At 72.2% G+C, this 94,982-nt stretch carries 80 protein-coding genes; 48 read left to right on the top strand and 32 right to left on the bottom strand.

All coding sequences use genetic code 11. The features are described from left to right. Both ACFY7E_RS29230 and ACFY7E_RS29225 read right to left on the bottom strand, forming a co-directional pair. Positions 1-389, bottom strand: a 389-nt coding sequence (locus ACFY7E_RS29230) for an aminotransferase class III-fold pyridoxal phosphate-dependent enzyme (protein WP_389490047.1), incomplete at its 3' end; no start/stop codon positions are given. Next, a complete protein-coding gene (locus ACFY7E_RS29225) occupies positions 374-865 on the bottom strand; it encodes an Lrp/AsnC family transcriptional regulator (RefSeq protein ID WP_383446489.1) in 492 nt (163 codons plus the stop codon). The genes ACFY7E_RS29225 and ACFY7E_RS29230, both read right to left, overlap by 16 nt. Positions 866-1,070: 205 nt before the next feature. Between ACFY7E_RS29225 and ACFY7E_RS29220 the strand changes: the two genes are divergently transcribed. The 3 genes from ACFY7E_RS29220 to ACFY7E_RS29210 all read left to right on the top strand — a co-directional run bounded on the left by ACFY7E_RS29220 (position 1,071) and on the right by ACFY7E_RS29210 (position 4,548). Continuing rightward, entirely contained in the window at positions 1,071-2,507 is a 1,437-nt protein-coding gene (locus tag ACFY7E_RS29220) for a gamma-aminobutyraldehyde dehydrogenase (RefSeq protein ID WP_383446487.1), read from the top strand. A 187-nt stretch (positions 2,508-2,694) separates the two neighbouring features. Beyond that, a complete protein-coding gene (locus tag ACFY7E_RS29215; protein ID WP_389490051.1) occupies positions 2,695-3,861 on the top strand; it encodes a PotD/PotF family extracellular solute-binding protein in 1,167 nt (388 codons plus the stop codon). Between the two features lie 141 nt (positions 3,862-4,002). Beyond that, the gene (locus ACFY7E_RS29210) at positions 4,003-4,548 is read left to right on the top strand and encodes a hypothetical protein (RefSeq protein WP_389490045.1); all 546 of its coding nucleotides are present in this window, start codon (positions 4,003-4,005) and stop codon (positions 4,546-4,548) included. 60 nt (positions 4,549-4,608) lie between these two features. On the opposite strand, the gene ACFY7E_RS29205 is transcribed toward ACFY7E_RS29210, so the two are convergent. From ACFY7E_RS29205 to ACFY7E_RS29195, 3 genes are all read right to left on the bottom strand, one after another. Further along, positions 4,609-5,412: an SAM-dependent methyltransferase gene (locus tag ACFY7E_RS29205; protein ID WP_389490043.1), complete on the bottom strand. Its 804-nt coding sequence runs from the start codon at positions 5,410-5,412 to the stop codon at positions 4,609-4,611. A 1-nt stretch (position 5,413) separates the two neighbouring features. Beyond that, complete coding sequence (locus ACFY7E_RS29200) at positions 5,414-6,100, bottom strand: glycerophosphodiester phosphodiesterase (RefSeq protein ID WP_389490041.1); 687 nt, start codon at positions 6,098-6,100, stop codon at positions 5,414-5,416. 68 nt (positions 6,101-6,168) lie between these two features. Continuing rightward, positions 6,169-7,200 (bottom strand): adenosine deaminase, encoded by a 1,032-nt coding sequence (locus tag ACFY7E_RS29195; protein WP_389490039.1) that lies wholly within the window; start codon positions 7,198-7,200, stop codon positions 6,169-6,171. A 75-nt stretch (positions 7,201-7,275) separates the two neighbouring features. On the opposite strand from ACFY7E_RS29195, the gene ACFY7E_RS29190 reads away from it, so the two are divergent. Then, positions 7,276-7,959 (top strand): DUF4190 domain-containing protein, encoded by a 684-nt coding sequence (locus tag ACFY7E_RS29190; protein ID WP_389490037.1) that lies wholly within the window; start codon positions 7,276-7,278, stop codon positions 7,957-7,959. A gap of 64 nt (positions 7,960-8,023) precedes the next feature. Here ACFY7E_RS29190 and ACFY7E_RS29185 read toward each other — a convergent pair whose 3' ends face one another. Further along, positions 8,024-8,572 (bottom strand): NADAR family protein, encoded by a 549-nt coding sequence (locus ACFY7E_RS29185; RefSeq protein WP_383445880.1) that lies wholly within the window; start codon positions 8,570-8,572, stop codon positions 8,024-8,026. Positions 8,573-8,747: 175 nt separating this feature from the next. Here ACFY7E_RS29185 and ACFY7E_RS29180 point away from each other — a divergent pair, with 175 nt between their 5' ends. From ACFY7E_RS29180 to ACFY7E_RS29145, 8 genes are all read left to right on the top strand, one after another. Further along, on the top strand, positions 8,748-10,262 hold the full coding sequence (locus ACFY7E_RS29180; protein ID WP_389490035.1) for a gamma-aminobutyraldehyde dehydrogenase: 1,515 nt from the start codon (positions 8,748-8,750) through the stop codon (positions 10,260-10,262). Positions 10,263-10,311: 49 nt separating this feature from the next. Then, positions 10,312-11,559, top strand: coding sequence for a PotD/PotF family extracellular solute-binding protein (locus ACFY7E_RS29175; RefSeq protein ID WP_389490033.1), 1,248 nt, complete (start codon positions 10,312-10,314; stop codon positions 11,557-11,559). A 45-nt stretch (positions 11,560-11,604) separates the two neighbouring features. Beyond that, positions 11,605-12,774: an ABC transporter ATP-binding protein gene (locus ACFY7E_RS29170; protein ID WP_389490031.1), complete on the top strand. Its 1,170-nt coding sequence runs from the start codon at positions 11,605-11,607 to the stop codon at positions 12,772-12,774. After that, positions 12,771-13,697 carry an ABC transporter permease gene (locus tag ACFY7E_RS29165; RefSeq protein WP_389490029.1) on the top strand — a complete coding sequence of 309 codons (927 nt, stop codon included), beginning with the start codon at positions 12,771-12,773 and terminating at the stop codon, positions 13,695-13,697. Before ACFY7E_RS29170 ends, ACFY7E_RS29165 begins: the two co-directional genes overlap by 4 nt. After that, complete coding sequence (locus ACFY7E_RS29160; RefSeq protein ID WP_365546328.1) at positions 13,697-14,494, top strand: ABC transporter permease; 798 nt, start codon at positions 13,697-13,699, stop codon at positions 14,492-14,494. Before ACFY7E_RS29165 ends, ACFY7E_RS29160 begins: the two co-directional genes overlap by 1 nt. 36 nt (positions 14,495-14,530) lie before the next feature. Then, positions 14,531-15,949: an NAD(P)/FAD-dependent oxidoreductase gene (locus ACFY7E_RS29155; RefSeq protein WP_389490026.1), complete on the top strand. Its 1,419-nt coding sequence runs from the start codon at positions 14,531-14,533 to the stop codon at positions 15,947-15,949. A gap of 114 nt (positions 15,950-16,063) precedes the next feature. Continuing rightward, positions 16,064-16,543 carry a hypothetical protein gene (locus tag ACFY7E_RS29150; protein ID WP_389490024.1) on the top strand — a complete coding sequence of 160 codons (480 nt, stop codon included), beginning with the start codon at positions 16,064-16,066 and terminating at the stop codon, positions 16,541-16,543. A 135-nt stretch (positions 16,544-16,678) separates the two neighbouring features. After that, a complete protein-coding gene (locus ACFY7E_RS29145) occupies positions 16,679-18,487 on the top strand; it encodes a chitinase (protein ID WP_389490022.1) in 1,809 nt (602 codons plus the stop codon). Here the strand turns inward: ACFY7E_RS29145 and ACFY7E_RS29140 are convergent. Together ACFY7E_RS29140 and gabT are read right to left on the bottom strand one after the other, a co-directional pair. Further along, positions 18,438-18,965, bottom strand: a complete 528-nt coding sequence (locus ACFY7E_RS29140) for a phosphatase PAP2 family protein (RefSeq protein WP_389490020.1) — start codon at positions 18,963-18,965, stop codon at positions 18,438-18,440. The genes ACFY7E_RS29145 and ACFY7E_RS29140 overlap by 50 nt on opposite strands. Positions 18,966-19,295: 330 nt before the next feature. Beyond that, positions 19,296-20,630 carry a 4-aminobutyrate--2-oxoglutarate transaminase gene (gene gabT, locus ACFY7E_RS29135; protein WP_389490018.1) on the bottom strand — a complete coding sequence of 445 codons (1,335 nt, stop codon included), beginning with the start codon at positions 20,628-20,630 and terminating at the stop codon, positions 19,296-19,298. Positions 20,631-20,962: 332 nt separating this feature from the next. Here gabT and ACFY7E_RS29130 point away from each other — a divergent pair, with 332 nt between their 5' ends. Both ACFY7E_RS29130 and ACFY7E_RS29125 read left to right on the top strand, forming a co-directional pair. Further along, a complete protein-coding gene (locus tag ACFY7E_RS29130) occupies positions 20,963-23,362 on the top strand; it encodes an ATP/GTP-binding protein (RefSeq protein WP_389490016.1) in 2,400 nt (799 codons plus the stop codon). Between the two features lie 84 nt (positions 23,363-23,446). Then, positions 23,447-25,000 carry a PucR family transcriptional regulator gene (locus ACFY7E_RS29125; RefSeq protein WP_383434716.1) on the top strand — a complete coding sequence of 518 codons (1,554 nt, stop codon included), beginning with the start codon at positions 23,447-23,449 and terminating at the stop codon, positions 24,998-25,000. A 24-nt stretch (positions 25,001-25,024) separates the two neighbouring features. Here ACFY7E_RS29125 and ACFY7E_RS29120 read toward each other — a convergent pair whose 3' ends face one another. Further along, positions 25,025-25,246 carry a hypothetical protein gene (locus ACFY7E_RS29120; RefSeq protein WP_389490014.1) on the bottom strand — a complete coding sequence of 74 codons (222 nt, stop codon included), beginning with the start codon at positions 25,244-25,246 and terminating at the stop codon, positions 25,025-25,027. A gap of 144 nt (positions 25,247-25,390) precedes the next feature. Between ACFY7E_RS29120 and ACFY7E_RS29115 the strand changes: the two genes are divergently transcribed. The 9 genes from ACFY7E_RS29115 to ACFY7E_RS29075 all read left to right on the top strand — a co-directional run bounded on the left by ACFY7E_RS29115 (position 25,391) and on the right by ACFY7E_RS29075 (position 36,581). Next, positions 25,391-26,350, top strand: a complete 960-nt coding sequence (locus ACFY7E_RS29115) for an EamA family transporter (protein ID WP_389490012.1) — start codon at positions 25,391-25,393, stop codon at positions 26,348-26,350. A 183-nt stretch (positions 26,351-26,533) separates the two neighbouring features. Continuing rightward, positions 26,534-27,979, top strand: a complete 1,446-nt coding sequence (locus ACFY7E_RS29110; RefSeq protein ID WP_383434708.1) for an aldehyde dehydrogenase family protein — start codon at positions 26,534-26,536, stop codon at positions 27,977-27,979. A 195-nt stretch (positions 27,980-28,174) separates the two neighbouring features. Continuing rightward, positions 28,175-29,410, top strand: a complete 1,236-nt coding sequence (gene aroA / locus ACFY7E_RS29105; protein ID WP_389490009.1) for a 3-phosphoshikimate 1-carboxyvinyltransferase — start codon at positions 28,175-28,177, stop codon at positions 29,408-29,410. A gap of 34 nt (positions 29,411-29,444) precedes the next feature. Next, a complete protein-coding gene (gene dxr, locus ACFY7E_RS29100) occupies positions 29,445-30,695 on the top strand; it encodes a 1-deoxy-D-xylulose-5-phosphate reductoisomerase (RefSeq protein WP_389490007.1) in 1,251 nt (416 codons plus the stop codon). Continuing rightward, entirely contained in the window at positions 30,692-31,999 is a 1,308-nt protein-coding gene (locus ACFY7E_RS29095; RefSeq protein WP_389490006.1) for a M50 family metallopeptidase, read from the top strand. The genes dxr and ACFY7E_RS29095 overlap by 4 nt, the downstream gene beginning before the upstream one ends. Before the next feature lie 103 nt (positions 32,000-32,102). Then, positions 32,103-33,260 carry a flavodoxin-dependent (E)-4-hydroxy-3-methylbut-2-enyl-diphosphate synthase gene (ispG, locus tag ACFY7E_RS29090; RefSeq protein ID WP_365546289.1) on the top strand — a complete coding sequence of 386 codons (1,158 nt, stop codon included), beginning with the start codon at positions 32,103-32,105 and terminating at the stop codon, positions 33,258-33,260. A gap of 130 nt (positions 33,261-33,390) precedes the next feature. Then, entirely contained in the window at positions 33,391-34,236 is an 846-nt protein-coding gene (locus ACFY7E_RS29085) for a GNAT family N-acetyltransferase (protein ID WP_389490003.1), read from the top strand. A gap of 28 nt (positions 34,237-34,264) precedes the next feature. Then, entirely contained in the window at positions 34,265-34,810 is a 546-nt protein-coding gene (locus ACFY7E_RS29080; protein ID WP_365546283.1) for a GNAT family N-acetyltransferase, read from the top strand. Between the two features lie 70 nt (positions 34,811-34,880). After that, positions 34,881-36,581 carry a proline--tRNA ligase gene (locus ACFY7E_RS29075; RefSeq protein ID WP_389490001.1) on the top strand — a complete coding sequence of 567 codons (1,701 nt, stop codon included), beginning with the start codon at positions 34,881-34,883 and terminating at the stop codon, positions 36,579-36,581. 64 nt (positions 36,582-36,645) lie between these two features. Here ACFY7E_RS29075 and ACFY7E_RS29070 read toward each other — a convergent pair whose 3' ends face one another. The 4 genes from ACFY7E_RS29070 to ACFY7E_RS29055 form a co-directional block, all read right to left on the bottom strand. Further along, positions 36,646-37,584 (bottom strand): slipin family protein, encoded by a 939-nt coding sequence (locus tag ACFY7E_RS29070; protein ID WP_389489999.1) that lies wholly within the window; start codon positions 37,582-37,584, stop codon positions 36,646-36,648. Positions 37,585-37,690: 106 nt separating this feature from the next. Next, entirely contained in the window at positions 37,691-38,590 is a 900-nt protein-coding gene (locus ACFY7E_RS29065) for an aminoglycoside phosphotransferase family protein (RefSeq protein WP_389489997.1), read from the bottom strand. Between the two features lie 36 nt (positions 38,591-38,626). Next, on the bottom strand, positions 38,627-39,043 hold the full coding sequence (locus tag ACFY7E_RS29060; RefSeq protein WP_389489995.1) for a ferritin-like domain-containing protein: 417 nt from the start codon (positions 39,041-39,043) through the stop codon (positions 38,627-38,629). Next, positions 39,040-39,594, bottom strand: a complete 555-nt coding sequence (locus tag ACFY7E_RS29055) for a hypothetical protein (RefSeq protein ID WP_389489993.1) — start codon at positions 39,592-39,594, stop codon at positions 39,040-39,042. The genes ACFY7E_RS29060 and ACFY7E_RS29055 overlap by 4 nt, the downstream gene beginning before the upstream one ends. Positions 39,595-39,779: 185 nt before the next feature. On the opposite strand from ACFY7E_RS29055, the gene rimP reads away from it, so the two are divergent. From rimP to ACFY7E_RS29010, 9 genes are all read left to right on the top strand, one after another. Further along, positions 39,780-40,277, top strand: coding sequence for a ribosome maturation factor RimP (gene rimP / locus ACFY7E_RS29050; protein ID WP_383434674.1), 498 nt, complete (start codon positions 39,780-39,782; stop codon positions 40,275-40,277). A gap of 2 nt (positions 40,278-40,279) precedes the next feature. After that, complete coding sequence (gene nusA / locus ACFY7E_RS29045; protein ID WP_389489991.1) at positions 40,280-41,272, top strand: transcription termination factor NusA; 993 nt, start codon at positions 40,280-40,282, stop codon at positions 41,270-41,272. A gap of 74 nt (positions 41,273-41,346) precedes the next feature. After that, positions 41,347-41,628, top strand: coding sequence for a YlxR family protein (locus tag ACFY7E_RS29040; protein ID WP_383434668.1), 282 nt, complete (start codon positions 41,347-41,349; stop codon positions 41,626-41,628). Between the two features lie 145 nt (positions 41,629-41,773). Further along, positions 41,774-44,869 carry a translation initiation factor IF-2 gene (infB, locus tag ACFY7E_RS29035; protein WP_389489988.1) on the top strand — a complete coding sequence of 1,032 codons (3,096 nt, stop codon included), beginning with the start codon at positions 41,774-41,776 and terminating at the stop codon, positions 44,867-44,869. 148 nt (positions 44,870-45,017) lie between these two features. Beyond that, positions 45,018-45,311, top strand: a complete 294-nt coding sequence (locus ACFY7E_RS29030; protein WP_030217805.1) for a DUF503 domain-containing protein — start codon at positions 45,018-45,020, stop codon at positions 45,309-45,311. Positions 45,312-45,340: 29 nt separating this feature from the next. Beyond that, complete coding sequence (gene rbfA, locus ACFY7E_RS29025) at positions 45,341-45,781, top strand: 30S ribosome-binding factor RbfA (protein WP_383152744.1); 441 nt, start codon at positions 45,341-45,343, stop codon at positions 45,779-45,781. Further along, entirely contained in the window at positions 45,778-46,677 is a 900-nt protein-coding gene (truB, locus tag ACFY7E_RS29020; protein WP_383434663.1) for a tRNA pseudouridine(55) synthase TruB, read from the top strand. Before rbfA ends, truB begins: the two co-directional genes overlap by 4 nt. 204 nt (positions 46,678-46,881) lie before the next feature. Further along, the gene (locus tag ACFY7E_RS29015) at positions 46,882-50,592 is read left to right on the top strand and encodes a serine protease (RefSeq protein ID WP_389489985.1); all 3,711 of its coding nucleotides are present in this window, start codon (positions 46,882-46,884) and stop codon (positions 50,590-50,592) included. Between the two features lie 31 nt (positions 50,593-50,623). Next, complete coding sequence (locus tag ACFY7E_RS29010; RefSeq protein WP_383434658.1) at positions 50,624-51,592, top strand: bifunctional riboflavin kinase/FAD synthetase; 969 nt, start codon at positions 50,624-50,626, stop codon at positions 51,590-51,592. Between the two features lie 13 nt (positions 51,593-51,605). Here the strand turns inward: ACFY7E_RS29010 and ACFY7E_RS29005 are convergent, their stop codons facing one another. From ACFY7E_RS29005 to eccE, 9 genes are all read right to left on the bottom strand, one after another. After that, positions 51,606-52,622 carry an ABC transporter ATP-binding protein gene (locus ACFY7E_RS29005; RefSeq protein ID WP_389489982.1) on the bottom strand — a complete coding sequence of 339 codons (1,017 nt, stop codon included), beginning with the start codon at positions 52,620-52,622 and terminating at the stop codon, positions 51,606-51,608. Beyond that, positions 52,619-53,584 carry an ABC transporter ATP-binding protein gene (locus ACFY7E_RS29000; RefSeq protein ID WP_389489980.1) on the bottom strand — a complete coding sequence of 322 codons (966 nt, stop codon included), beginning with the start codon at positions 53,582-53,584 and terminating at the stop codon, positions 52,619-52,621. Before ACFY7E_RS29000 ends, ACFY7E_RS29005 begins: the two co-directional genes overlap by 4 nt. Continuing rightward, on the bottom strand, positions 53,581-54,573 hold the full coding sequence (locus ACFY7E_RS28995) for an ABC transporter permease (protein ID WP_389489978.1): 993 nt from the start codon (positions 54,571-54,573) through the stop codon (positions 53,581-53,583). The genes ACFY7E_RS29000 and ACFY7E_RS28995 overlap by 4 nt, the downstream gene beginning before the upstream one ends. After that, complete coding sequence (locus tag ACFY7E_RS28990) at positions 54,570-55,634, bottom strand: ABC transporter permease (protein WP_389489976.1); 1,065 nt, start codon at positions 55,632-55,634, stop codon at positions 54,570-54,572. Before ACFY7E_RS28990 ends, ACFY7E_RS28995 begins: the two co-directional genes overlap by 4 nt. A 3-nt stretch (positions 55,635-55,637) precedes the next feature. Beyond that, positions 55,638-57,476 carry an ABC transporter substrate-binding protein gene (locus ACFY7E_RS28985; protein WP_389490049.1) on the bottom strand — a complete coding sequence of 613 codons (1,839 nt, stop codon included), beginning with the start codon at positions 57,474-57,476 and terminating at the stop codon, positions 55,638-55,640. A 192-nt stretch (positions 57,477-57,668) separates the two neighbouring features. Further along, on the bottom strand, positions 57,669-60,746 hold the full coding sequence (locus ACFY7E_RS28980; protein WP_389489973.1) for an SCO5717 family growth-regulating ATPase: 3,078 nt from the start codon (positions 60,744-60,746) through the stop codon (positions 57,669-57,671). Positions 60,747-61,175: 429 nt separating this feature from the next. Continuing rightward, positions 61,176-61,409 carry a DUF397 domain-containing protein gene (locus tag ACFY7E_RS28975; RefSeq protein ID WP_383434642.1) on the bottom strand — a complete coding sequence of 78 codons (234 nt, stop codon included), beginning with the start codon at positions 61,407-61,409 and terminating at the stop codon, positions 61,176-61,178. Between the two features lie 148 nt (positions 61,410-61,557). Continuing rightward, positions 61,558-62,277, bottom strand: a complete 720-nt coding sequence (locus ACFY7E_RS28970; protein WP_383434639.1) for a hypothetical protein — start codon at positions 62,275-62,277, stop codon at positions 61,558-61,560. Continuing rightward, complete coding sequence (gene eccE / locus ACFY7E_RS28965) at positions 62,274-63,662, bottom strand: type VII secretion protein EccE (protein WP_389489969.1); 1,389 nt, start codon at positions 63,660-63,662, stop codon at positions 62,274-62,276. Before eccE ends, ACFY7E_RS28970 begins: the two co-directional genes overlap by 4 nt. A gap of 139 nt (positions 63,663-63,801) precedes the next feature. Between eccE and eccB the strand changes: the two genes are divergently transcribed. The 7 genes from eccB (at position 63,802) to ACFY7E_RS28930 (ending at position 71,198) form a co-directional block, all read left to right on the top strand. Beyond that, the gene (eccB, locus tag ACFY7E_RS28960) at positions 63,802-65,325 is read left to right on the top strand and encodes a type VII secretion protein EccB (RefSeq protein ID WP_389489967.1); all 1,524 of its coding nucleotides are present in this window, start codon (positions 63,802-63,804) and stop codon (positions 65,323-65,325) included. Positions 65,326-65,339: 14 nt separating this feature from the next. Then, entirely contained in the window at positions 65,340-66,584 is a 1,245-nt protein-coding gene (gene mycP, locus ACFY7E_RS28955; protein WP_389489965.1) for a type VII secretion-associated serine protease mycosin, read from the top strand. A gap of 206 nt (positions 66,585-66,790) precedes the next feature. Further along, complete coding sequence (locus ACFY7E_RS28950; protein WP_389489963.1) at positions 66,791-67,240, top strand: hypothetical protein; 450 nt, start codon at positions 66,791-66,793, stop codon at positions 67,238-67,240. Between the two features lie 6 nt (positions 67,241-67,246). Continuing rightward, the gene (locus ACFY7E_RS28945; protein ID WP_389489960.1) at positions 67,247-69,043 is read left to right on the top strand and encodes a hypothetical protein; all 1,797 of its coding nucleotides are present in this window, start codon (positions 67,247-67,249) and stop codon (positions 69,041-69,043) included. 25 nt (positions 69,044-69,068) lie between these two features. Next, on the top strand, positions 69,069-70,364 hold the full coding sequence (locus tag ACFY7E_RS28940; RefSeq protein WP_389489958.1) for a S8 family serine peptidase: 1,296 nt from the start codon (positions 69,069-69,071) through the stop codon (positions 70,362-70,364). A 112-nt stretch (positions 70,365-70,476) separates the two neighbouring features. After that, complete coding sequence (locus ACFY7E_RS28935) at positions 70,477-70,839, top strand: WXG100 family type VII secretion target (RefSeq protein ID WP_383434621.1); 363 nt, start codon at positions 70,477-70,479, stop codon at positions 70,837-70,839. A 59-nt stretch (positions 70,840-70,898) separates the two neighbouring features. Further along, positions 70,899-71,198 carry a WXG100 family type VII secretion target gene (locus ACFY7E_RS28930; RefSeq protein ID WP_383434618.1) on the top strand — a complete coding sequence of 100 codons (300 nt, stop codon included), beginning with the start codon at positions 70,899-70,901 and terminating at the stop codon, positions 71,196-71,198. Between the two features lie 354 nt (positions 71,199-71,552). Here ACFY7E_RS28930 and ACFY7E_RS28925 read toward each other — a convergent pair whose 3' ends face one another. The 8 genes from ACFY7E_RS28925 to eccCa all read right to left on the bottom strand — a co-directional run bounded on the left by ACFY7E_RS28925 (position 71,553) and on the right by eccCa (position 82,639). Further along, on the bottom strand, positions 71,553-72,080 hold the full coding sequence (locus ACFY7E_RS28925) for a hypothetical protein (protein WP_389489955.1): 528 nt from the start codon (positions 72,078-72,080) through the stop codon (positions 71,553-71,555). Positions 72,081-72,193: 113 nt separating this feature from the next. Next, the gene (locus ACFY7E_RS28920; RefSeq protein WP_389489952.1) at positions 72,194-74,443 is read right to left on the bottom strand and encodes a hypothetical protein; all 2,250 of its coding nucleotides are present in this window, start codon (positions 74,441-74,443) and stop codon (positions 72,194-72,196) included. Between the two features lie 11 nt (positions 74,444-74,454). Then, positions 74,455-74,958, bottom strand: a complete 504-nt coding sequence (locus tag ACFY7E_RS28915) for a hypothetical protein (protein WP_389489950.1) — start codon at positions 74,956-74,958, stop codon at positions 74,455-74,457. A 22-nt stretch (positions 74,959-74,980) separates the two neighbouring features. Then, on the bottom strand, positions 74,981-75,598 hold the full coding sequence (locus ACFY7E_RS28910; RefSeq protein WP_389489948.1) for a hypothetical protein: 618 nt from the start codon (positions 75,596-75,598) through the stop codon (positions 74,981-74,983). 70 nt (positions 75,599-75,668) lie between these two features. Continuing rightward, entirely contained in the window at positions 75,669-77,846 is a 2,178-nt protein-coding gene (locus tag ACFY7E_RS28905; protein WP_389489946.1) for a hypothetical protein, read from the bottom strand. Next, positions 77,846-78,301 (bottom strand): hypothetical protein, encoded by a 456-nt coding sequence (locus tag ACFY7E_RS28900; RefSeq protein WP_389489944.1) that lies wholly within the window; start codon positions 78,299-78,301, stop codon positions 77,846-77,848. The genes ACFY7E_RS28905 and ACFY7E_RS28900 overlap by 1 nt, the downstream gene beginning before the upstream one ends. 52 nt (positions 78,302-78,353) lie before the next feature. After that, positions 78,354-78,671, bottom strand: coding sequence for a hypothetical protein (locus tag ACFY7E_RS28895; protein ID WP_389489942.1), 318 nt, complete (start codon positions 78,669-78,671; stop codon positions 78,354-78,356). A 2-nt stretch (positions 78,672-78,673) separates the two neighbouring features. Beyond that, positions 78,674-82,639, bottom strand: a complete 3,966-nt coding sequence (gene eccCa, locus ACFY7E_RS28890; protein WP_389489940.1) for a type VII secretion protein EccCa — start codon at positions 82,637-82,639, stop codon at positions 78,674-78,676. A 270-nt stretch (positions 82,640-82,909) separates the two neighbouring features. Here eccCa and eccD point away from each other — a divergent pair, with 270 nt between their 5' ends. From eccD to ACFY7E_RS28860, 6 genes are all read left to right on the top strand, one after another. Continuing rightward, a complete protein-coding gene (gene eccD, locus ACFY7E_RS28885; RefSeq protein ID WP_383434602.1) occupies positions 82,910-84,409 on the top strand; it encodes a type VII secretion integral membrane protein EccD in 1,500 nt (499 codons plus the stop codon). A 163-nt stretch (positions 84,410-84,572) separates the two neighbouring features. After that, positions 84,573-84,863, top strand: coding sequence for a 30S ribosomal protein S15 (rpsO, locus tag ACFY7E_RS28880; protein ID WP_030693282.1), 291 nt, complete (start codon positions 84,573-84,575; stop codon positions 84,861-84,863). A 316-nt stretch (positions 84,864-85,179) separates the two neighbouring features. Further along, a complete protein-coding gene (locus ACFY7E_RS28875) occupies positions 85,180-87,402 on the top strand; it encodes a polyribonucleotide nucleotidyltransferase (protein ID WP_389489936.1) in 2,223 nt (740 codons plus the stop codon). Next, positions 87,399-88,778, top strand: coding sequence for a M16 family metallopeptidase (locus tag ACFY7E_RS28870; protein ID WP_389489934.1), 1,380 nt, complete (start codon positions 87,399-87,401; stop codon positions 88,776-88,778). The genes ACFY7E_RS28875 and ACFY7E_RS28870 overlap by 4 nt, the downstream gene beginning before the upstream one ends. 26 nt (positions 88,779-88,804) lie before the next feature. After that, entirely contained in the window at positions 88,805-89,557 is a 753-nt protein-coding gene (gene dapB / locus ACFY7E_RS28865; RefSeq protein WP_389489932.1) for a 4-hydroxy-tetrahydrodipicolinate reductase, read from the top strand. Between the two features lie 5 nt (positions 89,558-89,562). Continuing rightward, complete coding sequence (locus ACFY7E_RS28860; RefSeq protein WP_389489930.1) at positions 89,563-90,015, top strand: hypothetical protein; 453 nt, start codon at positions 89,563-89,565, stop codon at positions 90,013-90,015. Here the strand turns inward: ACFY7E_RS28860 and ACFY7E_RS28855 are convergent. Both ACFY7E_RS28855 and ACFY7E_RS28850 read right to left on the bottom strand, forming a co-directional pair. Next, a complete protein-coding gene (locus tag ACFY7E_RS28855; RefSeq protein WP_389489927.1) occupies positions 90,005-90,568 on the bottom strand; it encodes a hypothetical protein in 564 nt (187 codons plus the stop codon). The genes ACFY7E_RS28860 and ACFY7E_RS28855 overlap by 11 nt on opposite strands. A gap of 54 nt (positions 90,569-90,622) precedes the next feature. After that, positions 90,623-90,862, bottom strand: coding sequence for a hypothetical protein (locus ACFY7E_RS28850; RefSeq protein WP_383447015.1), 240 nt, complete (start codon positions 90,860-90,862; stop codon positions 90,623-90,625). Positions 90,863-91,061: 199 nt separating this feature from the next. Here ACFY7E_RS28850 and thyX point away from each other — a divergent pair, with 199 nt between their 5' ends. The 3 genes from thyX to ACFY7E_RS28835 all read left to right on the top strand — a co-directional run bounded on the left by thyX (position 91,062) and on the right by ACFY7E_RS28835 (position 94,696). Beyond that, a complete protein-coding gene (gene thyX, locus ACFY7E_RS28845) occupies positions 91,062-91,802 on the top strand; it encodes an FAD-dependent thymidylate synthase (RefSeq protein ID WP_383447012.1) in 741 nt (246 codons plus the stop codon). A 177-nt stretch (positions 91,803-91,979) separates the two neighbouring features. Then, entirely contained in the window at positions 91,980-92,879 is a 900-nt protein-coding gene (dapA, locus tag ACFY7E_RS28840; protein WP_389489924.1) for a 4-hydroxy-tetrahydrodipicolinate synthase, read from the top strand. Between the two features lie 131 nt (positions 92,880-93,010). Next, positions 93,011-94,696, top strand: a complete 1,686-nt coding sequence (locus ACFY7E_RS28835; protein ID WP_383447006.1) for a ribonuclease J — start codon at positions 93,011-93,013, stop codon at positions 94,694-94,696. Positions 94,697-94,982 lie beyond the last annotated feature (286 nt).

Below are 94,982 nucleotides of genomic sequence, written 5' to 3'. Positions count from 1 at the left end.
AGCTTCCAGGCGGTCTCGACGGCCTCTCCGCCACCGGTGGTGAAGAAGACCTTGTTCAGGTCGCCCGGGGCGTAGTCCGCGAGGCGCTCGGCCAGTTCGACGGCCTTGGGGTGCGCGTACGACCACACGGGGAAGAACGCGAGCTCCTGGGCCTGCTTGTACGCGACCTCGGCCAGCTCCTGGCGGCCGTGTCCGGCGTTGACCACGAAGAGGCCCGCGAGACCGTCGAGGTAGCGCTTGCCCTTGTCGTCGAAGATGTAGGTGCCCTCACCACGCACGATGGTGGGAACGGGCGAGTTCTCGTACGACGACATGCGGGTGAAGTGCATCCACAGGTGGTCGTAGGCGGTCTTGGAGAGGTCCTTGCTCACGGCTATCGGGTTCCCCACATATAGGTCTGCTTCTTGAGCTTGAGGTAGACGAAGCTCTCGGTGGAGCGCACGCCGGGGAGGGTGCGGATGCGCCTGTTGATCACATCCAGCAGGTGGTCGTCGTCCTCGCAGACGATCTCCACCATGAGGTCGAAGGAGCCCGCGGTCATCACCACGTACTCGCATTCGGCCATGGCCGTCAGTGCTTCCGCAACCGGATCAAGGTCACCCTCGACGTTGATGCCGACCATCGCCTGCCGCCGGAAACCCACGGTGAGCGGGTCGGTGACGGCGACGATCTGCATGACGCCCTGGTCGAGCAGCTTCTGGACGCGCTGCCGCACGGCGGCTTCGGAGAGGCCGACGGCCTTGCCGATCGCCGCGTAGGGACGGCGACCGTCCTCCTGGAGCTGTTCGATGATCGCCAGGGAGACGGCGTCGATCGTCGGGGACGAACCGGTTCCGGTTCTGGAGTCTGCACTTCGACTGGCCACACCTCACTGTGCACCGAGACTCGTCGGTCTTGCAACCCCGGAGCGATGTAATTCGTTGTGTGAGGCTCTCGATCTCACTGAATCCGAAGTTGTGGGGGGCCGGGCCTGTTGAAAGCGTCAGCCGAACGATTAGGCTGGGGTGTCTCACCCATCGGGACCGCGCACGAGGACGTGCGGGGTCAGAACGTGACAGGAGGGGTGGCAAGTGACCACCGAGCTGCGCCGGCTGCGTAACTACATCAACGGGGAGTTCCGCGACGCGGCCGACGGCCGCACGATCGACGTGATCAACCCGGCCACCGGCGAGGTGTACGCGACCTCTCCGCTCTCCGGCCAGGCCGACGTCGACGCCGCCATGGAGGCCGCCGCGGCGGCCTTCCCCGCCTGGCGCGACAGCACCCCGGCCGAGCGCCAGAAGGTGCTCCTCAAGATCGCCGACGCCTTCGAGGAGCGCGCCGAGGACCTGATCGCCGCCGAGGTCGAGAACACCGGCAAGCCGGTCGCCCTCACCGCGAGCGAGGAGATCCCGCCGATGGTGGACCAGATCCGCTTCTTCGCGGGTGCCGCCCGGCTCCTGGAGGGCCGCTCGGCCGGCGAGTACATGGAGGGCCTGACCTCCATCGTCCGCCGCGAGCCCGTCGGCGTCTGCGCCCAGGTCGCGCCGTGGAACTACCCGATGATGATGGCCGTCTGGAAGTTCGCCCCGGCCCTCGCCGCGGGCAACACCGTCGTCCTCAAGCCCTCGGACACGACCCCCGCGTCGACCGTCCTGATGGCCGAGATCATCGGGCGGATCGTCCCCAAGGGCGTCTTCAACGTCGTCTGCGGCGACCGTGACACCGGCCGCGCGATGGTCGAGCACCCGACCCCCGCCATGGCCTCCATCACCGGCTCCGTACGCGCCGGCATGCAGGTCGCCGAGTCGGCCGCCAAGGACGTCAAGCGCGTCCACCTGGAGCTGGGCGGCAAGGCCCCCGTCGTGGTCTTCGAGGACACCGACATCGAGAAGGCCGTCGAGGACATCTCCGTCGCGGGCTTCTTCAACGCCGGCCAGGACTGTACGGCCGCCACCCGCGTCCTCGTCCACGAGTCCATCCACGACGAGTTCGTCTCCGCCCTCGCCAAGGCCGCCGCCGCGATCAAGACCGGGCAGCCGGACGACGAGGACGTGCTGTACGGCCCGCTCAACAACGCCAACCAGCTGAAGCAGGTCTCCGGCTTCATCGACCGCCTCCCGGCCCACGCCAAGGTCGAGGCCGGCGGCGAGCGCGTCGGCGACAAGGGCTACTTCTACGCCCCGACCGTCGTCTCCGGCCTCAAGCAGGACGACGAGATCGTCCAGAACGAGGTCTTCGGCCCGGTCATCACCGTCCAGTCCTTCACGGACGAGGCCCAGGCCCTGCAGTACGCCAACGACGTCGAGTACGCCCTCGCCTCCTCCGTCTGGACCAAGGACCACGCGCGCGCGATGCGCATGTCCAAGGCGCTCGACTTCGGCTGCGTGTGGATCAACACCCACATCCCGCTGGTCGCCGAGATGCCCCACGGCGGCTTCAAGAAGTCCGGCTACGGCAAGGACCTCTCGGCCTACGGCTTCGAGGACTACACCCGGATCAAGCACGTCATGACCTCCCTCGGCTGATCCATCGGCCGGCCTCTCCCCGGCCGGACCCCTCCGGCCGATCCGTCGGCCGGTTCGCGACGCGGCCCCGGCACCCCGGTTCGACAGGGTGTCGGGGCCGCGTCGTGCCGTCCGGACGGACCGTCCATTGCCGTGGGCGCCGACCGGCCGGAATGCTGCCCGGATGAGAGCGACAGCCAGGAAGAACATGTCCCGCCGGTCCCTGCTGCGCGGTGTCGGCGGCGCCGGGACCGCCGCCCTGCTCGCCGGGTGCGGGGTCCCCGCCGCCTTCGTCGAGGAGGGCGACCGGGCCGCCGCCCGGGACCTCTCGGCCCGCGACCGGATCCTCGACTTCGCCAACTGGCCGCTCTACATCGACACCGACGAGGACGACGAGTCGAAGCGCCCCACCCTGGAGGCCTTCCGGAAGCGGACCGGGACGTCCGTCCGCTACACCGAGGAGATCAACGACAACGACGAGTTCTTCGGCAAGATCAGCCCCTCCCTGATGAACCACCAGGAGACCGGGCGCGACCTGATCGTCCTCAGCGACTGGATGGCCGCCCGCTTCGTCCGCCTCGGCTGGGTCCAGGAGATGGACCGCGCCGCCCAGCCGAACGTCACGGCCCACCTCGACCCGCAGCTGCGCTCGCCCGCGTTCGACCCCGGCCGGCTGCACACCGTGCCCTGGCAGTCCGGCATCACCGGCATCGCGTACAACCGCAGGAAGCTGGGCCGGGAGCTGCGCTCCGTCGAGGAGCTGTGGGCCGACGACCTGCGCGGGAAGGTCACCCTGCTGTCCGGGCTCGACGAGTCCTTCGCCCTGCTCATGCTGGGCGACGGCGTCGACGTGACCCGCTGGACCGCCGACGACTTCCACGCCGTGTGCGAGCGGACCGAGCGGCTCGTCCGCGCGAAGCACATCCGCCGCTTCACCGGCAACGACTACATCAAGGACCTCTCCACCGGCGACGTCCTGGCCTGCCAGGCGTACTCCGGGGACGTCATCCAGCTCCGGGCCGACAACCCGGACATCGAGTTCGTCGTCCCCGAGGAGGGCGCCGAGCTCTGGTCCGAGTCCCTGATGGTCCCCAACCTCGCCCGGCACAAGGCCAACGCCGAGAAGCTGGTGGACCACTACTACCGGCCCGAGGTCGCCGCCGAACTCGCCGCCTGGGTCAACTACGTCTGTCCCGTGCCGGCCGCGCGCGACGTCCTCGCGGACTCCGGCGACGAGGACCTCGCCGCGCTCGCCGAGGACCCGCTGATCTTCCCCGACTCCGCCATGCGGGGCCGGCTCGCCGTCGCCCGGGACATCACCGCCGAGGAGCGCCTCACCTTCGCCAAGAGGTGGAACTCGATCGTGGGGCTGTGAGGGGGCCCGGTGTGACGGGCCCACGCCCCGGCCTCCGTGCCGCGCACGGCCCGCTCCTCGTCCGGTCCGCTCTTTTTGAACGCGTTCCAAAAAGTGCCCCCAGGCTTTTGAACGCGTTCAGAGCGGGCGTACGCTGTCCCCATGAGCGACACGAACGGGCCGGGAGCCCTTCTTCAGCGCATCCGCCGGTGGCTGCTCCTCTTCGTCGTCTGTCTGGTCCTGAGCGGGCTCACCGCCTTCCCGCTCGTCACCGAACTCCGGCTGCTCGACTCCGCGTTGACCGGATGGGCGGCTCCCGTGGGCGATGCCCTCCCCGGGCTCGCCGAATGGATCCACCGGGTCGAGGGGGGCCTGGAGACCGCCGACCGGGACGCCCCCTACCTCCTCTACGGCAACGACTGGCTGGCCTTCGCCCACCTCGTCATCGCCGTCGCCTTCTACGGCGTCTGGCGCGACCCCGTCCGCAACGTCTGGGTCGTCGAGTTCGGCATGATCGCCTGCGTCGGCATCATCCCGCTCGCCCTGATCTGCGGCCCGATCCGCGACATCCCCTTCTGGTGGTCGCTCGTCGACATGTCCTTCGGCGTCTTCGGGATCCTGCCGCTGCTCCTCGTCCGCCGGCTGATCGAGCGACTGGAGGCCGCCACGGCGACGGCTCCGGCTCCGGAGGCCGTACCCGCCGCCTGACGGCCCCTCCACCGCGAGCCGGTACGGGGGGCGCGCCGCCGCGCGCCCCCCGTACGCCCATTACGGCTTGCGGCCCACCGCGCCGAACTGGGCCACCACGTCGCCCTCCTCGGAGCGCCAGCGGGAGCAGGAGACGATGCCCGGTGCGAGCAGGTCGAGGCCCTCCAGGAAGGAGGAGAACTCGGCGCGGGTGCGGGCGGTGATCGGCGGGGTCGCGTTCTCGTTCCAGAACGCCATCGCGGCCCTGTTGCCCTCGCCGCCGAGCTCCGGCTCCAGGGTGGGGTGGGTGAGGACCAGGAAGCTGCCCGGGGGGACGGCGTCCATCAGGGTCCGCACGATGGAGCGGGCCTCGTCGGTGTCCATCACGAAGTTGAGGATGCCGAGCATCATCACCGCGACCGGACGGGACAGGTCGAGGGTGGCCGAGGCCGCCGCCAGGATCCGCTCCGGGTCGTGCGCGTCGGCGTCGACGTACTCGGTGACGCCTTCCGGCGCGCTCGTCAGGAGCGCGCGGGCGTGGGTGAGGACGATCGGGTCGTTGTCGACGTAGACGATCCGGGCCCCGGGGGCGACCCGCTGCGCCACCTCGTGGGTGTTGTCGGCGGTCGGCAGGCCGGTGCCGATGTCGAGGAACTGCCGGACGCCCTCCTCGGCGGCCAGGTGGGTCACCGCCCGGCCGAGGAACGCCCGGTCGGCGCGGGCCACTTCGCCGATACTGGGGTAGAAGCCGGTGACCTGCGCGCCGACCGCGCGGTCCACCGGGTAGTTGTCCTTGCCGCCCAGCCAGTAGTTCCAGACACGGGCGTTGTGGGCGATGTCGGTGCGGATGCGGTCGTTGACGCGGTCGTTCACGCTGTCGTTCACCTCAGGAGTCCTCTCGCAGGACGGCGGCGAGGGCGTCGACGCGGTTCGTGGTGATCGCGTCCACCCCGTTCATGATCAGCTTACGCATGGTGCGCTTCGTGTCCGCCGTCCAGGCCGACAGGAGCAGCCCGTCCCGGTGCACCCGTTCGCCCAGCTCCCGACTCACCAGGCCGAAGCGGTAGTTGAGCCAGCGCGGACGTACGACGTCGAGCAGCACCGGCCGGGGCGGGGCGAGCGAGGTCCAGGTCAGGGCGATCTCGGCGGCCGGATCGGCGGCCCGCACCTGGAGCATGGCGACGGTCCCGGCGCAGTAGTAGATCCGCTCCCCGGCCCCGCACTCGCGGACCGTGCCGACGATCTTCCCGACCGAGTGCTCGTTCCCGCCCGGCAGGTCCAGCATCAGACGGTGGTCCCCGGCGGCGAGCAGCGCCTCCCGCAGGGTCGGCACCCCGCCCGCCGTCACCTCCTCCACCTGCGCGTACGAGAGCGCGGAGAGCGCCCGGTCCGGGCCCCAGAGGCGCTTGAGGGTGTCGTCGTGGAGGAGGACGGGCACCCCGTCCCTCGTCAGCCGGACGTCGACCTCCACCGCGTCCGCGCCCCGTTCGATCGCCGAGGAGATCGAACGGAGCGTGTTCTCGCGGAAGCGGTACGGGTCGCCGCGGTGACCTACGGCAGTGACGGATCGCATGGGGCCATTGTGGCCGGGGACGACCGCCGGTGTCGTCGGCGCACGCGCCCCGGCGGCCTCCCGTGACGTCAGCGGGCCGACCACGCCTCGGTGTACGCGTCGATCTCGGCGGCGATCCGGGCCTTGCCGGCCGCGTCCAGGAAGGAGGCCTCCACCGCGTTCTTGGCGAGGGCGGCGAGTCCGCGCTCGTCGAGGTCCAGGAGCCGGGCGGCGACCGCGTACTCGTTGTTCAGGTCGGTGCCGAACATCGGCGGGTCGTCGCTGTTGACGGTGACGAGGACCCCCGCGTCCACCATCCGCCGGATCGGGTGCTCGTCCAGGACGGCGACGGCCCGGGTGGCGATGTTGGAGGTCGGGCAGACCTCCAGGGCGATCCGGTGCTCGGCCAGGTACGCCAGGAGCTCCGGGTCACGGACCGAGCTGGTGCCGTGCCCGATGCGCTCGGCGCCCAGCTCGCGGATCGCGTCCCACACGGTCTCCGGGCCGGTCGTCTCGCCCGCGTGCGGCACGGAGCGCAGTCCGGCCGCCCTGGCCCGGTCGAAGTACGGCTTGAACTGCGGGCGCGGCACCCCGATCTCCGGGCCGCCGAGGCCGAAGGCGACCAGGCCCTCCGGGCGCAGCCCCTCGGTCGTGGCGAGCCGCGCGGTCTCCTCGGCGGCTTCGAGCCCGGCCTCGCCGGGGATGTCGAAGCACCAGCGCAGGACCGTGCCGAACTCGGCCTCGGCCGACTTGCGAGCGTCCTCGATCGCGTCCATGAACGCGTTCTCGTCGACGCCCCGGCGGGTGGAGGAGTAGGGGGTGATGGTCAGCTCGGCGTAGCGGATGTTCTGCCGGGCCATGTCCCGGGCGACCTCGAAGGTCAGCAGCCGCACGTCCTCGGGGGTGCGGACCAGGTCGACGACCGACAGGTAGACGTCGATGAAGTGCGCGAAGTCGGTGAAGGTGAAGTAGTCGGCCAGGGCCTCCGGGTCCGTGGGGACCTTGGAGTCCGGGTGGCGGGCCGCGAGCTCGGCGACGATCCGGGGCGAGGCGGAGCCCACGTGGTGGACGTGCAGCTCGGCCTTGGGGAGGCCCGCGATGAAGGGGTGCAGATCGGTCATCGGGTCATCGTAGGCCGGACGGTTCCCCCGCAGGAGTGAGGCCTTAGCATGACGTGACCACGATGGGGGAGGCCCATGTCTGACAACCGAGACCAGCAGCCGGGCGGCTACGACCCGGCGGACCCGTGGGCTCCGCCGAACCGCGACGGGGTGGAACTGAGCAAGCCGGCGGAGCCGTCGCCCCCGCCGGTGCACGACCAGCTGACCGTCACCTCCATGCCGGGCGTGCCCGGTCCCGGCGGTGACGTCCCGCCGCCCCCGGTCGCGCCCGGCGGCCCGGCGGCGACGCCCGGCGCGTACGGCTACCCGGCGGACACCTCCGGGGGCTACGGCTACCCGGCGGCCCCGGCCCCTCAGGCGTCCGTGACGGGTTCCGGGTACGGCTACCCCGGATATCCGGGGTACGGCGGCCAGCCGGGCTGGCAGCAGGCCCCCTCCAACGGCATGGGTACGGCCGCGATGGTGCTCGGCATCATCTCGGTCGCGGGCTTCTGCCTCTACGGCCTGGGGGCGGTCCTCGGCATCCTGGGCGTGATCTTCGGCGTCATCGGGGTGAAGAAGGCGGGCCGGGGCGAGGCGACCAACCGGGGCATGGCGATCGCCGGCATCGTGCTCGGCGCCATCGGCACCGTGGTCAGCGCGGTCTTCCTCGGCTTCATGATCTGGGCGATCGCCCAGGACCCCTCGACCTTCGAGGACTCCGGCACCTACGACGAGGACCCGTTCGCGTCGTCCCTGGTGGTCGAGAGCACCCGCTGAGGCGGCCTACGCACACGCAAGGGCCCCGCACCGGACATCCGGCGCGGGGCCCTTCCGCACGACGTCAGGCGCTCCGCAGCCGCTGTCGCGCCTCCATGAGGGCGAAGCCCAGGAGGTTGAGGCCGCGCCAGCGGGCCGGGTCGTGGGCGCCGGGGTCGGTCGCGGCGAGCCCGATGCCCCAGATCCGGTCCACCGGGCTGGCCTCCACCAGGACGCGGTCGCCCGTGCCGAGGAGATAGGCGCGCAGGGCCCCGTCCGAGGAGAACTTGTGGACGCTCCCCTCGACGACGATCCCGAACCGCTCCCGCTCCCACACCGCGCCGTCGAAGTCCCGCACGAGCCGGCCCGCGTTCTTGGCCTCCGCCGGGGTGCGGGCGGCCAGCGCCGCGCGCTCGGCGTCCGCGTCCCCGAAGAGCCGCGCCTTGGCGGCCATCATCCAGTGCTCGGCGGTCGCGTACGCCACCCCGTCGACGGTGAAGGGGGACGGCCACCACTGGCTCAGACAGCTCGCCGAAAGGTGTCCGTCCGGGTGCGGACGGTGACCCCAGAAGTGCAGCCACTTCACCCTGTCACCCCTGCTGACCTGCTGTGTCAGCTCCTCGATCGCGCTCATGCATGCGAGTCTGGCATCCGCCACGGACACTCCGTACGGAGATTTTCCGGCCGCCTCGACACATGGTCGACCGAATCCGTCGCGTAACCAAAAGGCAACAACGGAATCACTTGTTGGGTAGTCGTCCCTCTGTCAGGATCGGCACTCAATTCGAGCTGGGACAACGGAGAGCGTCATGGGCAACCGCTTCCAGGTGACGGGCCGCTTCGCGGACGGCGCACAGTACATCGGCGGCAGGCTCCGCCCCGGAACGTCCGGCCAGGACCATCAGGTGATCGACCCCGCGACCGGGGAGACCGTGTACACCTACGCGCTCGCCTCCACCGCGGACGTGGACGAGGCCGTGGCCGCCGCGAAGGCGGCCTTCCCGGGCTGGGCGGGCGCCACCCCCGGCGAGCGCTCCGACGCCCTGCACCGCTTCGCCGGCGTCCTCGCCGAGCGGGCCGAGGACTTCGCCCGCGTGGAGTCCCTCCAGTGCGGCAAGCCGCTCAAGCTCACCACCGAGTTCGACGTGCCCGGCACGGTCGACAACACCGCCTTCTTCGCCGGGGCCGCCCGCCACCTCCAGGGCCAGGCCGCCGCCGAGTACTCCGGCGACCACACCTCCTACGTACGGCGCGAGCCCCTCGGCGTCGTCGGCTCCATCGCCCCCTGGAACTACCCCCTCCAGATGGCCGCCTGGAAGATCCTCCCGGCGATCGCCGCCGGCAACACGATCGTCCTGAAGCCCGCCGAGCTCACTCCGCTCACCTCCCTGATGTTCGCGCAGGCCGCGACCGACGCCGGCATCCCCGACGGCGTGATCAACATCGTCAACGGGGCCGGCCGGACCGTCGGCGAGCACCTCGTCGGCCACCCCGACGTCGTCATGACCTCCTTCACCGGCTCCACCGCCGTCGGCAAGCGGGTCGCCGAGATCGCCACCGCCACCGTCAAGCGCCTCCACCTCGAACTCGGCGGCAAGGCCCCCTTCGTCGTCTTCGACGACGCCGACCTGGAGGCCGCGGCCCAGGGCGCCGTCGCCGCCTCCCTCATCAACAGCGGCCAGGACTGCACCGCCGCCACGCGCGCGTACGTCCAGCGCCCCCTCTTCGACGCCTTCACCGCCCGCGTCGCCGAACTCATGGAGTCCGTCCGGCTCGGCGACCCCTTCGCCCCGGACACCGACCTCGGCCCGCTGATCAGCCACGCCCAGCGCGACCGGGTCGCCGGCTTCGTCGACCGCGCCCGCGGCTACGCCACCGTCGTCACCGGCGGCGAAGCCCCCGGGGGCGACCTGAAGGACGGCGCGTACTACCGTCCCACCCTGATCACCGGCGCCGCGCAGGACAGCGAGGTCGTGCGGTCGGAGATCTTCGGCCCGGTCCTGGTGGCCCTGCCCTTCGACACCGACGACGAGGGCATCGCACTCGCCAACGACACCCCCTACGGCCTCGCCGCCTCCGCCTGGAGCCGCGACGTCTACCGGACGGGCCGCGCCACGCGGGAGCTCAAGGCCGGCTGCGTCTGGGTCAACGACCACATCCCGATCATCAGCGAGATGCCCCACGGGGGAACCCGGGCCTCGGGCTACGGAAAGGACATGTCGGTGTACTCCTTCGAGGAGTACACGCAGGTCAAGCACGTGATGTACGACAACACCGCGGTGGCGGCGAAGGACTGGCACCGCACGATCTTCGGGGACCGATAAGCATCCGTCGCTCGACCGGCGACGCAACCATCCCGAAAGGGCACAGCGCATGGAGCAGTACGAGCCCGACAGCCTGTCCGCGGCGCAGCTCGCGGCGATACGCCGCAGCCTGACGAGCGGCCGGGGCGCCCTCAGCCGCCGTGCGATGCTGCGCGCGGGCGGCGTGGGCGCGCTCACCGTCGGCGGCCTCGCGTCCCTGAGCGCCTGCGGCATCCCGCCCGCCAAGCGGGAGGGCCAGGGTCCCGCCTCCACGGACGACTCGGCCAAGGAGAAGACCGTGGCCTTCTCCAACTGGACCGAGTACATGGACGTCAGCGAGGACGAGAAGTCCCGCCCCACCCTGGAGGCGTTCGAGAAGCGCACCGGGATCAAGGTCAAGTACACCGAGGACATCAACGACAACGTCGAGTTCTTCGGCAAGATCAAACCGCAGCTCGCCGCCGGCCAGGACACCGGCCGCGACCTCGTGTGCGTCACCGACTGGCTCGCCGCCCGGATGATCCGGCTCGGCTGGGTGCAGAAGCTCGACCCCGCGAACCTCCCCCACGCGTACAGCAACCTCTCCGCCCAGTTCCGCAACCCCGACTGGGACCCGGGCCGCGCCCACTCGTACCCCTGGACCGGCATCTCCACCGTCATCGCGTACAACGTGAAGGCGACCGGCGGGAAGAAGGTCGACTCGGTCACCCAGCTCCTGGACGACCCCTCGCTCAAGGGCCGGGTCGGCTTCCTCACCGAGATGCGCGACACCGTCGGCATGACCCTGCTCGACCTCGGCAAGGACCCGGGCGCCTTCACGGACGCCGACTACGACGCGGCGATCGGACGCCTCCAGAAGGGCGTCGACAAGAAGCAGATACGCCGCTTCACCGGCAACGACTACACGTCCGACCTCGACAAGGGCGACATCGCGGCCTGTCTCGCCTGGGCCGGGGACATCATCCAGCTCCAGGCGGACAATCCCGACATCCGCTACTCCATACCGGCGGCCGGCTACATCACCTCCAGCGACAACCTGCTCGTCCCCGCGCAGTCCCGGCACAAGACCAACGCCGAGAAGCTGATCGACCACTACTACGAGCTCCCCGTCGCCGCGCAGCTCGCCGCGTACATCAACTACGTCTGCCCCGTCGACGGGGTGAAGGACGAGCTCGCGAAGATCGACCCCGAACTCGCGGACAACACGCTGATCCTCCCCGACAAGGCCATGGCGAAGAAGTCGCACGCCTTCCGCTCGCTCACCGGCGCGGAGGAGACGGCGTACGAGGAGAAGTTCGCCAAGCTCATCGGCGCCTGAGTCCGGCCTCGTCCACCCCCTCTCACTCCCCTGGGACCACGACCCATGACTGACAACACTGCTCACACTGGAAAGAACACGGGCGGCGGCGACGTCCGTCTCACCGGGATCAGCAAGACGTACGGCTCCTTCACCGCCGTCCACCCGCTCGACCTGACCGTCCCGCAGGGCTCCTTCTTCGCCCTCCTCGGCGCCTCCGGCTGCGGCAAGACCACCACCCTGCGCATGATCGCCGGCCTGGAGGACCCCAGCACCGGCACCGTCTTCCTCGGCGACACCGACGTCACCGACCTCCCGCCCTACAAGCGGCCGGTCAACACCGTCTTCCAGTCCTACGCGCTCTTCCCGCACATGGACATCTCCGAGAACATCGCCTTCGGCCTGCGCCGCCGCGGCATCAAGTCGGTCAAGAAGCAGGTCGACGACATGCTGGAGCTCGTCCAGCTCGGCGACAAGGCACGCCACAAGCCGCACCAGCTCTCCGGCGGCCAGCAGCAGCGCGTCGCCGTGGCCCGCGCCCTCATCAACCACCCGCAGGTGCTCCTCCTCGACGAGCCGCTCGGCGCCCTCGACCTCAAGCTGCGCCGCCAGATGCAGCTGGAGCTCAAGCGGATCCAGACCGAGGTCGGCATCACCTTCGTGCACGTCACCCACGACCAGGAGGAGGCCATGACCATGGCCGACCAGGTCGCGGTGATGAACGGCGGCCGGGTCGAGCAGCTCGGCACCCCCGCCGACCTGTACGAGAACCCGCGGACCACCTTCGTCGCCAACTTCCTCGGCACCTCCAACCTCATCGAGGCCGAGGTCCTGGAGACGGGCGCCGACGTGCTCGTCACGGCGGGCGGCGGCAAGCTCCGCGTCCCCGGCGACCGCTGTACCCCCGCCGTCCGCGCGGGCGGCAGGCTGCTCGTGGGCGTCCGCCCCGAGAAGATCTCCCTCACGCACGCGGACGACGTCGGCGCGATAGCCGACGGCCGCAACCGCGTCACCGGCCGGATCGCCGACTCCTCCTTCATCGGCGTCTCCACCCAGTACGTGGTGAACTCGCCCGCCGGAGCCGAGCTCCAGGTGTACGAGCAGAACATCGAGCGCGACACCCGGCTCGTCCCGGGCGCCGAGGTGGTCCTGCACTGGAACCCGGCCCACACGTTCGGGCTCGACGCGGACCAGGACATCGACGCCGGTGTGGAGAGCGTGGAGGACGCCGGATGAGCGCGACCCTGGTGAAGGAAGCCCCGCCGGCAGAGGACCTTCCTGTACGCAAGCCCGCCACCCGCAAGCGGCTCGTCCCCTACTGGCTGCTGCTCCCCGGCATCGTCTGGCTGCTGGTCTTCTTCGCGCTGCCGCTGGTCTACCAGGCCTCCACCTCGGTCCAGACCGGCTCCCTCGAAACCGGCTTCCAGGTCACCTGGCACTTCCAGACCTACTGGGAGGCGCTCCAGGAGTACTGGCCGCAGTTCGTCCGCTCCCTGCTCTACGCCGGGACCGCGACCGTCCTCTGCCTGCTCCTCGGCTACCCGCTCGCGTACCTGATCGCCTTCCGGGCCGGCCGCTGGCGCAACCTGCTCCTCGTCCTCGTCATCGCCCCCTTCTTCACCAGCTTCCTCATCCGGACCCTGGCGTGGAAGACGATCCTGGCGGACGACAGCGTCGTCGTCGACGCGCTGAACGCGCTGCACGTCCTCGACGTGACGAGCTGGCTCGGCTGGACCGAGGGCGACCGCGTGCTCGCCACCCCGATGGCGGTCGTCTGCGGCCTCACGTACAACTTCCTGCCCTTCATGATCCTGCCCCTCTACACCTCCCTGGAGCGGATCGACGGACGGCTCCACGAGGCCGCGCGGGACCTGTACGCCTCCCCGGCGACCACCTTCCGCAAGGTGACCTTCCCGCTGTCGATGCCCGGCATCGTCTCCGGCACCCTGCTCACCTTCATCCCGGCGAGCGGCGACTACGTCAACTCCGAGCTGCTCGGCTCGACCGACACCAAGATGGTCGGCAACGTCATCCAGTCGCAGTTCCTGCGGGTCCTCGACTACCCGACGGCCGCCGCGCTCTCCTTCATCCTCATGGCGATCGTCCTGGTCATGGTCACCGTCTACATCCGCCGCGCCGGAACGGAGGAGCTGGTCTGATGCGCTGGATCCGCAAGAACCTCGTCGTCGTCGCGGGCCTGCTGACGCTCGCGTACATGATCCTGCCGAACCTCGTCGTGATGGCGTTCTCGTTCAACAAGCCGAACGGGCGCTTCAACTACTCCTGGCAGCAGTTCTCCCTGGACGCCTGGAAGGACCCCTGCGGCGTCGCCGACATGTGCCAGTCGCTGTCGCTCTCGCTCCAGCTCGCCGCCTGGGCCACCCTGGGCGCCGTCGCCCTCGGCACGGCGATCGCCTTCGCGCTCGTCCGCTACCGCTTCCGGGCGCGCGGCGCGATCAACTCGCTGATCTTCCTGCCGATGGCGATGCCCGAGGTCGTCATGGCCGCCTCGCTGCTCACCCTCTTCCTCAACATGGGGATCGAGCTGGGCTTCTGGACGGTCCTGATCGCCCACATCACCTTCTGCCTGTCGTTCGTCGTGACGGCGGTCAAGGCCCGGGTCATGTCCATGGACCCGCGCCTGGAGGAGGCCGCGCGCGACCTCTACGCGGGGCCCGCGCAGACCTTCCTGCGCGTCACCCTGCCGATCGCCGCCCCCGGCATCGCCGCCGGCGCGCTGCTCGCCTTCGCGCTCTCGTTCGACGACTTCATCATCACCAACTTCAACGCGGGACCCTCCACGGTCACCTTCCCCATGTTCGTCTGGGGCTCGGCGCAGCGCGGAACACCCGTTCAGATCAACGTCATCGGCACCGCGATGTTCGTCCTCGCGGTACTGGTGGTCATGGCCGGACAGATCATCACGAACCGGCGCAAGAAAACAGCAACAGCCTGAGCGAAACCCGCCCAGGCACCGAAGGAGTTGGAAACCATGGCCCCAGTCGCCATGCGTCTCGCCGCCCAATCTCTCTCCGACGCCCAGCCCGTCCCCTTCTGGCTGGAAGACCCCGGCAAGCCCGGCGCCCTGCCCGCCCTCACCGGCACCGAGAAGTGCGACCTCCTCGTGGTCGGCGGCGGCTACAGCGGCCTGTGGACCGCGCTCCTCGCCAAGGAGCGCGACCCCTCCCGGGACGTCGTCCTGATCGAGGGCCGCGAGGTGGGCTGGGCCGCCTCGGGCCGCAACGGAGGCTTCTGCGCGGCCTCCCTCACCCACGGCTTCGGCAACGGGCTCGCCCGCTGGCCGGGCGAGCTGCCGAAGCTGGAGGAGCTGGGCGAGCGGAACCTCGACGCCATCGAGGAGGCCGTCGCCCGCTACTCCCTGGACTGCGACTTCGAGCGCACCGGCGAGATCGACGTGGCCACCGAGCCGTACCAGGTCGACGAGCTCCACGAGGTGTACGAGGAGATCGACCGGCTCGGCCTCGCGGACGGCGTCGAACTCCTCGACCGGGACGCGGTGCGCGCCGAGGTCGACTCGCCGACCTTCCTCGGCGGCCTCTGGGACCGCCGCGGCGTCGCCATGCTGAACCCCGCCAAGCTGGCCTGGGGCCTCAAGCGGGCCTGCCTGGACCTGGGCGTGCGGATCTTCGAGAACACCCCGGGCCTGGAACTGGCCGCCGCCGGCGCCGGGATGGGCGTGCGCACCCCGTACGGCAAGGTCCTCGCCCGCCGGGTCGCCCTCGGCACCAACGTCTTCCCGTCCCTGGTCAAGCGCGTCCGGGCCTACACGGTCCCGGTCTACGACTACGCCCTGACGACCGAGCCGCTCGGCCCCGAGCAGCTCGCCTCGATCGGCTGGAAGAACCGGCAGGGGCTCGGCGACTCCGCCAACCAGTTCCACTACTTCCGGATCACCGCCGACCACCGGATCCTGTGGGGCGGCTACGACGCGATCTACCCCTTCGGGGGCAAGGTCAGCGCCGAGAGGGACCACCGCCCCGAGACGTACCTCAAGCTGGCCGAGCACTTCTTCCACTGCTTCCCGCAGCTGGAGGGACTCCGCTTCAGCCACGCCTGGGGCGGCGCGATCGACACCTGCTCCCGCTTCTCGGCCTTCTTCGGCACGGCGCACAAGGGGAAGGTGGCGTACGCGGCCGGGTTCACGGGCCTGGGCGTCGGCGCCACCCGCTTCGGCGCCGACGTGATGCTCGACCTGCTCGCGGGGGAGCGCACCGAGCGCACCGAGCTCGACATGGTCCGCTCCAAGCCGCTGCCGTTCCCGCCCGAGCCGGTCGCCTGGGCCGGCATCGGCCTCACCAAGTGGTCGCTCGCCCGCGCCGACGAGAACGGCGGCCGGCGCAACCTGTGGCTGAAGGCGATGGACCGCCTGGGCCTGGGCTTCGACAGCTGAGCGAGTGAGTGACGCACATCACAACCCACGAGTAGGCGAAGCCGCGTAAGAGCGGCCGCCCTCCCCGCTCTCTTCCGTGTGGACACCGTGTCCACGCGGAAGGAGGACGTCACGATGACCGGTACAGGGGCCACGGGCGCCAGGAGCGCGGTGGAGTGGCTGCTCTCGGCCGCGCCCGATCCCGACGCCTGCCGGTGGGAGTGGGAGCGCAACCCCCACGGGGTCGTGCTCCTGCCCGCCGGCGTGCGCTGGGACGTACTGATCCTGCCGACCGGCCTCGGCCGTCCCACGCTCGACGTGCTGACCCGCCTGGTGGGCCGCCCGGGCCCGGTCCTGGCCGACTTCGGCGACGCCCGGATCGGCTTCTTCGTCCCGCCGGGCACCGCCGCCCGCTGGCTCGGCACCGGGATCCGCGGCGCGGGCGCCGGGACCTGGATCGTCGTCCCGTACCCGGGCCGGGCGAGCGGCGCGGCGCGCTGGCTGGTGGTGCCGGACGGCACCGGAACCCTCACCGACGCCCCGCTCCTGGAGCTGGCGATGCACGAGGCGGCGGGCCGACTGGCCGGGGGAGGAGGGGGATTCGAGGGGGACTAGGGGGCGTCCGGCGGAGGCGTCGTCCGTACAGAGGTCTTGACCACTCGATTGGTCTGGACCATGCTGTGCCGCGCTCCCTTCGATTCCCGCCCCTCGATTCCCCACCCCTCGATCTCCCTTCCCCCGGAGGCAGTTGTGGCCCGCTCCAGACCCCTCACCCTGATACTGGCGGGCGCCCTCGCCGCCGGTGGACTCCTCGCGCTCACCCCCGGCGCCCAGGCCGCCGACGCCGAACTCGCCCGCAACGGCGGCTTCGAGGCCGGACTCGACGGCTGGACCTGTACGGCGGGCAGCGGCGCCGCCGTCACCTCACCCGTGCACGGCGGGACGAAGGCGCTCCAGGCCGCCCCGGCCGGCAGCGACAACGCCCGCTGCTCCCAGACCGTCACCGTGAAGCCCAACTCCACGTACGCGCTCAGCGGCTGGGTGCGCGGCAGCTACGTCTACCTGGGCGCCACCGGCACCGGCACCACCGACGTCTCCACCTGGACGGGCTCGGCCCCCGACTGGCAGAAGCTCAGCACCAGCTTCACCACGGGCCCCTCCACCACCTCGGTCACGATCTACACCCACGGCTGGTACGGCACCCCCGCCTACCAGGCCGACGACCTCTCCCTGTACGGCCCCGGCGGCGACCCGGTCCAGCTCCCCGCCGCCCCCACCGGGCTCGCGGCCGGCTCCCCGACCTCCACCAGCGTGCCGCTGACCTGGAGCGCGGTCCCCGGCGCCACCTCGTACCACGTCTACCGGGGCACCACGAGGATCCAGACGGTGACCGGCACCTCGGCCACCGCGACCGGCCTCACGCCCTCCACCGCGTACACCTTCCAGGTCAGCGCCGTGAACGCGGCGGGCGAGTCCCCGAAGTCCACCGCCGTCGGCGCCACCACGACCAGCGGCGGCGGGGGCGGTGGCGGCGACCAGGGCCTGCCCGCGCACGCCCTCGTCGGCTACCTCCACGCCAGCTTCGCCAACGGCTCCGGCTACACCCGCATGGCCGACGTCCCCGACTCCTGGGACGTCATCAACCTGGCCTTCGGCGAGCCGACCTCGGTGACCTCGGGCGACATCCGCTTCAAGCTCTGCCCGGTCGCCGAGTGCCCCACCGTCGAGTCGGAGGCCGACTTCAAGGCGGCGATCAAGGCCAAGCAGGCCGCCGGCAAGAAGGTCCTCATCTCCATCGGCGGCCAGAACGGCCAGGTCCAGCTCTCCACGACGGCCGCCCGCGACGCCTTCGTCACCTCCGTCTCGAAGATCATCGACGAGTACGGGCTCGACGGCCTGGACATCGACTTCGAGGGCCACTCCCTCTCGCTCCAGACCGGCGACACCGACTTCCGGAACCCGACCAGCCCGGTCGTCGTCAACCTGATCCAGGCGGTCAAGACGCTCAAGGCCAAGTACGGCGCGAAGTTCGTCCTGACCATGGCCCCGGAGACCTTCTTCGTCCAGCTCGGCTACCAGTACTACGGCTCCGGCCCCTGGGGCGGGCAGGACCCGCGCGCGGGCGCCTACCTGCCGGTCATCCACGCCCTGCGCGACGACCTCACCCTGCTGCACGTCCAGGACTACAACTCGGGCTCCATCATGGGCCTGGACAACCAGTACCACTCCATGGGCGGCGCGGACTTCCACATCGCCATGACCGACATGCTCCTCACCGGCTTCCCGGTCGCCGGCAACGCGGACCGCTTCTTCCCGGCCCTCCGCCCCGGGCAGGTCGCCATCGGCCTCCCGGCCTCCACCCAGGCGGGCAACGGCCACACCAGCCCGTCCGAGGTCAACAAGGCCCTGGACTGCCTCACCAAGAAGGTCAACTGCGGCTCGTACCAGACCCACGGCACCTGGCCCGCCCTGCGCGGCCTGATGACCTGGTCGATCAACTGGGACCGCTTCAACCAGTGGCAGTTCTCGAAGAACTTCGATTCGTACAACTGGAGCTGACGGCCAGGATCCACAGCCCCAGACAGAGACTGGCCACCACGTCCAGCGGCCAGTGATACCCCCGCAGCACCAGCCCGGTCCCCGTCACCGCCGTCAGCACGGCGGCGACGGGGACCAGCCGGTTCGAGACGAGGAGGGCCGCGCCGAAGTAGGCCACCGTCGCGGTGGCCGTGTGGCCCGACGGGTAGTAGCCGTGCGCCCACGGCTCCAGGGGGCCGGGCCGGGCGGTCCACTCCTTCAGCGGAATCACGAGGAGGGGTACGAGGACCATGGCGAGCCCCGCGGAGACGGCGGCCCGCCACCGCCCGCGCCACACCGCGTACGCCATGGCGCAGCCGAGCACGGGCAGGGCGACGGTCATGTTGCCGAGGTCGGAGGCGAGCTCGCTCAGGGGCCGGGGGACCGTGTCCACCAGGGCCCGGGACACCCGCTCGTCGAGCCGGGCCAAGGGGCCGTGGACGAGCACCTGCCAGGTCACGACGGCGAGGACGACGAGCGCCGGGAAGAGAGCCGGCCGCCCTGGAACAGGGGGGGTGGTTCCAGGACGGCCGAGGGGATCGGGCTGCCGCGCGCCCCGGGGGGTATGGGGCGTGCGGCCATCCGATCGGTGAGGAGTGCCGGGGCACGAGGCGCCGACGGCGTGCGCGGAGGCACGGTTCGGACGGGGCTGGGGAGGCTCCGCCCGGGGGGTTTCTCTCATCCGTGGGAACCGTACGCCAGAGGAAGGGGGACCGACAGCGGGAAACGCGTCCCGCCATCGGCCCCCCACAGAGTCTTCACACCACGGCCCCCGCGGGGGCGGGGCGCGTCAGATTCCGGCGAACGCGTTCTCGATGATGTCGAGGCCCTCGTTCAGCAGGTCCTCGCCGATGACCAGCGGCGGCAGGAAGCGGAGCACGTTGCCGTAGGTGCCGCAGGTCAGGACGAGCAGGCCCTCCGCGTGGCAGGCCTTCGCCAGGGCGCCGGCGGCCTCCGCGTACGGCTCCTTGGTCGCCGGGTCCTTCACCAGCTCGACGGCGATCATGGCGCCGCGGCCGCGGATGTCGCCGATGACCGGGAACTTCTCCTGCATGGCGGTGAGGCGGGCCTTCATGACCTCCTCGATGCGCTTGGCCTTCCCGTTGAGGTCGAGCTCCTTCATCGTCTCGATGGAGCCGAGCGCACCGGCGCAGGCCACCGGGTTGCCGCCGTAGGTGCCGCCCAGGCCGCCGCCGTGGACGGAGTCCATGATCTCGGCGCGGCCGGTGACGGCGGCGAGCGGCAGACCGCCCGCGATGCCCTTGGCGGTGGTGATGAGGTCCGGGACGACGCCCTCGTCCTCGCAGGCGAACCACTGGCCGGTGCGGCAGAAGCCGGACTGGATCTCGTCCGCGACGAAGACGATGCCGTTGTCGTTGGCGAACTTCACGATCGCCGGCAGGAAGCCCTTGGCCGGCTCGATGAAGCCGCCCTCGCCGAGGACCGGCTCGATGATGATCGCGGCGACGTTGTCGGCGCCGATCTGCTTGCCGATCTGGTCGATCGCCTGGGCGGCGGCCTCGGGGCCGCAGTTCTCGGCACCGGTGGGCCAGCGGTAGCCGTAGGCCACCGGCACGCGGTACACCTCGGGCGCGAACGGCCCGAAGCCCTGCTTGTACGGCATGTTCTTCGAGGTCAGCGCCATGGTCAGGTTCGTACGGCCGTGGTAGCCGTGGTCGAAGACGACGACGGCCTGGCGCTTGGTGTACGAACGGGCGATCTTGACCGCGTTCTCGACGGCCTCGGCGCCCGAGTTGAACAGCGCCGACTTCTTGGCGTGGTCGCCCGGGGTCAGCTCGGCGAGCGCCTCGCAGACCTCCACGTAGCCCTCGTACGGCGTCACCATGAAACAGGTGTGGGTGAAGTCCTGGAGCTGCGCGGAGGCGCGGCGCACGACGGCCTCGGCGGAGGCGCCGACGGAGGTCACGGCGATGCCGGAACCGAAGTCGATCAGGCGGTTCCCGTCGACGTCCTCGATGATGCCGCCACCGGCCCGCTTGGTGAAGACGGGCAGCGTGGAGCCCACGCCACCGGCGACCGCGTCGAGGCGGCGGGCCTGAAGCTCCTGCGACTTCGGGCCGGGGATGGCGGTGACGACGCGCCGCTCCTGCGGGACAGCGTTCATGCGGGGCTCCTGGGGGTGATCTGGACGCACTTGCGGGTTTCCTCCGCAGGCTAGGCGGGGCGGAGGGGGAGAGGCATGCGCCGATCGGGAGTGGTGGCGGGGGTGTCGTTGTCCGGGATGGACATGACGGGGCCGTCCCCTCGCCGTGGGAGGCGGCCGACACCGCGTGTCGGGGACGCCTTCCGGTGGGGAGGCGCCCGACGCCGCGCTCCGGGACGCACCGGCCCGGATCCGGCCGTACGGGTGGTCGAAATCCCTCCCGCGCGCCGCGGGCCCACTAGATTGACGGTGGCACAGACGCGGCGACCTGGCTGGTCAGGGGGCAGGGGTTCATGGAGACCGACGGCACGTACGAGTCACGCGACACCAGGGGGGGCGCGGTGCCGCGGCCGGCGGGGCCGCCCGTACCGTCCTTCCCCCCGTCCCAGGGACCGCCCCCCGTGCCATACGCAGGTCGGACCGTGCCGGCCCCGCAGACCGGGACGGGCCCGCGGCCCGCCGCCACGCCCCCCGTGCCGCCGCCGCCCGCCCACGCGCCCGCCCGGCCCGGAGTCGCCGAGTGGCTCCGCATCCCCCGTCCCGCGGCCGCCCCCGGCATCTGGCGGCTCGGGTACCGCGAGCGGCCCGAGCGGGAACCGGAGCTCGTGGCCGGCCGCCAGCTGATCACCGGCGCGTTCATCGCGTACCTCTCCGGCTGGCTCCTCTGGTCCCTGCTGTGGAACGGCTACCTGGAGGGGGGATGGATCTTCGTCGACGAATGGTGGCTGCTGCCGATGCTGTGGCTCGTGCCCTCCGACTGGCGGAATCCCGAGAGCCCCGACTTCGAGGCGTACATCGGCGCGCTCTACCTCTGGTACGCCGTCGTCCTCACCCTGTTCGCCGTCGCCTTCGGCCGCGTCGGCAACTGGCGGGAGATCTGGCAGCGCTACGGCGTCCCCGTATGGCCCCTGTTCGTGCTCCTGCCGGGCGTCTGGCGCGAGATGCCCCGCACGCTCACCTGGCTCACCTGGGTCTCCAACGTCTACTACGCACTCCTGGCCGCCGCCCTCGTCGCGGCCGTCGGCCGGGCCGGCACCTGGTCCCCCGTGCGACGGCGCTTCGGAACCGGGGACCCGCGGGCCCTCGCCCCGCCACCGCAGGTCCCACCGGGAGCCGACCCCGCGGAGTGGCCCGAACTGCGTGACGCCGGGCTGACCGAGGCCGCGGCCCGGCTCGCCGAGGCCACCCGCCAGGGCGCGCTCGGAGACGTCGACTACGCCCGGATCCACCGCGCCTGGGAGGGCGTACGGGCCCGGCCCGACCGCCTCGCCGCCTTCACGGACGCCGTGCGCGCCCGTGGCGCCGCCGCGTGCGGTCACCCCTCCGGCCTGCGCGACCTGCCCGCTCGCACCGCCCTCCACGACCTCGCCACCGGGCAGGTTCTCATCGGCACCGCCGCCGACCACCCGCGCAACCCCTACGCCCGGCGCACCACCGGCGTCGCCCTGGAGCCGGGCGTGCTCGGGACCTCGCTGCTGGCCGTCGGCCCCGCCGGCGCCGGGAAGACCGTACGGCTGGTGCGGCCCGTCGTCGAGGCGCTCTGCCTCCAGGCGCTCGCCAACCGCGCCGCCGTGGTCGCCGTCACCACCCAGGGCACCCTCCTCGGCCTAGACGGCGGTTTCGACGTCGTCGTCTCCGTCGGACGGCGCGAGTCCACCCACGACCTCGACCTCTACGGCGGGGCCGACGATCCCGACGAGGCCGCCCGCATCCTCGCCGAGGGCCTCGTGGGGGACCTGGTCGCCGACGGCCGCCGGGCCACCACCGCGCTCGCCCAGCTGATCGGACCGTTCCTGGCCGCGTACGGCCGCTTCCCCGAGGTGCCCGAACTGCGCGAACTGCTCGGCGGGGCGCCCGAAGCGCTCGCCGGGCTCCGGGCCGCCGTCGCCGGAGATCCCGCCCAGATGCGCGAACTCGACGCACGGCGGCGGCAGGCCGAACGCGGTGACGACGTCGGCGTCCTGCTCGCCGAGCGCATCACCTTCCTCGACCGGCCGGCCTTCGCCGGTTTCTTCCGGACGGAGAGGGGGCCCGGCCGAGGCGAAGGCGGAGACCGGCCGACGTTCTCGCTCCGGGCGATCGAGCACCCCCTCCGGGTCCGGGTCGACCTGCCCGAACGCGGCCACGCCGAAGCCTCGCGGATCGTCTCCCGGCTGCTGCTCGCCCAGTTCACGGAAGCGGCCCTCGCCCGCCGCGACCGCTCCCTCTTCGCCTGCCTGGTCCTCGACGACGCCACCCACGCCGTCACCGGCGACTCCGTACGGGCCCTGCAACGGCTCCGGTCCGTCAACGCGGGCGTCCTCCTCGCGCTCCGCAGCCTGGAGGACGTGCCCGAGCCGCTGCGCGAGCCGCTGCTCGGCTCGGTCGGGTGCCGGATGGCCTTCGCGGGCATCGCGTCCTGGGACGGCGGACGGTTCGCCGAGGCCTGGGGCACCGAGTGGGTGAAGACCCGGGACGTCACCAACCGGCAGATCATCGCGGACGAGCCGCTGACCAAGGCCCTGCACCTCATGCGGCGGCTGGTCACCGGCCGGGCGGCCACCGCGGAGGCCGTCACCGTGCGGGAGGTGGAGCGGCAACGCTGGTCCGCGTCCGACCTCGCCCACGCCGTCCCGCCCGGCCACGCCGTCCTCTCCCTCGCGCACGTGCGCGGCGAGCACACACCCCCCCTTCTCGTGGACCTCCGCGACTGAGCACCCGCCCCCCGCCCCTGGCACAATCGGGGGCGCCGCTCGGCTGAGCGGCGCCCCCTCCCCCCAAAGGTCCGACGGTCGCCAATGCCGCCCACCCTCGCCTCGCTCGCGCAGCACTCCGCCCTCAAGCTCGTCGTCCGGGCCGGTGAGGACCGTCTCGACACCCCCGTCCGCTGGGCGCACGTCAGTGAGCTCGCCGATCCCGTGCCGTACATGGAGGGGGGCGAACTGCTCCTCACCACCGCGCTCACCCTCGACGCGGAGGACCTGGAGGCGATGCGCCGCTACGTGCGGCGGCTGCTCGGGGCGGGGGTCGTCGGGCTCGGGTTCGCCGTGGGGGTGAACTACGAGGAGATCCCGGCGGCCCTCCTCGACGCGGCCCGCGAGGAGCACCTGCCGCTCCTGGAGGTACCGCGCCGGACCCCCTTCCTCGCCATCAGCAAGGCCGTCTCGGCCGCCATCTCCGCCGACCAGTACCGCGCCGTCACCGCCGGCTTCGAAGTGCAGCGCGAGCTGACCCGCGCCGCGCTCGCCGAGGGCCCCGACGCCGTCGTCGCCCGCCTCGCCGCGCACGTCGACGGCTGGGCCGCCCTCTACGACACCTCCGGCAAGCCCGTCGCCGTCTCGCCCGAGTGGGCCACCCGCCGGGCCGCCCGCCTCACCCCCGACGTGGAGCGGCTGCGCGAGCGCCCCGCCCCCGCCAGCGCCGTCGTCGGCGGCACGGACGACCGCGTCGAGCTCCAGTCGCTCGGCACCGGCCGGCGCGTCCGGGGCGCCCTCGCCGTCGGCACCGCCGCCCCCCTGGGCACCGCCGAGCGGTACGCCGTCCACTCGGCCATCGCCCTGCTCACCCTCACCACGGAACGCTCCCGTTCCCTCCAGGCCGCCGAACAGCGCCTCGGCGCCGCCGTCCTGCGCATGATGCTCGCCGGACAGCCGGACCACGCGCGCGCGGTGGCCGGCGACGTGTACGGCGGCCTCCTCGACGCCCCCTTCCGGATCCTCGTCGCCGAACCCGCCGGCGGCGAGCCGGCCGCCGAACCGCCCCTCCCCGTCCTCGCCGACGCCCTGGAGGCCGCCGCCGCCCGCGCGGGCGAGGCGGTCCTCGCCGTCCCCGAGGGCGAGCAGCGGCTCGTCGTCCTCGCCGGCGACGGCGGCGCGGTCGTCGCCGCCTGCGAGGGGTACGCGGAACGCGAGGCCGAGGAGGCCGGCGTCGTCGTCGGGCTCTCCGCCCCGGCCGGCCCGATCGCGGCGGCCGCCGCCTACAAGCAGGCCGAGCAGGCGCTCTCGGTGGCCCGCCGCCGGGGCAGGGCCCTCGTCGAGCACGAGGACCTGGCGGCGGGCTCGGTCCTGCCGCTCCTCGCCGACGACGCCGTCCGCGCCTTCGCCGACGGGATGCTCCGGGCCCTGCGCGACCACGACGCCACCGGCCGCGGCGACCTGGTGGCCTCCCTGCGCGCCTGGCTCTCCCGGCACGGCCAGTGGGACGCGGCGGCGGCCGACCTGGGCGTCCACCGGCACACCCTGCGCTACCGGATGCGCCGCGTGGAGGAGATCCTGGGCCGCTCCCTGGACGACCCGGACGTACGGATGGAGCTGTGGCTCGCCCTGAAGGCCACGGGGGAGGGGGCCGAGTAGGCCTCCTCGAGGCCGCGGCCCGGCTCAGCCGCCCGAGCCCCCGCCGTCGCCCCCGGTGCAGTCGTTCCCCGAGCCCCGGTTCCCGCCGCCGCCCCGCCCGCCCCCGGCGCGCACCAGCTCCCCGCCCAGCAGCACCACCGCCGCCACCCCGCGGGCCCAGCGCGGGCCGCCCCGGGCCGCCCACACCACGCAGACGCACCCGCCCACGACGAGGACCAGGACGGCGGACATCACCCACAGGAACATGTGTCTCCCCCTTGCGGTTCTGCGGTCCCCCTCATCCTTCCATTCCGTTCCCTCCCCGCTCCCGCCGTCCGGATTCCGCCGCCCCTGCCCGCCGGCGGGCAAACTCCTGGCCGGGCCCGCCCCGCACTCCCTACTCTCCTGCTCATGACAAAGCCCGCCGCCGACCCCGCCCCCGGCACCCGTGCCGTCCTCCCCGCCGCGCCCCCGGCGCCCGCCCGCCGGATCACCGGCGCCGTCTGGGCCGCGCTCGGCATCGTGTACGTCGTGTGGGGGTCCATCTACCTCGGCATCCGGGTCGTCGTCGAGACCCTGCCGCCGTTCCTCTCCGGCGGCGCCCGCTTCGTCACCGCCGGGCTGCTGCTCGCCGGGATCATCGCCTGGTGCCAGGGCCCCGCCGCCCTCAAGGTCACCCGCCGGCAGCTCGGCTCCGCGATCCTCGTCGGCCTGCTCCTGATCCTCGGCGGCAACGGCCTCGTCGTCCTCGCCGAGACCTCCATCCCCTCCGGCCTCGCCGCGCTCCTCATCGCCGTCGTCCCCGCCTGGGTCGTCGTCCTGCGCACCGCCGCCGGCGAGCGCCCCGGCCCCGGCGCGATCGGCGGCGTCCTGCTCGGCCTCGCCGGGCTCGGCGTCCTCACCCTGCCCGGCCTGACCGGCGAGGTGCGGATCGGCGGCGTCCTCCTCGTGGTCGCCGCCGCCCTCAGCTGGTCCGTGGGCTCCTTCACCTCCTCCCGCCTCCCGATGCCCGCCAACCCCTTCGCCGCCAGCGCGTACGAGATGGTCGCGGGCGGTCTCGCCGGCGTCGCCCTCGGCCTGCTCCGCGGTGAGCACCACGGCCTCGACCTCGCCGAGGTCTCCACCCGCTCCTGGACGGCCCTCGCCTACCTGGTCGTCTTCGGCTCGCTGATCGCCTTCACCGCGTACGCCTGGCTCCTCCAGGCGGCCCCGCTCTCCCTCGTCGCGACCTACGCGTACGTCAACCCCGTCGTCGCGGTCGCCCTCGGCGCCCTCGTCCTGAACGAGGCCCTGACCTGGCCCGTCGTCCTCGGCGGCGCGATCGTCGTGGCCGGCGTCTGCCTGATCGTGTCGACCGGGCGGAGGGAGTGAGCCGGTGACCCCCGCCGGAACGGGCCGGCGCCCGCCGGACGGCACTCCCCGGCCCTTCGGCCAATTCGGACAGAGACCCCGACCCACCACTCCACACCGGACAAACCCACACCCGCCGTCCCGGCCCTACCGTGTCACGAGAGCAATCGCTCGCACCCCCGATACGGAAAGGGCCGGGACGCAATGACGACCACCCACGCCTTCTGGCTCGCCGGCCGCGAGGCCACCGGCGAGGCCGCCTTCGACGTCACGAACTCCTTCGACGGACGTCTGGTCGGCAAGGTCAGCGTGCCCACCGAGGCCCAGGTCGAGGAGGCCGTCGCCGCCGCGCACGCCGTCGTCGACGAGTTCGCCGCCACCCCGGCGCACGTCCGCGCCGCCGCCCTCGACCACGTGTCGAAGCGACTCGCCGAGCGCACCGAGGAGATCGCCCAGCTGATCTCCGCCGAGAACGGCAAGCCCATCAAGTGGGCCCGCGGCGAGGTCGGCCGCGCCGTCTCCGTCTTCCGTTTCGCCGCCGAGGAGGCCCGTCGCTTCAACGGCGGCGAGGCCCAGCGCCTCGACACCGAGGCCGGCGGCGTGGGCCGGCTCGCGCTGACCCGCCGCATCCCCAAGGGCGTCGTCCTCGGCATCGCGCCGTTCAACTTCCCGCTGAACCTCAGCGCCCACAAGGTCGCCCCGGCCCTCGCCGTCGGCGCCCCCATCATCCTCAAGCCGGCCCCGTCGACCCCGATCTCCTCCCTGGTCCTGGGCGAGATCCTGGCCGAGACCGACCTGCCGGCCGGCTCCTGGTCGATCCTCACCGTGCCGAACGACCGGATGCCCGCCCTCGTCCAGGACGAGCGCCTCCCGGTCATCTCCTTCACCGGCTCCGACAAGGTCGGCTACGCCATCCAGGAGTCCGTGCCGCACAAGCACTGCACCCTGGAACTCGGCGGCAACGCCGCGGCCGTCGTCCTGCCCGACTGGTCCTCCGAGGCCGACCTGGACTGGGCCGCGACCCGCATCGCCACCTTCTCCAACTACCAGGGCGGCCAGTCCTGCATCTCCGTCCAGCGCGTGATCGTCGACTCCTCCGTCCACGACCGCCTGCTGCCGAAGATCGTCGCCGCCGTCGAGGCCCAGGTCACCGGTGACCCGGCGGACGACGCCACCGACGTCGGCCCGCTCGTCGACGAGGCCGCCGCCCGGCGCGTCGAGTCCTGGGTGGACGAGGCCGTCGCGGCCGGCGCCACGCTCCTGACCGGCGGCAAGCGCGAGGGCGCCAGCTACGCCCCCACCGTCCTCACCGACCTCCCGGCCGACGTCACCCTGGCCTGCTCCGAGGTCTTCGGCCCGGTCCTGACGGTCGCGAAGGTCGACGGCGAGGCCGAGGCGTTCGCCGCGGTCAACGACTCCGACTTCGGCCTCCAGGCCGGCGTCTTCACCCACGACCTCCAGGCCGCCTTCCGCGCCCACCGCGCCCTCGAGGTCGGCGGCGTGATCGTCGGCGACGTCCCCTCGTACCGCGCCGACCAGATGCCGTACGGCGGCGCCAAGCGCTCCGGCGTCGGCCGCGAGGGCGTGAAGTACGCGATGGACGACTACACCTACGAGCGCGTCCTCGTCCTGACGGGCCTCGCCCTGTAGGACCTGTGGGACGTACACCCTTCGGGGCCGTACGTCCTCCGGGGCGCACGCCCCACCCGGACCAGGCGGTCCGGCTCCACTGTGCGGGGAGCCGGGCCGCCTTTCCGCGCGTACGGCCCGCCCCGGGGGCAGGGCGCCCGTCCCGCCATCCGGAACACCCGTCCGGCCGGCGGGACGAGACGGCAGGATGGCGCCGTGACCGTCATCGACATCCCCGGCTCCAAGTCCGTCACCGCCCGCGCGCTCTTCCTCGCCGCCGCCGCCGAGGGCACCACCACCCTCCTGCGGCCCCTCGTCTCCGACGACACCGAGGGCTTCGCCGAAGGGCTCGCCGCCCTCGGCTACGCCGTCCGCCGCGAGCCCGGCGCCTGGCACGTCGAGGGCCGGCCCGCCGGACCCGGCGCGGACACCGCCGACGTCCACTGCCGCGACGGCGCCACCACCGCCCGCTTCCTCCCCACCCTCGCCGCCGCCGGCCACGGCACGTACCGCTTCGACGCCTCCGCCCAGATGCGCAGGCGCCCCCTCGGCCCGCTCACCACCGCCCTGCGCGACCTCGGCGTCGACCTCCGGCACGGCGGGCGGGAGGGCCACCACCCGCTCGCCGTCCACGCCCGTGGCGTCAAGGGCGGCGCGCTCACCCTGGACGCCGGGCAGTCCTCCCAGTACCTCACCGCCCTGCTCCTGCTCGGCCCGCTCACCGCCGAGGGGCTCGACATCACCGTCACCGACCTGGTCTCGGAGCCGTACGTCGGGATCACCCTCGCCATGATGCGCAGCTTCGGCGCCGAGGTCCGGCAGGAGGGACGCACCTACCGCGTCGCCCCCACCGGCTACCGGGCCAGGACGTACGGCATCGAGCCCGACGCCTCCACCGCGAGCTACTTCTTCGCGGCCGCCGCCCTCGAACCCGGCCGCTCGGTCACCGTCCCCGGCCTCGGCACCGGCGCCCTCCAGGGCGACCTCGCCTTCGTCGACGTCCTGCGCCGCATGGGCGCCGACGTCGAGACCGGCGAGGACGCCACCACCGTCCGCTCCACCGGCACCCTGCGCGGCATCACCGTCAACATGCGGGACGTCTCCGACACCATGCCGACCCTCGCCGCGATCGCGCCGTTCGCCGACGGACCGGTCCGCATCGAGGACGTCGCCAACACCCGGGTCAAGGAGTGCGACCGGCTCGACGCCTGCGCCGAGAACCTGCGCCGCCTCGGGATCACCGTCCGCACCGGCCCCGACTGGATCGAGATCCACCCCGGCACGCCCGCCGGACCCGCCGAGATCGCCACCCACGGGGACCACCGGATCGTCATGTCCTTCGCGGTCACCGCCCTGCGCGTCCCCGGCGTCACCTTCGACGACCCCGGCTGTGTGAAGAAGACGTTCCCCGGCTTCCACCAGGCCTTCGACGCGTTCGTCCGCACCCCGTGAAGACCGCGCCGCGTTTGGGGCAAGAATGGGGGGCATGACCGACCGCCCCTCACCCCTCGCCGACCCGCACATCGCCTTCGACGCCTCCGAAGGACGCCGGGACGTCGTCGTCCTCGGCTCGACCGGGTCCATCGGCACCCAGGCCATCGACCTGGTGCTGCGCAACCCCGACCGCTTCCGGGTCACCGCCCTGGCCGCCTCCGGCGGCCGGACCGGACTGCTCGCCGAGCAGGCGCACCGGCTGGGGGTCGCCGCGGTCGCGGTCGCCCGCGAGGAGGCGCTGCCCGAACTGCGCGAGGCCCTGAAGGCGTTGTACGGCTCCGAGCCCCTCCCCGAGCTCCTGGCGGGGCCGGACGCCGCCACGCAGCTGGCCGCCTCCCCGTGCCACACCGTCCTCAACGGCATCACCGGCTCCATCGGCCTCGCGCCCACCCTCGCCGCCCTCGAAGCCGGCCGCACCCTCGCCCTCGCCAACAAGGAGTCGCTGATCGTCGGCGGCCCCCTGGTGAAGGCGCTCGCCGGGCCCGGCCAGATCATCCCGGTCGACTCCGAGCACGCGGCCCTCTTCCAGGCGCTCGCCGCCGGCACCCGCGCCGACGTGCGCAAGCTGGTCGTCACCGCCTCCGGCGGCCCCTTCCGCGGCCGTACGCGGGAGCAGCTGGCCCACGTCACCCGCGAGGACGCCCTCGCCCACCCCACCTGGGCCATGGGCCCGGTGATCACGGTGAACAGCGCGACCCTGGTGAACAAGGGCCTGGAGGTCATCGAGGCCCACCTGCTGTACGACGTCCCCTTCGACCGCATCGAGGTCGTCGTCCACCCCCAGTCGTACGTCCACTCCATGGTGGAGTTCACGGACGGCTCCACGCTCGCCCAGGCCACCCCGCCCGACATGGGCGGCCCGATCGCCATCGGCCTCGGCTGGCCCGAGCGGGTCCCGGACGCGGCCCCCGCCTTCGACTGGAGCAAGGCCTCCACCTGGGAGTTCCTCCCGCTCGACACCGAGGCCTTCCCGTCCGTCGGCCTGGCCCGGCACGTCGGCGAGCTCGGCGGCACCGCCCCCGCCGTCTTCAACGCGGCCAACGAGGAGTGCGTCGAGGCGTTCCTGGCCGGGCGGCTGCCGTTCAACGGCATCATGGACACGGTCACGGCGGTCGTGGCGGAACACGGCGTCCCCGCCGCGGGAACCTCCCTCACCGTGCCGGACGTCCTCGAAGCGGAGACCTGGGCACGGGCCCGGGCCCGAGAGCTCGCAGCGAAGGCAACAGCGGAGGCCCGCGCATGAACGAAACGCTCCTGTACGTCCTGGGCATCGTGCTGTTCGCGTTCGGACTGCTCGTCTCCATCGCCTGGCACGAGCTCGGCCACCTCTCCACGGCCAAGCTCTTCGGCATCCGCGTCCCGCAGTACATGGTCGGCTTCGGCCCCACGCTCTGGTCGAGGAAGCGCGGCGAGACCGAGTACGGCATCAAGGCCATCCCGGCCGGCGGCTACATCCGCATGATCGGCATGTTCCCGCCCGGCGACGACGGACGGATCGAGGCCCGCTCCACCTCGCCCTGGCGCTCCATGATCGAGGACGCCCGCGAGGCCTCGTACGAGGAACTCCAGGAGGGCGACGAGACCCGGCTGTTCTACACGCGCAAGCCGTGGAAGCGCGTCATCGTGATGTTCGCCGGGCCGTTCATGAACCTGGTCCTGGCGGCGGCGCTCTTCTTCGGCTCGATGATGACGCTCGGCACGGAGGGCCAGACGACCGCGGTCGCCGGCGTCCAGAAGTGCGTCATCGAGCAGAGCGAGAAGCGCGACACGTGCGCCGCCGGGGACCCCGTCTCCCCGGCCTTCCGGGCGGGCCTGAAGGAGGGCGACAGGATCGTCGCCTTCAACGGCACGCCGGTGGGCGACTGGGACACCCTCTCCGACCGCATCCGCGACACCATCGGCCCCGCCACGGTCACCGTCGAGCGGGCCGGGCAGCGGATCGACCTGCACCCCACCCTCGTCACCAACAAGGTCCCGAAGAAGGACGAGGACGGCCAGGTCGTCCAGCCGCTGACCTACGTCGACGCCGGCTACCTGGGCTTCGCCTCCAAGACCGAGGTCGCGCCCCTCACCTTCGGCGAGACCACCGACCGGATGACCGACCTCCTGGAGAACGGCGTCCACTCGGTCATCGCCCTCCCGGGCAAGATCCCCGGCCTCTGGGACGCCACCTTCGGCGACGGCGAGCGGGCGGACGACTCGCCCGTCGGCGTCCTCGGCGCCGCCCGCCTCACCGGCGAACTCATGACCGTCGAGGCCCCGCCCGAGCGGATCCTCGTGTGGTTCATGAACATCCTGGTGATGTTCAACGTCTCGCTGTTCCTGTTCAACATGCTCCCGCTGCTGCCGCTCGACGGCGGCCACATCGCGGGCGCCCTGTGGGAGTCCGTCCGCCGCCACACGGCCCGGATCTTCAAGCGCCCCGACCCCGGCCCGTTCGACGTGGCCAGGCTGATGCCCGCCGCCTACGTGGTGGCCGGCGTCTTCGTCTGCTTCACCCTGCTCGTCCTCGCCGCCGACATCGTCAACCCGGTGAAGCTGACGTGAACCCCAGGGGGGCCGGACCCGGTGGTGTCCGGCCCTCCGCCGCCGGGGCGGTAACCTCGGAGACCTGAGCCCGCCGACGCACAACCTTGAGGTTGCACAACAGATGACCGCGATTTCTCTCGGTATCCCTACCGTCCCGACCCGGCTCGCCGAGCGGCGCAAGAGCCGTCAGATCCAGGTCGGCACCGTGGCCGTCGGCGGTGACGCACCCGTCTCCGTGCAGTCGATGACCACCACCCGCACGTCCGACATCGGTGCCACGCTCCAGCAGATCGCCGAGCTGACGGCCTCCGGCTGCCAGATCGTGCGCGTGGCCTGCCCGACGCAGGACGACGCCGACGCCCTCGCGACGATCGCCCGGAAGTCCCAGATCCCGGTGATCGCCGACATCCACTTCCAGCCGAAGTACGTCTTCGCCGCGATCGACGCGGGCTGCGCCGCCGTCCGGGTCAACCCGGGCAACATCAAGCAGTTCGACGACAAGGTCAAGGAGATCGCGCGGGCCGCCAACGACGCGGGCACCCCGATCCGGATCGGCGTCAACGCCGGCTCCCTCGACGCGCGACTGCTCAAGAAGTACGGCAGGGCCACCCCCGAGGCGCTCGTCGAGTCCGCCCTCTGGGAGGCGTCCCTCTTCGAGGAGCACGACTTCCGCGACATCAAGATCTCGGTCAAGCACAACGACCCGGTCGTCATGGTCGAGGCCTACCGCCAGCTCGCCGCCCAGTGCGACTACCCGCTGCACCTCGGCGTCACCGAGGCGGGCCCCGCCTTCCAGGGCACCATCAAGTCCGCCGTCGCCTTCGGCGCGCTGCTCTCCCAGGGCATCGGCGACACCATCCGCGTCTCGCTCTCCGCGCCCCCGGCCGAGGAGATCAAGGTCGGCATCCAGATCCTGGAGTCGCTGAACCTGCGCCAGCGGCGCCTGGAGATCGTCTCCTGCCCGTCCTGCGGCCGTGCCCAGGTCGACGTCTACAAGCTCGCCGAGGAGGTCACCGCCGGCCTCGACGGCATGACCGTCCCGCTGCGCGTCGCCGTCATGGGCTGCGTCGTCAACGGCCCCGGCGAGGCCCGCGAGGCCGACCTCGGCGTCGCCTCCGGCAACGGCAAGGGCCAGATCTTCGTCAAGGGCGAGGTCATCAAGACCGTGCCCGAGTCGAAGATCGTCGAGACCCTCATCGAAGAGGCGCTGAAGATCGCCGAGCAGATGGAGAAGGACGGCGTCGCCAGCGGCGAGCCGTCGGTCGCCGTCGCCGGCTGACGCGCGCAACTCCCGTGCGAAGCCCCGCCTCCCGCCCCGGGAGGCGGGGCTTCCCGCGGCCGGAGGCGTGCTCCGGGGCCCTCCGGGTAAAGTGCGGGGAATCAGCGGAACCGCACGGTGAGGCCCCCTCGTGTTGACAGAGACCACCACCCGGGTCCTCGAACCCACCGACCTCGGCGCCGCACTCGCCGTCCTGGAGAGCGCCCCGGTCGAGAACGCGTTCGTGACCGCCCGCGTCCAGCTCGCCGGGCTCGACCCCTGGCGCCTCGGCGGCGAGATGTGGGGCTGGTACACCGGGGGGCGGCTGCGCTCGCTCTGCTACTCCGGCGCCAACCTGGTCCCGATCTGCGCCACCCCCCAGGCCGTCCGCGCCTTCGCCGACCGGGCCCGCAGGACCGGCCGCCGCTGCTCCTCCATCGTCGGCCCCGCCGGGCCCACCACCGAGCTGTGGCGGCTCCTGGAGCCCAGCTGGGGCCCCGCCAGGGACGTCAGGGCCAACCAGCCGCTGATGGTGGCCGAGGAGCCCTCCACCACGGTCGAGCCCGATCCGCTGGTGCGCCGCGTCCGCAAGGACGAGATGGAGGCGATCATGCCCGCCTGCGTGGCCATGTTCACCGAGGAGGTCGGCGTCTCCCCGCTCGCCAACGACGGCGGCCTGCTCTACCAGGCCCGGGTCGCCGAACTCGTCGGCGCGGGCCGCTCCTTCGCCCGCATCGAGGACGGCAGGGTCGTCTTCAAGGCGGAGATCGGCGCCGCCACCCGCCAGGCCTGCCAGATCCAGGGCGTCTGGGTCGCCCCCGAGCACCGCGGCAAGGGCCTCTCCGAGACCGGCATGGCCGCCGTCCTCCGCTACGCCCTGGCCGACGTCGCCCCCGTGGTGAGCCTGTACGTCAACGACTACAACACCCCCGCCAGGGCCGCGTACCGCCGCGTCGGCTTCCGGGAGACCGGTGCCTTCATGAGCGTGCTGTTCTGAGGGGCGGGCCGCTTGTAGGGTGCGCCGCATGGATGACGCGGAGATCGTGATCGGGCCGGTCGACCTGGCCGCCCGGGTGGACGAGGCCCTGGCCGTGCAGGCGGTCGCCTTCGGCCTGGACGCCGACGAGGTCGCCGTGCGCCGCCACATCGTGCTGCGCCACCTGCTCAGCCCCGGCGCCCGCGCCTACGGGGCCACCACCCCCGGCGGACGGCTCGTCGGCTTCGTGTACGGCATGCCCAACGACCGCACCCACTGGTGGTCCACCGTCGTCGAGGCGTACCTGCGCGCCACCGGCACCGCCGACTGGCTCGACGACTCCTTCACCATCACCGAACTACACGTCCACCCCGACTTCCAGGGCCGGGGCGCGGGCCGCGCGCTGATCACCACCATCACCGACACGGCCGACGAGCCGCGTTCGATCCTCTCCGCGATCGACACCGAGAGCCCCGCCCGCGGCCTCTACCGGTCCCTCGGCTACCGGGACCTCGCCCGCCGGGTGCACTTCCCGAGCGCCCCCCGCCCGTACGCCGTGATGGGCGCGCCGCTGCCGCTGCCGCGCGACAACTGATTTCTCGTCCCCGGGGCCGCCCGGCTAACCTCGGGCCCATCACACCCAGCCCGGCAGGAGTACGAGAACCATGGCCAACGCACCGGTCCAGCGCATGTCGAAGTTGATGGCGAAGACGCTGCGCGACGACCCGGCGGACGCCGAGGTCCTCAGCCACAAGCTCCTCGTCCGCGCGGGATACGTGCGCCGCACCGCCGCCGGCATCTGGAGCTGGCTGCCCCTCGGCAAGAAGGTCCTCTCCAACGTCGAGCGGATCGTCCGCGAGGAGATGGACGCCATCGGCGCGCAGGAGGTCTCCCTGCCGGCCCTGCTGCCCCGCGAGCCCTACGACGCGACCGGCCGCTGGGACGAGTACGGCGCCGAGCTCTTCCGCCTCCAGGACCGCAAGGGCGGCGACTACCTCCTCGGCCCGACCCACGAGGAGATCTTCACCCTCCTGGTGAAGGACCAGGCGTCCTCCTACAAGGACCTGCCGGTCATCCTCTACCAGATCCAGAACAAGTTCCGCGACGAGGCCCGCCCCCGCGCCGGCATCCTGCGCGGCCGCGAGTTCCTCATGAAGGACTCGTACTCCTTCGACACCGAGGACGAGGGCCTCGCCGAGTCCTACGCCCTGCACCGCCAGGCCTACCGGCGGGTCTTCGAGCGCCTCGGCCTCGACTACCGCATCTGCGCCGCCACGGCGGGCGCGATGGGCGGCTCGAAGTCCGAGGAGTTCCTCGCCCCGGCCGAGGCCGGCGAGGACACCTTCGCCGACTGCCCGAACTGCGACTTCGCCGCCAACACCGAGGCGGTCTCCTTCGCGCTGAAGGCCGTGGACGGCTCCGCCGTGCCCGCCGCCGAGGAGATCCCCACCCCGGACACCCCGACCATCGAGACCCTCGCGGCCTCCCTCGGCGTCCCGGCCTCCGCCACCCTGAAGAACCTCCTGGTGAAGGTCGACGGCGAGATCGTCGCCGTGGGCGTCCCCGGCGACCGCGAGGTCGACCTCGGCAAGGTCGAGGCGCACTTCGCGCCGGCCACCGTCGAGATGGTCACCGAGACCGACTTCGCCGCCCGCCCCGACCTGGTGCGCGGCTACGTCGGACCGCAGGGCCTCGACAAGGTCACGTACATCGCCGACCCCCGCGTCGCGCCGGGCACGGCCTGGATCACGGGTGCCAACAAGGAGCACACCCACGCGAAGAACGTGGTCGCGGGGCGCGACTTCGAGGTCACCGAGTACGTCGACGTGGTCGTCGTCGAGGAGGGCGACCCCTGCCCGAAGTGCGGCACCGGCCTCAAGCTGGACCGCGCCATCGAGATCGGCCACATCTTCCAGCTCGGCCGCAAGTACGCCGACGCCCTCAAGCTCGACGTCCTCGGCCGGAACGGCAAGCCGGTCCGCGTGACCATGGGCTCGTACGGCATCGGCGTCTCGCGCGCCGTGGCCGCGCTCGCCGAGCAGACCGCCGACGACAAGGGCCTGTGCTGGCCCGCCGAGGTCGCCCCGGCCGACGTCCACGTGGTCGCCGCCGGCAAGGCGCTCCAGACCGAGCTGGCCCTGGAGGTCTCCGACAAGCTGTCCGCCGCGGGCCTGCGGGTCCTGGTCGACGACCGCGCGGGCGTCTCCCCGGGCGTCAAGTTCACCGACGCGGAGCTCATCGGCGTCCCGAAGATCCTCGTCGCGGGCCGCCGCTCCGGCGAGGGCGTCGTGGAGCTGAAGGACCGCCGCACGGGCGAGCGCGAGGAGCTGACGGTGGACGAGGCGATCGCCCGCCTGACCGTCTGACCGCCCGCCCCGTCGTGGGACGGCCCCCGCTCCCCGTACGCGGGGGGTGGGGGCCGTCTCCGTGTCAGTCCTCCCGGGGCGGGGGCGCGGGCTCCACCGACGTGCCTGTCAGGTCCTCGATGGCGTCCTCCGCCGCCGCCGTCCGGCTCCCCGGGTACGCGTCGCCGAGCCCGTCGAGCAGGGGCGGTACCTCCGGCTCCGGGGCCCGGTGCGGCGCGTGCGGCGCCGCGTCCGGCTTGGCGTCCGGGGTCGCGCGCTCCAGGAAGCGGAGCAGTTCCACCGGGAAGGGCAGCACCAGCGTGGAGTTCTTCTCGGCGGCCACCGCCACCACCGTCTGGAGCAGCCGCAGCTGGAGCGCCGCCGGCTGGTCGGACATCACCGCCGCCGCCTCGGACAGCTTCTTCGACGCCTGGAGCTCCGCGTCCGCGTTGATCACCCGCGCCCGCCGCTCCCGGTCCGCCTCCGCCTGCCGGGCCATCGACCGCTTCATGGTCTCCGGCAGCGACACGTCCTTGATCTCGACCCGGTCGATGGCGACCCCCCACCCCGTCGCCGGACTGTCGAGCATCAGCTCCAGGCCCTGGTTGAGCTTCTCCCGGTTGGACAGCAGGTCGTCGAGGTCGCTCTTGCCGATGATCGACCGCAGCGAGGTCTGCGCCATCTGCGAGACCGCGAACCGGTAGTCCTCCACCCGTACGAGCGCGTCCGCCGGGTCGACCACCGCGAAGTACACGACCGCGTCCACCCGGACCGTCACGTTGTCCCGGGTGATGCCCTCCTGCGCGGGCACCGGCATCGTGACGATCTGCATGTTCACCTTGTGCATCCGGTCGACCACGGGGACGATCATCGTGAACCCGGGGGAACGCACCCGGCCGCGCAGCCGGCCGAAGCGGAAGACGACCCCGCGCTCGTACTGCTTGACCACCCGGGCCGCCGCGCCCGCGTACACCGCCGCCGCCGCGCCCGCGCCGGCCACCGCCATCAGCAGCTCTTCGATCATCACGGCCCCCTGGAGTCGGGCCGGACGTCGAGGCCCGGCCGCCCGGCGAACGGTACAAAAAGGGTATTCCCCTCCAGTCCGCCCGCGAACTCCGGAAGCGGCTCCGCTACAGCCAGCCCGCGAACTCCAGGAGCAGCTCCGCGTCCTGCCGCCGCCCCGCCGTCAGGGCCCGCGTCCCCGACTCCACCGCGCGGAACAGGGTCCAGCCCCGCAACCGCTCCCGGTCCACGTCCAGCGAGTCCGCCAGCTTGTTCACCCGCCGCCGGGCCGCCGAGGCGCCCGCCGAGGCCGCCACCAGGTCCTCCACCCGGTCCCGCACCAGCCGGGCCAGGTCGTAGGCCCGCTCGCCGACCAGCGGCTCGGGCCCCACGGCCAGCCAGGGCGCCCGGTCGCCGGCCAGGACCTTGCCCTGCCGGAAGTTGCCGTGCAGGAGCACCGTCTCGGCCTCCCCGGCCACCAGCTCCTCGCGCGCCGCCAGCGCCGCCGCCGCCAGTGCGCCGACGGCCGCGTCCGCGCGGTGGGGATCCATCGCCTCGGCCTGCCGGGCCGTCCGCCCGGCCACCGACTCGAAGCCGTGCCCGGCCGGGGGCTCGACCCACAGCTTCCGCACGGTCCCGGCCGCCTCCAGGAGCGCCTTCGCCTCCGGCAGGGAGCGCAGGGACACCTCGGGGTGGAGCCGTTCGAGCAGGATCCCCTCCTCGCCGGCCCCTTCGAGCAGCCGCACCGCGCCCCAGCCGTTCCAGTGGGCGAGCGCCTCCCGCTCCCGGTCCGGCCGGGCGAACGGCGGCGCCACCTTGAGCGCGGCGGGGGAGCCGTCGGGCCGCCGGACGAGCACCACCAGACTGCTCCGCCCGCCGGGGGCCATCACCCGCTCGGCGTCCAGGGAGCCCCGGTCGAGCGCGGTCCGCGCCTCCTCCGGCAGCCCTCCGAGCCACTCGGCCGCGACGGTCTCCCCGTACGTCTCGCCGAGCGCCCGGACGAGTCGCTGCGGCGGTTCGAAAGCCATGCGTACGTTGTTCCTTCGGTCGGGTCGGGCCGGGACTCAGGCCCGCTCGGCGAGCCCAGGAAAGGTTACGTCGACACCGCGCCAGCGCACGGCGCGTACCGCCGCCTCCCTGAGCGCGGCGGCCGCCTCCCGCCGGGCCGGCCCCTCGGTGGCCCGGACCAGATCGGAGTAGACGCCCGCCACCCGGTCCTCCAGGACGGCGGCGAGCCGCACCGCGCCCGCCGGGTCCGTCACCCGGAACGGCAGCGCGTACGCGGCGGCCGCCGCCACCGGCGCGCCGCCCAGGTCCCGCACCGCCCGGCGCAGCACCTCCCGGCGGGCCCGGTGGGCCTCGTACGCGGCCGTGGCCTCCGCCCGGCGCTCCGTGCCGATCCGGCCGCCGACTACCCCGTACCCGTACACGGCCGCGTGCTCGGCGGCCAGCGCGGCCTGGACGGTGTCGAGGGCGCTCACGGCCGGGCTCCTTCGGTCAGCAGATGGACGTGGACGGCGCCCGAGGCCGCCACCGAGGCGAGCAGCCGGGCGTACTCGGGCGGGGCGGCCAGCAGCGCGTCCGCGTGCCCGTCGGAGACGGTCCGCTCGGCCGCCGCCAGCTCCCCGAGGGCGGTCTCCGGGTCGGCCGCGACCGGTACGGGCGCGGGGGAGGCCGCCGTGGGGCGCGCGGAGGCGGAGGGCGCCGGGGAGGCCGCGGCGGGCTCCACCGGGCCCGTACCGCCCTCGCCGAGGGCCTTCACGTGCGCCGCCACGGAGCGCCGCAGCGGGGCCAGCCGGGGGGTCAGGGCGGGATGCGCGGCGAGCACCGCGTCGTACCGTTCGAGGAGTCCGCGCGCGGCCGTCACCGAGCGTGCCCGCAGCGCCGCATCGGCGCGCGCCGCCCGCTCGGCCTCCCGCTCGGCGGCGCTCGGCCGCCGGGGGCCCTCCTCGCCGGAGGTGCAGCCCACCAGGGCCGCCGCCCCCGCGGCCGCCCCCGCCGCGAGGAGCGCGCGTCTGCCCGTCGTCGTCACGCCTTCTCCCTCGGCCGCCGTCCACAGTCGAAGATCCGTCCGCACCGGAAGATCGTCCGGATCACCGCAGGCGAGCGTACCCGCGGGCCCCGGGGCGATGGACGGCAACACCCTCCCGGACCGGATACCCTTTGGTCTGACACGCGACGACACACAACAGCACACGCGGCCGAGGAGTCACCCGGATGAGCACCACCCAGAGCGACAGGCTGCGCGGACTCGTCGAGCCGCTCGTCCGCGCGAAGGACCTGGATCTGGAAGAGATCGAGGTGTCCCGGGCGGGCCGCCGCGGACTGCTGCGGATCGTCGTCGACTCGGACGAGGGCGTGGAACTGGACGCCTGCGCCGAGCTGAGCCGCGCGATCTCCGAGAAGCTCGACGAGACCGACGCGATGGGCGAGGGCGAGTACGTCCTCGAAGTCAGCTCCCCCGGCGCCGACCGCCCCCTCACCGAGCACCGCCACTACGTGCGCGCCACCGGCCGGCTCGTCCGGCTCCAGCTCGCCGAGACGGGAGAGCTGGTCGCCCGGATCCTCGCCGTGGACGAGGAGGGCCTCGACCTCGAAGTGCCGGGCGTGAAGGGGCGCAAGCCCACCGCCCGCAGGATCGGGTTCGCCGACATCTCCAAGGCGCGTGTCGAGATCGAGTTCAACCGCAAGGACAAGAAGGAAGAGGAGGCGTAGCCGTGGACATCGACGTGAAGCTTCTCAAGGGCTTGGCGCATGAGAAGGAGATCTCCTTCGACCTGCTGGTCGAGGCGATCGAGTCGGCCCTCCTCATCGCCTACCACCGCACCCCCGACGCCCGCCGTCACGCGCGCGTGGAGCTGGACCGGCAGACCGGCCACGTGACCGTGTGGGCCAAGGAGGACCCCTCCGACCTGGAGGAGGGCCAGGAGCCCAAGGACTTCGACGACACCCCCTCGGACTTCGGCCGGATCGCGGCGAGCACCGCCCGCCAGGTCATCCAGCAGCGGCTGCGGGACGCCGAGAACGACGTGACCTTCGGCGAGTACGCGCGCCGCGAGGGCGACGTCGTCGCCGGTGTGGTCCAGCAGGGCAAGGACCCGAAGAACGTCCTGGTCAGGCTGGACGACAAGCTGGAGGCCATCCTCCCGGTCCAGGAGCAGGTGCCGGGCGAGGAGTACACCCACGGCCTGCGCCTGCGGACGTACGTCGTCCGGGTCGCCAAGGGCGTCCGCGGCCCCTCCGTCACCCTCTCGCGCACCCACCCCAACCTGGTGAAGAAGCTCTTCGCCCTGGAGGTGCCGGAGATCGCCGACGGCTCGGTCGAGATCTCGGCCATCGCCCGTGAGGCCGGCCACCGCACCAAGATCGCCGTCCGCGCCACCCGTTCGGGCCTGAACCCCAAGGGCGCCTGCATCGGCCCGATGGGCAGCCGCGTCCGCAACGTGATGGCGGAGCTGCTCGGCGAGAAGATCGACATCGTCGACTGGTCGGACGACCCGGCCGAGATGGTGGCGAACGCGCTCTCCCCGGCCCGGGTCTCCAAGGTCGAGGTCGTCGATCTGGCCGCCCGTTCGGCCCGGGTGACGGTGCCGGACTACCAGCTGTCCCTGGCGATCGGCAAGGAGGGGCAGAACGCCCGCCTCGCCGCCCGCCTCACCGGCTGGCGGATCGACATCCGTCCGGACACGGAGCAGTCCGAGCAGGCCTGAGACCGTTTTTGGCCAACGACTGTTCGATTCTTGCCCCAAACGGGCGGGGTCGGTACGGAGAGGTAGACTTAATCGTGTCTGGCCGGACGCACGCCCGCGTGTGCCCTGAGCGAACCTGCGTGGGATGCCGGGAGCGAGCGGCCAAGAGCGATCTGCTGCGGATCGTGATGAACGAGGACGAGTGCGTCCCGGATCGTCGCGGTACGCTGCCCGGTCGGGGTGCGTACCTGCACCCCGCCGTGGTCTGTCTCGACCTGGCGGTCCGCCGCCGAGCGTTCCCCAGGGCCTTCAGGGTCCGGGGCCCGCTCGACACCGCGGCACTCCGCCACCACGTCGAGCGATCGGCACAGCAGTGAAGAAGTACGGCACGGAACACCGTGCGGTCAGGTACCTCGCGAGTTGGAAGTAGGTCGAGATTGCGATGAGCACTCGATGAGTACGCGATGAGTACGCCCATGAAGTAGCAACGGTCCGGCGGTAACCGGACCTCAAAGGAGCGAAGTGGCTAAGGTCCGGGTATACGAACTCGCCAAGGAGTTCGGTGTGGAGAGCAAGGTCGTCATGGCCAAGCTCCAAGAACTCGGTGAATTCGTCCGTTCGGCGTCCTCGACGATCGAGGCGCCGGTCGTGCGCAAGTTGACTGACGCTTTGCAGGGTCCCGGCGGCAACGCCGGCAAGACCGCTGCCAAGCCCGGCGCGCCCCGCAAGGCGACGCCCACCCCCGCCGCGCCGAAGCCGGCGCAGGCGTCCCCCGCGCCGTCCCCGGCGCAGGCCTCGCGTCCCGCCGCCCCGAAGCCTGGCGCGCCCACCCCGGCGCCCAAGCCCGCGGCAGCGGAGAAGCCCTCGACGCCGGCCGCCCCCGGCCCGCGTCCCACCCCGGGTCCGAAGCCCCCGGCCGCGCCGAAGCCGGCGCCGGCCTCCCCGGCTCCGACCACCCCGGAGTTCACCGCGCCCCCGTCGGCTCCCGCCGCCGGTCAGCAGCGTCCCGCCGGCGTGACCCCGGGCCCCCGCCCGGCCGCCCGTCCGGGCCAGCAGGCGCCCCGCCCGCAGGGCGGCCAGGGCGCTCCGCGCCCCGGCGGCCAGCAGGGTCCCCGTCCGGGCGGTGCCCGTCCGGCCGGTCCCCGTCCGGGCAACAACCCGTTCACCTCGGGCGGCTCCACCGGCATGGCGCGGCCGCAGTCGCCCCGTCCCGGTGGCGGTGCCCCGCGTCCCGGCGGCCCCGGTGCCGTTCCGGGCGCCCCGCGTCCGCAGGGCGGCCCCGGCGGCGCACAGCGTTCCGGCGGCCCCGGCGCCCCGGGCGGTGCCCGTCCCACCCCCGGCGGCATGCCCCGTCCGCAGGCTCCCCGTCCGGGCGGCGCGCCCGGCGGCAACCGTCCGAACCCGGGCATGATGCCGCAGCGTCCCGCTGCCGGCCCGCGTCCCGGCCCCGGCGGCCGTGGTCCCGGTGGCCCCGGCGGCCGTCCGGGCGGTCCCGGCGGTGGCGGCGGCGGTCGTCCCGGCTTCGCCGGTCGTCCGGCCGGTCCCGGCGGTGGCGGCGGCGGCTTCGCCGGCCGTCCCGGTGGTCCCGGTGGCGGCGGCGGTCGTCCGGGCGGTCCCGGCGGTGGCGGCGGCTTCGGCGGTCGTCCCGGCGGCTTCGGCGGTCGTCCCGGTGGTCCGGGTGGCCGTGGTGGCACGCAGGGCGCCTTCGGCCGTCCCGGCGGTCCCGCGCGTCGCGGTCGCAAGTCGAAGCGTCAGAGGCGCCAGGAGTACGAGGCCATGCAGGCCCCGTCCGTGGGCGGCGTGATGCTTCCCCGCGGTGGCGGCGAGGTCATCCGCCTGTCGCGCGGTGCGTCCCTCACCGACTTCGCCGAGAAGATCGGCGCCAACCCGGCGTCGCTCGTCGCGGTGATGATGAACCTCGGCGAGATGGTCACGGCCACGCAGTCGGTCTCCGACGACACGCTGCAGATGCTCGGTGACGAGATGAACTACACCGTTCAGATCGTCAGCCCCGAGGAGGAGGACCGCGAACTCCTCGAGTCCTTCGACATCGAGTTCGGCGAGGACGAGGGCGGCGAAGAGGCCCTGGTCTCCCGTCCGCCGGTCGTCACCGTCATGGGTCACGTCGACCACGGAAAGACCCGACTGCTCGACGCGATCCGCAAGACGAACGTCGTCGCGGGCGAGGCCGGTGGCATCACCCAGCACATCGGCGCCTACCAGGTGGGCACCGAGGTCAACGGCGAAGAGCGTCGCATCACCTTCATCGACACCCCGGGTCACGAGGCGTTCACCGCCATGCGTGCCCGTGGTGCGAAGTCGACCGACATCGCGATCCTCGTGGTCGCGGCCAACGACGGCGTCATGCCGCAGACGATCGAGGCGCTCAACCACGCCAAGGCCGCCGGCGTCCCGATCGTCGTCGCGGTCAACAAGATCGACGTCGAGGGCGCGGACCCGACCAAGGTCCGCGGTCAGCTGACCGAGTTCGGTCTGGTGGCCGAGGAGTACGGCGGCGACACGATGTTCGTCGACATCTCCGCCAAGCAGGGTCTGCACATCGACTCCCTGCTCGAGGCCGTCGTCCTCACCGCCGACGCCTCGCTCGACCTGCGGGCCAACCCGAACCAGGACGCGCAGGGCATCGCGATCGAGTCCCACCTCGACCGCGGCCGCGGTGCGGTCTCGACCGTCCTGGTCCAGCGCGGAACGCTGCGCATCGGCGACACCGTGGTGGTCGGCGACGCGTACGGCCGCGTCCGGGCGATGCTCGACGACAAGGGCAACAACGTCGAGGAGGCGACCCCGTCGACTCCCGTCCTGGTGCTCGGTCTCACCAACGTGCCGGGTGCCGGCGACAACCTCCTGGTGGTCGACGAGGACCGTACGGCGCGTCAGATCGCCGAGAAGCGCGCTGCTCGCGAGCGCAACGCGGCCTTCGCCAAGCGCGTCCGCCGGGTGTCCCTGGAGGACCTCGACAAGGTGCTCAAGGCCGGTCTCGTCCAGGAGCTCAACCTCATCATCAAGGGCGACGCGTCCGGTGCGGTGGAGGCCCTCGAGTCCTCGCTGCTCCAGCTCGACGTCGGTGAAGAGGTCGACATCCGCGTCCTGCACCGCGGTGTGGGTGCGGTCACGGAGTCGGACATCGACCTGGCCATGGGCTCCGACGCCATCGTCATCGGCTACAACGTCCGCGCGGCCGGCCGTGCCGCGCAGATGGCGGAGCGCGAGGGCGTCGACGTCCGGTACTACTCGGTCATCTACCAGGCGATCGAGGAGATCGAGGCGGCGCTCAAGGGCCTCCTCAAGCCGGAGTACGAAGAGGTCGAGCTCGGTACGGCGGAGATCCGCGAGGTCTTCCGCTCGTCCAAGCTGGGCAACATCGCCGGTGTCCTCATCCGTTCGGGCGAGGTCAAGCGCAACACCAAGGCTCGTCTCGTCCGCGACGGCAAGGTCATCGCCGAGGACCTCACGATCCACGGTCTGCGCCGCTTCAAGGACGACGTCACCGAGATCCGCGAGGGCTTCGAGGGTGGTATCAACCTCGGAAACTTCAACGACATCAAGATCGACGACGTCATCGCGACGTACGAGATGCGCGAGAAGCCGCGCGCCTGATCGCGTCCGATCGCAGCAGTGAGCAGGGGCCGGTCGGCGGAACTTATTCCGTCGATCGGCCCCGGCCGTTGCGTGTACGGTTCCTGGTGTACCCGCCCCGTGGTGGGCGGGGCCACTGACCCCGAACCGGCGGGACATCCGGACACACATGTACGTGGGGACACTGTCCTTCGATCTCCTCCTGGGCGACGTACGGTCGCTGAAGGAGAAGCGCTCCGTCGTCAGGCCGATCGTCGCCGAGCTCCAGCGCAAGTTCGCGGTGAGCGCGGCGGAGGTCGGCGGCCAGGACCTCCACCGGCGGGCCGAGATCGGCGTCGCGATGGTGACGGGGGACCCGGGGCACCTCAGCGACGTGCTGGACCGGTGCGAGCGGCTCGTCGCCGCCCGGCCGGAGGTGGAGCTGCTGTCGGTGCGCCGCAGGCTCCACACTGATGAAGACTGATCGAGCAAGGCTGAGAAGGAGAAGGACCAGTGGCCGACAACGCGCGGGCGAAGAAGCTGGCGGACCTCATCCGGGAGGTGGTCGCCGAGAAGCTGCAGCGCGGCATCAAGGACCCCCGCCTGGGTACGCACGTGACCATCACGGACACCCGCGTCACCGGTGACCTGCGGGAGGCCACGGTCTTCTACACGGTCTACGGCGACGACGAGGAGCGCGCGAGCGCGGCGGCCGGCCTGGAGAGCGCCAAGGGCGTCCTCCGTTCGGCCGTGGGCCGGGCGGCGGGGACCAAGTTCACGCCGACGCTCACCTTCGTGGCGGACGCCCTCCCGGAGAACGCGCGCACCATCGAGGACCTCCTCGACAAGGCGCGGGCCTCCGACGCCCAGGTGCGGGAGGCGTCCTCGGGCGCCGGGTTCGCGGGCGACGCCGACCCCTACAAGAAGCCGGGCGAGGACGACACCGCCGAATGAGCGACACGACCCCCACGCCCGACGGCCTTGTCATCGTCGACAAGCCGTCGGGCTTCACTTCGCACGACGTCGTGGCCAAGATGCGCGGGATCGCGAAGACCCGCCGCGTCGGCCACGCCGGAACGCTCGACCCCATGGCCACGGGCGTCCTCGTCCTCGGCGTGGAGCGGGCGACCAAGCTCCTCGGTCACCTCGCGCTGACCGAGAAGGAGTACCTGGGCACCGTCCGCCTGGGCCAGACCACGATCACCGACGACGCCGAGGGCGAGATCACGGCGTCGGTCGACGCGTCGAAGGTCACCCGCGAGCGGATCGACGCCGGTGTGGCGGAGCTGACCGGCGCCATCATGCAGGTGCCGTCGAAGGTCTCCGCGATCAAGATCGACGGCAAGCGGTCGTACGCGCGTGTGCGCGGCGGCGAGGAGTTCGAGATCCCGGCCCGCCCGGTCACCGTCTCCTCCTTCCGGGTGTACGACGTCCGCGAGGCCGTCGCCGAGGACGGCACCCCCGTGGTCGACCTGGTCGTCTCGGTGGTCTGCTCCTCCGGCACGTACATCCGCGCGCTCGCCCGGGACCTGGGCGCCGGGCTCGGCGTGGGCGGTCACCTGACCGCGCTGCGGCGCACCCGGGTCGGCCCGTACAAGCTGGACTCGGCCAGGACCCTGGACCGGCTCCAGGAGGAGCTGACGGTCATGCCGGTCGCGGACGCGGCCGCGGCGGCGTTCCCGCGCTGGGACGTCGACGAGAAGCGGGCCCGGCTGCTGCTCAACGGCGTCCGCCTGGAGATGCCGGAGTACCCGAAGGGTCCCGTCGCGGTCTTCGGACCGGAGGGGAAGCTGCTCGCCCTGGTCGAGGACCAGCGGGGCAAGGCGAAGAGTCTCGCCGTCTTCGGCTGAGGAGCCGGCGGGCCTCGGGCCCATGAGTGGGGCGGGTACGCGCGCGTACCCGCCCCACTCTCGTTCCCCCACAGGGACCCTGTCCGCGAAAGTCACGGAAATTCACTCCACCGGGGAGGCGCTCGGAGTGAACGGGGGAGTGAGAGGGGGCGCGTTCCCCCGGGCGCGCCGTCGCGCGATCACCGGCCGCCTACCGTCGTCACCATGGGACGCGGGGACCTGGCGACGCTGGTGCGGATCTGCGATCCGGCGGGCCGGACGCGCGGCACCGGATTCCTCGCCGACCACCACGGAACGGTCGTCACCAGCCACGAGGCCGTCGACGGGCTCAGCCGCGTCCTGCTGCGCGCCCCCGGCGACCGCAGCTGGCTCGCCGGGGCCGGGGCCGTCGTCCCCCTGCCCGAGAGCGGGCTCGCCCTCGTCCGCAGCGAAGGGCTCGGCGTCCGGCCCCTGCCGTTCGCGACCCGCCCCGCGATCGAACCCGGCACGTACGTCCGGATCGAGGCCCACGGCTGGCGCGAGGCCCGCGTCCTCGGCCCCGCCGCCGTCACGTACACCGCCGCCGACCGCTTCCACGACCTCGCCGAGGCCCTCGAACTCGCCATCGGCACCGAGGGCGCCGAGGCGCTCCGCCGCGACGGCCGGGCCGCGGGGAGCCCCGTCCTCGACACCACCACCGGCACCGTCCTCGCCGTCCTCGGCACCGCCCTCCACGGCGGCCGCAGAGCGGCCGGGTACGCGGTCCCGCTCCGGCCCGACGGCCCGCTCGGCGACCTGCTGCGGCGCAACGCCGCCACCGTCCCCGCCTACGGCCCCGACCTCAACCTCGCCGGGATCCTCGAACTCACCGCCACCTCCACCGGCCCCGTACGGGACCCCGGGCCCTGGCCCGAGCCCGTCGAGCGCGCCGACTGCGCCCGCGAACTCGACCGCTTCACCGCCGGGGACGCCCCCGTCCTCGCCCTGGTCGGCGCCCCCGGCACCGGCCGCACCACCGCCCTCGCCGCGCTCTGCGCCCGCCGCGCCCGGGGCGGGACCCCGGCCCCCACCGTCCGGCTGCGCGGCGCCGACCTGCGCGCCGAGGACCGCTCCCTCGCCGACGCCGTCGGCCGCGCCCTGGACCGGGCCGGCCGCATCGTCACCGCCTCCGGCGCCCTCGGCGACACCGCCACCGCCACCCCCGAGCGGGCCGCCGCCCTCGCCCGGGAGGCCGGCCGGCCGCTCCTCGTCGTCCTCGACGGCCCCGAGGAGATGCCCCCGCTCCTCGCCCACCGGCTCCCGGCCTGGACCGCGGCCACCGAGCGGTGGCTCCGCGCCCACGGGGTCCGGCTCGCCACCGCCTGCCGTCCCGAGCACTGGGAGCGGGCGGGCGCCCTCTACGGCCCGGGGGCCCTGCACGGTCCCGCGACCGGGGACGGCGGGGACGGACTGCCCCCGGCCGTCGTCCTCGGGCCGTACACCGAGGCGGAGGCCCGGACCGCGCGCGCGGGGTACGGGCTCCGCGAGACCGACCTCGCCGAGGCGGACGCCCGGCACCCGCTCGCCCTGCGGCTGCTCGCCGAGGTCCGGGCCGCGCTGCCCGGAGAGGTGCCGGGGCGGCCCTGCCGCGAGGAGGTCTTCGCCGCCCACCTCGACCTGATGTGCCTGCGTACCGCCGTCCGGATCGCCGCCGGGACCCGGCCCCTGGTCCGGGGGACCGCCGTCCGCAGGCTCGCCGCGCGCGTGACCGGCCGGGTCCACGAGGCGGCCCGCCGGTGCCTCGGCCCCGGTCACGGCGTCCTCGACCGGGCCTCCTTCGAGGAACTGTTCCCCTGGCGGGACGGCTGGGCCCCGGCCGTCCTCACCGAGGGCCTCCTCGTCCCGGCGGGCTCCGGCTACCGCTTCGCCCACGAGGAGTTCGCCGACTGGCTCCAGGCGGCCCACCTCGACCTGGACACGGCCCTCCACGCCCTGGTCCACGCCCACCACGAGGACCCGGCACCGAGGGGGGCGGACGCCTCCGGTCACGGGGCCGGTTCCGACTTCCAGGTCTCCGGCCACGGGACCGGTTCCACCGCGCACGTCCACGTCCACGTCCCCGCCCCCGGTCACGGGACCGGCCCGGCCCCATCCGGGCGCGAGGGCGCGAGCGCCTCCGGACGGCTCGCGCCTCCGGACGCCCTCCTCGACCGTACGGGGGCGAACGTCCCGCCCCCCACCGGCCCCGCCGCACCCCCCGCCGACCCCGCCGTACCCCGGCCCCGGTCCGGCGGGGCGCCGCAGGTGGCCGGTGGGTCGCCGCCCGTGCCCCGGCACCGGATCGGGCCCGTGCTCCAGGCGCTGCTGCTCGAACACCGGGAGCGCGGGGCGGACGGGCTCGGGCCGCGGCTCGGCGGGCTCGTGGAGGCGCTCGGGCGGTTCGCGGACGCCGGGGAGGACGGGGACGGGGCCTGGTGGGCCGCGCGACTGCTCGGCGAGAGCCTGCGGCGGGTGCCGGACCCCCGCGCCCACCTGCCCGTCCTGCGGCTGCTCGCCGACCGGATCGGCGCCCGCCCGGGACGTCCCCCCGCCTTCGCCGCCTTCGGGCCGGAGTTCTGGCGGGGCCTCGCGGTCGGCGAGGACGAGCGGATGGACCTGCTGCGGCGGCTCGTCACCGCCGACCCGCCGGGCGAGGACCGCTGGTCCCGCACGGTCGCGGAGCTGCTCGCCGCCGACCCCCGGGGCGTCCAGCCGCTCCTGTGCCGCTGGTTCGGCGACGCGCGGCCCCTGCCCGCCGCCCCGCACGCCACCGTCGCCACCGCCGCCCGTGCCCTCCTGCACGCCCACCGGCACCTCGCCGTCGACGACCTGTGCGAGGCGCTCGTCGCCACCGCCCACCCCCTCGCCGAGGAGCTCCTCACCGCCCTCGCCCGGGACGAGACCTCCGCCCTCTGCCGGGCCGTCGACCGCTGGGCCCACGACGACGGGCGCCCGGAACGGCGCGCCGCGGCCGCCGCGTACGGACGCCCGGCCGCCGACCGCGCCACTCTCCCCGCCGACCGCGAACTCCTGCGCTACACCGCCCTCGCCCTCCTCGCCCGCCCCGCCGACCGGGCCCTGCACGGCGCCGCCCTCGGCCTCCTGATCCGCGACCCCGAGACCCGCGCCCGCCACCTGCCCCGCGCCGCCACCGAGCCCGGCGTCCCCCTCGACGCCCTCGTCGAGGCCCTCGCCACCCACCCCGGGGAGGTCCTCGACGCCCTCCGGGTCCGACTGGACGCCACCGGCGAGGACCCGGCCGCCGTCCTGGGGGCCCTCGCCGGGATCGACACGCCCGCCCTCGCCCGCCGCGCCGCCGTCCTCGTCCGCGACCAGGCCCTCCTCCACCCCGGGAGCGCCCCGCACGTGGCCGCCTTCACGGACCGGCGCCTCGAAGCCGGACCCGAGGCCAGGGCCGTACTGTTCCCCCTGGTCACCGGCCTGATCCGGAGCGGTCCCACGGTCCTCCGCCGCGCCCTCGCCCCCGTGCTCGCCGCCCCCGGCACCGGCGCCTCCCGCCACCTGCGGGCCGAGCTGCTCGACGTACTCCTGGAGCACGAACGGCACGAACGGCACGAGGCCGACGCCGGGGAGCTCTCCGTCCCGGAGGCCCTCGTGAGGGCCGCCGCCGAGGACGCGGAGCGGCGCAGCGAGCCCCGCACCCGGCAGCTCGCCCACCGGGCCGGACTGCTGTGCGTCCGCACCCCCGAGGGCGCCGCGCGGCTCGACCGGCTCCTCGCCTCCCTCGTCCGCGAACGGCCCGTCTTCACCGACCTCCTCGGCGGCTGGATCGTCGCCGCCCCCGGCGACTGGGCCCCGCTGCTCGGCATCGAGACCCTCGACGCGCTGCGCGGCCCCGGCACTTCCATGCCGATGCGTGCCGACGGGCGTGGGCATGGCAGTCTTAGACCTGCGTAATCGGCGAACAGGCGGACGAGGAGCGGTCACAGTGCAGCGCTGGCGTGGCTTGGAGGACATCCCCCAGGACTGGGGGCGCAGCGTCGTCACCATCGGCTCCTACGACGGGGTGCACCGCGGGCACCAGTTGATCGTCGGGCGGGCCGTCGAGCGCGCCCGCGAACTCGGCGTCCCCTGCGTCGTGGTCACCTTCGACCCGCACCCCTCCGAGGTCGTGCGCCCCGGCAGCCACCCGCCGCTGCTCGCCCCGCACCACCGGCGCGCCGAGCTGATGGCGGGCCTCGGCGTGGACGCGGTGCTCGTGCTGCCGTTCACCGCCGAGTTCTCCCAGCTCTCCCCGGCCGACTTCATCGTCAAGGTCCTCGTCGACAAGCTGCACGCCAGGGCCGTCATCGAGGGCCCCAACTTCCGCTTCGGCCACCGGGCCGCCGGGAACGTCGCCTTCCTCGCCGAGCTCGGCGCCACCTACGACTACGAGGTCGAGGTCGTCGACCTGTACGTCAGCGGCAGCGCGGGCGGCGGCGAGCCCTTCTCCTCCACCCTCACCCGCCGTCTGGTCGCCGAGGGCGACATGGCCGGGGCCGCCGAGATCCTCGGCCGTCCGCACCGCGTCGAGGGCGTCGTGGTCCGCGGCGCCCAGCGCGGCCGCGAGCTCGGCTTCCCGACCGCCAACGTCGAGACCCTGCCGCACACCGCGATCCCGGCCGACGGCGTCTACGCGGGCTGGCTGACCGCCGCGGGCGAGCGGATGCCGGCGGCCATCTCGGTCGGCACGAACCCCCAGTTCGACGGCACCGAACGGACCGTCGAGGCGTACGCGATCGACCGCGAGGGACTCGACCTGTACGGGCTGCACGTGGCCGTCGACTTCCTGGCGTACGTGCGCGGGATGCTCAGGTTCGACACCCTGGACGACCTGCTCCGGGCCATGGCGGACGACGTGAAGCGCTGCCGCGAGCTGACCGGGGAGTACGACCGGGAGCACCCGGAACAGGTCTGACCCGCCAGGTCCGTCAGTCCGCCCCGCCCCCCTCCACCCAGTGGCAGGCCACCGCGCCCGCACCGCCGCCGGGCAGGACCGGAAGGTCCTCGCCCCGGCAGCGGTCCGCGACCGCCGCCGCCGCGCCCGAGGCGAGGACCTGGCAGCGGGCGTGGAAGCGGCAGCCGGACGGGATACGGGACGGGTCCGGGGGCTCACCGGTCAGCACCACCGGCGCCCCCTCGGACTCCGGGAGCACCGAGAGCAGCGCCCGCGTGTACGGGTGCCGGGGGTTCGTCAGGACGGACTCCACCGGGCCCGTCTCCACGACCCGGCCCAGGTACATCACCGCCACCCGGTCCGCGATGTTCCACGCGAGGCCCAGGTCGTGCGTCACCACCAGGGCCGACAGGCCCAGTTCGTCGCGCAGCCGCAGCAGCAGGGCCAGGATCTCGCCCCGTACGGACGCGTCCAGGGAGGCCACCGGCTCGTCCGCGACGATCAGCTCGGGCTCCAGGACCAGCGCGCCCGCGATGACCACGCGCTGCCGCTGCCCGCCGGACAGCTCGTGCGGGTAGCGCAGGAAGAAACGTTCCGGCGGACGCAGCCCGGCCCGCGCGAGCGCCCCGGACACGGCCGCCCGCTCGTCCCCGGCGTACCCGTGGATCCGCAGCCCCTCCGCCACCGCGTCGTACACGGTGTGCCGGGGGTTCAGCGAACCGCTCGGGTCCTGGAGGACCAGCTGCGCCCGCTTCCGGTAGGCCTTCAGCGCCCCGGAGGAGTACGCGAGCGGCTCCCCGTCGAAGGAGACCGTGCCCGACGTGGGCCGGACCAGGCCGAGCAGCGAGCGGGCCAGGGTCGTCTTGCCGCAGCCCGACTCCCCGACGAGGGCCACGATCTCGCCCGCGCCGATGTCCAGGTCCACCCCGTCCACCGCCCGCGCGGGCGGCGCGCCGCGGCGTCCGGGGAAGACCACGCGCAGCTCCCGCGCCGAGAGCAGCGCTCCGGTCGCCGTCCCCGGCTCCGGGCGCGCGGTGGTGTCCGTGCTCATGACGCGCTCCCCACGTGTACGCAGGCGGCCCGGCGCCCCGCGCCCGCCTCCCGCAGTTCCTGGTCGAGGTCCCCGCAGACGTCCAGCGCCACCGGGCAGCGCGGGTGGAAGGTGCAGCCGCCCGGCAGGTCGGCCGGGTCCGGCGGGTCGCCCGGCAGAGCGCGCGGCGCCCGCCGGGAGGCGGGGTCGCCGATGAGCGGGAACGCCGAGGACAGCGCCTTCCCGTAGGGGTGCGCGGCCGCCTCGTACACCGCCCGCGCCGGGCCCTCCTCGACGACCCGGCCCGCGTACATCACGGCGAGCCGGTCGCAGGTGTCGGCGAGGACCGCCAAGTCGTGGCTGATCATCAGGAGGCTGATCGACTGCTCGGCGACCAGGCCCTCGATCAGGCGCAGGATCTGCGCCTGGATCATCACGTCGAGCGCGGTCGTCGGCTCGTCCGCGACGATCAGCCGGGGGTCGCAGGCGAGCGCCATCGCGATCATCACGCGCTGCCGCTGCCCGCCGGACAGCTCGTGCGGATACGCGGCGGCGCGCGCGGCGGGCAGACCGACGTGTTCGAGCAGCTCGCCGACCCGCTCACGGGCCGCCGCCGGGGTCGCCCGGCCGTGGACGAGCAGCGGCTCCGCGATCTGGTCCCCGATCCGGTGCACGGCGTTCAGCGAGTGCATCGCGCCCTGGAAGACGATCGACGCACCCGCCCAGCGCACGGCCCGCAGCCGCCCCCACGACATCGCGAGGACGTCCTCGCCGTCGAACAGGATCTCGCCCTCCAGGCGCGCCGACGCCGGGAGCAGCCGGAGCAGCGCGAGCGCGAGCGTGGACTTGCCGCAGCCGGACTCGCCCGCCACGCCCAGCTTGGTGCCCGCCTCCAGGGTCAGGTCGACCCCGCGCACGGCGGGCACGGCCGCCGCGCCCGACCCGTACGTCACCCTGAGGTCCCGTACCTCGAGCAGGCTCATCGCCCCACCCCCAGCTTCGGGTTGAGCACGGACTCGACGGCCCGGCCGCACAGCGTGAACGCGAGCGCCACCAGGGCGATCGCGATCCCGGGCGGGGCCAGGTACCACCAGTGCCCGGAGGAGACCGCGCCGGCCTCGCGGGCGTCCTGGAGCATCCCGCCCCAGGAGACCACCGTCGGGTCGCCCAGGCCCAGGAAGGCGAGGGTGGCCTCGGTGAGGATGGCGGTCGAGATGCCGAGCGTGGTCTGCGCGAGGACCAGCGGCATCACGTTCGGCAGCACGTGCCGGGTCATGACGTGCCGGTGGCCGCCGCCGAGCGCGGTCGCCCGCTCGATGTACGGGCGGGACTCCACCGCGATGGTCTGCGCCCGCACCAGGCGGGCGGTGGTCGGCCACGAGGTGACCCCGATCGCCAGGACCACCGTCCACATCGAGCGGGACATCACGGTGGCGAGCACGATCGCCAGGACGAGGGCCGGCATCACCAGGAACCAGTCGGTGATCCGCATGACGACGGTCGAGAACCAGCCGCCGTAGTGCCCGGCGACGATCCCCACCAGGGTGCCGATGGCGACCGAGAGGGCCGCCGCGAGCAGACCGACGAGCAGCGAGATCCGCGCCCCCCAGATCAGCAGCCCGAGCAGCGAGCGCCCGAACTGGTCGGTGCCGAGCGGGAACTCGGCGCTCGGGGACTCCAGGGCCGTGCCCGGCGCCCCTGTCACCGACTGCACGTCGGCGCCGACGAGCAGCGGAGCGGCGAGCGCGAGCAGGGCGATCAGGACGAGCCCGGCGAGACCGTACAGGCCGGCGCGGTGGGCGCGGTACTCCTTCCAGAAGCGGACCGCCGAGGCCCTGCGGCGCTGCCGGGCGAGGGAGGCCGCCGAGGGCGGCTTCCGCGCGGGCTCGGGGGAGGGCCCGGGAGCGGGTTCCGGGAGGGGCTCCGGGGCGGGTTCCGGCGCGGGCGTCGCGGAGGTCGTGGAGGAGGTCATCGGCCCACCCGGGGATCGAGCAGCGGATAGAGCAGGTCGGCGAGCAGGTTCATCAGGATCATCGCTCCGGCGAAGACCACGAACAGGCCCTGCACAAGCGGCAGGTCGGGCACGCTGAGCGCCTGGTAGAAGAGCCCGCCGAGCCCCGGCCAGGAGAACACCGTCTCCACCAGGATCGAACCCGCCGCCACGTGGCCCAGGTTGATGAAGATCATGGTCACGGTCGGGAGCAGCGCGTTCGGGACGGCGTGCCTGCGGCGCACGACGTCGTCGCGCAGCCCCTTCGCCCGCGCCGTCGTCAGGTAGTCGCCGCCCATCTCGTCCAGGAGCGAGGAGCGCATCACGAGCAGCGTCTGCGCGTAGCCGACCGCCACCAGGGTCACCACCGGCAGGACCAGGTGGTGGGCGACGTCCAGGACGTACGCGAGACCGGTCTCGCCCGTGCCCGACTCCATGCCGCCGGTCGGGAAGAGGCCGGGGACCGGGCCCGCGCCGACGGAGAACACGATGATGAGGAGCAGGCCGAGCCAGAAGGACGGCACCGACCACAGGGTCAGCGCGATCCCGATGTTCAGCTTGTCCCCGAGACCGCCGTGGCGCCAGGCCGAGCGGGTGCCCAGCCACAGCCCGAGCGCCGAGTAGATCACCACGGCGACCCCGGTGAGCAGCAGCGTCGCCGGCAGCTTCTCCCAGATCAGCTCCCCGACGGGGGCGCGGAACTGGAACGAGGTGCCGAGGTCGCCCGTCAGGGCCTTCGCGCAGTAGTCGGCGAACTGCTGCCAGAGCGGCAGGTCGAGCCCGAACTGCCGCCTCAGTGTGGCCAGTTGTTCGGCCGAGGTGGGGATGCCGTGGGTCATCGCCTTCACCGGGTCGCCGGGGATGATCCGGAACAGGAAGAAGCTGGTGACCAGGACGGCGAAGAGCGAGACGAGCGCGCCGCCCAGCTTCCCCGCCGCGTGGCGGAGGTAACCGGAGGAGGCGCCGGTGCGGTGGGGCGCGCCGTCCGCGGCGCGGGCCTCGTCGGCCCGCACCACGTCGGCGGGGGTGCCGGTCGTCGTCACGGACTACTCGCGGTCGTCGGCGGTGGAGCGTCGGCGCAGCCCGAGGACGACGCCGAGGCCGACCACGACCACCACGGCCGCGCCGATGCCGACGATCACCCCGGTGGAGGAGCCGCCGCCCTCGGACCCGCCGGAGGCCGAGGCCGCCGGCACGGCCGACCACCAGCTCCAGTAGCCGTCCTGCCCCCACAGGTTCCCGGCGGCCTCGGGCATGGTCGTGATGGACGCGATCCGGTCCGTGCGGTACGCCTCCAGGGCGTTCGGATAGGCCATGACGTTCATGTACCCCGTGTCGTACAGGCGGGACTGCATCCGCTTCACCAGATCCGCCCGCTTGGCGGTGTCGTACTCCACCGCCTGCCGCGCGTAGAGCCCGTCGAACTCCTTGTCGCAGATGAAGTTGTCGGTGGCGCCGCTGTCCTTCGGAGTGGCCGGGAGGGCGCCACAGGTGTGGATGGAGAGGACGTAGTCCGGGTCGGGGTTGACCGACCAGCCGTCGAAGGCGAGGTCGTAGTCGCCCTTCACCCACGGGTCCGAGACGCTGTCCAGACACTCGACCTTCAGGCCGATGCCGAGCTCGCCCCACCACTCCTGGAGGTACTTGCCGACCGCCTTGTCGTTCGGGTCGGTGGCGTGACAGAGGATCCGGAAGTCCAGCGGCCTGCCGTCCTTGCCGACCCGCTTGCCGCCGGCGTTCTTCCGGTACCCGGCGGCGTCGAGGACCTTCGCCGCCTCCTCCGGGTCGTACGTCCGCTCCTGACCCCCGTCGGGCTTCCAGAAGTACGAGCCGAAGCGGGGCGGGATGTACCCCTCGCCCTCGACGGCGTGCCCCTGGAAGACCTTGTCGACGAGGGTGGTGCGGTCGACCGCGAGGAAGAGCGCCTTGCGCACGGCCGGGTCGAGCAGCGCCTTGTGCCCGTTGCCGAACGTCCTCCCGTCCTGCGCCCTGGCGCCCGGGTTGGTGGCGAGGGCGTAGAACCGGCGGCCCGGGGCGTCGTTGACCTTGATGTTCTTCTGGGACTTCAGCGCGTCGGCCTGGGCCGGCGTCAGGTTCGGCACGAAGGACACCTCGCCCTTCTGGAGGGCGGCGACGGCGGCGTCCCCGTCCTTGTAGTACTTGAAGACCAGCTCGTCGAACTTGGGCGCGCCCCGCCAGAACCTCTTGTTCGGCTTGAGCTTGATGTACTGGTCGACCTTGTAGTCGGTGATGACGAAGGGTCCGTTGCCCACGACGGGGAACTGCCGGTCGTTGTTGAACTTCGAGAAGTCGCCGACCTTCTCCCAGACGTGCTTGGGCACGATCGGCACGTCGAGCGCGGTCATCGTCGCCTGGGGCTTCTTCAGCCTGATGACGAGGGTCCGCGGGTCGGGCGCGGTGACCTTCTCGAAGTTCGCGGTGAAGCTGCCGTTGGCGGTGGCGGCGTTCGGGTCGGTCATCATCTTGTTGAAGGTCCAGGCCGCGTCCTCGGCGGTCGCCTGCGTCCCGTCCGACCAGTACGAGTCCCCGCGGATCGTGTACGTCCACGTCAGCTTGTCGGGCGAGGGCTTCCACTCGGTCGCCAGACCCGGGACCGTACGGGCGTCCTTCGGGTCGTAGTTCGTCAGGTACTCGTAGGCCAGCCGGTGGATGCTCGTCGAGGTGAGCTTCTGGGCGAGGAACGGGCTCAGCGAGTCGACGCTCTGCGAGACCGCCACCGTGAGGGTCGTGCCGCCGGACTTGTCGTCCTCCGCCCGCGCGGCATGGGGGACGGCGGTGAGCGAGGCGGCGGCGACACCGGCGGCGAGCAGGAGCCGGAGGGTTCTGCGGGCGGGGGCGGGGCGGGGTGGGACCTTCGTGACCATGACCATGGGACGTGACCTCGCGTCGGAGTTTCTGTCGTGGATCTTGGGCTGACGGTGAGTGAAGCGAAGGTGTATCAGCGGTGGTCTGCCGTCGTCAACGATGACTCAAACCCCTTGTGGGCTGCGGGAACGCCATGAGGCCCCGTATCGGACGACCGATACGGGGCCTCATTGGTCTACTCCTGTGACGCCCTACTGCTGAGGGGCTGGCGGCGCCTGCGGAGGGGCCTGCGGGCCGGCCTGCGGGGGCAGCGGCAGACCGCCCTGCTGCTCGGGAAGCTCCTGCGGCGGGACCGGCCGCTGCTGCCAGGCCGGGGGTACGCCGTGACCGCCGGGAGCACCCGGCTGACCGGGCTGCGGGGGGTAGGGCTGACCGGGGTGCGGGGCCTGGGGGGCGTACGGCTGAGCGGGTGCGGGGTGGCCGGGGTGGGGCTGGGGCTGGGCCGGGGCGTACCGGCCGGGCATCGGGCCGGGAGCCTGTCCCGGCTGCCCGGGCACGGGCTGCCCGGGGGCCGGGTACGCCTGCGGCGGGTAGGGCTGGCCGGCCTGGGGCGCCTGGGGAGCGTACGGCTGACCGGGGGAGGGCTGGCCGGGCGCGGACTGCCCCGGCAGCGGCTGTCCGGTCTGGCCGTACTGTCCGGGCCGGCCGTACTGTCCCGGCTGCCCGTGCTGGGGCTGCCCGTGCTGGGCCGGGGCGTACTGGCCGGGCATCGGACCGGGTGCCTGTCCCGGCTGTCCGGCCTGCCCCGGCTGTCCGGCCTGTCCCGGCTGCCCGGTGGCGAACTGCCCGGGAACCGGCTGCTGTCCGGCGTACGGCTGTCCCGGCATCGGCGGGGCCATGTGCGGGGGCACGGCGCCCTGGCCGTCGCCGGTCCACAGGCCCTGCGCCTGCTGCGCCCGTACGAAGTCCTCGGCCACCAGCGCCGACAGGTGGAAGTACGCCTCGCGGGTCTTCGGCCGCATCATGTCGAGGTCGACCTCGGCACCGGCCGCGAGGTGCTCGTCGAAGGGCACGACCACGACCCCGCGGCAACGGGTCCGGAAGTGCTGCACGATGTCCTCGACCTTGATCATCTTGCCGGTCTCGCGGACGCCGGAGATGACGGTGAGGGAGCGCTGCACCAGGTCCGCGTAGCCGTGCGCGGAGAGCCAGTCCAGGGTGGTCGACGCACTGGAGGCGCCGTCCACGGAGGGCGTCGAGATGATGATCAGCTGATCGGCGAGGTCGAGCACCCCGCGCATGGCGCTGTAGAGCAGACCCGTGCCCGAGTCGGTGAGGATGATCGGGTACTGCTTGCCCAGGACGTCGATCGCCCGCCGGTAGTCCTCGTCGTTGAAGGTCGTCGAGACGGCCGGGTCCACGTCGTTGGCGAGGATCTCCAGACCCGAGGGCGCCTGCGAGGTGAACCGGCGGATGTCCATGTACGAGTGGAGGTACGGGATCGCCTGCACCAGGTCGCGGATGGTCGCCCCGGTCTCGCGCCGCACCCGGCGGCCCAGGGTGCCGGCGTCCGGGTTGGCGTCGATCGCCAGGATCTTGTCCTGCCGCTCGGTCGCCAGGGTCGCGCCGAGCGCGGTGGTCGTCGTGGTCTTGCCGACGCCGCCCTTGAGCGAGATGACCGCGATCCGGTAGCAGGAGAGGACCGGCGTCCGGATCAGGTCCAGCTTCCGCTGCCGCTCCGCCTCCTCCTTCTTGCCGCCGAGCTTGAAGCGCGAGGCGGCGCCGGGGGTGCGGCTGGACTTGGGCTTCTGCTTGTTGTTCCGCAGCAGCCGGTCGGAGGAGAGTTCGACGGCCGCGTTGTACCCGAGCGGGGCACCCGGCACGGACCGCTCCCGCTGGTCGTGCGTCACGGGCGAGGGCCAGGCGGCACCGGTCCGGGGGTCGACGGGCTGCTGCGCGTCGTACGGGGACGGGGCCTGGGCCTGCGGCTGCGAGGGGGCCTGCGGCTGGGCCTGGGGAGCCTGCGGCGGTACGGCGCCGGGGTGCGGGAAGCCGTATCCGCCGGGCTGCCGGGCCTGCGGGGGTACGGCGCCGGGCTGCTGCTGCGGGTAGCCGTAACCGGCCTGCTGCGGAGGCGTCCCGGGGTGCGGGAAGCCGTAACCGCCCTGCGGGGCCGGGGGCTGCTGTGCGTACGGGGGCTGCGGGGCCTGGGGAGCCTGCGGTGCCTGGGGGTAGCCGTACCCGCCCGGTTCCTGGGCCTGCGGCGGTACGGGACCGGGCGCGGCGGACGCGTGCGGCGGCCAGGCGGCGGTGGGCGGCAGCGGCGCGGCCGGCGCTCCCGGCTGGGCGCCCGCCACCGGCGGCACGGGCCACTGCTGCGCGGGCGCGGGCGCCGCGGGCTGGAACGACGGCGGCAGCGGGGGCAGTCCGGGCGCGGCCCCGGCCTGCGGCGCGGGAGCCGGCAGGGCCTCGGGTGCCGGGGAGACGTCCTGCGGACCGGGCCGCCCGGGGGCCGGGGCGTCCTCGGCGGGGGCGTCGCCGGAGGGCGCGTCGTCGGGGGAGGTGCCGTCGGGAGAGACCTCGCCGGCGGTCGTACCGGCCTCGCCCCGTGCCCCGTCCACGGCGTCCACGACGGGACCCGTCGCGTCCTCGCCGGTCCCGTCCGCCGGGGCCCGCGTGTCGTCGTCCTCGGGGGCGGGCGAGGACGCGGCGGCGTCACCGGCCGGCTCCTCCCGTACCGCTCCGGAGGTCGCGTCGGCCTCGGGCCGGTCGGCCGTACCGTCGGGCGACGGTCCGGTGGCGGCCGGATCCGCCGTCGCCGCCGACGGCGCGGGGGGCGCGTCCGGGGAGTCCGCCGCATTGTCGTCCCCGCCGCCCGCCGAGGCGGCCCGCTCCGCCGCGGCGCGCTCCGCGATCTCCTCCATCTCCCGCCTCATCGTCACGGGGGAGAACCGCATCGTCGCGCCGCTCTCCAGATCGCCGCCGCCGAAGGGCCCCGAGGACGCCTCGACCGGCAGGGGCGCGGCGGGAGCGGGCACCGGGGCGTCCGGCGTCGGTGGGTTCGGCGGGGTCACGGCCGGCGACGGCGGGTTCGGCTGAAAGCCGCTTCCGGCGGGCAGGCCGGGCACGGGGACCGGCGCCCCCGTCGGCGGCGGCGGGTACTGCTGCCCGGCGGAAGCGCCGGAGGCTTCGCCCGACGCGCTCTGCGCGTACCAGGCGGGCGGCGTGTAGTCGATGGTGAACTCGCCCGTCAGCTCCACGGGGTCCACGTCGGAATCGTCGGCAGGAGGGTTCCAGCCCCCGTGGATGTCGTCCCGATCGCCGCTCACTCTGCCTCCTGGTGTGGTCGAGCACCCTTGTGCCGTCGTGGGTGGGGGCCACCGTTCACTTCCGATGGGCCCGGCTCTCCCCCTGGAGCACGGCGGACGGGTCCGAGGGTTCTCCTGCCGTGCCCCGGTCCAGCCTAATCGCCCGCGCCACCACCGCGGCAGGCCCGTCCGCACCCCGTACGCGGCCCTCGCGTCCCGCGGTGCCCCGAAGTGACGCCGGTACGGCGGAGCGTGAGGAGGAAGGCGGGCGAAACGGCACGACCGCGCCCGATTCCGGGCCCGTAACGACGAACCGGCGGTCGCGGGCCCCTTCCGGGCCGTACGACCACCGGTCGGTGGAACTCCCCGGAAGCCCCCGGGATTTCGTGGAAGCCCCCGGAAACGCCCGGAGTTCTCCGGAACTCCCCGGATCCCGAGCGTCCCGGCGCCTCAGCGGAGGTCGAACTCCCCGTCCCGCGCGCCCAGGACGAAGGCCTGCCACTCGGCCTCGGTGTACCGCAGCACGGTGTCGTGGTCCAGCGAGGAACGCATGGCGACTCCTCCGCCCGGCAGATGAGCGATCTCGACGCGCTCCTCGTCCGGGCTCGTGCCGGGGGCACCCTGCCATTCGACGCCGGAGATGTCGAGGGCGTACAGCTCGTCCTTTTCCTGCGCGCTCCCCATGGGGTTCCTTTCGCTCACGGCCGGCCGAACGGCCCACGTCTCACACGGTGCCGGGCCGTTCGCTGCGGCCCGGCGCTCACCGGGGCCATAGTAGGCAGCCCGGGTCCGGGGCGGGGGCGGTTCGGCCGCCCGCTCACCCGGAGGGGGTTCAGTCCATCCGGCGGGCCGTGCCGAGCAGACCCGCCTCCGCGTCCGTGGGGCTCGTCATGACCCACTGCCGCTCCCCGCCGGAGCACCAGAGCGTGACCCCGTCCGTCAGCGTCGGCAGCGCCTCGACCTCGCCCCGCGTCAGCCCCAGGATGCTCCCGATCTGCTGCGCCTCCTGCGGGGAGACCCGCTGGACGCCCACCAGCGTCGCGGACCGCATGAGCCGCGGCGCCACCGGACTGAGATAGGGGAGGAGGGTCAGCACCGACTGCCAGGGGGCGGAGACGACGCGGCCGCGCGGCGGACGCATGCCGCAGTCGCGCACCACCACGACGGGGCTGCCGACGGTCGCGCCCAGCGGGGGCACCCGCCCCACGTCGTGGAGCGTGATGCACTCCAGGCCCGCCCCCGCCGCCTGCGCCAGACCGGTCCAGTGGTGGGGGCGGCCGGTCTCCACCACCACGCGCGCCCCGGTGCCGGCCGCGCGCAGCGCCAGCACCTGCGCCGTCCACAGACCGCCGACGAGAAGTACGTCGTACGGCGTCGAGCGGTGGAACCCCACCAGCTGCGACCGCCCCTCGGCGTCCTCGCCGACGACCACGCCGTCGTCGCCCACGGGCAGGGACAGGGCGGAGAGGTGGTCCGCGGGCATGGTGTGCCCCGCGTGCCGCGGACCGGTCAGACCGCGCGGCCTGACCGGCTTCCGGCCACGTCCGATCATCGGGCGCCTCCCAGGGGCATCGTCGCCAGTACGCCCGGCAGCTGCTCGCGGTCCAGGCGCAGCAGGCCGACCTTCGCGGCGCGCGCCGCCTCCTCCAGGGTCCGGCGCACCCGGACCAGTTCGTTGTCGGAGCCGCCGGTCACCCGCACGTGGCCGTCGACGTCCATGGCCCCCTGGCGCGTCCCGCGCCGGACGGTGAGGCTGAACGTCGTGGCGTACGCCGGTACGGAGGTGAGCAGCGAGACCAGCCGGGGCAGCGGCGTCGCCCCCCGCCCGAGCTCGGGCCAGCGGCCGATCGCGTACGTGGTGTGCCAGCGGTCGTCGCACCGCCAGACCCGGGAGGTCTCGGCCGTCCGCCGCTCCGGCGCGGCGTCGGGCCGGCCCGCGCGGGCGGCGGCGCGCGGATTGGTGCAGAGCGCGGTGGCGACGGTGGAGTTGAGCTCCTCCTGGTCCATCACGGTGGCCTGGAAGCCCGCCCCCGTGATGCGGCTGGCCAGGTGGTCGGCGATCCGGACCAGACAGCGCTGCGCGCCCTCCGGGCCGCCGCCGCGGGCCTCCACGGCCTCCCGGCAGAGTTCGGGGTCCAGCTTCACGGCCACCCAGGTCAGCCGCAGCGCGGGAGCTTCGGTCCGCTCCTGGAGCGGGGCGTAGGAGAGCCGGGCCACGGCCTGCTGGGGGAGGTGCGGCGCCGGTGCCGGGCGCACCTGCTGCACCAGCTGCACCGACTCCACCACGATGTCGTCGACCTCCAGGGCGCCGCCCAGGACGGAGAGCGGGAAGGCGCGCGCGCCGAAGACCGGACGCAGCGCAGAGCCGCTCGCCTCGACGCGCAGCACGGCGGTCAGGAAGGTGCCGTCGCCCAGCATGCCGACGGTACGGTGGTTGCGGTCGACGTAGGGCGAGGCGCGGAAGCCCGGCACGTTCTCGCCCACCGGAGCGAGGGAGGGGTCCGTGTCGGCCCCGGCGGGGGCGGCGGCGCCCCGGCGCGCACGGAGCGCGAGCACGCCTCCCAGCCAGTCCTGCACGGCCTGCCCGCGGCGGCGGATCACGGCGAGCAGGACCAGGATCCCGGCGACGACACAGGTGGGCACGAGCCAGAGGCCGCCCATCACCAGGCCGACCGCGACGAGGGCCAGCGCCGACTCCACGAGGACGAGCTGCCGCAGCTGGAACGGGCCCACCCGGCCGGCGCGTGACAGGGGACGCAGGGTGGTGGTCGCGGGGACGCCCCGCGGAGCGTCCGGCGTTCGAACCTCGCCGCGGTCATTGCTGCGTTGCCGTCGGGAAGTTCCGGGCGCCGGGCCGGTGGCCCGCCCGCGCCGTGCACGCGTCGCCGTACCCGTCGCCACGTTGCCCCCTCGTGTCCGTAATAGCCGAATTCCCATGGGCGTTGACTGGGCGATCACCCTACCTGAGCACCGGGACGCGGGCGCCGACGGGCATAGTGGGGGCGGCGGGACGGCCGACCGGTACTCACGGGTGTGGGAACCTGGTCGCCCATCGGGGAGAGGGACAAGCGAACAGATGGCATCACGTCGGGATGAACTGAACGCCTACACCTTCGCGAAGCGGAGGCTGATCGCACAGTTCGTGCAACCGAACGCGACGGGTTCGGAGGAGGGCGCGCCGCGTCCCCTGCGCGCGGTGGTGCCGGGAGCCGTCGTCGGGGCGGTGGTCCTCGCGGTCTTCGGGGCCTGGGGCATGTTCAAGCCCGTCGCCCCCAAGGACTGGGACAAGCCGGGCGAGAACGTCATCATCGCGAGCAAGTCGACCACCCGTTACGTCGTGCTCAGAACCGGTGACAAGACGCAGCTCCACCCCGTCCTCAACATGTCGTCGGCCAAGCTGCTCCTCGACCCCGACAAGGGCAAGGTCATCAACGTCGACGAGTCCGTGCTCGACAGCGGCAAGATCCCGCACGGCGCCACGCTCGGCATCCCCTACGCCCCCGACCGCCTCCCCGGCGACAAGGAGGCCGGCGCCGCCAAGCGCTGGGCCGTCTGCGAGCGTCCGGGCGAAGGCGGCCGGGCGATACAGAAGGCGGCGTTCGTCCTCGCCGCGCGCGAGGAGGGGAGGACCGACGGCGCGGAGCGGCTGACCGGCGGCCAACTCCTCTACGTCGAGGGCCCCGACCGCACGCGCTACGTGGTCGACGCCGGGGGGACCGCGTACCCCGTGGAGAAGGACGAACTGCTCCTGCGCCAGCTCGTCGGCCAGGACCGCGCCGCCCAGCGGGTCTCGGAGGCGTGGCTGAACACCCTCCACAAGGGCGACGCCATCTCCTTCCCGAACGTCCCGGGCCGGGTGGGCGACCCCGCCGGGATCGGCGACCTCCCGTCCGGCGCCGACCGGATCGGAACGGTGCTGTCCGCGACGGACGGCACCCGGAAGCAGATGTACGTGGTGCTCGGGGGAACGGTCGCCCCCGTCTCGGACTTCACCGCCAAGCTGCTGCTCAACAGCCGGCAGCTCGTCGACCTCGGCCAGGCGGGCCAGGCGACCTCGGTCAGCGGTGGCGCCTTCCGGCCGGGCCGCGCCTTCGGCCGGGACAAGAAGTGGCCCGAGGCCGTCCCGGTGCCCGTCAACGAGGCGGGCACCGCCGAAGGCAGCCGGAACACCGTGTGCAACGTGCTGCGCGAGGTCGACGCGGACAACGGCGCGACCACACTGAGCACTTGGGCGGGCAAGGACTTCCCGGCCGCCCTGCCGACCGGCTCCAGCAGCGCGTACGTCACCCCCGGATCCGGCCAGCTCTTCCGGCAGTTCAAGGGCTCCACCACGTCCAGCGGCTTCCTGTTCCTCGTCACCGACACCGGCCTGCGCTACGCGATGCAGTCCAACGGCGACAGCGCCACCGACGACGCCGGGATCGGCTCGTCCGGCTCGGCCGAGGAGAAGCAGGCCCGGCAGGCGGAGGCGCAGCAGGCCCAGAACCGCCTCGGCTACAAGAACGTCGAACCGCTGCCCATCCCCGCCGAGTGGTCCACCTTCCTGCCCACCGGCCCCCGCCTGTCCACGGGCGGCGCACGTCAGCCGCAGGGCTCGTGAGGACGGGGACGCCGGTGACCCGGCTCTCCGGCCCCTCCCGGCGCGCGCTCGCCGCCGCGGCCGCGACGGCGCTCTGCGTCCTCGGCCCGCCGCTCTCCACGGCGGCGGCGGAGGACGGCTCCCAGTGCACCTACCCGGGCAAGACGTACGAGGGCCGCCCCTGGTCGCTCCAGCGCGTCCTGCTGGACGAACTGTGGACCCAGTCCACCGGCAAGGGCGTCCGGGTCGCGGTCATCGACACGGGCGTCGACGTGAAGAACCCGCAACTGGCCAAGGCCGTGGACGTCAGGAGCGGGATCAACCTCATCCCCAAGGACGCCAAGGACGCCAACGGGTACAAGCTGAAGCGGGGCAACGAGCAGGGCACCACGGACACCGTGGGCCACGGCACCAAGGTGGCCGGCATCATCGCCGCCCGCCCCGCCGGGGGCACCGGCTTCGTCGGCCTCGCCCCGGACGCCGTGATCATCCCCATCCAGCAGAACGACGCCGAGGGCAACGGCACCGCGGAGACGCTCGCGACGGCGATCCGGCACGCCATCGCCAAGAAGGCCGACGTGATCAACATCTCGCAGGACACGGCCGACGCCGTGAAGCCCACGAAACTCCTCGAAGACGCCGTGAACGAGGCCCTGGAGCGGGAGATCGTGGTCGTCGCCTCGGCGGGCAACGACGGCCTGGGCGGCAACGTCAAGCGCACGTACCCGGCCTCGTACGAAGGCGTCCTCGCCGTCGCCGCGTCGGACCGCAACAACGAACGCGCGCAGTTCTCCCAGTCCGGCGACTTCGTCGGCGTGGCCGCGCCCGGCGTCGACATGGTCTCCACCGTGCCGGGCGGCGGCCACTGCGCCGACAACGGCACCAGCTTCTCCGCGCCGTACGTCGCCGGTCTCGCCGCCCTCGTCAAGGCCGAGCACCGCGACTGGACGCGGGAGCAGATCGTCGCCCAGATCCAGCAGACCGCCGAACGCTCGGTCGCGGGCCACGACCGGCTGGTCGGCTGGGGCGTGGTCGATCCGGTCAGGGCCCTGACCGAGGACGACAAGCCCATCGAGAAGCCCGTCGCCCACGAGGGGGTGACCCGCGCCGAGGCCCCGACCCCGGCGGCGCTCCACCCGGGCGAGACCCCGGAACAGCGCGCGGCCCGTCTGGCGACCTACGTGGTGGTCGGCGGGGGCGTCCTGGTGGCGGCGATCGTCGGCACGGCGGTGGCGCTGCGGGACCACCGGCGCAGAGGCCTGCGGGGGGCCGCCCGGTGAGGGTTGCAGCCGCACACGGCTGATAGCGTCGCTCCGGAGAAGTCTCGTGCCGCGCAAGTCACTTGGGGCTGTCGGTCCCAGTCATTACAGTGGTACGTGCGCGATCGGCGGCCGGCGAGCCGTCACGATCGCAATGTGGGGCAGTAGGAGTAAACGGGGAGGAATGTCGTGTTCGAGGCGACGGGCAGCGGACGACGGGGGCGACGGTGACGGGTGAACTCAAGACCGGTGTGGACGCGCTGAAGAAGTTCCGCGACCGGGTCGACGGGATCATCGCGGACCTGGCGAGCGGCCCCGGCGGCGCCGCCGGACTGGGCCGGGACCAGCTGAAGCGCGCCTCCCTCGGCGTCGGGATCCCCTTCACGGAGGCGGACGGCTTCTTCGCGGAGTACCACCGCGTCCACACGGCGCTCGTGTCGTTGTCGAAGTCCCTCAGCGGCCAGATCGAACTGCTGCAGATCGGGGTCCACGCGGCCGACGTCGGCTACGGCAACGTGGAGGACGAACAGCGCAGGCGCTTTCACGAGATCAGGGCGCGTCTCAACGACGAGCGCGAGGAGGCGATCAGGCGGGAGCAGGAGGCGAGGAGCGGTGATCCGGCCCAGCCCGCCCCGCCCGTCCATGCCGACACGAGCATCGAGAAGGGCATGGGGTGACGACCGATGAGTGACGACAAGCAGCCGAGCACGAAGCCGGGCCTGACGCCTCAGGAGCAGCAGCAGGCGAAGGACACGTCCGCCATCAACACGCGGTACGCGGCCACCAACCTCCTGGAGAACCTGGACGAGATCCTTCCCTTCGGCATGGGCCCCAAGGGAAGCGTCTTCGGCGAGACGTCGTTCGAGGGCCACCGGCTCAACGCGATGCTCGACCTCCTCGACAGCGCGAACCCGGCCGACCTGGAGCACGCCGGCAAGACCCTCAAGAAGGCGACGACCGCCCTCAACGATGCCGCGAGGGAGCTGGAGGGCTTCGTCGGCGGCGTCGAATGGCAGGGTGAGGCCGCCACGGAGTTCCGGCGCTACGGCTCCGAGGTCGTGACCTACGCATGGGGCATCGGCAAGGTCGCCAACGCGGTGGGTGCCCAGATGGAGGTGGCCGGCACCGGCCTCGCCTCGGTACGCAACGCCAGGCCGCCCCGCGACAACCGCCTCGTCCAGAAGAAGCCCGAGGACTTCGCGCCCCCGGAGCGCACCCAGGACAACAAGGACTACCAGCAGGCCCTCCAGGTCGAGAAGGACCGTCAGGAGGCCATCAACCAGATGAACCGCCTGGCCTCGTTCTACGCGGTCTCCCAGACCACGCTCCAAGGCCAGGAGCTGCCGAAGCCGCCGAAGGCGTATGAGGCAGCGGTGCCGGAGCCGACCGGTTCGGTCAGGGACGGTGGCGGGTCCACCGCTTCGCGTGACGGCGCCCTGTCGCGTGACGGCGGCCTGTCGCGGGAGGCACCCGGGCACATCAGCGCCGGCGAGGACCGTGCCACCCGGACGGCACCCCGCACCGGGCACGAACTCGACGCCTCCGAGCCGATCCGGGAGCAGCAGCAGGGCACGAGGGTCCGGATCGACTCGGTCGCCACGCCCCCGGCGCCCACGATCACGGCCACCGCGCCCACCCCGACCGCACCCGCGAGCACCCCGAACCCGACCGGCCCCACGATGGCTCCGCCGATCGCGCTCGGCACCTCACCGCGCCCCGGGGGCCCCCGGATCACCGGGACGCCCAGCGGGCCGTACGCCACCGGCCGTACCGCCGTGGGCCGTTCGGGCGGTCCCACAGGCTCTCCGGCCATGGGGCGCTCGGGCGGACCGGGTACCTCCCCCGCCGTGGGGCGCTCGGGCGGGCCGACGAGTTCTCCGGCCGTGGGACGTTCCGGCGGACCGACGAACTCTTCCGCCATGGGTCGTTCCGGCAACCCGGCCGGCTCTCCGGCGGCGGGGCGCTCCGGCAGCTCCATGGGCCGTGCGGGCGGGCCGCAGGCCATGGGCCAGTCCACCCAGGCCGGGCGTGCCACGCCCCAGACCGGCCGCCCCGGCGGCCCCGGGCAGTCCGCCACCGGCCGTGCGGGCGGCGGGCGGTCCAACCCCATCGTCGGCGGCACCCAGCAGCGCACCTCCACCGGGGGCGCCGGGTCCCGGATCCCCAAGGGGACCGTCGTCGGCGCGGACGGCCCCGCGGCGGGCCGTACGGCCGCGGCGCGTCCCGGCCAAGCAGGTGTGGTCGGCGCCGACAACGGCAAGGGGACCGCACGCCCCACCGGCCGCGGCACCCCCAGCACCAACGGCGTCGTCGGAAGCCCCCGTGGTACCGGCACGCCTATCGGCGGCGGACGTGGCAACCAGCGCCCGGCCCGTGAGGAACAGGACCGCGACGGCTCTTCGCGCCCCGACTACCTGACGGAGGACGAAGAGACCTGGACGAACCGACGGCACGGCACCGTACCGCCGGTGATCGGCTAACCACCCGGAAGGCTCGGAAGTCAGGATGACGGCAGGAATGATCGGGAGCGGCAGACTCCGGCGGGTGCTGCTCGGCACCACGGCGGCGACGGCGCTGACGGCGGGCCTCGTCGGGGCCGCTCCGGCGGCGGTCGCCGCCGACGTCCGTTCGCAGCAGTGGTACCTGGACGCCATGCGGGCCGAGGAGATCTGGAAGAAGTCCACCGGCAAAGGCATCAAGGTCGCCGTCATCGACAGCGGGGTCAACCCGAACACCCCCTCGCTCAAGGGCAAGGTGCTCAAGGGCTGGGACGCCACCGGGACGAGGGGCGACGAGACCGACGACTACACGGGCCACGGAACGACCATGGCCGAGTTGATCGTCGGGTCCGGAGCGAACGGCGGCATCAGGGGACTGGCACCGGACGCCGAGGTGATCCCCTACCGGGTGAGCGACACCGAGCGGCAGCACGAACAGGGCATCAACGCCTTCGACATGGAGGAGTCGATCAAGGCCGCGGCCAACAGCGACGCGCGGATCATCAACATTTCCTGGGCCAGCGACTATGCCAACCCCTCCAATAAGGAGGCTGTCGAGTACGCCGTCGCCAAGGGAAAGCTGATCTTCGCGGGAGCCGGAAACAACGCCAAGAAGGGCAACAAGCCGCAGTACCCGGCGGCCTTCCCCGACGTGGTCGCCGTCGCGGCGATCGACCGGAACAGCGTCGTGGCCGACTACTCGCAGCATGGCGAGCACATCGACCTCGCCGCACCGGGCAGCGACATCCCCGGTTGGTGCGACGAGAAGTTCGAGGATTACTGCACGGAGGGCGGCACCAGTAACGCCACCGCCATCGCCTCCGCCTCCGCCGCACTCATCTGGTCCATGCACCCCGACTGGACCGCCAACCAGGTCCTCCGCGTCATGTTCGAGTCGGCGGCGCGGGACGACGACTGGCAGCCGGGTTCGGTCAGCAGCTACCTCGGCCACGGGCTCGTCCGGCCCAACGCCCACATCAGCCGGAACGTCGGCAAGCCGGGCGACCCGAACATCAGCCCCCTGACCAACAAGAGGACCGACGGCGGCGCGCCCGGGTCGACCCCGTCGCCGGGTACTTCGGCGCCTTCGGCAGCGCCGTCCTCGGCCGGCTCCCCGGCCCCGTCCGCATCAGATCTGACACAAGCTCCCGACGGCAGGCCGACTTCCGACGCCGTTGTGGCAGGCTCCAGCGGGAGCGCGGAGGACGGCGGACGGACGGGGCTCGTCATCGGCGCCGTCGCGGCCGTGGCCGTCGTCGCCGTTGTGGGCTTCGTGCTCGTGCGCCGACGGCACACCACCTGACCTGTGTCCGGCGCCGACGGGACCGACGGCACGGACCGAACAGACCGAACCGCGTGCGCGTGAACCGGGCGGACGCGATCTCAACGAGAAACCCAGAGAGGGAGAGCGACACATGTCAGTCTTGAAGGTTGGCGATCAGAGTCTCAAGGATTTCCAGGACGAGCTCACCCGGAAGTTCGACGACGTCAAGGGGCAGCTGCAGTCCCTCCAGGGCGTCATCGACAGCCTCGAGGGCCGCTGGAAGGGCATCGGCGCCGGCGCCTTCGACGCCAAGCAGACCGAGATCAACCAGGGCATGGTGCGCATCGCCAAGCTGATGCTCAACTTCCAGGAGGCCATCCAGGTCACCCGGACGACCTCCAGCAACACCGACGACGAGGTCGAGGCGGCCCTGCGGGGCGTCGACGTGACCGCGGGCTTCTCCGGTGACGCCGGGGCCGAGCGTGCGGCCAGGTCGAACATCGCCGGTCTCTGACCCGAGCGTCCGACACGGCACCAGCCACCCCGTACACACCACCGAAACCCGGAGGAACCATGTCGACCGGCAACGACGGCATCATGCTCGTCACGTACTCCTCGCTCGATGACGCGGCGAACACCATCGAGGCGCAGGCGAAGCGTCTGGACCAGGCCCTGGAGGACATCCAGACGAAGATCCGCTCGGTCTCCAGCACCTGGGAGGGCGAGGCGAAGACCGCCGCGGACGGCGCACACGCCAAGTGGGACCAGGAGAGCCGCGCCATCCACACCGCCCTGCAGGGCATCGCCAGGGCGGTCCGCCAGGCCTCCCCGGCCTACCAGGCGGGCGACAAGCGGGCCGCGGGCTTCTTCTAGGCCGGACCCGAACCAGCAGCACACGGGGTGGACGCGCGCGGGAGGCGTCCACCCCGTTCCGCTGCCCGCGCCCCGCGCCCCGCGCCCCGCGCCCCGCGCCCCGGGCCCACCGGCCCACGGACCGCACCCGAGCCGGGACGGAGCGACGACGCGGGAGCAGCCCGCGATCAAACACCGCGCCACGGGTCTGTCCGTTCCGACCTTCCACTCCCAGAAGGACGACAGGACGATGGCACCGTCCACCGCGAGGTGGCAGCTCGAAGCGCCGGCGACAGGTCGGGGCGCGGCCTTCATCTCGGGTTCCTCGCCTCCGGCCGGGAGGAGGGGAGAGGACAGATGCGGTCGATCGTGCCATCACCGTGGTGACGGCACGACGGCATTGTGAGGGCAAGCCGCCGACTTCTCGACCGCCGAGGTGTAGTCCGTGATCAGTCGCTTCATGGTGGGCTTGTCGTCCCGGCCGGCGGCGAACACCTGGATGACGGTGTACAGCTTCTGCTGCGGGTGGTCGGAGTCGGCGCACCCTGTCGGCCTGCCGACGGCTCCGGTTCCCGAGTGGAGGTACTTCTGGTCGCTGCTCACCTCCCCGGTTCCCACCATCGCCTGCACGGACGCCACTTCGGCGATGCTGTCCTCTTCCCTCCACCAGACCTGGGTGGCGAAGACGCCGGGTTGCCCGTCAATGAAAAGCTCGCACGTCTTGGTTCCACCATCGGGAGCTTTCTCCTTCACCGAAAGCTTCTTCCCCGGCGGTAGGAACGGCGACAGCAGGTCGGGCGCGACCTTCACCCCGCACAAGGAGTCGGGAAGGGCATATTCCCGTTTCTCCTCGTGAGTTTTCGAGCAGGCCGAGATCGTCACGCCGATTGCGAGGACGGACAACAGGAATGTGACCCTGGGGCGCGTTACGCAGCGGGGACGGCTCATCATGGTGTCTCTCGGGGTAGGCGCACGGCCGGTGGACGTGCTGTGGTGGGCTTGGACGGTATGCGGCATCAAATGTCCGTCTTCAAATCCGCAGCCATTGTGATCACATTTATTCCGGACGCCCGGAAACCGTCCTGCGCGCCTCTGCGGGCCCACTCACCCACATCCTTGAGATCGGTCCTTCCATGGGCCTGGGCCGCGAGTTCCGCCGCCTTCTCGGTGTACCCGCTGTTGCTCTGCATGCCCGATTCCCAATGTTCACCCATGACAGGGCCGGCCGCGTCCTTCGCCTTGCCTTCGGCATCCTTGAAGATCTCTTCGAGGAGCATGCTGGTCACGGTGCCGGAAACCCCTCCGACCGCTTCGCCCGCCACCGGACTGGCGATGAAGGTCGCGCCGACGCCGGTGATCGTTCCGATCGTTCCCGAGATTCCGTTCTTCATCTGGGCCACCGAATGCTCGTAGGCCTTGTCCTTCTCCTCGGCCTCTCCGGCGACCGCCTCCGCGCGTGCCTGCGCGAGGATTCCCGAAACCTCCCCCGATCCCTGCGCGATCTGTTCGACAGTGAACTGGGGGTCCTCGGAGTAGCGCATTTTCTCCGGAAGGTCGGGATTCAGGTGATAGTCCATCAGGTTTGCCATGTAGGCCTTCTGCCCCACTTCGACCGCCGCGTACCCCTCGTCGTCCTGGCCGACGAGGAACAGGAAGCGCGTCACGTCCTTGTGGCTCATGTCGGCTTGAGTGCCGGAGATTGGGAAAAGCCTGTCCGTGTCCTTGTCGGCGTCGTTGGTCATGACCCGGTTGATGTCGGGAAGGTATTCCGACGCGATCTGCCCCATGCTGTCGGACATGAAACCGTGCTTGGTGAGCAGTTCACTGTCCTCCGAGACGGCTTTGACGATGCCTTCCATCAACTTGGCCTGGCCCGCGTTGTGCGGCAGGGTGTCATGCGTGGGCATTTCACCCGCGGGATGCCCGGTCGTCGCAGCTTCGAGGGCCCGTGCGAGGTTGTTGCGGCCCTCGATGCTGTCTTCTTGTTCGCTGTCCATCTCCGGCGGCCAGTCACGCTCCTCGAAGAGGTAGTCGAAGTTGCTCAGATCCCGCTTCTTTCCCCCCTCCTCGAAGTTGTGATCCTCGTCCTTGCTGAGGAAGCTTTCGTTGAAGAAGTCCGTCGCCACATCGGGGCTTTTTGCGAGGGCGGCCAAGAAGCCGACCATCGGGTCGGACCCGCTGTCCGAACCGGTGCGATTGAGGTACGGATCCATACCCAGACGCATCCAGGCCATGGGCTTGTGCCGACCATTGTCGGACGAGACCTTTTCGACCCCCATCAGCTTGTTGCCGTAGTCCTTGAGGAACTGGTCGTCGAAGTTGCCCCAGCGCATCAGGTTGCTCATGACCTGCGCCCCGAACGTGGTGCTGTTCTTGGAGAGGGGCTGGTCCGCCATGTTGACCATGTCGTACTTCCAGCGCGACATCTCGGGGGTGTCCGCCTGGGTCGCCGAGGCGAGCGTGAGGCTCAGGTTCTTCTGGAGTTCGGCGTACTTCTCGTGCCGGTCCGGGAAGACGTCCCTGTTCTTCTGCATGTCGTTCAGGCCTGCCCAGAGGTCGAGGGTGCCCTTGGCGCCCACCGTCGAGGCGAAGCGCTCGGCGAAGATCGGATCCCCGGAGTACTTCCCCAGCCCGGCGTTGAGCACGTCGAAGTCCGCCGGCGTGAGGTCCTCGGGCTTCTTCTTCGCGAGCGCCGCCAGCTTCTCGGCCTCCTTGATGGCGTTCGCCGCCGAGTCGCGGTCCTTGTACACCGCGTCGGAGAAACCGTGGTCGACGAGGTCGACCAGCGCCTTCAGGGAGGTGGCGGCGGAGCTGTCGATCTCCGTCGCCGTGTTCAGGATCCCCTGGAGCTCGTCCCGGAGGCCGTCTACGTCGCTCTGCCCGTTGGGGGCCTTCTTGTCCGGGTTCTCCCGTACGGTGAACCCGCCGCCGCTCACGGAGACGGTCAGGTTTTTCCCCCGGCCGCGCTCGACGGCCTCCTTCAGGAGCCGCTGCTGTGTCTTCAGCTCGTCCCGGGTGTCGCGCATGATGTCGCGGATCGACGTCGCCTGGGTGAGGGCGTCGCCGAACTCGCCGGCGGTCTTACCCACGAACTCGCGGCCGATCACCGCGTTGTCACCGGCCCAGTTGGCCTTCCGCGCCTTCCCTTGAAGGCCGTCACGAGCGTCCCGCTTCAGGGACTGGAGTCTGCTGAGCATGCTCGTCCAGTCCGCGACCGTGTCGTCGAGCAGCTTGAAGTTCGCCGAGTGAAGGGCTTCGAAATCCATCGGGGTCTCCTCTAGTCCTTCTCGGTCTTCTCGTTCTTCTCGGCGTAGACCGGATTGGGCTTGCCCCGGCCCTCCCAGTCGTCATCGAAGCCCGCGTCCAGCGTCTGAATGCTGGAGACGTGCCGCTCGATGAAGATCTCGTCGCCCGCGTGCGCGTTGCTCGTGAAGTCCATGTGGTTCGAGATGAGCGCACAAGCGTCCATCACCGAACCGAGCTGCTTCTCCCAGCGCATCGACACGTGCTGGAGGGCGCCGCCGAGGGCGAAGCCCTGGGAGGAGAGGTCGGACGCCGTCGAGTCCGTGGAGGTGACCCGCGCCTCCTTCCACAGCCGGTTGTACAGCTTGAACGCCTCGTCACCGATCGCGGCGAGATCCTGCTGATTGACCTCGAGGAACCCGCCGGACGGACTGCCCGCGTTGGGCCTGTCCTCGGGCGGCAGCCCGTTCAACTGCATCCGTGCCGCGTCCTTGTCGGCCGCCGAGGCCTTCAGCTGTTCCCACTCGTCCCATGCCATGGACGTCACATCTCCTTGCGGTTCAGGGCTGGTTGGAACCTGTTCGGGGGAGTTCCTCGGGGAATGTCCGCCGCTCCCGGCATTCACCGGCCTCGTACGAATGCCGCGCCAGCTGGTAGGCGAAGTCAAGCACCACCTGACGCAAGGCGTCACCGTGCAACCGGGTCTCTCCGATGGTCCTGGCTTCGACGGTCAGGGAATGCGGTCTTTTCGTTTTCTCCGCGAACCGGCGAGGAGTGCAGGGCACGTACACCCAGGCACGGGTGGGCAGAGCCAGCGCCTGCACCTCACCCTCCGACACCAGGACGGCGCCTTCCTCCCTGGCGGACCCGTGCGCCTCTCGCCAGCCGACTTCCGTCGCTCCTCCGGTCTGCGCCTCTCCGGAGATCGTCGAATCGGCGGTGCGCACATGACAGGCAAACAGGAAATCCCCGTCCGCATGCGTGTTGAGCCGCCCGCGCTCCTCCGCCTTCCGCGCGGAAGGCAGCGCGTCGGCCGCGAGACCGCGGTCGACGGCACCCCCGCACGGCCTCTCGGGAAGCCGGTCGATCCCCTTGGTGAAGACCTCCACGTACCCGAAGACCACTCCGGCGACAACGACGCAGGCCGCTCCCGCCGCCGCCAACCGCTTCCCGATCACGCCCCGCATCGCCTTCCTGACCCCTGGGCCCTCCGTACGGGGAGACCCGTCGACCGGGCCGGGCGCGGGATCACGCCGCCGGCCGGACATGGGCGTCCTCGAGGATCGTGTCGCTGTCCACCCAGCCGTCGTTCACCGCGTCGCGGACCTGGTTGCCCGTCGACTGGGGCGGCAGGTCGGAACCGTACTTCTCGATGGCGTCCAGGGCCGACTGCCTGGTCTGGCTCTGCGCCGAGGCCTGGTAGTCGTTGAGTTCCCGGCCGGTCTGGTAGAGCGCCCGGTCCGTCGCGCCCTGCGCCTGCTGACCGTCCATGAGCCGGTCGATCGCCATGCCGGCGATCCCGCCGAAGTAGCCGCTGGCCCCGGCCCCCGCCAGCGATCCGGCCGCGGTCGCCGGGGCGAGCGCCACCGCGCCCACGCCGATGGCCGCTCCGGCCAGCGCCTTCATGTAGTCGCCCTTCGCCTTGAGGGCGTCGTTCTGCTCCTTCTCGCTGGCGATCTCGGCGCTGATGCCCTCGTCCGCGTTGGCGTGGCCGACGATCCCCTGGATGACGCCGCTGCTCTCCGAGATCGTCCGGATGGCCTCGGCGGGCCCTCCGTCGTACAGGGACGGGTCGGAGACGTGGGCCTCCATCAGGCTGGAGGTGTAGACGCCCTGGCCGAGGATGATGCCCGCCCGGCCGTTGGGATCCTGGGAGACCTCGTACAGGAACCGCGTCACGTCCGTCTTGTCGAGTCCGTCGGGGAGGGCGCTGTCCGTCAGGAAGATCGACTCCGCGCCCTCGCCGGCCATGCTCCTGCTGATCTCCGGCATGTACGCGCTCGCCATGTTCCCGAAACTGTCCCCGAGCCCCTTGCTCACCAGGTCCGAGCCGCCGTCCGGCTGCGCCACCATGTGCATGACGTTCTTCATGATGCCGACCTGGGTCGCGGTGTGCGGGGCGGGGCCGTCCGGCTTCTCGCCCACGCCGACGCCCATGACGGCGGCCTCCAGGGCGTGGCCCACCGAGGCGTCCCGGTCGGTGTACCGGGTGCTCTCCAGGACGTGCTCCAGGACCTTCTTGTCGTCGAAGGTGCTCGTCGCGGCCTCGGCGTTGTGGGACAGCGCGTCCATGAACCCCACCAGGGGGTCGCGTCCGTCGCCCTTGCCGAACTCCAGGTCCGTGAGCTGGTGGTTGTCGCCGTGCCACAGGTCCTTGGAGCCGATGCCGGGCGGGCCGGCCGGTGCCATGTCCTGCTTGAGGAGCTGCTTGCCGTACGCGTCGAGGAACTCCGCGTCGTACTTCCCGTGGTGCATCAGGCTGCTGATCACCTGGTAGCCGTACGCGCCGACGGTGCGTCCCGGCACGTTGACGGCGTCGGAGACGAAGTTCTTGTTCGACTGGTCGACGAGGTCCTTCTTCCACGACTGCATCGCGTCGGTGTCGGAGAGCGTCGCCGTGGCGAGCGTCATGCTCAGATTCTTCTGGAACTCCTCCATCCGCTTGAGGTCTCCGTCGCGGGCGCCCATGTGGAGGTCCGACATCTCGGTCCAGAACTGGAGCGTGCCCTCGGCCCCCAGCCGCGTCGCGAAACGGGCCGAGAAGAGCTGGTCGTCCTTGTATCTCGCCAAGGTGTCGTTGAACTCCCTGAGCTCCGCGTCGGACATCTTCTCGGGGTGCTTCGCCAACTTCGCCAGGTCGTCGGCGCGTCGCATCGCCTCGGCGGCGGAGTCCCGGTCCCCGTACGAGACGCCGGAGAAGCCGTGGTCGGCCTGCTCCGCGATGGCCCGCAGCACCTGGGCGGCGGTCGAGTCGCTGGTCGTGGCCTTCGTGAGGATGCCCTGCAGCTCGTCCCGCAGGTCCTTGACGGCCTGCTCACTGTTCGGCGGCTCGGGGTGGACGTTGACGAAGACCCGGAAGCCGCCGCCCTGCACGCCCACGACCGAGAGCTTCTTCTCCCAGCCCCGGTCGATGGCCCGGTTGAGTTCGTCGCGGTACCCCACGAGCTCGTCGCGGGTGTCCCGGAGGATGTCCCGGATGCTGGTGGCCTGCGCGAGCGCGTCCGCGAACTCACCGGCCGTCTTGGAGATGAACTGCCGCGACACCGTGGCGTTCACCCCGGCCCACTTGGCCCGGTCCGCCTTCGCCTTCAGGTCCTCGCGGGCGTCCTTCTCGTAGCCCTTGAGGTGACCGACGACCTTCGTCCAGTCGTCGATCGCCGTGCCCAGCGTCGCGAAGTTGCCGTGGCGCAGTGCTTCGAGGTCCATCAGCGCTTCACTCCCTCGTCGAAGCCCTTGTCCAGCGTCGCGATGCTGCTGACGGTCGTGGCGATGAAGTACTCGTCGCCGGCGTGCGCGTTCTTGGTGAAGTCCATGTGGTTGGAGATGTGCGCGCACGCGTCCAGCAGGGTCTTCAGGGACTTCTCCCACCGGTCCTGGACCACCTGCAGGGCGCCGCCCAGCTCGAACTCCTGCGTCGTGAGGTCCTTCGCCGCCGTCTGGCTGCTGGACCACGCGTCACGGCCGTGGTTCCCCAGCCCCTCGAACAGCTTGAACGCGCTGTTCCCGACCGCGGCGAGGGCCTGGTCGTCCACCGTGAGGTCGCCCTCGGTGCCGCCGCCGCGGTTCTCCTCCCGCTCGTCGGGCAGCCGGTTCAGCCGCATCCGCGTCGCGTCCTGCTCGGCCGCCGAGGCCTTCAGCCGCTCCCATTCTTCCCACGCCATGTCGTGGTTCCTTCCCCCGTGCTCGTGAATGGTCTGTCGTTGTGGGCCCGTCCTACGGTGGGCCCCCGTCACCGGCCGGTCGTGCCGCCGCGTCCGCTCCGTCCGCCCCGCCCACGTACCGCACGACCGCCCCGCGCCCGTCCGTCTCCCACGTCGCCGCCAGTCGGAAGGAGTCCGCGCACTGCCACGCGGACACCGCCGCCAGCACCGCGAACGTCCACCGCGCGAAGCGGTGCGTCCGGAGCCGGGAGGCCCGGACCTCCGGATCGGCGGAGCGCCGGAGGTACACGTCGAACCTCTGCAGGCCCACACACGCGAGCAGCAGGAACAGCAGGGCCGCGCCCCCGAAGAGGAAAGCCGTCGTCCGCACCGTCACACCTCCGGCACGAGACCGGTCTGCACCAGCGGGTTCCCCCGCTGCCGCGACACGTAGACGCCCCGGCCCGCCGGCATCGGCCGCATGCGGACGCCGCCGAGCACGTCGCCCTCCTGCGGGTCGCCGGAGAGCAGGACGCCCTGGGCGCCGAGCTCCATCATCCGCTGCATGAAGGACTCGTACGCCGACCGGCTCGCACCGGCCGCGCTGCGGGCGATGATGAAGCGGACGCCCACGTCCCGTGCGAACGGCAGCAGCTCCGTCAGCTTCGCCAGCGGGTTGCCGCTGGACGTGGACACCAGGTCGTAGTCGTCCACGACCACGAAGAGGGACGGGCCCTGCCACCAGCTGCGCTCCCGCAGCTGCTGCGCCGTGACGTCCGCCGACGGGGAGCGGCGCCGCATCAGGTCGGCCAGCGCGTCCACGTGGTGCTCCATGTTGTTCGACATGGGCACGTACTCCGCGAGGTGGCTCGCCGGGGCGACGTCGAGCAGCGCCCGCCGGTTGTCGATCACGAAGAACTTCGCCGCGCTCCCGTCGTACCGCTCCGAGATCTGCTTGATCAGCAGCCGCAGCAGGTTCGACTTGCCCGACTCGCTCTCGCCGAAGACCAGGAAGAACGGGTCGCGGTCGAAGTCCACGAAGACCGGCTCCAGACCGTTCTCGTCGATGGCGAACGCGACGCCGCGCCCCGGCTCCGCGTGACCGGCGGGCAGCTCGTGCACGGGCAGTTCGCGCGGGAGCAGCCGCACCTCCGGCGCGCCGGGCGCCGTCCAGTGGCGCGTGACCTCCTGCGTCATCGCGGCCGTCGCCTCCGACAGGTCGCTGTCGGAGCTGATGCCGTCGATGCGCGGCACGGCCGCCATGAAGTGCAGCTTCTCCGGCGTCAGACCGCGGCCGGGCACGCCCGTCGGCACGTTGACGGCGACCTTGCGGTCCAGTTCGGAGTCCATCGTGTCGCCGAGCCGCAGTTCCAGCCTGTTCATCAGGTGGTCCTTGAGGTTGGCGCGGACCTCCATCGAGCGCGAGGCCGTCAGGATCACGTGGATGCCGTAGCCGAGCCCGCGCGCGGCGATGTCGACGACGGCGGCCTCCAACCCCTCGTACTCGGTGCGGAAGTTGCCCCAGCCGTCGATCACGAGGAAGACGTCGCCCCACGGCTGGTCCTTCACCGAGACGTCGCCGCGGGCCCGGAGCCTGCGGTACGTCCCGATCGAGTCGATCCCCGCACTGCGGAAGTACTCCTCGCGGCGGGACATGACGCCGTAGACCTCGGCCACCGTGCGGCGCACCCGCTCCGGGTCGAGCCGGGACGCCACCCCGCCGACGTGCGGAAGGCCCGCCACCGAGGACAGACCGCCGCCACCAAAGTCGAGGCCGTAGAACTGCACCTCGTGCGGGGTGTGGGTCAGCGCGAACGCCGAGACGATCGTCCGCAGCAGCGTCGACTTGCCGGACTGCGGGCCGCCGATGATCTGCATGTGGCCCGCGGCGCCGGAGAAGTCCCGGTAGAGCGTGTCGCGGCGCTGCTCGTACGGCTTGTCCACGACGCCCAGCGGTACGACGAGCCTGCCGGCCCCCTCGTACCCCGGCTGCGTCAGGCCGCGGCCCTCCACACCCGCGAGACCGGGCAGGACCGCGTCGAGCGGCGGCGGGTTGTCGAGCGGCGGCAGCCACACCTGGTGCGCCTCGACGCCGCGCCCTTCGAGGCGGCGCACGATCACGTCGAGCACCGAGTCGGCCAGGGCGTCGTCCTCGGGGGTCCGGGCCTCGGGGACCCGCCCCCGGGCGGCCGGTTCCACGTGGTGGACCGGGACGTGCGCCGCGGTGAACAGGGCCGGCCGGCGGTCCACGGGCAGCGGCCCGCCCGGCACGGCGGCGTGCTGGTTCGTCCGGTACACCCCGGAGACGTACGCCGCCTTGAAGCGGACCATCTCGTCGGTGCCGTACTTGAGGTACCCGGAACCGGGGACGTTCGGCAGCGTGTAGGCGTCGGGCACGCCGATGGCCGCGCGGGACTCGGCGGCGGAGAACGTCCGCAGGCCGATCCGGTACGAGAGGTACGTCTCCAGGCCGCGCAGCCGGCCCTCCTCCAGGCGCTGCGAGGCCAGCAGCAGGTGCACGCCGAGCGAACGCCCGATGCGGCCGATCTGCACGAACATCTCGATGAAGTCCGGCATGGCCGTGAGCAGCTCGCTGAACTCGTCGATGACGAGGACGAGCGACGGGATCGGCTGGAGCGGCGCGCCCGCCGCGCGGGCCTTCTCGTAGTCGTGGATGTTGGCGTAGTTGCCCGCGTCGCGCAGCATCTCCTGGCGCCGGTTCAGCTCGCCCCGGATGGAGTCGCCCATGCGGTCCACCAGCGTGAGGTCGTCCGCCAGGTTGGTGATCACCGCGGCGACGTGCGGCATCTGCGACATGCCGGCGAAGGTGGCGCCGCCCTTGAAGTCCGCGAGGACGAAGTTCAGCGTCTCCGAGGAGTGCGTCACCGCCAGACCGAGGACGAGCGTGCGCAGCAGCTCCGACTTGCCGGAACCGGTCGCGCCCACGCACAGGCCGTGCGGGCCCATGCCCTCCTGGGCCGCCTCCTTGAGGTCGAGCATCACCGGGACGCCGTCCTCGCCGACGCCGATCGGCACCCGCAGCCGCTCCGAGCGGGAACGCGGACGCCAGGTGCGCGCCACGTCCACCGACGCCGCGTCGCCGAGGTTCAGCAGGTCGGTGAAGTCCAGGTTGGCGAGCAGCGGTTCGTCGTCGTCCGAACCGGTCGCGACCCGCAGCGGGGCGAGCTGGCGGGCGAGCGCCTCGGCGACGTCCGGGTCCAGCCGGTCGGGCGTCCCGTCGTACACGTGCCCGTGGCCAGACTCCAGACGCAGCGAGTCGCCCTCCACGATCACGGACAGGTCGCCGCGGGGCCCGTTGTTCCGGCCCTGCACGACCTCGATGATCGTCACGCCCTGGATGCCCTCGGGGGAGGCGAGCGCCGAGGTCTGCGGGACCGACCGGCCGTCGAGCACGACGACGAGGTGCGGGTGGTCGAGCAGCGGATGGGCGGCGCCCTGGAAACGGGGGCGCCCTTCGAGCCGGGCGTCGAGCATGTCCTGCAGCTCGCGCGCGTCCGTGGTGATCAGGCGCCGGCTGCCCGCGCCGTCACCGGGGCCCGAAGCCTGCACGTGCGGCAGCCACTTGGCCCACTCCCAGGCGGGCGCCGCCCCGGCGTCCGCGGCGACGGCGACCACCAGGTCCTCGGGGGAGTGCAGCGCCGCGAGCGAGCCGACCATGGCCCGCGCGGTGGAACGCGCGGAGTCGCCGTCCCCACTCACGGTGAGGTGGTAGAAGGCGCGGAGCGACACGGCCATGGGCAGGCCGTCCAGGGTGCCGTGCGCGGTGAGGAACTGCCGCATGGCACCGGCGGTCAGCGGCTCCAGCTCGTCCACGGGGGCGGTCTCGGGGGCGACGAGCGGAGTCGCGAGCTGCTGGCTGCCGAGGCCGACGCGGACCTGCGCGAAGTCGTCGTCGCCGATGCGGCGTTCCCAGACCCGGCTGCCCTCGGCGACCAGCGCCCACAGCTGCTCGGGCGCCGGGTGGAGGTAGAACTGCGCGTCGCGCTGGAGACGGGCGGTCCTCAGGACGGCCCGGCGCGTCTGGGTCAGGTACTTCAGGTAGTCGCGCCGCAGATCGGCCAGCTGCCCCTGCGTCCCCCGCCGGTAGCGGACCAGCATCGCGATGGCCATGGCGACCGTCGAGGCGATCATGATCATGCCCATGATCCGCATGATCGGGTTCGGCGTCATGAAGAAGAAGACCACCGAACCGCCCATGCCCAGCATTGGCAGGAGCTGCATCAGAGCGCCCTCCTGCTGCCCCCTGGGCAGCTCCGGAGGAGATTGCAACTGCACCTGCTCGTTCGGCACTTCGGACGGCAGGGCCCGTGGTGGGCGCTTGACGACGATCTGACTCACAGCTCACCAATTTCCGTTGCCGGACGGAAAGTTCCTCTGGGCGCCCCCGTGGCGACGAGATCCATCCGCGGGGTGGGATCTTACTTTGGTGCGCGGTCACGGGTGGGCGGTAGGGTGACGCGAAACGTTTGCGCACCCATGAGCTATCGCAAAAATAGGGTCATTCGGAGCGCATCGTCCGGAGCGCACCGCACCCGGCCCCCACGGCGCCCGGAGTGCGGCGCCAGGCCTGCCGGCCAGTATCACCACGAGGGGAAGCAGCAGGTGAGTATGACGGCCCCAGCCACGGCCGCCGGACCGGGTCAGTCGGCCCCCGCGCCCGTGTTCCACGGCGGCACCGGCTTCTGCCGGGTCACGGTCGTCGCGCCCGACGGACGCGTCGACGTCGCCCTGCCCGAGGACGTCGCGGTCGCGGACCTCTGTCCGGAGGTCCTCCGCCTCTCCGGCCAGACCCCCGCGCCGGGCGCCCCGGTCGGCTACCACCTGGTGCGCCGCGACGGAACCGTCCTCGACGGCGGCCGTTCGCTCGCGGCCCAGCGCATCCTCGACGGCGAACTGCTCTCGCTGCGCCCCTTCGCCGAGTCCCTGCCGCCCGCGGTCTTCGACGACGTCTCGGACGCCGTGGCCTCCGCCGTGGCGCGCGACCGCACGCTGTGGTCCGACGCGCTGATGCGCGGCGCCGGACTCCTCGGCGGCTCGGTCCTCCTCGTCCTGCTCGCGTTCGTCCTGTGGACGGCCGACCCCCGGCACGACATGCACGGCCTGCCGGGCGTCCTCGCCGCCGTCACCGGCGTCCTGCTCCTGGCGCTCGCCGCCGTCCGCGCCCGGGTGTACGACGACAGGGGCTCCGCCGTGGCCCTCGGCACCGGCGCCCTGGCGAACGCCGCCGTCGCCGGCTCCGGACTGCTGCCGCTGGCGGCGGGCCAGGGCATCGGCAAGCTCCAGTTCCTCCTCGCCTGCGCCGCCGTCCTCGTCTTCGCCGTGGTCCTCACGATCGTCTCCCCGGGCGGCGACGGCCCGTTCGTCGCGTTCGTCCTCGCCTCCGCCGTCGGCCTCCTCGTCGGCTTCACGGCCGTCCTGACGACCCTGGAGCCGTCCGAGACCGCCGCCGTCTGCGCCCCGCTCGCCGTCGGCGCCCTCGCCTTCCTGCCCGGGCTCTCCACCCGGTTCGCCCGGCTCCCCATCGGCTTCGACCCGCCGAGGACCGCCGTCGGCGGCTACGGCTCCGAGGCCGAGCCCCAGGGCCCGGTGGACGCCGCCCGCATCGCCGCCCAGGCCCGCCGCGGCCACGAACTCCTGGTCGGCCTCGTCGGCGGCTGCGCCCTCGTCGCCGTCGGCGCCTCGGCCGTCCTCGGCTTCTCCGAGAACGTCTGGGGACAGCTCCTGGCCCTCGCCACCGGCGTCGCCATGCTGATGCGCGCCCACCTCTTCCGCTACACCGCGCAGGTCGGCTGCGCCCTCGCGGCCGGCCTCGGCGCGCTGGTGCTGCTCGGCCTCGGCCTCTGCCTCAACCCGCCCACGGAGCTGATCCAGGAGGCCCTCAAGGGCGACGGCACCGGTCTGGACATCCGTACGATCTGGCTCTCCGCCGCCGTCGCGGGCGTCGCCGCGCTGATCACCGCCATCGGCCTGATCGTCCCGCGCAAGGGCGTCACCCCCTTCTGGGGCCGCTTCCTGGAGATCGCCGAGACCTTCGTCCTGCTCACGCTGCTCCCCCTCTGCCTCGCGGTCTTCGACGTCTACCACTCCGTCCGGGCACTGACGTCCTGAGCCCTGGTACGCTGTGTGACGGCCGTTTGTGTACGCGCTCCCGGAAGCTCCCGAAGCCTCTGGAAGCTGCGCCCATCGGACCTTCGCCCGCCGAGTCACGGAAGCTTCCCCTGAGAACTGGACCAGGGGCACTCGCGGGCGCACGAACCAAGAGGAGATCCGCGTGGCTCTCGACGCCGCCGTCAAGAAGCAGATCATGGCCGAGTTCGGCACCAAGGAGGGCGACACCGGCTCCCCCGAGGTCCAGGTCGCGATGCTGTCCCGTCGCATCTCGGACCTGACCGAGCACCTCAAGCAGCACAAGCACGACCACCACTCCCGCCGTGGTCTGCTGATCCTGGTCGGCCAGCGCCGCCGCCTGCTGCAGTACCTGGCCAAGAAGGACATCCAGCGCTTCCGCGCGCTGGTCGACCGCCTCGGCATCCGCCGCGGTGCGGCCGGCGGCGCCAAGTAAGACGCCGTGAAAGGGAGCGGTTCCCACTGTCGGGGGCCGCTCCCTTCGCCGTACGTACGGCCGCGCGCGACGCCGTACGTGCCGCTGTACGTGCGCGAAGTGCGCACGGACATTTAGTCTGGTAGCCACAACCCCATAACGACGAGCGAGAAGCCGCCGGCCAGCCGCCGGTCCTCGGTAGTGGCCCCCGGAACCGAATCCCCGGGTGCTTCGATCGAAGACCGGCCCGCCCTCCGAGCCTCTCCGCCGCCGTCGCACACCGTCCCCGGCCACACGGGCCCCGGACGCAAAGACGAACACGTAGGAGAACCCCATAGTGGAGAACGAGACCCACTACGCCGAGGCCGTCATCGACAACGGAACCTTCGGCACCCGCACCATCCGCTTCGAGACCGGCCGTCTCGCCAAGCAGGCCGCCGGCTCCGCCGTCGCCTACCTGGACGACGACACGATGGTCCTCTCGGCGACCACCGCCTCGAAGCGCCCCAAGGACCAGCTCGACTTCTTCCCCCTCACGGTGGACGTCGAGGAGCGGCAGTACGCGGCCGGCAAGATCCCCGGCTCCTTCTTCCGCCGGGAGGGCCGTCCCTCCGAGGACGCGATCCTCACCTGCCGCCTGATCGACCGCCCGCTGCGCCCCTCCTTCAAGAAGGGCCTGCGCAACGAGATCCAGATCGTCGAGACGATCATGGCGCTCAACCCCGACCACCTGTACGACGTGGTCGCGATCAACGCCGCCTCCGCGTCGACGATCCTGGCGGGCCTGCCCTTCTCCGGCCCCATCGGCGCCACCCGCGTCGCCCTGATCAAGGGCCAGTGGGTCGCCTTCCCGACGCACACCGAGCTCGAGGACGCCGTCTTCGACATGGTGGTCGCCGGCCGCGTCCTGGAGGACGGCGACGTCGCGATCATGATGGTCGAGGCCGAGGCCACCGAGCGGACGATCGAGCTCGTCAAGGGCGGCGCCGAGGCGCCGACCGAGGAGGTCGTCGCCGCCGGTCTCGAGGCCGCGAAGCCCTTCATCAAGGTCCTCTGCCGGGCCCAGTCGGACCTCGCCGCCAAGGCCGCCAAGCCCACCGGCGAGTTCCCGGTCTTCCTGGACTACCAGGACGACGTCCTGGAGGCGCTCACCGCCGCCGTCAGGGGCGAGCTCACCAAGGCGCTCACCATCGCCGGCAAGCAGGAGCGCGAGGCCGAGCTCGACCGCATCAAGGAGCTCGCCGCCGAGAAGCTCCTCCCGGCCTTCGAGGGCCGCGAGAAGGAGATCGGCGGCGCGTACCGCGCGCTGACCAAGAAGCTGGTCCGCGAGCGCGTCATCAAGGACAAGGTCCGCATCGACGGCCGTGGCCTGACGGACATCCGTACGCTCGCGGCCGAGGTCGAGGCCATCCCGCGCGTGCACGGCTCCGCCCTCTTCGAGCGTGGCGAGACCCAGATCCTGGGCGTCACCACCCTCAACATGCTCCGCATGGAGCAGCAGCTGGACACCCTCTCCCCGGTGACCCGCAAGCGCTACATGCACAACTACAACTTCCCGCCGTACTCCGTCGGCGAGACCGGCCGCGTGGGCTCGCCCAAGCGCCGCGAGATCGGCCACGGCGCCCTCGCCGAGCGCGCCATCGTGCCGGTCCTCCCGACCCGCGAGGAGTTCCCCTACGCGATCCGCCAGGTGTCCGAGGCCCTCGGCTCCAACGGCTCGACGTCGATGGGCTCGGTCTGCGCCTCCACCATGTCGCTGCTGAACGCCGGTGTGCCGCTCAAGGCCGCCGTCGCCGGCATCGCCATGGGCCTGATCTCCGAGGAGATCGACGGCCGGACGCACTACGTCGCCCTCACCGACATCCTCGGTGCGGAGGACGCCTTCGGCGACATGGACTTCAAGGTCGCCGGCACCAAGCAGTTCGTGACCGCGCTCCAGCTCGACACCAAGCTCGACGGCATCCCCGCCTCGGTCCTGGCCGCCGCGCTGAAGCAGGCCCGCGACGCGCGTCTGCACATCCTCGACGTGATGAACGAGGCGATCGACGTTCCGGACGAGATGTCCCCGAACGCGCCGCGCATCATCACCGTCAAGATCCCCGTGGACAAGATCGGCGAGGTCATCGGCCCCAAGGGCAAGATGATCAACCAGATCCAGGAGGACACCGGCGCCGAGATCACGATCGAGGACGACGGCACCATCTACATCGGTGCCCAGCAGGGCTCGCAGGCCGAGGCCGCCCGCGCCACGATCAACGGCATCGCCAACCCGACCATGCCGGAGGTCGGCGAGCGCTACCTGGGTACGGTCGTCAAGACCACCACCTTCGGTGCCTTCGTCTCCCTCATGCCGGGCAAGGACGGCCTGCTGCACATCTCGCAGATCCGCAAGCTCGCCGGTGGCAAGCGCGTGGAGAACGTCGAGGACGTGCTCGCGATCGGCTCCAAGGTCCAGGTCGAGATCGCCGAGATCGACCAGCGCGGCAAGCTCTCCCTGGTCCCCGTGATCGCGGACGAGGACGGCGCCGCCGAGGGCGACAAGGACGACACCGCCAAGTGACGTCCCGTAGTTCCCGCGCGACGGCCCGCCCCTCTTCGGAGGGGCGGGCCGTCGCCCGTACCCAAACGCTTCTCCCGGGCAAGGACGGTGTCGGCACGGTCCGCCGCACGACCCTCCCCGGCGGCCTCCGCATCGTCACCGAGACCCTCCCCTCCGTGCGCTCCGCCACCTTCGGCATCTGGGCGCACGTCGGCTCCCGCGACGAGACGCCCACGCTCAACGGCGCGACCCACTACCTGGAGCACCTCCTCTTCAAGGGCACCCGCAAGCGGTCCGCCCTCGACATCTCCGCCGCGATCGACGCGGTCGGCGGCGAGATGAACGCCTTCACGGCGAAGGAGTACACCTGCTACTACGCCCGGGTCCTCGACACCGACCTGCCGCTCGCGATCGACGTCGTCTGCGACATGCTCACCGGCTCGCTCATCCTCGACGAGGACGTGGACGCCGAGCGCGGCGTCGTCCTCGAGGAGATCGCGATGACCGAGGACGACCCCGGCGACGTCGTGCACGAGCTGTTCGCGCAGACGATGTTCGGCGACACCCCCCTGGGCCGCCCGGTCCTCGGCACCGTCGACACCATCAACGCGCTCACCCGGAGCCAGATCGCCCGCTTCTACAAGAAGCACTACGACCCGACCCACCTGGTCGTCGCCGCCGCCGGCAACGTCGACCACGCCACGGTGGTACGGCAGGTCCGCCGCGCCTTCGAGAAGGCCGGCGCCCTCGGGCGCGCCGACGCCGTCCCCGTCGCCCCCCGCGACGGCCGCCGCGCCCTGCGCGCGGCGGGTCGCGTCGAGCTCCTGAACCGGAAGACCGAGCAGGCCCACGTGGTCCTCGGCATGCCGGGCCTGGCCCGCACCGACGAGCGTCGCTGGGCCCTCGGCGTGCTGAACACCGCCCTCGGCGGCGGCATGTCCTCCCGTCTCTTCCAGGAGGTCCGCGAGAAGCGCGGCCTGGCCTACAGCGTGTACTCGTACACCTCGGGCTTCGCCGACTGCGGCCTCTTCGGGGTGTACGCGGGCTGCCGGCCCGGCCAGGTCCACGACGTCCTGAGGATCTGCCGGGACGAGCTCGCCAAGGTCGCCTCCGACGGCCTCACGGACGAGGAGATCCGCCGTGCCGTCGGCCAGCTCTCCGGCTCGACCGTGCTCGGACTGGAGGACACCGGCGCGCTGATGAACCGCATCGGCAAGAGCGAGCTGTGCTGGGGCAGCCAGATGTCGGTCGACGACATGCTGACCCGGATCGCGGACGTCACCCCGGACGAGGTCCGGGAGGTCGCCCGCGATGTACTGGAGCAGCGACCCTCGCTCGCGGTGATCGGCCCGCTGAAGGACAAGCAGGCCGACCGCCTCCGGCGAGCGGTCTCCTGACCCACGAGTCCCCCTAAGGAAGAGCAATGAGCAAGCTGCGCGTGGCGGTCCTCGGAGCCCGGGGCCGCATCGGCTCCGAGGCGGTCCGGGCCGTCGAGGCCGCCGAGGACATGGAACTGGTCGCGGCCCTCGGCCGCGGCGACGAGCTGGCGAAGCTCGTCGAGGCGCAGGCCCAGGTCGTGGTCGAACTGACCACGCCCGACTCGGTGATGGAGAACCTCGAGTTCTGCCTGAGCCACGGCATCCACGCGGTCGTCGGCACCACCGGCTGGACCGAGGAGCGCCTCGCGCGCCTGCGGGCGTGGCTCGACGCCTCGCCGGGGACCGGCGTCCTCATCGCGCCGAACTTCTCCATCGGCGCGGTCCTCACCATGAAGTTCGCCCAGATCGCGGCCCCGTACTTCGAGTCGGTCGAGGTCGTCGAGCTGCACCACCCGAACAAGGTGGACGCCCCCTCGGGCACCGCCACCCGCACCGCCCAGCTCATCGCCGAGGCCCGGTCGAAGGCAGGCTGCGCCCCGCAGCCCGACGCCACGGCCACGGCCCTGGACGGCGCCCGCGGCGCCGACGTCGACGGCGTCCCGGTGCACGCCGTGCGCCTGCGCGGGCTCCTGGCCCACCAGGAGGTGCTGCTCGGCGGCGAGGGCGAGACCCTCACCGTCCGGCACGACTCCCTGCACCACTCCAGCTTCATGCCGGGCATCCTGCTCGGCGCCCGTCGCGTGACCGGCATCCCCGGCCTCACCTTCGGCCTGGAGCACTTCCTGGACCTGGGCTGACGGCCGTGGGCGGAAAGATCACGTACGTCTTCCTCTCCACCGTGCTCGTGCTCGTCTTCGGCGTGGTGGCGATGGAGGGCGTCCTGCTGCTCCTCACGGGCGAACCGGCCGCCATGGGCATGGGCGCGGTGGCGTTCCTGCTGCCGCTGGTCGGCGGCTGGTTCCTCTGGAAGAACACCCGCTTCGCGCGCCGGGCGAACCGCCTCGCCGCCGAGCTGGAGGCGGAGGGCGGCCTGCCCGTCGACGAGCTGAGGCGCACGGCGGGCGGCCGGATCGACCGGGACTCGGCCGACGAGGTCTTCGCCCGGCGCAAGGCCGAGGCGGAGGACTCGCCCGAGGACTGGCGCTGCTGGTTCCGGCTCGCGGTCGCCTATCACGACGCCCGCGACACCCCCCGGGCCCGCAAGGCGATGCAGCGGGCCATCGCGCTCCACGAGGGGCGCCCGGTCAGCGCGTAGCGGCGGCCGGGGCCGTGCCGTACTCGGCGTTCCAGGCCTCGACCGTGTCGGACGCCCGGTCGAAGGCCTCGACCCGGGAGAGGAAGTCGGCGTTGTGGTCGGTGAGCAGCAGCAGCTGCTCACCGCCCTGCCGGCCGAGCACCAGGGCCTGGCCCTGGACGGTACGGGGGAGCCCCAGCCAGCGCACCGGCTGCTGGACGGTCCGTACGGACGTCACCTTGGCCCACGGCACGGTGACGGTCGAGAGGAAGCCCACGCGCCGCACACCGGCCCGGCTCACCCAGGTGCCCATCCGCAGCATCCGCAGGGTGGCCACGATGACGGCTCCGGCGAGGCCGAAGATGACGGACGCGCCGCCGACGGAGCCCGCCGCGGCGACGATCACCGCGGCGAGCAGGACGAAGGAGGCGAGCAGCAGCGAAAGCGCCGCCGCCCCGACCCGCCAGGACCCCGGCCGGTACGGACGACGCCACTGGTCGTGGTCGTCGAACGGCAGGGCGACCTGGTCGTTCGCGTCAAAAGCACGGTCGGCCGTCAGAAAGGGCAGGGGCACGACAGATCCTCACTCACAAGCACGCTCGAAGGGGCGATGCCCGGTGAGGCTACCTCAGCGGTTGTCGGAGGCCTCGGACTGCTGCTGACGAGTGGCCGAGTCGCCCGACTGGAGCGAGGGCATCCCGAGGATCAGCGACCCGACGAGGCCGGCCACGACGGTCAGCCCGAGCAGGGTGCGCCCCACGAGCTGCGAGGCGCTGGGGCGCTCACGGGGCGGTGGAGTGACGTTACTGCGAAAACTTTCGGCCTCCGCGACGAACGCGAACGGTACGGGCTCTCGCCGGCGGAACATCAGGGTCACTCTCCTCGGGTGTCGTCGTGCTTCACCGGTACAGACGGCGAAACCGGTCGTTTGGTGCCCCTTTCCGCCAAGGATTTCACCAAACCGGCCGAATGCAGTCCTCCGGTAGGAGGGGGGTCCGACCTGTGGAGGACCCCTCGTCGGCCCCTCGTTAAAGTGGGCGGCTGCACCCCGACTGGAAGGACCGCTGGTGAGCGACAGCCCCACCGAGAACGTGAAGATCGACTTCCGGAGCGACGTCACCGTCGACCTGGTCAAGAGCGCGGCGGCCGACTCCGACGTCCTGTGGGCCGCCCGGGTCTCCACGGCGGGCGAGCAGTCCCTCGAAGAGCTCCAGAAGGACCCGGAGCGCTCGAAGGGCCTCATCAACTTCTTGATGCGGGACCGCCACGGCAGCCCGTTCGAGCACAACTCGATGACCTTCTTCATCAGCGCCCCGATCTTCGTGTTCCGCGAGTTCATGCGGCACCGTGTGGGCTGGTCGTACAACGAGGAGTCGGGCCGCTACAGGGAGCTCCAGCCGGTCTTCTACGTCCCCGACACCTCCCGCAAGCTCGTCCAGGAGGGCCGCCCCGGCAAGTACGTCTTCGTCGAGGGCACCCGGGAGCAGCACGACCTGGTGAGCCGCACGATGGAGGACTCGTACCGGCAGGCGTACGAGACGTATCAGGAGATGCTGGCCGCCGGCGTCGCCCGCGAGGTCGCCCGTTCGGTCCTCCCGGTCGGCCTCTTCTCCTCGATGTACGCCACCTGCAACGCGCGCTCGCTCATGCACTTCCTGGGCCTGCGCACCCAGCACGAACTGGCCGCGGTCCCGTCCTTCCCGCAGCGGGAGATCGAGATGGTCGGCGAGAAGATGGAGGAGCACTGGGCCCGGCTGATGCCGCTGACCCATGCCGCCTTCAACAAGAACGGGCGCGTGGCCCCGTAGGGCACACATGTCCGACTCGTGACGCGAAGTGTCCGTATTGCGACGTTTCACGAAGTTCATCTAGGCTGATCAAACGGACCCGGCGCTGTCTGAACCCCCGAGCAGACAGCGCCGGGCTCCTCTTCTCCCGTCCCCCAGGGGGACACCCGGCGCTGAGCAGCGAGTAGCGTGTTACCCATGGCTCCGATCTCCACTCCGCAGACCCCCTTCGGGCGGGTCCTCACCGCCATGGTCACGCCCCTCACGGCGGACGGCGCACTCGACCTCGACGGCGCCCAGCGGCTCGCCACCCACTTGGTGGACGCGGGCAACGACGGCCTCGTCGTCAACGGCACCACCGGCGAGTCCCCCACCACCAGCGACGCGGAGAAATCGGAGCTGGTACGAGCCGTACTGGAGGCGGTCGGCGACCGCGCCCACGTCGTCGCCGGCGTCGGCACCAACGACACCCGCCACTCCCTCGAACTCGCCCGCACGGCCGAGCGCGACGGCGCCCACGGCCTCCTCGCCGTGACGCCCTACTACAACAAGCCCTCGCAGGAGGGCCTGTACCGGCACTTCTCGGCCATCGCCGACGCCACCGAGCTCCCGGTGATGCTCTACGACATCCCCGGCCGCAGCGGCGTCCCGATCGACACCGAGACGATCGTCCGCCTCGCCGAGCACCCGCGCGTCGTCGCCAACAAGGACGCCAAGGGCGACCTCGGCCGCGCGAGCTGGGCCATCGCCCGCTCCGGCCTCGCCTGGTACTCCGGCGACGACATGCTCAACCTGCCGCTGCTCTCCGTGGGCGCCTGCGGCTTCGTCTCCGTCGTGGGCCACGTCGTCACCCCCGAACTCCGCGCCCTCCTCGAAGCCCACCTGGGCGGCGAGGTGCAGAAGGCGACCGAGATCCACCAGAAGCTGCTCCCGGTCTACACCGGCATGTTCCGCACCCAGGGCGTCATGACCACCAAGGCGGCTCTCGCCCTCCAGGGCCTCCCCGCCGGCCCGCTCCGGCTGCCGCTCGTGGAACTCTCCCCGCAGGAAACGGAACAGCTCAGGCTCGACCTGGCCGCCGGCGGGGTAGAACTCTGACAACGGACTTCACAACTGAACAAGGTCTCGACAACTGAACACCGGAAACGAACACAGACGACAGCAAGTGCACGATTGTCATGCGCGCCACGTGCCAGGGGGTACGTGGCGCGCGTGGTGAGGAGAGTCTTTTGAGTCATCCGCATCCCGAACTCGGCGCCCCGCCGAAGCTGCCCAAGGGCGCCCTGCGCGTCATCCCGCTCGGCGGCCTCGGCGAGATCGGCCGCAACATGACGGTCTTCGAATTCGACGGCCGCCTGCTCATCGTCGACTGCGGCGTCCTCTTCCCCGAGGAGGAGCAGCCCGGCATCGACCTGATCCTCCCGGACTTCACCATCATCCGGGACCGCCTCGACGACATCGAGGGCATCGTGCTCACGCACGGCCACGAGGACCACATCGGTGCCGTCCCCTACCTGCTCCGGCTCAAGCCGGACATCCCGCTGATCGGCTCCAAGCTGACCCTCGCCCTGATCGAGGCCAAGCTCCAGGAGCACCGCATCCGCCCCTACACCCTCGAGGTGAAGGAGGGCGACCGGGAGACCCTGGGCGCGTTCGACTGCGAGTTCATCGCGGTCAACCACTCCATCCCGGACGCGCTCGCGGTCGCGGTCCGCACTCCCGCGGGCATGGTCGTCGCCACCGGCGACTTCAAGATGGACCAGCTCCCGCTGGACGGCCGCCTCACGGACCTGCACACGTTCGCGCGGCTCAGCGAGGAGGGCATCGACCTCCTGCTGTCCGACTCGACGAACGCCGAGGTCCCGGGCTTCGTCCCGCCGGAGCGGGACATCTCGAACGTCCTGCGCAACGTCTTCGCGAACGCCCCGAAGCGCATCATCGTGGCCAGCTTCGCCAGCCACGTGCACCGCATCCAGCAGATCCTCGACGCCGCCCACGAGTACGGGCGACGGGTCGCCTTCGTCGGCCGCTCGATGGTCCGCAACATGGGCATCGCCCGCGACCTGGGCTACCTCCGCGTCCCGGCCGGTCTCGTCGTGGACGTGAAGACCCTCGACGACCTGCCGGACGACGAGGTCGTGCTCGTCTGCACGGGCTCCCAGGGCGAGCCGATGGCGGCCCTGTCCCGCATGGCCAACCGCGACCACCAGATCCGGATCGTCCCCGGCGACACCGTCATCCTGGCGTCCTCCCTGATCCCGGGCAACGAGAACGCGGTCTACCGCGTGATCAACGGCCTGACCCGCTGGGGCGCGAACGTCGTCCACAAGGGCAACGCCAAGGTCCACGTCTCGGGCCACGCCTCGGCCGGCGAGCTGCTGTACTTCTACAACATCTGCCGTCCGAAGAACCTCATGCCGGTCCACGGCGAATGGCGCCACCTGCGCGCCAACGCCGAACTCGGCGCGATGACGGGCATCCCCAAGGACCACATCGTCATCGCCGAGGACGGCGTCGTCGTCGACCTGGTCGACGGCCGCGCCCGGATCACCGGCAAGGTCCAGGCGGGTTACGTGTACGTCGACGGCCTCTCGGTCGGCGACGTCACCGAGACCTCCCTCAAGGACCGCCGGATCCTCGGCGAGGAGGGCATCATCTCGGTCTTCGTCGTGGTCGACTCGTCGACGGGCAAGATCGTGGGCGGCCCGCACGTCCACGCCCGCGGCTCCGGTATCGAGGACTCCGCCTTCGACGCGGTGCTCCCGAAGATCGACCAGGCGCTCAACAAGTCCTTCCAGGACGGCGTGGTCGAGCCCCACCAGCTCCAGCAGCTGATCCGCCGCTCCGTCGGCAAGTGGGTCTCCGACACCTACCGCCGGCGCCCGATGATCCTCCCGGTCGTCGTGGAGGTCTGACCAGCGCGTTACCGGAGCGGGGCCCCTCGATTTGCATCGGGGCGCCCCGCTCCAGTACGTTTACGGCTCCGCCAGAACGGGAAGCCCCGGCGCCGACGTGCGCCCGGAAGGCCGAACGGGAGGCGGGAAATCCGACTCAGAACTTCTGATAAAGTCGGAAACGCCGAAAGGCCCCCGAAGTGAAAACAAAAGGGACCGGAAAGCACCGAGGAAATCGGATCGGAAAGATCTGATAGAGTCGGAGACGCAAGACCGAAGGGAAAAGCCCGGAGGAAAGCCCGAGAGG

It is taken from the genome of Streptomyces sp. NPDC012825 (assembly GCF_042900925.1).
Classification (GTDB): domain Bacteria; phylum Actinomycetota; class Actinomycetes; order Streptomycetales; family Streptomycetaceae; genus Streptomyces.
The sequence above is the reverse complement of the archived record's forward strand: the minus strand, read 5'-3'. Positions and strand labels throughout refer to the sequence as shown.

Excerpts from the sequence above, each read along its gene's own strand:
- ACFY7E_RS29215 (WP_389490051.1), top strand. The coding sequence starts at position 2,695 with ATGTCCCGCCGGTCCCTGCTGCGCGGTGTCGGCGGCGCCGGGACCGCC.
- ACFY7E_RS29210 (WP_389490045.1), top strand. The coding sequence starts at position 4,003 with ATGAGCGACACGAACGGGCCGGGAGCCCTTCTTCAGCGCATCCGCCGG.
- ACFY7E_RS29200 (WP_389490041.1), bottom strand. The coding sequence starts at position 6,100 with ATGCGATCCGTCACTGCCGTAGGTCACCGCGGCGACCCGTACCGCTTC.
- ACFY7E_RS29195 (WP_389490039.1), bottom strand. The coding sequence starts at position 7,200 with ATGACCGATCTGCACCCCTTCATCGCGGGCCTCCCCAAGGCCGAGCTG.
- ACFY7E_RS29190 (WP_389490037.1), top strand. The coding sequence starts at position 7,276 with ATGTCTGACAACCGAGACCAGCAGCCGGGCGGCTACGACCCGGCGGAC.
- ACFY7E_RS29185 (WP_383445880.1), bottom strand. The coding sequence starts at position 8,572 with ATGAGCGCGATCGAGGAGCTGACACAGCAGGTCAGCAGGGGTGACAGG.
- ACFY7E_RS29180 (WP_389490035.1), top strand. The coding sequence starts at position 8,748 with ATGGGCAACCGCTTCCAGGTGACGGGCCGCTTCGCGGACGGCGCACAG.
- ACFY7E_RS29175 (WP_389490033.1), top strand. The coding sequence starts at position 10,312 with ATGGAGCAGTACGAGCCCGACAGCCTGTCCGCGGCGCAGCTCGCGGCG.
- ACFY7E_RS29170 (WP_389490031.1), top strand. The coding sequence starts at position 11,605 with ATGACTGACAACACTGCTCACACTGGAAAGAACACGGGCGGCGGCGAC.
- ACFY7E_RS29165 (WP_389490029.1), top strand. The coding sequence starts at position 12,771 with ATGAGCGCGACCCTGGTGAAGGAAGCCCCGCCGGCAGAGGACCTTCCT.
- ACFY7E_RS29160 (WP_365546328.1), top strand. The coding sequence starts at position 13,697 with ATGCGCTGGATCCGCAAGAACCTCGTCGTCGTCGCGGGCCTGCTGACG.
- ACFY7E_RS29155 (WP_389490026.1), top strand. The coding sequence starts at position 14,531 with ATGGCCCCAGTCGCCATGCGTCTCGCCGCCCAATCTCTCTCCGACGCC.
- ACFY7E_RS29150 (WP_389490024.1), top strand. The coding sequence starts at position 16,064 with ATGACCGGTACAGGGGCCACGGGCGCCAGGAGCGCGGTGGAGTGGCTG.
- gabT (WP_389490018.1), bottom strand. The coding sequence starts at position 20,630 with ATGAACGCTGTCCCGCAGGAGCGGCGCGTCGTCACCGCCATCCCCGGC.
- ACFY7E_RS29130 (WP_389490016.1), top strand. The coding sequence starts at position 20,963 with ATGGAGACCGACGGCACGTACGAGTCACGCGACACCAGGGGGGGCGCG.
- ACFY7E_RS29125 (WP_383434716.1), top strand. The coding sequence starts at position 23,447 with ATGCCGCCCACCCTCGCCTCGCTCGCGCAGCACTCCGCCCTCAAGCTC.
- ACFY7E_RS29120 (WP_389490014.1), bottom strand. The coding sequence starts at position 25,246 with ATGTTCCTGTGGGTGATGTCCGCCGTCCTGGTCCTCGTCGTGGGCGGG.
- ACFY7E_RS29115 (WP_389490012.1), top strand. The coding sequence starts at position 25,391 with ATGACAAAGCCCGCCGCCGACCCCGCCCCCGGCACCCGTGCCGTCCTC.
- ACFY7E_RS29110 (WP_383434708.1), top strand. The coding sequence starts at position 26,534 with ATGACGACCACCCACGCCTTCTGGCTCGCCGGCCGCGAGGCCACCGGC.
- dxr (WP_389490007.1), top strand. The coding sequence starts at position 29,445 with ATGACCGACCGCCCCTCACCCCTCGCCGACCCGCACATCGCCTTCGAC.
- ACFY7E_RS29095 (WP_389490006.1), top strand. The coding sequence starts at position 30,692 with ATGAACGAAACGCTCCTGTACGTCCTGGGCATCGTGCTGTTCGCGTTC.
- ispG (WP_365546289.1), top strand. The coding sequence starts at position 32,103 with ATGACCGCGATTTCTCTCGGTATCCCTACCGTCCCGACCCGGCTCGCC.
- ACFY7E_RS29080 (WP_365546283.1), top strand. The coding sequence starts at position 34,265 with ATGGATGACGCGGAGATCGTGATCGGGCCGGTCGACCTGGCCGCCCGG.
- ACFY7E_RS29075 (WP_389490001.1), top strand. The coding sequence starts at position 34,881 with ATGGCCAACGCACCGGTCCAGCGCATGTCGAAGTTGATGGCGAAGACG.
- ACFY7E_RS29070 (WP_389489999.1), bottom strand. The coding sequence starts at position 37,584 with ATGATCGAAGAGCTGCTGATGGCGGTGGCCGGCGCGGGCGCGGCGGCG.
- ACFY7E_RS29065 (WP_389489997.1), bottom strand. The coding sequence starts at position 38,590 with ATGGCTTTCGAACCGCCGCAGCGACTCGTCCGGGCGCTCGGCGAGACG.
- rimP (WP_383434674.1), top strand. The coding sequence starts at position 39,780 with ATGAGCACCACCCAGAGCGACAGGCTGCGCGGACTCGTCGAGCCGCTC.
- ACFY7E_RS29030 (WP_030217805.1), top strand. The coding sequence starts at position 45,018 with ATGTACGTGGGGACACTGTCCTTCGATCTCCTCCTGGGCGACGTACGG.
- truB (WP_383434663.1), top strand. The coding sequence starts at position 45,778 with ATGAGCGACACGACCCCCACGCCCGACGGCCTTGTCATCGTCGACAAG.
- ACFY7E_RS29015 (WP_389489985.1), top strand. The coding sequence starts at position 46,882 with ATGGGACGCGGGGACCTGGCGACGCTGGTGCGGATCTGCGATCCGGCG.
- ACFY7E_RS29005 (WP_389489982.1), bottom strand. The coding sequence starts at position 52,622 with ATGAGCACGGACACCACCGCGCGCCCGGAGCCGGGGACGGCGACCGGA.
- ACFY7E_RS29000 (WP_389489980.1), bottom strand. The coding sequence starts at position 53,584 with ATGAGCCTGCTCGAGGTACGGGACCTCAGGGTGACGTACGGGTCGGGC.
- ACFY7E_RS28995 (WP_389489978.1), bottom strand. The coding sequence starts at position 54,573 with ATGACCTCCTCCACGACCTCCGCGACGCCCGCGCCGGAACCCGCCCCG.
- ACFY7E_RS28985 (WP_389490049.1), bottom strand. The coding sequence starts at position 57,476 with ATGGTCACGAAGGTCCCACCCCGCCCCGCCCCCGCCCGCAGAACCCTC.
- ACFY7E_RS28975 (WP_383434642.1), bottom strand. The coding sequence starts at position 61,409 with ATGGGGAGCGCGCAGGAAAAGGACGAGCTGTACGCCCTCGACATCTCC.
- ACFY7E_RS28970 (WP_383434639.1), bottom strand. The coding sequence starts at position 62,277 with ATGATCGGACGTGGCCGGAAGCCGGTCAGGCCGCGCGGTCTGACCGGT.
- eccE (WP_389489969.1), bottom strand. The coding sequence starts at position 63,662 with ATGGGAATTCGGCTATTACGGACACGAGGGGGCAACGTGGCGACGGGT.
- eccB (WP_389489967.1), top strand. The coding sequence starts at position 63,802 with ATGGCATCACGTCGGGATGAACTGAACGCCTACACCTTCGCGAAGCGG.
- ACFY7E_RS28945 (WP_389489960.1), top strand. The coding sequence starts at position 67,247 with ATGAGTGACGACAAGCAGCCGAGCACGAAGCCGGGCCTGACGCCTCAG.
- ACFY7E_RS28940 (WP_389489958.1), top strand. The coding sequence starts at position 69,069 with ATGACGGCAGGAATGATCGGGAGCGGCAGACTCCGGCGGGTGCTGCTC.
- ACFY7E_RS28935 (WP_383434621.1), top strand. The coding sequence starts at position 70,477 with ATGTCAGTCTTGAAGGTTGGCGATCAGAGTCTCAAGGATTTCCAGGAC.
- ACFY7E_RS28930 (WP_383434618.1), top strand. The coding sequence starts at position 70,899 with ATGTCGACCGGCAACGACGGCATCATGCTCGTCACGTACTCCTCGCTC.
- ACFY7E_RS28920 (WP_389489952.1), bottom strand. The coding sequence starts at position 74,443 with ATGGATTTCGAAGCCCTTCACTCGGCGAACTTCAAGCTGCTCGACGAC.
- ACFY7E_RS28915 (WP_389489950.1), bottom strand. The coding sequence starts at position 74,958 with ATGGCATGGGACGAGTGGGAACAGCTGAAGGCCTCGGCGGCCGACAAG.
- ACFY7E_RS28905 (WP_389489946.1), bottom strand. The coding sequence starts at position 77,846 with ATGGACCTCGAAGCACTGCGCCACGGCAACTTCGCGACGCTGGGCACG.
- ACFY7E_RS28900 (WP_389489944.1), bottom strand. The coding sequence starts at position 78,301 with ATGGCGTGGGAAGAATGGGAGCGGCTGAAGGCCTCGGCGGCCGAGCAG.
- eccD (WP_383434602.1), top strand. The coding sequence starts at position 82,910 with ATGACGGCCCCAGCCACGGCCGCCGGACCGGGTCAGTCGGCCCCCGCG.
- dapB (WP_389489932.1), top strand. The coding sequence starts at position 88,805 with ATGAGCAAGCTGCGCGTGGCGGTCCTCGGAGCCCGGGGCCGCATCGGC.
- ACFY7E_RS28850 (WP_383447015.1), bottom strand. The coding sequence starts at position 90,862 with ATGTTCCGCCGGCGAGAGCCCGTACCGTTCGCGTTCGTCGCGGAGGCC.
- dapA (WP_389489924.1), top strand. The coding sequence starts at position 91,980 with ATGGCTCCGATCTCCACTCCGCAGACCCCCTTCGGGCGGGTCCTCACC.